The sequence below is a fragment of the Pseudomonas sp. AG1028 genome (assembly GCF_007993955.1).
GTDB classification, from domain to species: domain Bacteria; phylum Pseudomonadota; class Gammaproteobacteria; order Pseudomonadales; family Pseudomonadaceae; genus Aquipseudomonas; species Aquipseudomonas straminea.
Map to the genome: position 1 here is coordinate 226,783 of NZ_VIVP01000007.1, position 110,929 is coordinate 337,711.

At 64.1% G+C, this 110,929-nt stretch carries 98 protein-coding genes, 3 tRNA genes and 1 pseudogene (1 of these 102 cut by a window edge); 63 read left to right on the forward strand and 39 right to left on the reverse strand.

Going from position 1 to position 110,929, the window contains the following annotated elements:
* A protein-coding gene (gene purU / locus FB481_RS13685; protein ID WP_013790083.1) for a formyltetrahydrofolate deformylase crosses the window boundary here: on the reverse strand, positions 1-827 show its 5' portion. 25 nt of this gene lie to the left of the window's left edge; only the first 827 of its 852 coding nucleotides appear in the window; it begins with the start codon at positions 825-827; its stop codon lies off the left edge, out of view.
* A gap of 330 nt (positions 828-1,157) precedes the next feature.
* Here purU and mvaT point away from each other — a divergent pair, with 330 nt between their 5' ends.
* On the forward strand, positions 1,158-1,541 hold the full coding sequence (gene mvaT / locus FB481_RS13690) for a histone-like nucleoid-structuring protein MvaT (protein WP_013790082.1): 384 nt from the start codon (positions 1,158-1,160) through the stop codon (positions 1,539-1,541).
* A 127-nt stretch (positions 1,542-1,668) separates the two neighbouring features.
* Here mvaT and sbcB read toward each other — a convergent pair whose 3' ends face one another.
* Complete coding sequence (sbcB, locus tag FB481_RS13695) at positions 1,669-3,111, reverse strand: exodeoxyribonuclease I (protein WP_147176746.1); 1,443 nt, start codon at positions 3,109-3,111, stop codon at positions 1,669-1,671.
* A gap of 191 nt (positions 3,112-3,302) precedes the next feature.
* Here sbcB and FB481_RS13700 point away from each other — a divergent pair, with 191 nt between their 5' ends.
* The 8 genes from FB481_RS13700 (at position 3,303) to FB481_RS13735 (ending at position 11,663) form a co-directional block, all read left to right on the forward strand.
* Positions 3,303-4,061: a hypothetical protein gene (locus tag FB481_RS13700; protein WP_093505741.1), complete on the forward strand. Its 759-nt coding sequence runs from the start codon at positions 3,303-3,305 to the stop codon at positions 4,059-4,061.
* Positions 4,062-4,151: 90 nt separating this feature from the next.
* Positions 4,152-4,877: an RDD family protein gene (locus FB481_RS13705; RefSeq protein ID WP_147176747.1), complete on the forward strand. Its 726-nt coding sequence runs from the start codon at positions 4,152-4,154 to the stop codon at positions 4,875-4,877.
* Positions 4,874-5,854, forward strand: a complete 981-nt coding sequence (locus FB481_RS13710; RefSeq protein ID WP_147176748.1) for a stage II sporulation protein M — start codon at positions 4,874-4,876, stop codon at positions 5,852-5,854. Before FB481_RS13705 ends, FB481_RS13710 begins: the two co-directional genes overlap by 4 nt.
* On the forward strand, positions 5,841-7,412 hold the full coding sequence (locus FB481_RS13715) for a DUF4129 domain-containing protein (RefSeq protein ID WP_147176749.1): 1,572 nt from the start codon (positions 5,841-5,843) through the stop codon (positions 7,410-7,412). Before FB481_RS13710 ends, FB481_RS13715 begins: the two co-directional genes overlap by 14 nt.
* On the forward strand, positions 7,409-8,635 hold the full coding sequence (locus FB481_RS13720) for a DUF4350 domain-containing protein (RefSeq protein ID WP_147176750.1): 1,227 nt from the start codon (positions 7,409-7,411) through the stop codon (positions 8,633-8,635). Before FB481_RS13715 ends, FB481_RS13720 begins: the two co-directional genes overlap by 4 nt.
* Complete coding sequence (locus FB481_RS13725; RefSeq protein WP_093505731.1) at positions 8,632-9,681, forward strand: MoxR family ATPase; 1,050 nt, start codon at positions 8,632-8,634, stop codon at positions 9,679-9,681. The genes FB481_RS13720 and FB481_RS13725 overlap by 4 nt, the downstream gene beginning before the upstream one ends.
* A gap of 25 nt (positions 9,682-9,706) precedes the next feature.
* Positions 9,707-11,038, forward strand: coding sequence for a DUF58 domain-containing protein (locus tag FB481_RS13730; protein WP_147176751.1), 1,332 nt, complete (start codon positions 9,707-9,709; stop codon positions 11,036-11,038).
* A gap of 331 nt (positions 11,039-11,369) precedes the next feature.
* Positions 11,370-11,663, forward strand: coding sequence for a hypothetical protein (locus FB481_RS13735; RefSeq protein ID WP_093505726.1), 294 nt, complete (start codon positions 11,370-11,372; stop codon positions 11,661-11,663).
* A gap of 8 nt (positions 11,664-11,671) precedes the next feature.
* Here the strand turns inward: FB481_RS13735 and FB481_RS13740 are convergent, their stop codons facing one another.
* On the reverse strand, positions 11,672-12,559 hold the full coding sequence (locus tag FB481_RS13740; RefSeq protein WP_093505724.1) for a transglutaminase family protein: 888 nt from the start codon (positions 12,557-12,559) through the stop codon (positions 11,672-11,674).
* The gene (locus tag FB481_RS13745) at positions 12,556-15,018 is read right to left on the reverse strand and encodes a circularly permuted type 2 ATP-grasp protein (RefSeq protein WP_147176752.1); all 2,463 of its coding nucleotides are present in this window, start codon (positions 15,016-15,018) and stop codon (positions 12,556-12,558) included. Before FB481_RS13745 ends, FB481_RS13740 begins: the two co-directional genes overlap by 4 nt.
* Positions 15,019-15,203: 185 nt before the next feature.
* Here FB481_RS13745 and FB481_RS13750 point away from each other — a divergent pair, with 185 nt between their 5' ends.
* The 14 genes from FB481_RS13750 to FB481_RS13815 all read left to right on the forward strand — a co-directional run bounded on the left by FB481_RS13750 (position 15,204) and on the right by FB481_RS13815 (position 33,968).
* Entirely contained in the window at positions 15,204-15,380 is a 177-nt protein-coding gene (locus FB481_RS13750) for a hypothetical protein (protein WP_013790070.1), read from the forward strand.
* Between the two features lie 45 nt (positions 15,381-15,425).
* On the forward strand, positions 15,426-18,380 hold the full coding sequence (locus tag FB481_RS13755) for a sensor histidine kinase (RefSeq protein ID WP_178109883.1): 2,955 nt from the start codon (positions 15,426-15,428) through the stop codon (positions 18,378-18,380).
* Positions 18,381-18,473: 93 nt separating this feature from the next.
* Positions 18,474-19,895: a sigma-54 dependent transcriptional regulator gene (locus FB481_RS13760; RefSeq protein WP_147176754.1), complete on the forward strand. Its 1,422-nt coding sequence runs from the start codon at positions 18,474-18,476 to the stop codon at positions 19,893-19,895.
* Positions 19,896-20,540: 645 nt separating this feature from the next.
* Entirely contained in the window at positions 20,541-21,938 is a 1,398-nt protein-coding gene (locus FB481_RS13765) for a polynucleotide adenylyltransferase PcnB (RefSeq protein WP_093505717.1), read from the forward strand.
* Positions 21,939-21,941: 3 nt separating this feature from the next.
* Positions 21,942-22,421 carry a 2-amino-4-hydroxy-6-hydroxymethyldihydropteridine diphosphokinase gene (gene folK / locus FB481_RS13770; RefSeq protein ID WP_147176755.1) on the forward strand — a complete coding sequence of 160 codons (480 nt, stop codon included), beginning with the start codon at positions 21,942-21,944 and terminating at the stop codon, positions 22,419-22,421.
* Between the two features lie 207 nt (positions 22,422-22,628).
* Complete coding sequence (gene panB / locus FB481_RS13775; RefSeq protein ID WP_147176756.1) at positions 22,629-23,429, forward strand: 3-methyl-2-oxobutanoate hydroxymethyltransferase; 801 nt, start codon at positions 22,629-22,631, stop codon at positions 23,427-23,429.
* The gene (gene panC, locus FB481_RS13780; RefSeq protein WP_147176757.1) at positions 23,426-24,286 is read left to right on the forward strand and encodes a pantoate--beta-alanine ligase; all 861 of its coding nucleotides are present in this window, start codon (positions 23,426-23,428) and stop codon (positions 24,284-24,286) included. The genes panB and panC overlap by 4 nt, the downstream gene beginning before the upstream one ends.
* A 106-nt stretch (positions 24,287-24,392) precedes the next feature.
* Positions 24,393-26,057 carry a glucose-6-phosphate isomerase gene (pgi, locus tag FB481_RS13785; protein ID WP_093505709.1) on the forward strand — a complete coding sequence of 555 codons (1,665 nt, stop codon included), beginning with the start codon at positions 24,393-24,395 and terminating at the stop codon, positions 26,055-26,057.
* A 122-nt stretch (positions 26,058-26,179) separates the two neighbouring features.
* On the forward strand, positions 26,180-28,117 hold the full coding sequence (acs, locus tag FB481_RS13790; protein ID WP_147176758.1) for an acetate--CoA ligase: 1,938 nt from the start codon (positions 26,180-26,182) through the stop codon (positions 28,115-28,117).
* A gap of 78 nt (positions 28,118-28,195) precedes the next feature.
* Positions 28,196-29,062 (forward strand): oxygenase MpaB family protein, encoded by an 867-nt coding sequence (locus FB481_RS13795; protein ID WP_147176759.1) that lies wholly within the window; start codon positions 28,196-28,198, stop codon positions 29,060-29,062.
* 265 nt (positions 29,063-29,327) lie between these two features.
* A complete protein-coding gene (locus FB481_RS13800; RefSeq protein ID WP_147176760.1) occupies positions 29,328-30,344 on the forward strand; it encodes a class I SAM-dependent rRNA methyltransferase in 1,017 nt (338 codons plus the stop codon).
* Between the two features lie 77 nt (positions 30,345-30,421).
* Positions 30,422-33,367 carry a DUF748 domain-containing protein gene (locus tag FB481_RS13805; RefSeq protein WP_147176761.1) on the forward strand — a complete coding sequence of 982 codons (2,946 nt, stop codon included), beginning with the start codon at positions 30,422-30,424 and terminating at the stop codon, positions 33,365-33,367.
* Between the two features lie 5 nt (positions 33,368-33,372).
* On the forward strand, positions 33,373-33,663 hold the full coding sequence (locus FB481_RS13810; protein WP_093505701.1) for a DUF2845 domain-containing protein: 291 nt from the start codon (positions 33,373-33,375) through the stop codon (positions 33,661-33,663).
* The gene (locus tag FB481_RS13815; protein ID WP_081729549.1) at positions 33,660-33,968 is read left to right on the forward strand and encodes a DUF2845 domain-containing protein; all 309 of its coding nucleotides are present in this window, start codon (positions 33,660-33,662) and stop codon (positions 33,966-33,968) included. The genes FB481_RS13810 and FB481_RS13815 overlap by 4 nt, the downstream gene beginning before the upstream one ends.
* 202 nt (positions 33,969-34,170) lie before the next feature.
* Here FB481_RS13815 and FB481_RS13820 read toward each other — a convergent pair whose 3' ends face one another.
* Positions 34,171-34,458 (reverse strand): PA4642 family protein, encoded by a 288-nt coding sequence (locus FB481_RS13820; RefSeq protein ID WP_147176762.1) that lies wholly within the window; start codon positions 34,456-34,458, stop codon positions 34,171-34,173.
* Between the two features lie 182 nt (positions 34,459-34,640).
* On the opposite strand from FB481_RS13820, the gene dauA reads away from it, so the two are divergent.
* Positions 34,641-36,347 carry a C4-dicarboxylic acid transporter DauA gene (gene dauA, locus FB481_RS13825; RefSeq protein ID WP_093505697.1) on the forward strand — a complete coding sequence of 569 codons (1,707 nt, stop codon included), beginning with the start codon at positions 34,641-34,643 and terminating at the stop codon, positions 36,345-36,347.
* A gap of 249 nt (positions 36,348-36,596) precedes the next feature.
* On the opposite strand, the gene FB481_RS13830 is transcribed toward dauA, so the two are convergent.
* Complete coding sequence (locus FB481_RS13830; RefSeq protein WP_013790053.1) at positions 36,597-37,154, reverse strand: hypoxanthine-guanine phosphoribosyltransferase; 558 nt, start codon at positions 37,152-37,154, stop codon at positions 36,597-36,599.
* 249 nt (positions 37,155-37,403) lie between these two features.
* Between FB481_RS13830 and upp the strand changes: the two genes are divergently transcribed.
* A complete protein-coding gene (gene upp / locus FB481_RS13835; protein ID WP_147176763.1) occupies positions 37,404-38,042 on the forward strand; it encodes a uracil phosphoribosyltransferase in 639 nt (212 codons plus the stop codon).
* A 3-nt stretch (positions 38,043-38,045) separates the two neighbouring features.
* Positions 38,046-39,323 (forward strand): uracil-xanthine permease family protein, encoded by a 1,278-nt coding sequence (locus FB481_RS13840; RefSeq protein ID WP_147176764.1) that lies wholly within the window; start codon positions 38,046-38,048, stop codon positions 39,321-39,323.
* A gap of 39 nt (positions 39,324-39,362) precedes the next feature.
* Here FB481_RS13840 and hemH read toward each other — a convergent pair whose 3' ends face one another.
* The gene (gene hemH, locus FB481_RS13845) at positions 39,363-40,385 is read right to left on the reverse strand and encodes a ferrochelatase (protein ID WP_093505693.1); all 1,023 of its coding nucleotides are present in this window, start codon (positions 40,383-40,385) and stop codon (positions 39,363-39,365) included.
* Positions 40,386-40,439: 54 nt separating this feature from the next.
* Positions 40,440-41,339, reverse strand: coding sequence for a TIGR01777 family oxidoreductase (locus FB481_RS13850; protein ID WP_147176765.1), 900 nt, complete (start codon positions 41,337-41,339; stop codon positions 40,440-40,442).
* 278 nt (positions 41,340-41,617) lie between these two features.
* Between FB481_RS13850 and FB481_RS13855 the strand changes: the two genes are divergently transcribed.
* From FB481_RS13855 to FB481_RS13890, 8 genes are all read left to right on the forward strand, one after another.
* Positions 41,618-42,610, forward strand: a complete 993-nt coding sequence (locus FB481_RS13855; RefSeq protein ID WP_147176766.1) for an NAD(P)/FAD-dependent oxidoreductase — start codon at positions 41,618-41,620, stop codon at positions 42,608-42,610.
* Positions 42,607-42,834, forward strand: a complete 228-nt coding sequence (locus tag FB481_RS13860; RefSeq protein ID WP_147176767.1) for a TIGR02450 family Trp-rich protein — start codon at positions 42,607-42,609, stop codon at positions 42,832-42,834. Before FB481_RS13855 ends, FB481_RS13860 begins: the two co-directional genes overlap by 4 nt.
* A 132-nt stretch (positions 42,835-42,966) precedes the next feature.
* The gene (locus FB481_RS13865) at positions 42,967-43,935 is read left to right on the forward strand and encodes a DUF523 and DUF1722 domain-containing protein (protein ID WP_093505686.1); all 969 of its coding nucleotides are present in this window, start codon (positions 42,967-42,969) and stop codon (positions 43,933-43,935) included.
* On the forward strand, positions 43,932-44,870 hold the full coding sequence (locus tag FB481_RS13870) for a MerR family transcriptional regulator (protein ID WP_093505684.1): 939 nt from the start codon (positions 43,932-43,934) through the stop codon (positions 44,868-44,870). The genes FB481_RS13865 and FB481_RS13870 overlap by 4 nt, the downstream gene beginning before the upstream one ends.
* Before the next feature lie 11 nt (positions 44,871-44,881).
* Complete coding sequence (phrB, locus tag FB481_RS13875) at positions 44,882-46,330, forward strand: deoxyribodipyrimidine photo-lyase (protein WP_147176810.1); 1,449 nt, start codon at positions 44,882-44,884, stop codon at positions 46,328-46,330.
* Positions 46,327-47,097 carry an SDR family oxidoreductase gene (locus FB481_RS13880; protein WP_093505682.1) on the forward strand — a complete coding sequence of 257 codons (771 nt, stop codon included), beginning with the start codon at positions 46,327-46,329 and terminating at the stop codon, positions 47,095-47,097. Before phrB ends, FB481_RS13880 begins: the two co-directional genes overlap by 4 nt.
* 78 nt (positions 47,098-47,175) lie before the next feature.
* The gene (locus tag FB481_RS13885) at positions 47,176-47,673 is read left to right on the forward strand and encodes a DUF2878 domain-containing protein (protein WP_093505680.1); all 498 of its coding nucleotides are present in this window, start codon (positions 47,176-47,178) and stop codon (positions 47,671-47,673) included.
* A 40-nt stretch (positions 47,674-47,713) separates the two neighbouring features.
* On the forward strand, positions 47,714-48,025 hold the full coding sequence (locus FB481_RS13890) for a YkgJ family cysteine cluster protein (RefSeq protein WP_147176768.1): 312 nt from the start codon (positions 47,714-47,716) through the stop codon (positions 48,023-48,025).
* Positions 48,026-48,230: 205 nt separating this feature from the next.
* Here the strand turns inward: FB481_RS13890 and FB481_RS13895 are convergent, their stop codons facing one another.
* The 6 genes from FB481_RS13895 to hemA form a co-directional block, all read right to left on the reverse strand.
* On the reverse strand, positions 48,231-48,749 hold the full coding sequence (locus tag FB481_RS13895) for an acyloxyacyl hydrolase (protein ID WP_093505676.1): 519 nt from the start codon (positions 48,747-48,749) through the stop codon (positions 48,231-48,233).
* 119 nt (positions 48,750-48,868) lie between these two features.
* Positions 48,869-49,663 (reverse strand): glutamate racemase, encoded by a 795-nt coding sequence (murI, locus tag FB481_RS13900; protein WP_093505674.1) that lies wholly within the window; start codon positions 49,661-49,663, stop codon positions 48,869-48,871.
* Positions 49,656-50,423: a molybdopterin-synthase adenylyltransferase MoeB gene (locus tag FB481_RS13905; RefSeq protein WP_147176769.1), complete on the reverse strand. Its 768-nt coding sequence runs from the start codon at positions 50,421-50,423 to the stop codon at positions 49,656-49,658. Before FB481_RS13905 ends, murI begins: the two co-directional genes overlap by 8 nt.
* Positions 50,416-51,249: a peptide chain release factor N(5)-glutamine methyltransferase gene (gene prmC / locus FB481_RS13910; RefSeq protein ID WP_147176770.1), complete on the reverse strand. Its 834-nt coding sequence runs from the start codon at positions 51,247-51,249 to the stop codon at positions 50,416-50,418. Before prmC ends, FB481_RS13905 begins: the two co-directional genes overlap by 8 nt.
* A 76-nt stretch (positions 51,250-51,325) precedes the next feature.
* On the reverse strand, positions 51,326-52,408 hold the full coding sequence (gene prfA / locus FB481_RS13915; RefSeq protein WP_147176771.1) for a peptide chain release factor 1: 1,083 nt from the start codon (positions 52,406-52,408) through the stop codon (positions 51,326-51,328).
* 10 nt (positions 52,409-52,418) lie between these two features.
* Positions 52,419-53,699 (reverse strand): glutamyl-tRNA reductase, encoded by a 1,281-nt coding sequence (hemA, locus tag FB481_RS13920; RefSeq protein ID WP_147176772.1) that lies wholly within the window; start codon positions 53,697-53,699, stop codon positions 52,419-52,421.
* A gap of 275 nt (positions 53,700-53,974) precedes the next feature.
* On the opposite strand from hemA, the gene FB481_RS13925 reads away from it, so the two are divergent.
* The 11 genes from FB481_RS13925 to FB481_RS13975 all read left to right on the forward strand — a co-directional run bounded on the left by FB481_RS13925 (position 53,975) and on the right by FB481_RS13975 (position 63,187).
* A complete protein-coding gene (locus FB481_RS13925; protein ID WP_147176773.1) occupies positions 53,975-55,705 on the forward strand; it encodes a lipopolysaccharide assembly protein LapB in 1,731 nt (576 codons plus the stop codon).
* Complete coding sequence (lolB, locus tag FB481_RS13930; protein WP_147176774.1) at positions 55,705-56,325, forward strand: lipoprotein insertase outer membrane protein LolB; 621 nt, start codon at positions 55,705-55,707, stop codon at positions 56,323-56,325. The genes FB481_RS13925 and lolB overlap by 1 nt, the downstream gene beginning before the upstream one ends.
* Before the next feature lie 190 nt (positions 56,326-56,515).
* The gene (gene ispE / locus FB481_RS13935; protein ID WP_093505660.1) at positions 56,516-57,391 is read left to right on the forward strand and encodes a 4-(cytidine 5'-diphospho)-2-C-methyl-D-erythritol kinase; all 876 of its coding nucleotides are present in this window, start codon (positions 56,516-56,518) and stop codon (positions 57,389-57,391) included.
* A 25-nt stretch (positions 57,392-57,416) separates the two neighbouring features.
* Positions 57,417-57,491, forward strand: a tRNA-Gln gene (locus tag FB481_RS13940).
* 59 nt (positions 57,492-57,550) lie between these two features.
* Positions 57,551-57,625 (forward strand) — tRNA-Gln (locus FB481_RS13945).
* Between the two features lie 44 nt (positions 57,626-57,669).
* Positions 57,670-58,611, forward strand: coding sequence for a ribose-phosphate pyrophosphokinase (locus FB481_RS13950; RefSeq protein WP_027906044.1), 942 nt, complete (start codon positions 57,670-57,672; stop codon positions 58,609-58,611).
* Between the two features lie 112 nt (positions 58,612-58,723).
* Positions 58,724-59,350 (forward strand): 50S ribosomal protein L25/general stress protein Ctc, encoded by a 627-nt coding sequence (locus FB481_RS13955; protein ID WP_075931824.1) that lies wholly within the window; start codon positions 58,724-58,726, stop codon positions 59,348-59,350.
* A 39-nt stretch (positions 59,351-59,389) separates the two neighbouring features.
* Positions 59,390-59,980, forward strand: a complete 591-nt coding sequence (pth, locus tag FB481_RS13960; RefSeq protein ID WP_147176775.1) for an aminoacyl-tRNA hydrolase — start codon at positions 59,390-59,392, stop codon at positions 59,978-59,980.
* Between the two features lie 34 nt (positions 59,981-60,014).
* Positions 60,015-61,115 carry a redox-regulated ATPase YchF gene (gene ychF, locus FB481_RS13965; protein WP_075931826.1) on the forward strand — a complete coding sequence of 367 codons (1,101 nt, stop codon included), beginning with the start codon at positions 60,015-60,017 and terminating at the stop codon, positions 61,113-61,115.
* Between the two features lie 457 nt (positions 61,116-61,572).
* The gene (locus tag FB481_RS13970) at positions 61,573-62,994 is read left to right on the forward strand and encodes a sensor domain-containing diguanylate cyclase (protein ID WP_256662749.1); all 1,422 of its coding nucleotides are present in this window, start codon (positions 61,573-61,575) and stop codon (positions 62,992-62,994) included.
* Positions 62,995-63,110: 116 nt separating this feature from the next.
* Positions 63,111-63,187: transfer RNA gene (locus FB481_RS13975), tRNA-Met, on the forward strand.
* A 393-nt stretch (positions 63,188-63,580) separates the two neighbouring features.
* On the opposite strand, the gene FB481_RS13980 is transcribed toward FB481_RS13975, so the two are convergent.
* Positions 63,581-63,856, reverse strand: a complete 276-nt coding sequence (locus FB481_RS13980; RefSeq protein WP_093505652.1) for a hypothetical protein — start codon at positions 63,854-63,856, stop codon at positions 63,581-63,583.
* Between the two features lie 280 nt (positions 63,857-64,136).
* On the opposite strand from FB481_RS13980, the gene FB481_RS13985 reads away from it, so the two are divergent.
* From FB481_RS13985 to FB481_RS13995, 3 genes are all read left to right on the forward strand, one after another.
* Complete coding sequence (locus FB481_RS13985; RefSeq protein WP_178109884.1) at positions 64,137-67,109, forward strand: sensor histidine kinase; 2,973 nt, start codon at positions 64,137-64,139, stop codon at positions 67,107-67,109.
* Positions 67,102-67,734 carry a response regulator transcription factor gene (locus FB481_RS13990; protein ID WP_147176778.1) on the forward strand — a complete coding sequence of 211 codons (633 nt, stop codon included), beginning with the start codon at positions 67,102-67,104 and terminating at the stop codon, positions 67,732-67,734. Before FB481_RS13985 ends, FB481_RS13990 begins: the two co-directional genes overlap by 8 nt.
* Positions 67,735-67,894: 160 nt before the next feature.
* Positions 67,895-68,299: a helix-turn-helix domain-containing protein gene (locus FB481_RS13995; protein ID WP_147176779.1), complete on the forward strand. Its 405-nt coding sequence runs from the start codon at positions 67,895-67,897 to the stop codon at positions 68,297-68,299.
* Between the two features lie 4 nt (positions 68,300-68,303).
* Here FB481_RS13995 and FB481_RS14000 read toward each other — a convergent pair whose 3' ends face one another.
* The 9 genes from FB481_RS14000 to FB481_RS14040 form a co-directional block, all read right to left on the reverse strand.
* Positions 68,304-69,740, reverse strand: coding sequence for a winged helix-turn-helix domain-containing protein (locus FB481_RS14000; protein ID WP_147176780.1), 1,437 nt, complete (start codon positions 69,738-69,740; stop codon positions 68,304-68,306).
* A gap of 211 nt (positions 69,741-69,951) precedes the next feature.
* Complete coding sequence (locus tag FB481_RS14005) at positions 69,952-70,908, reverse strand: GlxA family transcriptional regulator (protein ID WP_147176781.1); 957 nt, start codon at positions 70,906-70,908, stop codon at positions 69,952-69,954.
* Positions 70,909-71,062: 154 nt separating this feature from the next.
* Positions 71,063-71,965, reverse strand: coding sequence for a LysR family transcriptional regulator (locus tag FB481_RS14010; protein ID WP_147176782.1), 903 nt, complete (start codon positions 71,963-71,965; stop codon positions 71,063-71,065).
* A 110-nt stretch (positions 71,966-72,075) separates the two neighbouring features.
* Positions 72,076-72,702: an isochorismate family cysteine hydrolase YcaC gene (gene ycaC / locus FB481_RS14015; protein WP_147176783.1), complete on the reverse strand. Its 627-nt coding sequence runs from the start codon at positions 72,700-72,702 to the stop codon at positions 72,076-72,078.
* A complete protein-coding gene (locus FB481_RS14020; RefSeq protein ID WP_147176784.1) occupies positions 72,699-74,342 on the reverse strand; it encodes an MFS transporter in 1,644 nt (547 codons plus the stop codon). The genes ycaC and FB481_RS14020 overlap by 4 nt, the downstream gene beginning before the upstream one ends.
* 237 nt (positions 74,343-74,579) lie before the next feature.
* Positions 74,580-76,421: an amidohydrolase gene (locus tag FB481_RS14025; protein ID WP_178109885.1), complete on the reverse strand. Its 1,842-nt coding sequence runs from the start codon at positions 76,419-76,421 to the stop codon at positions 74,580-74,582.
* A 148-nt stretch (positions 76,422-76,569) separates the two neighbouring features.
* A complete protein-coding gene (locus tag FB481_RS14030; protein ID WP_147176786.1) occupies positions 76,570-77,388 on the reverse strand; it encodes an alpha/beta fold hydrolase in 819 nt (272 codons plus the stop codon).
* Between the two features lie 34 nt (positions 77,389-77,422).
* Complete coding sequence (locus FB481_RS14035) at positions 77,423-77,986, reverse strand: antibiotic biosynthesis monooxygenase (protein ID WP_147176787.1); 564 nt, start codon at positions 77,984-77,986, stop codon at positions 77,423-77,425.
* Positions 77,987-78,162: 176 nt separating this feature from the next.
* Positions 78,163-78,552, reverse strand: coding sequence for a DUF3592 domain-containing protein (locus FB481_RS14040; RefSeq protein ID WP_093505634.1), 390 nt, complete (start codon positions 78,550-78,552; stop codon positions 78,163-78,165).
* A gap of 210 nt (positions 78,553-78,762) precedes the next feature.
* Between FB481_RS14040 and FB481_RS14045 the strand changes: the two genes are divergently transcribed.
* The 3 genes from FB481_RS14045 to FB481_RS14055 all read left to right on the forward strand — a co-directional run bounded on the left by FB481_RS14045 (position 78,763) and on the right by FB481_RS14055 (position 80,563).
* The gene (locus FB481_RS14045) at positions 78,763-79,125 is read left to right on the forward strand and encodes an RcnB family protein (RefSeq protein ID WP_147176788.1); all 363 of its coding nucleotides are present in this window, start codon (positions 78,763-78,765) and stop codon (positions 79,123-79,125) included.
* Positions 79,126-79,243: 118 nt separating this feature from the next.
* Positions 79,244-79,711, forward strand: coding sequence for a hypothetical protein (locus tag FB481_RS14050; RefSeq protein WP_093505630.1), 468 nt, complete (start codon positions 79,244-79,246; stop codon positions 79,709-79,711).
* A 189-nt stretch (positions 79,712-79,900) separates the two neighbouring features.
* The gene (locus tag FB481_RS14055) at positions 79,901-80,563 is read left to right on the forward strand and encodes a DedA family protein (RefSeq protein WP_013790008.1); all 663 of its coding nucleotides are present in this window, start codon (positions 79,901-79,903) and stop codon (positions 80,561-80,563) included.
* Positions 80,564-80,627: 64 nt separating this feature from the next.
* Here the strand turns inward: FB481_RS14055 and FB481_RS14060 are convergent, their stop codons facing one another.
* Genes FB481_RS14060 through FB481_RS14070 form a run of 3 tightly spaced genes read right to left on the reverse strand, consistent with a single transcriptional unit; the run spans position 80,628 to position 86,391 of the window.
* Complete coding sequence (locus tag FB481_RS14060; protein WP_147176789.1) at positions 80,628-82,079, reverse strand: AdeC/AdeK/OprM family multidrug efflux complex outer membrane factor; 1,452 nt, start codon at positions 82,077-82,079, stop codon at positions 80,628-80,630.
* Positions 82,076-85,219, reverse strand: coding sequence for an efflux RND transporter permease subunit (locus tag FB481_RS14065; RefSeq protein ID WP_093505624.1), 3,144 nt, complete (start codon positions 85,217-85,219; stop codon positions 82,076-82,078). Before FB481_RS14065 ends, FB481_RS14060 begins: the two co-directional genes overlap by 4 nt.
* A 14-nt stretch (positions 85,220-85,233) precedes the next feature.
* Positions 85,234-86,391: an efflux RND transporter periplasmic adaptor subunit gene (locus FB481_RS14070; RefSeq protein WP_143103611.1), complete on the reverse strand. Its 1,158-nt coding sequence runs from the start codon at positions 86,389-86,391 to the stop codon at positions 85,234-85,236.
* A gap of 201 nt (positions 86,392-86,592) precedes the next feature.
* Between FB481_RS14070 and FB481_RS14075 the strand changes: the two genes are divergently transcribed.
* From FB481_RS14075 to FB481_RS14085, 3 genes are all read left to right on the forward strand, one after another.
* Positions 86,593-87,237 carry a TetR family transcriptional regulator gene (locus tag FB481_RS14075; protein WP_147176790.1) on the forward strand — a complete coding sequence of 215 codons (645 nt, stop codon included), beginning with the start codon at positions 86,593-86,595 and terminating at the stop codon, positions 87,235-87,237.
* Between the two features lie 95 nt (positions 87,238-87,332).
* Positions 87,333-88,178, forward strand: a complete 846-nt coding sequence (locus FB481_RS14080; protein ID WP_147176791.1) for a DMT family transporter — start codon at positions 87,333-87,335, stop codon at positions 88,176-88,178.
* Positions 88,179-88,234: 56 nt separating this feature from the next.
* On the forward strand, positions 88,235-88,705 hold the full coding sequence (locus FB481_RS14085; protein WP_147176792.1) for an LEA type 2 family protein: 471 nt from the start codon (positions 88,235-88,237) through the stop codon (positions 88,703-88,705).
* Here FB481_RS14085 and FB481_RS14090 read toward each other — a convergent pair.
* Entirely contained in the window at positions 88,698-89,591 is an 894-nt protein-coding gene (locus FB481_RS14090; RefSeq protein ID WP_147176793.1) for a YihY/virulence factor BrkB family protein, read from the reverse strand. The genes FB481_RS14085 and FB481_RS14090 overlap by 8 nt on opposite strands.
* A 223-nt stretch (positions 89,592-89,814) precedes the next feature.
* Between FB481_RS14090 and FB481_RS14095 the strand changes: the two are divergent.
* Positions 89,815-90,218: pseudogene (locus FB481_RS14095) on the forward strand (RidA family protein).
* Between the two features lie 74 nt (positions 90,219-90,292).
* Positions 90,293-90,634 (forward strand): zinc ribbon domain-containing protein YjdM, encoded by a 342-nt coding sequence (locus FB481_RS14100; RefSeq protein WP_093505610.1) that lies wholly within the window; start codon positions 90,293-90,295, stop codon positions 90,632-90,634.
* Positions 90,635-90,900: 266 nt separating this feature from the next.
* Here the strand turns inward: FB481_RS14100 and FB481_RS14105 are convergent, their stop codons facing one another.
* The 3 genes from FB481_RS14105 to can form a co-directional block, all read right to left on the reverse strand.
* Positions 90,901-91,698 carry a hypothetical protein gene (locus FB481_RS14105; RefSeq protein WP_147176794.1) on the reverse strand — a complete coding sequence of 266 codons (798 nt, stop codon included), beginning with the start codon at positions 91,696-91,698 and terminating at the stop codon, positions 90,901-90,903.
* A gap of 215 nt (positions 91,699-91,913) precedes the next feature.
* A complete protein-coding gene (locus FB481_RS14110; protein ID WP_256662750.1) occupies positions 91,914-92,834 on the reverse strand; it encodes a DMT family transporter in 921 nt (306 codons plus the stop codon).
* A gap of 2 nt (positions 92,835-92,836) precedes the next feature.
* Entirely contained in the window at positions 92,837-93,478 is a 642-nt protein-coding gene (can, locus tag FB481_RS14115) for a carbonate dehydratase (RefSeq protein ID WP_147176796.1), read from the reverse strand.
* A 175-nt stretch (positions 93,479-93,653) separates the two neighbouring features.
* On the opposite strand from can, the gene FB481_RS14120 reads away from it, so the two are divergent.
* Positions 93,654-93,914 (forward strand): hypothetical protein, encoded by a 261-nt coding sequence (locus tag FB481_RS14120; RefSeq protein ID WP_147176797.1) that lies wholly within the window; start codon positions 93,654-93,656, stop codon positions 93,912-93,914.
* A 1-nt stretch (position 93,915) separates the two neighbouring features.
* On the opposite strand, the gene rimI is transcribed toward FB481_RS14120, so the two are convergent.
* From rimI to FB481_RS14135, 3 genes are all read right to left on the reverse strand, one after another.
* The gene (gene rimI / locus FB481_RS14125; RefSeq protein WP_013789993.1) at positions 93,916-94,368 is read right to left on the reverse strand and encodes a ribosomal protein S18-alanine N-acetyltransferase; all 453 of its coding nucleotides are present in this window, start codon (positions 94,366-94,368) and stop codon (positions 93,916-93,918) included.
* Entirely contained in the window at positions 94,365-95,168 is an 804-nt protein-coding gene (locus FB481_RS14130; RefSeq protein WP_147176798.1) for an energy transducer TonB, read from the reverse strand. The genes rimI and FB481_RS14130 overlap by 4 nt, the downstream gene beginning before the upstream one ends.
* Before the next feature lie 87 nt (positions 95,169-95,255).
* Positions 95,256-96,149 (reverse strand): LysR family transcriptional regulator, encoded by an 894-nt coding sequence (locus tag FB481_RS14135; RefSeq protein ID WP_147176799.1) that lies wholly within the window; start codon positions 96,147-96,149, stop codon positions 95,256-95,258.
* Between the two features lie 107 nt (positions 96,150-96,256).
* Between FB481_RS14135 and FB481_RS14140 the strand changes: the two genes are divergently transcribed.
* From FB481_RS14140 to FB481_RS14150, 3 genes are read left to right on the forward strand one after another with little or no spacing between them, the layout of a single operon-like run.
* Positions 96,257-97,603 carry an acyclic terpene utilization AtuA family protein gene (locus tag FB481_RS14140; protein WP_147176800.1) on the forward strand — a complete coding sequence of 449 codons (1,347 nt, stop codon included), beginning with the start codon at positions 96,257-96,259 and terminating at the stop codon, positions 97,601-97,603.
* Positions 97,603-97,923 carry a hypothetical protein gene (locus FB481_RS14145; RefSeq protein WP_147176801.1) on the forward strand — a complete coding sequence of 107 codons (321 nt, stop codon included), beginning with the start codon at positions 97,603-97,605 and terminating at the stop codon, positions 97,921-97,923. The genes FB481_RS14140 and FB481_RS14145 overlap by 1 nt, the downstream gene beginning before the upstream one ends.
* Positions 97,924-97,978: 55 nt before the next feature.
* Positions 97,979-99,286, forward strand: coding sequence for a CitMHS family transporter (locus FB481_RS14150; RefSeq protein WP_147176802.1), 1,308 nt, complete (start codon positions 97,979-97,981; stop codon positions 99,284-99,286).
* Between the two features lie 76 nt (positions 99,287-99,362).
* On the opposite strand, the gene FB481_RS14155 is transcribed toward FB481_RS14150, so the two are convergent.
* Positions 99,363-100,607 (reverse strand): saccharopine dehydrogenase family protein, encoded by a 1,245-nt coding sequence (locus tag FB481_RS14155; protein WP_027906075.1) that lies wholly within the window; start codon positions 100,605-100,607, stop codon positions 99,363-99,365.
* Positions 100,608-100,655: 48 nt separating this feature from the next.
* On the reverse strand, positions 100,656-101,753 hold the full coding sequence (locus FB481_RS14160; protein ID WP_147176803.1) for a carboxynorspermidine decarboxylase: 1,098 nt from the start codon (positions 101,751-101,753) through the stop codon (positions 100,656-100,658).
* A gap of 270 nt (positions 101,754-102,023) precedes the next feature.
* Here FB481_RS14160 and mksB point away from each other — a divergent pair, with 270 nt between their 5' ends.
* The 3 genes from mksB to mksF all read left to right on the forward strand — a co-directional run bounded on the left by mksB (position 102,024) and on the right by mksF (position 106,906).
* A complete protein-coding gene (gene mksB / locus FB481_RS14165) occupies positions 102,024-103,268 on the forward strand; it encodes an Mks condensin complex protein MksB (RefSeq protein WP_093505594.1) in 1,245 nt (414 codons plus the stop codon).
* Between the two features lie 111 nt (positions 103,269-103,379).
* Positions 103,380-104,075 (forward strand): Mks condensin complex protein MksE, encoded by a 696-nt coding sequence (gene mksE, locus FB481_RS14170; protein ID WP_027909041.1) that lies wholly within the window; start codon positions 103,380-103,382, stop codon positions 104,073-104,075.
* Complete coding sequence (gene mksF, locus FB481_RS14175) at positions 104,072-106,906, forward strand: Mks condensin complex protein MksF (RefSeq protein WP_147176804.1); 2,835 nt, start codon at positions 104,072-104,074, stop codon at positions 106,904-106,906. The genes mksE and mksF overlap by 4 nt, the downstream gene beginning before the upstream one ends.
* 105 nt (positions 106,907-107,011) lie before the next feature.
* Here mksF and FB481_RS14180 read toward each other — a convergent pair whose 3' ends face one another.
* From FB481_RS14180 to FB481_RS14190, 3 genes are read right to left on the reverse strand one after another with little or no spacing between them, the layout of a single operon-like run.
* Positions 107,012-109,309 (reverse strand): PqiB family protein, encoded by a 2,298-nt coding sequence (locus tag FB481_RS14180; protein ID WP_147176805.1) that lies wholly within the window; start codon positions 109,307-109,309, stop codon positions 107,012-107,014.
* Positions 109,302-109,925, reverse strand: coding sequence for a paraquat-inducible protein A (locus FB481_RS14185; protein ID WP_147176806.1), 624 nt, complete (start codon positions 109,923-109,925; stop codon positions 109,302-109,304). Before FB481_RS14185 ends, FB481_RS14180 begins: the two co-directional genes overlap by 8 nt.
* Complete coding sequence (locus FB481_RS14190; RefSeq protein ID WP_147176807.1) at positions 109,912-110,571, reverse strand: paraquat-inducible protein A; 660 nt, start codon at positions 110,569-110,571, stop codon at positions 109,912-109,914. Before FB481_RS14190 ends, FB481_RS14185 begins: the two co-directional genes overlap by 14 nt.
* Positions 110,572-110,929: the final 358 nt, after the last annotated feature.

Sequence of the window (110,929 nt, forward strand, 5' to 3'; positions counted from 1 at the left end):
TTGTGCACCAGCACTCGGTCTTCCAAGTGATAGCGCAGACCGCGGGAAAGCACCATTTTTTCCACGTCCTTGCCCAGGCGCACCATCTCCTCAATGGTCTCGCGATGGCTGACGCGCACCACGTCCTGCTCGATGATCGGGCCGGCGTCCAGCTCCTCGGTCACATAGTGAGAGGTAGCGCCGATCAGCTTCACACCGCGCAGCGAGGCCTGGTGGTAGGGCTTGGCACCGACAAAGGACGGCAGGAAGCTGTGGTGGATGTTGATCACGCGCTGCGCATAGTCCTGACACAATTTGGGCGGCAGGATCTGCATGTAGCGCGCCAGCACGATCACATCAGCGCGGTGTTCTTCGACCAGGCGCGCGACCTCATCGAATGCTGGCTGCTTATTCTGCGGGTCCACCGGCACATGGATGAACGGGATGCCATGCCACTCGACCATGCTGCGCAGGTCGTCATGGTTGGAAATCACGCAGGGAATGTCGCAATCCAGCTCGTTGCTGTGCCAGCGGTGCAGCAGGTCGGCCAGACAGTGAGACTCGCGGCTGGCCATCAGCACCACACGCTTCTTTTGCGCCGAGTCGGTGATGCGCCATTCCATCGAAAACTCACGGGCGATGGGCGCGAACGCCTGATTGAAGCCGTCCAGGTCGAAGGGCAGCGAATCGGCACGGATTTCGTGGCGCATGAAAAACCAGCCGCTCTGCGTGTCCGAATGGTGGCTCGCTTCGGTGATCCAGCCGTTGTAGGTCGCCAGGAAGTTACTGACCTTGGCCACGATGCCGGTACGATCAGGGCAGGCGATTACCAGCCGAAAAGTGCGCATGAACAACTCCAGAGAATTAGCGAAGGCGCGCATTTTAGCCACACCCACAAAAAACTGCAGTAGCTGTACCAGGCGCCTGTCGTGCCGGGCATGGACGATGCGGCCAGGTCCGCAAGAAGTCACCGACACTTGCAGTTATACCTTCACTGTTTAGCGGTGCCGGCGATTAGTGTTGAAGCTAATTTAAGCGCTAATTAAATAGTCATCCAGCCGTGCAACTTCTTTTCCTGGCGCACGTCTGTTTAATACAAAGCGGTTTACTTAAAACCGGCCCCTGTCTACTATAAGCAACACTTAGCCCCTCCCTTGCATTGCATTAAAGGTACGCACATGTCGCTGATCACTGAATACCGCAGCCTCGAAGAAAACATCAAAGAACTGCAAGAGCGTCTGAAAAGCCTGTCGCAAGACGACAAGCTGAAAAAGGAACTGGAGTTCGAAGGCAAGCTGCGCACCCTGATGGGTGAATATCAGAAATCGCTGCGCGACATCATTGCGCTGCTCGATCCAGAAGCGAAAGTTGGCAAAGCGCCGCGCGCAGCAGGTAAAGCAGCCGCCACCGGCAGCAAGCGTGCTCGCAAAGTTAAGCAGTACAAAAACCCGAACACCGGCGAAGTCATCGAAACCAAAGGTGGCAACCACAAGACCCTGAAAGAGTGGAAAGCCAAGTGGGGCGCCGACGTCGTCGAAGGCTGGGCCACCCTGCTGGGCTGATGCCAGACCGGGGCGGTGAGTCCATGAAGAACGCCAGCATTGCTGGCGTTTTTTATGGGCGTCTATTCAATCAACTCAATAGAAAGATTCGATTGACCACCTGATGATTTAACACTGGCAACCAGTTTTATTTCCCTTCGTTTTGTAGACCATATCGCTGACGCAATTGTTGCGCGTGCGCAAGCCAGGTGTGCAGTGCTGCCTGCTGACTTTCGTTTGCCTCAGTCAGATAGCGCGCCATCTCGGTCTCGAAACTCACCAGCGTATTGGGCGCACCAAACTCGGGCTGGCTAAGACGCTGCCGGCAGAACGCATGCCAGCGCAATTGTTCTTCACTGCTCAGGGTCGTCGCGAAGTTACGGGCCCGGTAGCGAAACAGTAACTCGGGCAACCGTGCATCATCGAATGGCCAGGACTGCGCAGCCAATTGGGACGGATCACAATTACGCACCTGCTCGCAAAGTCGGCGGTCGCGGTCACCAATAAAACCATCGTACAACTGCTGCTCGGGATCCATCACCGAAGCGAAACTTTCTTCCGTATACACCTGCGGCAATTTGTCTCGCCATTGTTCCTGGGTATCAGCCAATCGCTTGGCGCGCGCTTGCAACTCGGTCTTGTCCAACTGCAGGCGCTGGCAATCTTCGTCGCGCAATACGCCTAGGGGTGCGATCACCGGGCAGCGATTAATATGTATGAGCTTGAGCGGTACCGGCAGTTCGCCGCCCAAGTCATCGCGCCGCGTATAAAGGCGCTGCCTTAGGGTGTCGGCGCTTTCACTCAGCAACGGCGCCGCATCCAGGTGCAGGTCGCAAACGATCAGCGCATTGCGGTTGCGCGGATGCCAGGCCAGCGGCAGCACGACTGCCAGGTAATGCCGCGCCCCGGAAAAGCGCCCGGACACATGCACCAGGGGTTGCAGCAGGCGAATCTGATCGAGCACTTGGTGCTTGCTGCGCAGCCCGTATAGGTAGTCATAGAGCTTGGGCTGGCGCTCGCGGATCAGCCGCGCCAGGGCGATGGTAGCGCGCACGTCCGACAGCGCATCGTGAGCCTGACCGTGATCGATACCGTTGGCGGCGGTCAGGCGCTCGAGCTTGAGGCTAACGCCGTGCTCGTCCTGTGGCCATTCGATGCCTTCGGGGCGCAGCGCATAGGCGGTGCGCACCATGTCGATCAGATCCCAACGGCTGTTGCCGCCCTGCCACTCGCGGGCATAGGGGTCGAAGAAGTTGCGGTACAGGCTGTAACGCGTCACCTCATCATCGAAACGCAGGCTGTTGTAGCCCACGCCACAGGTGCCGGGGCGCGCCAGCTCGGCATGTACGCGGGTCATGAATTCGGCTTCACTCAAACCTTCACGCGCCAGCCGGTCCGGGCCGATGCCGGTAATCATGCAGGCCGCGGGGTGCGGCAGGATATCGTCGCTTGGCTGGCAGTACAGATTGATCGGCGCGTCGATTTCGTTGAGCTGCTCGTCGGTGCGGATGCCGGCGACCTGCAGCGGTCGATCACGGCGCGGGTCGATACCGGTGGTTTCGTAGTCGTACCAGAACAGACTGGAAGGCACGGCGGACTCCTGTGACGAATGAGCGTCGCAGTCTAGGTTTGTTGCCGCTCGTTCACAAACCACGACAGCCTGGCAAAAACTTGATGGCCTTCACGACCTTGGCAACGAGGCAGCGAGTGCCCCCTTGTTAGCGATCTAATCCACCATTAACATCAGGAAACAATCTCATTGCCGCTCGCCAAGGATGAATCATGAGTGACACCACGACCAATCCGTATGCCGTTCCCACCAGCCAGCTGCAGGACGCGCCCACCGGCGCCCAAGCACTGAGCGTCGAACAAGCCCTGAGCCGGGGCTACGACTTCACCATTGGCGGCCTGCTCAGCGAAGCCTGGCAGCTGACCAAAGGCACCAAAGGCATCATCATCGGCGGCTTCCTGATCTTCTACGTGGCGATTCTGGTCGCCTCGTTCGTGGTCGGTGGCGTGCTGGGCATATTCAGCATGTTCAGCGACAGCCTGGCGCTGATCATCATCGGTCAGCTGCTGACCACCATCATCGCCTCGGCGGTGAGCTACCCGTTCTTCGCCGGCCTGACCATGGTCGGCATTCGCCGCGCAGCGGGCCAGCCGATCAGCTTCAACGAAATTTTCGGCCACTTCGGCAGCCTCGTACCGCTGCTGATCGCTGCCGTGCTGATGATGCTGCTGATCTACCTGGGCATGATCCTGCTGCTGATCCCCGGCATCTACCTGGCCGTGGCCTACATGCTGGCCATCCCGCTGATCGTCGAGCGTGGCCTGTCGCCGTGGCAGGCCATGGAAGCCTCGCGCAAGGCCATCACCCAGCACTGGTTCAAGGTCTTCGGCCTGTTCCTGCTGCTCGGCCTGATCGTGTCTATCAGCGCCATCCCGCTGGGCATCGGCCTGATCTGGACCATCCCGCTGTTCGTCATGGTCATGGGCGTGCTGTACCGCACCATCTTCGGCGTCCTGCCCGTCGCACGTTAAGCATGTGCAGCCCAGGCCGCGTTCGCGCGGCCTGGTTGCTTCCCGCTCCGCTGCTGGCTAGCATCGGGCTTTGCTCCCTACGACGTGACGATGCCACCTTCCTCAGCCATCCCTTCTTCTCGACCCCAGCAGGCCATGCTGGACACGCGCTATCAGGTGGAAACCCCGGAAGGGATTGACCTCGCGCAGCGTCCTGCCGGGCTGGTGCCGCGTGCCCTGGCCTTTACCATCGACCTGCTGATCCGCGGTGCCATCCTCGCCGTCGTCTATCTGGTACTGGGCCTGTTCGGCCAGTTGGGCATGGGCCTGGCGACCATCGTTCTGTTTCTGGTGACCTGGTGGTACATGGTGCTGTTCGAGGTACTCAACCAGGGCCGATCGCCAGGCAAACAGTTGCTCGGCCTGCGCGTAGTGCATGACGATGGCACGCCGATCAGCTGGCCGGCCTCGCTGACCCGCAACCTGCTGCGTTTCGTCGACCTGCTGCCGTTCGCCTACACCCTGGGCATCATCAGTTGCCTGAGCACCCGCGCCTTCAAACGCCTCGGCGATATCGCCGCCGGCACCCTGGTGGTTTACCGCGAGCAGGCCATCGAGCGGCCGAATCTGCCCGAGGCCGAGGCGCTGCCGGCGCCTTTCGCGCTGGATTTTGCCGAGCAACGCGCCATGCTGGCTTTCGCAGAACGGGGTGAAGGCCTGTCGACCGCGCGCCGCGCCGAGCTGGCAGGCATTCTAGCCGAGCCGCTGCAGGTCGATGCCAACCAGGCCGAAGGCCGCATCAACGGCATCGCGCGCGGCTTGTTGGGGCCGATATGAAGCAGAGCCTTTTCGAAACCCGTCACCAGCCCCAGTGGCAGGCCTTCGCCGAACAGCTCACGCGTCTGGAAAGCGGCGACCGCGATGCGGACAAGAGCCGCACCTTCGCCGCCGAGTACCGCCGCCTCTGCCAGCACCTGGCATTGGCTCGGGCCCGCGGCTACAGCAACCATCTGATCGAGGAACTGCAGCACCTGGCCCTGCGTGGCCACCAGCAGTTCTACCGCCATCGCAGCGCCATCGGCCCGCAGCTGATCGGCTTCGTGCTGGCTGGCTTTCCGCGTCTGGTGCGCGAGGAGTGGCGCCTGGTGAGCATCGCCAGCCTGCTGTTCTTCGGTAGCCTGGCGCTGATGGGCACTCTCGTTTACCTGTTTCCAGATCTGGTCTACAGCGTCATGGATCCAGCCCGCGTCAGCGAGATGGAGGGCATGTACGACCCGGACACCACGCGCCTGGGCCGCTTCGGCGAGCGTGATGCGGGCGATGACTGGATGATGTTCGGCTTCTACATCATGAACAACACCGGCATCGCCTTCCAAACCTTCGCCAGTGGTCTGCTGTTCGGCGTCGGCAGCCTGTTCTTCCTGCTGTTCAATGGCCTGATGATCGGCGCGGTGGCCGGCTACCTGACGCAGTTGGGCTACAGCGAAACCTTCTGGTCGTTCGTGATCGGCCACGGTGCCTTCGAACTGACCGCCATCGCCCTGGCCGGCGCTGCCGGTCTCAAGCTCGGCTGGGCGCTGCTGGCACCCGGTCGCCTGCCCCGTGGCGAAGCACTGCGCCTGGCGGCGATCCGCGCCATCCGACTGCTCGGCGGCGCTGCGCTGTTTCTGCTGATCGCCGCCTTTATCGAGGCTTACTGGTCGTCCATGACCTTCTCCACACCCACGGTGAAATACTGGGTGGGCGCAGGCCTGTGGGCGCTGGTGCTGGCTTATCTGGGCCTGGCAGGCCGGCGGCAGCATGCGCCTGACTGATGCCAGCGTGGCGATCCGCCCGCGCACGCCCTGGGAAGCCATCGACCTCGGCGTACTGATGGCCCGTCAGCATCGCCGTCTGCTGATGGCCAGCTGGGCTGCAGTGACCCTGCCGATCTTCGCCGTGCTCTGCGCGCTACTGTGGCAGTACCCGTCCTGGGCGATGTTCGTGTTCTGGTGGCTGAAGCCGGCTTACGAGCGGCTGCCGCTGTACATCCTCTCGCGCTCGCTGTTCGGCGAGACGCCGACACTCAAGCAGGCACTCAAGGCCTTCCCTACCCTGCTGAAACCACAGCTGCTGGCCAGCCTGACCTGGCGCCGCTTTAGCCCGACGCGCAGCTTCGACCTGCCGGTGCTGCAGCTCGAAGGCCTCAAGGGCAAGGCGCGTACCCAACGCCTCAACGTACTGGCGCAGCGCAACTCAGGCGCGGCTACCTGGCTGACCCTGGTCGGCGTGCACCTGGAAACCGCCCTGTGGATCGGCCTCGGCAGTCTGGTCTACCTGCTGATCCCCACCCAGGTTTCTACCGAATGGGACTGGCAGAGCCTGATCAACGGCGACACCAGCGAGTGGCTGTGGCTGGAGCACCTGTCCAACCTGGCCTATGCGCTGCTGCTGGTTCTCTGGGGGCCGATCTATGTCGCTGGCGGTTTCAGCCTGTACCTCAACCGCCGCACGGCCCTGGAAGGCTGGGATATCGAGCTGACCTTCCGCCGCCTGCGCCAGCGCCTGACCGGCGTGGCCTACGCCTTGCTGCTCGGCATCGGCGCGCTGGCATTGCAGGCGCCGACACCTGCATTCGCTGCAGACACGCTTGCCAGCTGCCCGCTGCCGAGCGAAGACCCGAACGGCCCGGAAGCGCCACGTATGCTCGCCCAGCCGCTGACCAGCCAGGCCTCCCGGGAAGCGGCGTTGCAGATTCTCGACTCGCCGCCCTTCGAGAACCGTGAAACCGTGACCCGCTGGCGCTTCGGCGACGAGGCCAAAGAGGACAAGGCAGAGCCCGGGTCCAGCGAGAAGCTGGAGAAGTTCTTCGACATGCTCGAAGGCTGGGAAGCGCTGAAAGGTCTGGCCCGGTTCTTCGAGGCCGCCCTGTGGGCGCTGGTGATCGGCCTGATCGCCCTGGTGCTGTGGCGCTACCGCGAGTGGCTCGGCACCTTCGTAGGCCGAACGCGGGTAAAACGTACGAAGAAAGTCGAATCGCCGGACCAGCTATTCGGCCTGGACGTAGTGCCGGAAAGCCTGCCGGACGATGTGGCCAGCAGCGCCGAGCGGCTCTGGGCTGAAGACCCGCGCGCCGCTCTGGGCCTGCTTTACCGTGCCCTGCTCAGCTGTCTGATCCACGATCACAAGCTGCCGCTCAAGAGTTCCCACACCGAAGCCGAAGTGCTGCCGCTGGTCGATGGTCTCGACGACCCGGAACTGAGCAACTTCAGCCACACCCTGACGCGCCACTGGCAAAACCTCGCTTACGGCCATCGCCTGCCGCCAACCGCGCTGTGCCCGGTGCTGTGCAATGACTGGCGCCGCCTGGTCGAACAGCGAGGTCGCCCATGAGCCGCTCTCTGCGTATCGGCCTGCTCGTTCTGCTGGTGCTGATTCTTGGCCTGCTCGGCAATTTCCTGCTGCAACGCGCCGAATCCTACGAGGAAGTGGTCACCCACGGCCCGTCACCCGAGGCCCGCGCCAATCCCTATCTGGCCGCCGAACAGTTCCTGCGCAAGCAGGGCATCGAGGTTGCCCGCGCCGACAACCTGGCCGGCCTCGACACCTTGCCGAGTCGCGGCCACACCCTGCTGCTGCTCGCCAACCGCAGCAACCTGACGCCACGCCAGAACGAGCGCCTGCTGGAATGGACGGCCCGCGGCGGCCACTTGCTGTTCGTTGCCGAACGCATGTGGGACGAGGAACAGGGCAAGAGTGGCGACGGGCTGCTCGACAAACTGAACGTGCAGCAGTACCCGGTCGAGCAGCTCGACGAGGAAGACGCCGAGCAGGAAGGCGGCTCTGCTGCCGACGAACAGCCAAGCGAGTCGGCCAGCGAAGAGGATCAGCAAGAGCCGACGGACGCCTACCCGAACCTGACCAAGCTGTACCTGGAAAACGAGCAGGCACCGGCCTACATCGACTTCGATACCGACTTTCACCTCTACGATGCCAATAACCTGGCCCACGTCTGGGCCAACAGCGGCGAAGCCACACATCTGCTTCAGATCTATCACGGCGACGGGCTGATCAGCATCGTCAGCGATGCCTGGGTCTGGCAGAACGAAAACCTGGGCAACTACGACAACGCCTGGCTGCTCTGGTACCTCAGCCAGGACAGCGCCGTGACCCTGGTCTACAACGCCGACCGCGACAGCCTGCTGACCCTGCTGCAACGCCATTTCGCCCCAGCCCTGCTGGCCCTGGCCCTGCTGCTGGTGCTGACCCTGTGGCACGTCGGCCAGCGCCGCGGGCCGCTGCTGCAACCGCAACCGGTCAGCCGCCGGCAGCTGCAGGAACACCTGCGCGCCGCCGCCGATTTCCTGCTGCGCCAGAGCGGCCAGCAACGTCTGCTCGGCAACCTGCAGCAGGACATCCTGCGTCGCGCTCGCCGTCGCCACCCCGGTTTCGAGCGCCTGGCCGTGGCCGACCAGTGGCAGATTCTTGGCCGCCTCAGCCGTCAGCCTTCCACCATCATCAGCCAGGCCATGCGCCCCCTGGGCGAGAAACGCCTGTCCGCCAGCGACTTCACCCGCCAGGTCGCCCACCTGCAAACACTCAGGAATGCCCTATGAGCGAAAATACGCCTGACCAGCCGAGCAGCCCGATCGGCGAATCCACCGCGGCGCCGGCCGCCGCGCCCTCGGCCGGCAACATCGCCCAGCAGCGCCAGCGCGCCAGCCAACTGGCTCAGGGCCTGCGCCAGGAACTGCAGAAGGCGGTGATCGGCCAGACGGCGGTGATCGACGACGTGCTCACCGCGCTGATCGCTGGCGGCCACGTGCTGCTCGAAGGTGTGCCCGGCCTCGGCAAGACTCTACTGGTGCGCGCCCTGGCGCGCTGCTTCGGCGGCGAGTTCGCGCGCATCCAGTTCACCCCGGACCTGATGCCCAGCGACATCACCGGCCACGCGGTGTACGACCTGCAGAGCGAGCAGTTCAAGCTGCGCAAGGGGCCGATCTTCACCAACCTGCTGCTCGCCGACGAGATCAACCGCGCGCCGGCCAAGACCCAGGCCGCGCTGCTGGAAGTCATGCAGGAGCGCCAGGTGACCCTGGAAGGTCGCCCGCTGGCGGTGCCGCTGCCGTTCATGGTGCTGGCCACCCAGAACCCCATCGAGCAGGAAGGCACCTACCCGCTGCCCGAAGCCGAGCTCGACCGTTTCATGCTCAAGCTGCACATGGATTACCCCGAGCAGGACGAAGAGCTGAACATGGTGCGCCAGGTCACCCGCTCGGCGAAGGCCGACATGCTCGAGGTCACGCCGCTGCGCACCCTGTTGCAGGCCAAGGACGTGCTGATCATGCAGAAGATCGCCAGCGACCTGCCCCTCGACGACCATGTGCTCGACTATGCCGTGCGCCTGGCCCGCGCCACGCGCAGCTGGCCGGGCCTGGCCATCGGCGCCGGCCCGCGGGCATCCATCGCCCTGGTGCGCGGCGCCCGTGCCCGCGCCCTCCTGCGCGGCGGCGATTTCGTGCTGCCCGACGACATCAAGGGCTGCGCCCTGGCGGTGCTGCGCCACCGTGTGCGCCTATCGCCGGAGCTGGGCATCGAAGGGCTGTCGGTCGATCAGGTTCTGCTGCAGCTGCTCGACCAGGTGCCTGCGCCCCGTCTATGACAGACTCGAACCGGGATAAAGCGGCATGAAGCCCTCCTCCACCCTGCTGCGCCTGCTGGCCGGGCTGCTCGTGGTCGCCATCGTGCTCGGCGCCCTGGACGCGCTGTCGGTGGCCGTGCCCGAGCGACTCACCACCCTGTGGTGGGGCGCATTGCTGCTGCTCGCCGGCGTGGCGCTGGTCGACGCCCTGCGTCTGTCCCGCCTGCCCTCGCCGCGCCTGTCCCGCCAGTTGCCGGGCAATCTGCCGTTGGGCCGCTGGAGCGACGTGCGCCTGAGCGCCGAGCACAGTTACAAGAACGACTTGCACATCGAGGTATTCGATCACACGCCCCAGGACATGGCCGTCGAGCACATGCCCCAGCAGGTCGAGCTGCGCCCTGGCGAACACACCAGCTTCAGCTACCGCGTGCGCCCGCTGGTGCGCGGCCACTTCGTGCTGCCGCGTTGCGAAGTCAGCCTGCCGAGCCCACTGCGCCTTTGGCAGTCGCGTCGCCACCTGGAGACGCGCGACGAAACCCGTGTCTATCCGGATTTCGCCCGCCTGTACGGCGCCCAGTTGATGGCCGTGGACGACTGGATCAGCCAGTTGGGCGTGCGCCAGCGCCAGCGTCGCGGCCTGGGTCAGGAATTTCACCAGCTGCGGGAATTCCGTGAAGGCGACACGCTGCGGCAGATCGACTGGAAGGCCACCGCCCGCAAGCGCACGCCGATCGCCCGCGAATACCAGGACGAGCGCGACCAGCAGATTGTTTTCCTGCTCGACTGCGGCCGGCGGATGCGCAGCCAGGACGACGAGCTATCGCACTTCGACCACGCCCTTAACGCCAGCCTGCTGCTCAGCTACGTGGCCCTTCGCCAGGGCGACGCCGTAGGGCTGATGACCTTCGCCAGCGAGCAACGCCGCTACCTGCCGCCGGTCAAGGGCCAGGCCCAGGTCAATGTACTGCTCAACGCCGTGTACGACCTGCAGAGCACCCAGCGCCCAGCCGACTACAGCGACGCGGTGGACGCCCTGCTCAAACGCCAGAGCCGCCGCGCCCTTGTGGTGCTGATCACCAACCTGCGCGACGAGGACGACGAGGATCTGCTGGCCGCGGTCAAACGCCTGGAACGCCGCCACCGCGTGCTGATCGCCAGCCTGCGTGAAGACGTGCTCGACACCCTGCGCCACACCCAGGTGCAGGACTACGAGTCGGCGCTGAACTACTGCGGCGCGGTGGATTACCTCAACGCCCGCAACACGCTGCATGAGCGCCTGGCAGCCCATAACGTGCCAGTGCTCGACGCGCGTCCTGGCGAGCTGGGGCCGGAGCTGGTCAACCGTTATTTGGCCTGGAAAAAGGCGGGCATTCTCTAGAGCCTGTTCACGGTCTTTTTAGGCGACATAAAGCGGCTGCAAAAAGCAAAAGCGTACGGTAGGCACGGATCTTTGTGGGAGAGGCTTTAGCCTCGAGTCTTTTATCAGGGTAAACAAAGAGCTCGGGGCTAAAGCCCTTCCCACAAGTTCGTGAAATGCCGCTCTCGCCACATTGCAGTCAACATCCCGAAGTCGAGCCGAAGGATCGTGAACAGGTCTTTGGGCCGAGCGCGCCGTTCGTCCCGCTGCCGCTACTTTGTTACCGACGGCTGCCCAGGCAGACGCCATTCCTTATACTGCGCCCCAACGTTTTCGCCTGTGGAGCCTGCCCGTGAACTTTTCGTCCTGGACACCCAAGGAGCGCCTGATTTCTGCGGCCTTTTTCGCCGTGGCCATTGGTTGCCTGCTGTACGGTTTCGCCTCGGGCGTGCCGCCGATGAGCAGCGAGTTCTTTTCGATGTTCGCCGTGGTCTCGCTGGTGATCGGCCTGGCCCTGACCCCGAGTTTCATGCTCAAGCCACTTCGCGACAGCCTCGGCGCCAACCTGTCCACCCCGCTGCGCATCGCCTTGGGCTTCTTCTGCGCCTTCCAGCTGGTCGCCGTGCTCCGCGTGATCGCGGCCTGAACCCCGCCCTACAGCGGCGTGACCGTGACCTGAACGACTGGATCATGATGGCCACCGCCGAGAATCACCCCGCGCAGGGGTGATACATCGCCGAAATCGCGGCCCCAGGCCAGGGTGATGTGCTCCAGCGCCGGCAACAGGTTGTTGGTGGGGTCGAAGTCCACCCAACCGTTGTGCGGGCAATACACCGATACCCAGGCGTGGGACGCATCGGCGCCGATCAGCCGCGCCTGCCCGGGTGGCGGCTGGGTCAGCAGGTAGCCGCTGACGTAGCGGGCGGCAAGCCCACGCGAGCGCAGGCAGGCGAGCATCAGGTGAGCGAAGTCCTGACAGACCCCGCGCCGCTGCTCGAGTACCGCCAGCAGCGGCGTCGCCACCAAGGTGGCGCTGGCGTCGAAGGCGAACTCGCCATGGATCTTGTGCATTAGCGCCTGTACGGCTTCGAGCAGCGGGCGCTCGGGCGCGAAGCAGTCGGCCGCGAAGGCGTTGAAGGCCACATCCAGCCCCACATAGGGCGAGGCGAATCGATAGCGCACCGCGTCCAGCATCTCGGTGGACAGGGCGTGGCGCTGGTAGCGCAGCGCCTGGCGCACAGCGCTCCAGGACGGCGAACCCTGCAGGTCGACCGGGCTGCGCGGCAGCACCTCGACGCTCAGTTGTGCGCGCACGTGCAACGCATCGTGGGGCCGCTCGAAGGCCAGACGGGTCAGCGGATTGCCGAATACGTCGACGCCATCGCGGCGCTGGCAGGGCTCGGGGCTGACCAGCAGCTGCCGCGCATCGCAGCGCTGCCAGGCGCATTCCCGCGGCCAAAGATGCGCGAGTTGCTGGGCCAGAGAAACCGGCGCCGCGTAGCGGTAATGGGTGTCGTGCAGCACCTGGTAACGGCGGCTCATGAAGACTGGGTTCCCTGGCTGGCCGCCACGTGGGCAAAAAACCGCAGGCTCAGTTGCTCGGAGACCGCGCCAGCGCCCTGACCGATATCCGCGAGCAACCCGGCCAGGCCGTCGAGCACCGCGCGAACGCCGCCGGCGCCGAACAGCGGATCTTCCAGGCTGTGCAGGTCGAAGGCGCTCAAACGGCGTTCGAGCTGTGCCAGATCAGGATTGGCTTCCATCTCGAAGCGCTCGGCCAGGCGTTTTAGGGCACGCAGCAGCAGGCGCAGCTGATACAGAACGGCATGGGGGTTGCGCTCATCGAGCAGCAGCAGGTCGAGCACCGGAATCAGCTGGGCGCTGGCCATATAGCGAGTGCGATAGGTGATCGAGCTGTTGCCCAGCTCCAGCAGCCAGTCCAGCGCCGCAGCGTCGTCACTGGTACCGATGCGCAGGAAGCCGCCGATGCTGTCGCAGAGAAACTGTAGGCGCTCGATACAGCGGCCGATCATCAGAAAGCGCCAGCCCTCATCGCGAGTCATGTCGTCAAGGGCGAAACCGGATAACGCAGCCAGGGAAATCATCAGCCGGTTGAGCACATCCAGCAGCTGGCCAAGGTCGCCATCACGGCCTTCCAGCTGCTGCAGATCGCGCTGCAGCTCGACCATGGCCTGCCAGTTGGCCTGGGACAGCTTGCCGCGCACGCTGCCGGCCGTCCATTGCAGGCGCTGCAGGTTGACGCGCACGCTGCCCGGCCACTCGCTACCGAGCAGTGCTTCGCGCAAACGCGCCTCCAGGCTGCCATGGGCCTCATCGGGCAAGGTGCCGAGCGTCTCGGCGAGTGCGAACATGGCCTGCAGTGCCCGCGGGTCATCATCGTCTTCGACGTAACGCGCCAACATGATGCGCAACAGCCGCGCATTGTCCTCGCAGCGCTCGCTGTAGCGCCCGAACCAGAACAGGTTTTCCACCACCCGAGAGGGCAGGTAGGGGTCGCTGCGCACCAGATCGGCAGCGCCCAGAGCACGCGTGCCCTGCCATTGCTCACCCGGCGCCTGGCGCTCGCCCAGCACCCAGGTGTCCTTGCTGACGCCGCCACTTTGCATGGACATCACGTCGGTTGCGCCTGCCACGGCCGCACGGGTCAGGCCGCCTGGCATCACCCGGTAGCCGTCGCCACTGGCCACGGCGAACACGCGCATGCCGATGACACGTGGCTGCACACCGGCCTCACCGAACCACACCGGTGCCCGGGACAGCTGCACGGAAGCCTGGGCAACGTAGGCCTCCGGTTGCTGGCGCAGGTGCTCGGCATCGGGATTGCGGCCCTGCGCCAAGCGCTGGGCTGCTGAACAGGGCCGGATCAACCAATTCGGCAAGTCTTCCAGCACCTTGGCCAGCACCGGCGGCTCGCCGCACCAGGCACTGTCGATACCAGGCAACAGCAGCGGCTCGCCGAGCAAACGCTCGCTGACCGCCGGCAGAAAGCCGCTCAACCCGGGCGACTCCAGCAGGCCGGAGCCCAGGGCATTGGCCACCAGCACGCGCCCCTGGCGTACCACTTCCAGCAGCCCGGGCACGCCGAGCGCCGAATCGCTGCGCAGCTCCAGGGGATCGCAGAAATCATCATCCAGCCGGCGCAACACCGCATGCACGCGTTGCAAGCCGGCAAGGGTCTTGAGGTAGAGCGTGGCGTCGCGCACGGTCAGGTCGCTGCCTTCCACCAGTGGGTAGCCGAGCTGGCGCGCCAGGTACAGGTGCTCGAAGTAGCTTTCGTTGAAACGCCCGGCGGTCAGCACCACCACCAGCGGCGTGTCGTTACCGGCCGGCGCCTGGCTGGTCAGAGTATCCTGCAGAGTGCGGAAGAAACCGGCCAGGTGCTGCACGCCAAGATCGCGGTACAGCTCGGGAAAGGCCCGCGAAATGATCTGCCGGTTCTCCAAGGCGAAGCCGGCACCGGCCGGCGCCTGGGTGCGATCGGCGACCACCTGCCAGCGACCGTCTGCCGAACGGGCCAGGTCCACCGCATACAGATGCAGAAAAGTGCTGCCGGGCGGCTGCACGCCCTGGCACGGCCACAGAAAACTCTCGTGCCCGAACACCAGTTCCGGCGGCAGCAGCCCTTCAGCCAGCAAATGCTGGGGGCCGTAGAGATCAGCCAGCACCTTGTTGAGTAGGCCCGCGCGCTGTGCCACGCCGGCGGCGATGGTCTGCCATTCGGCCGCCGGTATCAGGTTTGGCAACAGGTCCAGTTCCCAGGGGCGGTCGGCGCCATCGGGATCGGCATAAACGTTGTAGGTAACACCGTTGGCCTGGATCTGCCGGGTCACCATTGCCTGGCGCTGCTGCAACTGCGCGGGCGTGTTGCGGCGCAGCTGGCTCAGCACCGGCCGCCAGTGCGGGCGCACCTGCCCCTGGCGGTCGAGCAGTTCGTCGTAGGCCGCCCCGTCAGGCAGGTATCCGGCAAGCAGATCAGGCATGAAGATTCCAATGCAGTGCGTAGATGGCGCGGCAACGCCACGCGCGGTAAAAGCGTAGCCGCTATGGGCATTGATCAGCCAGCAAGATATGCGCCAGCGCTGCGCCACGCGCCAGCCGAACGATGCCCCTTCGCCAGCGCCCCGCGCTTCCGTTACCATCGCCACACTCAGTAGCGAGACGCGGCATGTATATCTATCGATTGGTTCTGATTCTGGTAGTCGGCATCTACCTGTTCTCGCCTGCCATCATGGACTGGTGGATCGACCCCAACGGTGCCTGGTACCGCCCCTACATGCTGTGGCTGATCCTCATCGTGGTGACCTTCGTCCTGCAGAGCCAGCGCGATGCTGACGAGCTCTGAGCCCATGCGCCAACCCGCCGCCTCCCCTGACGCGCCAAGCCGAGAATGCCGATGAGCTTTAGCCTCAGCGGGCTGATGCTGATCAGCGCCGCCTACCTGCTGGTCCTCTTCGCGGTCGCCTGGTGCGCCGACCGTGGGCTGATCCCACGTCGTTTCATCCGTCACCCGCTGACCTACACCCTGTCGCTGGGCGTGTACGCCAGCGCCTGGGCCTTCTATGGCAGCGTCGGTCTGGCCTATCAGTACGGTTATGGCTTTCTGGCCAGCTACCTGGGCGTGACCGGCGCCTTTCTGCTCGCCCCGGTCCTGCTCTACCCGATCCTGCGCATTACCCGCACCTATCAGCTGTCGTCGCTGGCCGACCTGTTCGCCTTCCGCTTTCGCAGCACCTGGGCCGGTGCGCTGAGCACCCTGTGCATGCTGGTCGCCGTGCTGCCGCTGCTGGCCCTGCAAATCCAGGCGGTGACCGACGCCATCGGCATCCTCACGCGTGAGACGGTGCAGCCACAGATCGCCCTGGCGTTCTGCGGGCTGTTCATCCTGGTGACCATTCTGTTCGGCGCGCGCCATCTGGCCACTCGGGAGAAGCACGAAGGCCTAGTGTTCGCCATCGCCTTCGAGTCGGTGGTCAAGCTGGTGGCTATGGGCGCCATCGGCCTGTACGCGCTGTATGCCGTGTTCGACGGCCCGCGCGATCTGGAGCAATGGCTGGTGCTCAACCAGACCGCGCTCTCCAGCCTGCATACGCCGCTGCAGGAAGGCCCGTGGCGCACCCTGCTGCTGGTGTTCTTCGCTTCGGCCATCGTCATGCCGCACATGTACCACATGACCTTTACCGAGAACCTCAACCCGCGCGCGCTGGTCAGCGCCAGCTGGGGCCTGCCACTGTTCCTGCTGCTGATGAGCCTGGCCGTGCCGCTGGTGCTGTGGGCCGGACTGCGCCTGGGCTCGACCACCAGCCCGGAGTATTTCACCCTGGGCCTGGGCTTGGCAGTGGAGAGCCCGGCGCTGGTGCTGATCGCCTACATCGGCGGTCTGTCGGCCTCCAGCGGGCTGATCATCGTCACCACCCTGGCGCTGTCCGGCATGCTGCTCAACCACGTGGTGCTGCCGCTCTACCAGCCGCCGGCCGAAGGCAACATCTACCGTTGGCTGAAGTGGACGCGCCGCGCGCTGATCGTCGCCATCATCCTGGCCAGCTACGCCTTCTACACCCTGCTCGACGCCCAGCAGGACATGGCCAACCTGGGCATAGTCTCCTTCGTCGCCACCCTGCAGTTCCTGCCCGGCGTGCTCTCGGTGCTGTACTGGCCGACCGCCAACCGCCGCGGTTTTATCGCCGGCTTGCTGGCTGGCATCGCGGTGTGGTCGGTGAGCATGCTGCTGCCGCTGATCGGCACCCTGCCCGGCCTGTACGTGCCGGTGCTGGATCTGGTCTACGTGCTCGACGACAGCAGCTGGCACATGGCAGCCATCGCCTCGCTGGCCATCAACGTGCTGGTGTTCACTCTGGTTTCGGTGTTCACCGACTCCAGCCCCGAGGAAGACAGCGCCGCCGAAGCCTGCGCGGTAGACAACGTGCGCCGCCCGCAACGCCGCGAGCTGCTGGCCCTGTCGCCCCAGGAATTCGCCGCCCAGCTGGCCAAGCCGCTCGGCGCCAAGACCGCCCAGCGCGAGGTCGAACAGGCCCTGCGCGACCTGCACCTGCCCTTCGACGAAAGCCGCCCCTACGCCCTACGCCGTCTGCGCGACCGCCTGGAGGCCAACCTGTCCGGGCTGATGGGCCCCAGCGTCGCCCAGGACATCATCGAATCCTTCCTGCCCTACAAGTCCGGCAGCGAAGGCTACGTGACCGAGGACATCCACTTCATCGAGAGCCGCCTGGAGGATTACCAGTCGCGCCTCACAGGCCTGGCCGCCGAGCTCGATGCCCTGCGCCGCTACCACCGCCAGACCCTGCAGGAACTGCCCATGGGCGTCTGCTCGCTGGCCAAGGATCACGAAATCCTGATGTGGAACAAGGCCATGGAGGAACTCACCGAGATTCCCGCCCAGCGCATCGTCGGCTCGCGGCTGTCAACCCTCGCCGAGCCCTGGCGCGAACTGCTGCAAAGCTTCATCGAAAATCCAGACGAACACCTGCACAAACAGCGCCTGGCCCTCGATGGCCAGACCCGCTGGCTGAACCTGCACAAGGCGGCCATCGACGAGCCCCTGGCACCCGGTAACAGCGGCCTGGTGCTGCTGGTCGAGGACCTGACCGACACGCAGATGCTCGAAGACAAGCTGGTGCATTCAGAGCGCCTGGCCAGCATCGGCCGCCTGGCCGCCGGGGTGGCCCACGAGATAGGCAACCCGATCACCGGCATCGCCTGCCTGGCGCAGAACCTGCGCGAGGAACGGGAAAGCGATCCGGAACTGACCGAAATCAGCGGGCAGATTCTCGAGCAGACCAAGCGGGTCACACGTATCGTTCACTCGCTGATGAACTTCGCCCACTCCGGCAACCACCAGCAGGCGGACGAACCGGTATGCCTGGCCGAAGTCGCTCAGGAAGCCATCGGTCTTCTGGCGCTCAATCGGCGCAGCGTCGACGTGCAGTTCTTCAACCTGTGCGACCCCGCGCACCGCGCCGGAGGCGACCCACAGCGCCTGGCCCAGGTGCTGATCAACCTGCTCAGCAACGCTCGCGACGCCTCGCCTGCTGGCGGCGCGATCCGCGTGCGCAGCGAGGCTTCGGAACACACTGTCGACCTGATCGTCGAGGACGAAGGCAGCGGAATTCCAAAGGGCGTGATGGACCGGCTGTTCGAGCCATTCTTCACTACCAAGGACCCCGGAAAAGGAACCGGACTCGGCCTCGCGCTGGTCTATTCCATCGTGGAAGAGCATTATGGCCAGATAACAATCGACAGCCCGATCGACCCCGAGCAGCAACGTGGCACCCGCATCCGGGTGACGCTGCCGCGGCACATCGAGGCCATGCCACTGGCGAACTAAATTCCGAAGAACCGCATTCCTGGGATGCGCGCGGCCCAGTTTGGCTGTAGCCCCAGGAAGCAGGTTCGGAGACCGTCGAGAGAATTCGTTTACATGCCTCATATCCTGATCGTCGAAGACGAAACCATTATCCGCTCCGCCCTGCGTCGACTGCTCGAACGCAACCAGTACCAGGTCAGCGAGGCCGGTTCGGTACAGGAAGCCCAGGAACGTTTCGACATTCCCGGCTTCGATCTGGTGGTCAGCGATCTGCGTCTACCAGGCGCTCCCGGCACCGAGCTGATCAAGCTGGCCCAGGGTGCCCCGGTGCTGATCATGACCAGCTATGCGAGTCTGCGCTCGGCGGTCGACTCGATGAAAATGGGCGCCGTCGACTACATCGCCAAACCCTTCGACCACGACGAAATGCTCCAGGCCGTGGCGCGCATCCTGCGTGACCGCGAGGCGCGCAATCAGGCTGCCGGCACGCCGGCCACGGCACGCAGCGCCGAGAAAGCCGATAAGGCCGCCACCGGCGAGATCGGCATCATCGGCTCCAGCCCGGCCATGCTGGAGCTGTACAGCAAGATCCGCAAAGTCGCGCCCACCGACTCCAACGTGCTGGTGCAGGGCGAGTCCGGCACCGGCAAGGAACTGGTCGCCCGTGCCCTGCACAACCTCTCCAAGCGCGCCAAGGCGCCGCTGATTTCGGTCAACTGCGCAGCGATTCCGGAAACCCTGATCGAGTCCGAGCTGTTCGGCCACGAGAAAGGCGCATTCACCGGGGCCAGCGCCAGCCGCGCCGGCCTGGTGGAAGCGGCCGACGGCGGCACGCTGTTTCTCGACGAGATCGGCGAACTGCCCCTGGAAGCCCAGGCGCGCCTGCTGCGCGTGTTGCAGGAGGGCGAGATCCGCCGGGTCGGCTCGGTGCAATCGCAAAAGGTCGATGTGCGCCTGATCGCCGCGACCCACCGCGACCTGAAAACCCTGTCGAAAACCGGCCAGTTCCGGGAAGACCTTTATTACCGCCTGCACGTCATCGCCCTGAAGCTGCCGCCGTTGCGCGAACGCGGCGCCGACGTACTGGAAATCGCCCGCGCCTTCCTGGCGCGCCAGTCGGCGCGCATGGGCCGCAGCGACCTGCACTTCGGCCCGGATGCCGAGCAGGCCATCCACCATTACAGCTGGCCGGGCAACGTGCGTGAGCTGGAGAACGCCATCGAGCGTTCGGTGATCCTCTGCGACAGCAGCACAATCAACGCCGACCTGCTGGGCATCGACATCGAGCTGGAGGATCTGGACGAGGACGTGTTCATGGGCCTGGCGACGCAAAGCGCCGCGGTCAACGCGACCAGCCAGGATCCCAGCGAAGACCTGTCACTGGAAGACTACTTCCAGCACTTCGTCCTCGAGCATCAGGACCACATGACCGAGACCGAACTGGCCCGCAAACTGGGCATCAGCCGCAAGTGCCTGTGGGAACGCCGTCAGCGCCTGGGCATCCCACGTCGCAAGTCGGGCGCGGCCAGCGAGTAGAGTGCCGCGCACGCTCTAGGGCGGGTGTTACCGCCGATCATGACAACACGTAACAAAGCCGGGGTTTACGGTAACGGAATCCCGGCTTTTTTTTGCCCGGCAAACAGTCGAAAATCTCAAGCCATTGTTTTTAAAGGAAAAATAAAAACTGGCACGCCGAATGCTTTATCTCTGGCACAACAACAATAACAAGTATGACCCACGATAATAAAAATAAGACGTAACGGCTTCAGCACAATAAGAACAAGATCGCAGAAGGCGCAGCTAACTGATTATTTTGGAGAGGATCGCCTCTCGGCACCACAGCCAGACAGACAACAACAATAAATGTCGACGGTCAGCACCCACGGGTGAAGATCAGGGCCTGAGGTAGCGTCAGCATCCAAAATAATCCGTTCGCTCTTGCTCCCACTCGGGAGGTACTCCGGACCTGATCCGGAACAGGCACCCCAACAAGAACAACAGCCTGCATAACAAGAACGACGTAACGCACTACTTAAGGGGAGCTTCGGCTCCCCTTGTCGTTTCCCGCCCCGGCCTGCCCGCCACCCCGCTTACGCCCCTAAGTCACCTGATGCTAGAATCCGCGCTATTTCTGCGCCTTTACATTATTCTGGCCGCTCAATTCGCCATACAGTGCCCTCCATGCTGAAAAAGCTGTTCAAGTCCTTCCGCTCGCCGCTGCGCCGTGCGCACCAGCCTCACAGCACGCCGCACGTGCTGAACAACAACCAGCACCCGATCCAGCGCGGGCAGATCAGCCGCCACGCCATCAGCGTGGTCGAGCGTCTGCAGAACGCCGGCTACGAGGCTTATCTGGTTGGTGGCTGCGTGCGCGACCTGCTGCTGGGCATCGAGCCCAAGGATTTCGACGTCGCCACTAGCGCCACGCCGGAGCAGGTGCGGGCCGAGTTCCGCAATGCGCGGGTAATCGGTCGCCGCTTCAAGCTGGTGCACGTGCACTTCGGCCGCGAGATCATCGAAACCGCGACCTTCCGTGCCAACCACCCGGAAGGCGACGAGGAAGAGAACAGCAACCAGTCTTCGCGCAACGAGAGCGGCCGAATCCTGCGCGACAACGTGTACGGCACCCTGGAAGACGACGCCCAGCGCCGCGACTTCACCATCAACGCGCTGTACTACGATCCGGTTTCCGAGCGGATTCTCGACTACGCCAACGGCATGCACGACATCCGCAACAACCTGGTACGGCTGATCGGCAACCCAACCCAGCGCTATCAGGAAGACCCGGTGCGCATGCTGCGCGCCGTGCGTTTCGCCGCCAAACTGGACTTCGACATCGAGAAGCACAGCGCCGACCCGATCCACGACCTGGCGCACCTGCTGGGCGGTATCCCGGCCGCGCGCCTGTTCGATGAAGTGCTCAAGCTGTTCCTCAGCGGCTACGCCATCTACACCTACGATCTGCTAGTCGACTATGGCCTGTTCGGCCAGCTGTTCCCGGCCAGCGCCGCGGCGCTGCGGCAGAACCCCGAATACACCGACACCCTGATCCGCAACGCGCTGGACAACACCGACCTGCGCATCCATCAGGGCAAACCAGTCACCCCTGCCTTCCTGTTCGCCGCTCTGCTCTGGCCCGCTTTGCCGGCCCGGGTGATTCGCCTGCAGGAGCGCGGCATGCCGGCCATTCCTGCCATGCAGGAAGCCGCCCACGAACTGATCGCCGAGCAGTGCCAGCGCATCGCCGTTCCCAAGCGCTTCACCATGCCGATCCGCGAAATCTGGGACATGCAGGAACGTCTGCCCCGCCGCAGCGGCAAGCGCGCCGATCTGTTGCTGGAGAACCCCCGCTTCCGCGCCGGTTACGACTTCCTGCTGCTGCGCGAGAGCGCCGGCGAGGAAACCGGCGGCCTGGGCGACTGGTGGACCGAGTATCAGGACGCCAGCGACAGTGATCGCCGGGTGATGATCCGCAATCTGTCCAGCAAGGACGAGCCTGGCAGCGCGCCGCGCAAGCGTCGCCGCAGCGGTGGCGGCAAGCGCAAGCGCGCGCCGCAGAACGGCGGCGCCGGCGAGTAAGTGATGGAACGCGTCTGTATCGGCCTGGGTAGCAACCTGGCCGAGCCCGCCGAACAGCTGCGCCAGGCCCTGGTGGCCCTGGAGCAATTGCCAGACACTCGTCTGGCTGCGGTGTCCTCCTTCTATGTCAGCGATTCGCTGCTGCCTGGCCAGCCCCGCTATACCAACGCCGTCGCTGCACTAGAGACAGGGCTAGAGCCACTGCAGCTGCTCGACGCCCTGCAGGCCATCGAGCTGGACCAGGGCCGCGAACGCCATGAGCGCTGGGGACCACGCACCCTGGATCTGGACATCCTGCTGTTCGGCCAACGGCTGATCGACGAGCCGCGCCTGCGCGTGCCGCACTATCACATGCACGCCCGCGCATTCGTGCTCTACCCGCTGGCGGAACTTGCCGACGGGCTGCAACTGCCCGACGGCCGCCATCTCAGCGAACTGCTGGCGGCCTGCCCGTTCGAAGGTCTGGAGCGTTTACAGCCCTGATACGCTGGGCACACGCCTGCGGTAACGGCGTAACAGCGCGGTAACACATTCGATTGACTTGCGCCCCTGCCATCGGGACTATAGCCACCCATTGCCCCCACCGGGGCCACATTGAAGCAGCATTGCTGCCCCTTCGATGCCAACGTGAACCTGCGCCACGAGAGCCTGCCCAACAGGCCCGCACAGGTTCCGAGTGAGGATACCTTCATGCCTGATGTAACCCTGACCACCCTGCGAGCGCTCAAGCAGAAGGGTGAGAAAATCACCATGCTGACCTGTTACGACGCCACCTTCGCCGACGCCTGCAGCAAGGCCGGCGTCGAAGTGCTGCTGATCGGCGACTCGCTAGGCATGGTGCTGCAGGGGCACGACAGCACCCTGCCGGTGAGCATGGCCGATACCGTCTACCACACCGCCAGCGTCAAACGCGGCAATGCCGGCGCGCTGATCGTCGCCGACCTGCCGTTCATGGCCAACGCCACCGTCGAGCAGACCCTGCACAACGCCGGGCTGCTGATGCAGGCCGGCGCCCACGTGATCAAGGTAGAAGGCGCCGCCTGGCTGGCCGAGTCCATCACCAAACTTGCCGAACGCGGCGTGCCGGTGTGCGCGCACATGGGCCTGACGCCCCAGGCGGTGAATATCCTCGGCGGTTACAAGGTGCAGGGCCGCGAACACAACCAGGCGCGCCAGATGGTCGCCGACGCCATCGCTCTGGAGCAGGCCGGCGCGGCCATGCTGCTGCTCGAATGCGTGCCGAGCCACCTCGCTGGCGAGATCAGCCGCGCAGTGAAAGTCCCGGTGATCGGCATCGGCGCAGGCCCGGATACCGACGGCCAGGTACTGGTGCTGCACGACATGCTCGGCCTGTCGCTGAGCGGCCGGGTGGCCAAGTTCGTGAAGAACTTCATGCACGGTCAGCCGAGCATCCAGGATGCCCTCGCCGCCTACGTGAAAGAAGTGAAAGCAGTCAGCTTCCCTGCCGCAGAGCACGGATTCTCCGCATGAACACCGTCAAGACCGTGGGCGAGCTGCGCGCCGCCGTCGCTGAGGCTCGCAAGCAAGGCAAACAAATCGCCCTGGTACCGACCATGGGCAACCTGCACGCCGGCCACGCCGCGCTGGTGGAAAAAGCCGCGCAGTGCGCCGACTTGGTGGTCGCCAGCATCTTCGTCAACCCGATGCAGTTCGGCCCCGCCGAAGATCTCGACAAATACCCACGCACCCTGCAGGCCGACCAGCAGCGCCTGACCGAAGCGGGCTGCCATCTGCTGTTCCACCCGGATGTCGAGGAAATGTACCCCGGCGGCATGGGCGAGCAGACGCGCGTCAGCGTGCCCGGTGTGTCCGAGGGCCTGTGTGGCGCCAGCCGCCCGGGGCACTTCGAAGGTGTGGCCACGGTGGTTACCAAGCTGTTCAACATGGTGCAGCCGGATATCGCCGTGTTCGGCCAGAAGGACTTCCAGCAACTGGCGGTGATCCGCACGATGGTGCGCGACCTGAACATGCCGATCCAGATCATCGGCGAGCCGACGGTACGCGCTGAGAGTGGCCTGGCGCTGTCCTCGCGTAATGGCTACCTGAGCGATGCGCAGCGCGAGACCGCCGCCGTGCTCTACCGCTCGCTGCAGCAGATCGCCCAAGCCATCCAGAGCGGTGAACGCGACCTGCCCAAGCTGATCGCTGCGGCACAGCAGGAGCACGTCGCTGCTGGTCTGCGCGCCGATTACCTGGAAGTGCGCGAAGCCCAGAGCCTGCGTGCGGTCAGCCCTGGTGACCGCGAGCTGGTGGTGCTGGTGGCGGCCTACCTGGGTAACACCCGGCTGATCGACAACCTGAGTTTTAGCCTGGATCAGAGCTACTGACCCACCGCATCACCTACACTGAAAGCCCGGAGACTCATCCGGGCTTTTTAGTATGCACAATCACCACTGAAGCCTGCCCCAACCCAAGCCCCAACAAGGAAGCCCCATGGCGTATCACCGTCAGCCGCTCGATGTTCTTGCCCTTCCCACCTGGCAGGCGCTGCAACAGCACCGCCAGGCCATGCAGCGCTTCAGCATGCGCGATGCCTTCGCCGCCAACCCACGGCGCTTCGAGCAGCTTTCCCTGAGCGCTTGCGGGCTGTTTCTCGACTATTCGAAGAACCTGGCCAGCGACGAGACCATCGCTCTGCTGATGGCCCTGGCCCGTGAAGTCGGCCTGGAGCAATCGATCCGCGCCATGTTCGACGGCGAGAAACTCAACGCCTCGGAAGGCCGCCCGGCGCTGCACACCGCCCTGCGCCGGCCGCTGGGCGACAAGGTGCTGGTCGACGGCGTGGACGTGATGCCCCAGGTGCAGCGCGTGCTGCAGCAGATGACCGAACTGGTCGGGCGCATCCACAGCGGCCTTTGGCGCGGCTACACCGAGAAGCCGATCACCGATGTGGTGAACATCGGCATCGGCGGCTCCTTCCTCGGCCCGCAGCTGGTGTCCGAGGCGCTGCTGCCGTTCGCCCAGCGCGGCGTGCGCTGCCATTACCTGGCCAATATCGACGGCAGCGAATTCCACGAGCTGTCGGCCAAGTTGCAGGCGGAAACCACCCTGTTCATTGTTTCGTCGAAATCCTTCGGCACCCTGGAAACCCTGAAGAACGCCCAGGCCGCGCGCGGCTGGTACCTGGCCCAGGGCGGCTCGGAAGCCGAGCTATACCGCCACTTCATCGCCGTATCGAGCAACCGCGAGGCGGCGGTGAGCTTCGGCATCCGTGAGGAAAACATCTTCCCGATGTGGGACTGGGTGGGCGGCCGTTACTCGCTGTGGTCGGCCATCGGCCTTCCGATTGCTTTGTCCATCGGTATGTCCAACTTCAAGGAGCTGCTGGCCGGCGCCTACAGCATGGACATGCACTTCAAGACCGCGCCCTTCGAGCAGAACATGCCGGTGCTGATGGCCCTGCTGGGCATCTGGTACGGCAATTTCTGGGATGCCCAAAGCCAGGCGATCCTGCCGTACGACCACTACCTGCGCAACATCACCAAGCACCTGCAGCAATTGGACATGGAGTCCAACGGCAAGAGCGTGCGCCAGGACGGTAGCCCGGTCAGCGGCGCCACCGGCCCGGTGATCTGGGGCGGCGTGGGCTGTAACGGCCAGCACGCCTATCATCAATTGTTGCACCAAGGCACCCAGCTGATTCCCGCGGACTTCATCGTTCCGGTGGTGAGCTTCAACCCGGTCGCCGATCACCATCAGTGGCTGTACGCCAACTGTCTGTCGCAGAGCCAGGCACTGATGCTCGGCAAATCCCGCGAGGAAGCCGAGGCCGAACTTCGTGCCAAGGGCATGAACGAAGACGACGTGCAGCGCCTGGCGCCGCACAAGGTCATCCCCGGCAACCGGCCGAGCAACACCCTGGTGCTGGAGCGCATCAGCCCTCGCCGCCTCGGCGCACTGGTGGCGCTGTACGAGCACAAGGTGTTTGCCCAGAGCGCCATCTGGGGCATCAACGCTTTCGACCAGTGGGGTGTGGAGCTCGGCAAGGAGCTGGGCAAGGGCGTCTACTCGCGCATGGTCGGTAGCGAGCCGAGCGCCGCGGAAGACGGCTCGACCCAGGGGCTGATCAACTATTTCCGCGGTCGTCATCGCGGGTGATGCCTGTTGCGGGCGCCCATTGCCGGGCGCCCGCAACACTTTGCGTCACTCGGCAACAGCGCCTCAAAACTTGGCTGCTACCCTTGATGTCTATCGCGGACATAACAACAAAGGTACCCGCCATGTCTCTCCCGCATATTTATCCCGTCAGCGACGCCGCTCGCCAGCACACCCACCTCGACGACGCCGCCTACCAACGCCTCTATCGCCAGTCGGTCGACGACCCGCAGGCCTTCTGGGGCGAGCAGGCCAAGGCTTTTCTCGACTGGTTCAAACCCTGGGACGAAGTCTGCAGTGGCAGCCTGAGCAAAGGCGATATCCGCTGGTTTTCCGGCGGCCAGCTGAACATCAGCCACAACTGCATCGACCGCCACCTGGCCAAGCGTGGCGACCAGGTGGCGCTGATCTGGGAAGGCGACGATCCTAAGGATTCGGCCTCCATCACCTACAAGCAGTTGCACGAGCAGGTCTGCCGTCTGGCCAATGTGCTCAAGAAACGCGGCGTGAAGAAAGGCGACCGAGTCTGTATTTACATGCCAATGGTGCCCGAGGCGGCCTACGCCATGCTCGCCTGCACGCGCATCGGCGCCGTGCATTCGGTGGTATTCGGCGGCTTCTCGCCGGACGCGCTGCGCGACCGCATTCTCGACGCCGACTGCCGCACGGTGATCACTGCCGATGAAGCGGTACGCGGCGGCAAGCTGATACCACTCAAGAGCAACGTCGACAAGGCCATGGCGAGCTGCCCCAACGTCTCCACCGTGCTGGTGGTGAAACGCACCGGCAACGCGGTCGGCTGGGATGAGAAGCGCGACCTCTGGTACGCCGAGGCCATACAGCAGGTAGGCGCCGACTGCCCCGCCGAGCCGATGGACGCCGAAGACCCGCTGTTCATCCTCTATACCTCCGGCAGCACCGGCAAACCCAAGGGCGTGCTGCACAGCACCGCCGGCTACCTGCTGCAGGCAGTGATGACCCACAAGTACGTGTTCGACTACCACGACGGTGACATTTACTGGTGCACTGCCGATGTCGGCTGGGTCACCGGGCACAGCTACATCGTCTATGGTCCGCTGGCCAACGGCGCCACCAGCCTGATCTTCGAGGGCGTGCCCAACTACCCGGATACCTCGCGTTTCTGGCAGGTGATCGACAAACATCAGGTGAACATCTTCTACACCGCGCCGACCGCCCTGCGCGCACTGATGCGTGAAGGCGAAGCACCGGTGAAGAAAACCTCGCGCAGCAGCTTGCGCCTGCTCGGCAGCGTCGGCGAGCCGATCAACCCGGAAGCCTGGGAATGGTACTTCAAGGTAGTCGGCGAGCAGCGCTGCCCCATCGTCGACACCTGGTGGCAGACCGAGACCGGCGCCATCATGATCACCCCGCTGCCCGGCGCCACCGACCTCAAGCCGGGCTCGGCGACGCGGCCGTTCTTCGGCGTGCAGCCGGTATTGCTCGACGAACAGGGCAAGGAGATCGACGGCCCGGGCGCCGGCGTACTGGCGATCAAGGCCAGCTGGCCGAGCCAGATCCGCAGCGTGTACGGCGACCACCAGCGCATGCTGGACACCTACTTCACCGCCTACCCCGGCTACTACTTCAGCGGTGACGGCGCGCGCCGCGACGAGGATGGCTACTGGTGGATCACCGGGCGCATCGATGACGTGATCAACGTCTCCGGCCACCGCATCGGTACCGCCGAGGTGGAAAGCGCCCTGGTGCTGCACGACGCCGTGGCCGAGGCCGCCGTGGTCGGTTACCCCCATGACGTCAAAGGCCAGGGCATCTACGCCTTCGTCACCACCATGAACGGCGTGGAGCCGAGCGATGAACTGAAGAAGGAGCTGCTAAGCCTGGTCGGCAAGGAAATCGGCAGCTTCGCCAAGCCGGAGCTGATCCAGTGGGCGCCGGGCCTGCCAAAGACCCGCTCGGGCAAGATCATGCGCCGCATCTTGCGCAAGATCGCCTGTAACGAGCTGGATAGCCTCGGCGATACCTCGACCCTGGCCGACCCGAGCGTGGTCGACAGTCTGATCGAACAGCGTCTCAACAGCTGACGCCCGCTCCATGGCCTGACATTTGTGAGGCCATGGAGTCTCTTGCCTTGGATCGGGCAAGCGCTGAAACTGCGCGTCATGGAAAGCCTACGTCGTCAGATCGAAAAGCAGGTGCACAGCCTTACCGGCGCGTCCTTGGGCGTGCTCGACCTTGATCAGCCGCGCTTCGACGCCGGTTTGTTCGGCCCCGAATCGATGGTCTGGAAGGTCCACGCCGACTTCACCTCAATGATGGTCGGCGGCATCTCCGCCCTGCTGCTACAGATGCTCCACCCGCTGGCCCTGGCCGGCGTGTGGGACCACTCCACCTTCCGCCAGGACATGATCGGCCGCCTGCGGCGCACCAGCCTGTTCGTCGCCGGTACCACCTATGGCGGCCGGCACGACGCCGAGCAGCTGATCGACAAGGTGCGGCGCATCCACCTGCAGGTGGTTGGCCAGGCGCCGGATGGCCGCCCCTATGCCGCGTACGATCCCGAGTTGCTGACCTGGGTGCACGTCTCCGAAGTCAGCCAGTTTCTGGCCGGCTACCTGCGCTATGTGGACCCAGAACTGCCGGTCGCCGAGCAGGATCGCTATTACCGCGAGGTGGCGCTGATCGCCGAACGCCTGGGCGCCCAGAACGTGCCCAAATCCAGCCAGGCCATCGGCGATTATCTGCAGCGCATGCGCCCGCAGCTGCTATGCGATGACCGCACCCGCGAAGTGGTTCGGCTGCTGTATGCCGCGCCGGTGCCCAACATTCTAGCCAAGCCCTTTGGCAGCCTGATGATGCAGGCCGGCGTCGACCTGCTGCCGGACTGGGCCAGCGAGCTGCTCGGCGAACATCAGGCCGCCTGGCGCCGCCCGGTGATCCGCGCCGGCGTCAGACGCACCGCCAAGCTGCTGCGCTGGGCGGTGGTCAACAGCGCAGCGCAGCGAGCCGCGCGGCGCGTGGCACCCTGACCTGAGAACCTGTTCAAAGTCTGCTGCGCGTCGGCACTGCGGCGTTAAAAACAGGCTGGATTGCCAGCCCAGTCGAACTGCTCATTTACAGCTCGTAAAGTCGAGCGCGACTCCGACCGGTCCTCGCCTGTTTTTGCGGGGCCGCCTAGGCCTTGCATTGCTCTAGCTCGTGAGACTTTGAACAGGCTCTGAGACATCGGCCGTGAACCGGCAGCCGGCGCTTTTTTGCTAAACTGCCGGCCCTCCCTTTTCCGAGACGCCGCGCGTGCCTTCTCTTGACCAGGCGCTGCGCGCCGCCCTCGCCGCCCGCGAAAACCTTTTAAATGACCTGCACGCCCAGGGCACCGACTGCTATCGCCTGTTCCATGGCAGCCAGGAGGGCGCCGGCGGCCTGACCGTCGACCGCTACGGCCCGCAGCTGATGGTGCAGAGCTTTCACCAGACACTCGGCCGCGACGAGCTGCTTGCCCTGCACGGCCAGATCAACGAAAGCCTCGGACTGACCACCCTGCTGGTCTACAACGACCGCTCCAAGGGCAACTCGCGCATTGATCGCAGCGACGCGGTGTACGTCGCCGATGACAGCGCATTGGTCGATCTGGTGGGCCGGGAATGGGGGCTCAACTACAGGGTGCGTGGCCGCCATGCCGGGCAGGACCCGCTGCTGTTTCTCGACCTGCGCAACGCCCGCGGCTGGGTGCAGCGCCACAGCGCCGGCAAAAGCGTGCTCAATCTGTTCGCCTACACCTGCGGCGTGGGCCTGAATGCTGCCGCCGGCGGCGCGAGTGAGGTGGTCAACCTCGACTTCGCCGAAGGCAACCTGGCGGTGGGCCGCGAGAATGGCGCGCTCAACCCGGCTCTGCCGGCCATGCAGTTCGTGCAATCGGACTACTTCCCGGCGATCCGGCAATGGGCCGGGCTGCCCATCGCCGCGCGCCGTGGCCAGAAGCTGCCGAGCTACCCGCGCCTGGAACAACGCCAGTTCGACCTGGTGTTTCTCGACCCGCCGGCCTGGGCCAAGAGCGCCTTCGGCACCGTCGACCTGCTGCGCGATTACCAGAGCCTGCTCAAGCCGGCGATTCTCGCCACGGCCGAGGACGGCACCCTGGTGTGCTGCAACAACCTGGCGAAAGTGCCCATGGACGAATGGCGCGAGCAGGTGCTGCGTTGCGCCAGCAAGCTCGGCCGCCCGGTACGCGAATACGAACAGCTGCCACCGGCGGCAGACTTTCCCTCGGCCGATGGCAACCCACCGCTGAAAACCCTGGTGCTGCATTTCTGAACGGGCCACCCTTCCCTCGGAACCTAGGCCCCGTGCCATAATCCAAGGCACTCCCGCCAGGAAGATGAAGCGAAACCATGCCCAAAGGATTGCGCCGCGCCGCCACTGCTCTGTTGATTGCTCTGGGCCTGTACAGCCTGATCGGCTTCCTGATCCTGCCGGGCGTTGCCCTGCGTATCGCCAATCAGCAGTTGGAGAACTACGCGACCGAGCCGGCGCGATTGGATCGCCTGCAGCTCAACCCCTTCACCCTGGAATTGAAACTATGGGGCCTGCACCTGGGTGAGCCCGGCAAGGAACAGGTGGCTTTCGAGCACCTGGCGGTGAACCTGGAACTGGACAGCCTGTGGAGCGGCGCTCTGCACCTGGCGGACGTCACCCTGGTCAAGCCGCACACCGAAGTGCGCTTCGGCAAGGACGGCACCCTCAACCTGGCGCAGCTGTTCAAGCTGCCGCCCAGCGAGCCCAAAACTGATGAGCCTGGCGAGCCGTTTCCGCTGCGCATCGACCGTATCGAACTGGCAGGCGGTAACCTGCGTTTTCAGGACCTGCGCCCGCAGGAGCCGATCGACATCCACTACGACGACCTGAACCTCGAGCTGCACAACCTCAGCACCCTGCCCGACGACAACGCCGACATGACCCTGGTGGCCACCGGCCCGGCGGGCGGACGTATCGACTGGAGCGGCGAGCTGAGCCTGAGCCCGTTCAGCTCCAGCGGCACCCTGAAGATCACCGACGAACCCATGCAGGCGTTCTGGCCCTACGTGCGCGACGCTGTGCCGCTGGTGCTCGAACAGGGCGTGGTCAACCTCAGCACCGACTACCGCCTGGACTTGCGCAAGGGCACCGAGCTGAGCCTCAGCAACACGCGCCTCAAGGCGGCGCCGTTCGCCATGAAGGCGCCGGACGGCAAGCCGCTGATCAAGCTGCAATCGCTGGAGGTCAGCGAAGGCTCGCTGGATCTGGCCAAGCAGCAGGTGGTCATCGGCAAGGTTCGCGGGCAAGCGCTGGAAGCCTGGGCGAGCCGAGAAAAGGATGGCGAGCTGGACTGGCAGAAGCTGTTCGCCGGCGAGCCACGGCCAGCGCCAGCGCAGGCACCAACGGACGACGGCAAACGACCGAGTGCCAGCGAGAGCGACAGCCAAGCCCAGCCGGCCACCAAGCAGCCGGCCAAGCCCTGGCAGGTGCAGGTCAAGGACGTGCAACTGCGCGACTACCACGCTCACCTGGTGGACCGCGTGCCGGACGAGGACGTGGCCGTCGAACTTGGCCCGCTCGATCTGGACATGCAGAACTTCGACAGCCTGGGCACCTCGCCCTTCACGCTCAAACTGGATACCGGGGTCGGCAAACAGGGCAAGCTGCAGGCCGAGGGCCAGGTGCAATTGAGCCCGACCACCGCCAGCCTGAAGGTCGCCACCCGCAACGTCGATATGCGTGTGGCCCAGGCCTATATCAGCCCCTTCGTACATCTGGAGCTGCGCAGCGGCCTGCTCAATAGCGATCTGGATGTCGCCCTGACCGGCACCGAACCGCTGGCGCTGCGCGTGCAGGGCATGGCGCAGGTGACCCAGCTGCACACCCTGGACACCATCAAGGACCGTGACCTGCTGCGCTGGAAGCAGCTCGACCTGGGCGGCATCGACTACCGCCACGGTGAGCGCCTGGACATCGAGCGGGTGGACCTGGAGCAGCCCTATGCGCGCTTCATCATCAACGAAGACCTGACCACCAACGTCAACGAGCTGATCATCAAGCAACCGGCCGGCAACGCCTCGCAGGCGAAGGCGTCCGCCGATGCCTCTGCGGACAAGCCGCTGGCGATCCGCATTGGCGAGGTCAGCCTGAAAGATGGCTCGGCCAACTTCGCCGACTTCAGCCTCAGGCCCAACTTCGCCACCGCCGTGCAGCAGCTCAATGGCCGCATCGGCACCCTGGACAGCACCAGCAGCAAACCGGCGCCGGTCAACGTCACCGGCAAGGTGGACCGCTACGCGCCGGTCAGCATCAAGGGCAGCCTGACGCCGTTCGATCCGCTACAGAGCCTGGATATCGCCACCCAGTTCAAGCAGGTCGAGCTGACTACCCTGACGCCCTACTCCGGCAAGTTCGCCGGCTACCGCATCCGCAAGGGCCGCCTGAATCTGGACCTGCACTACCGCATCAACGACGGCAAGCTCAACGCCGAGAACAAGGTGCTGGTTGAGCAATTGCAACTGGGCGAGAAGGTCGACAGCCCGGACGCCGTCGACCTGCCGATTCGCCTGGCCGTGGCCCTGCTCAAAGACACCCAGGGGCGCATCTCCCTGGAACTGCCGCTGCAGGGCAACCTCAACGACCCGCAATTCAGCGTCATGCCCATCGTCTGGCAGACCTTGCGCAACCTGGTGCTGCGCACCGCCCAGGCACCGTTCAAGTTCATCGGTGGGCTCGTCAGGGGCGGCAGCGACATGGACCTGAGCACCGTGGCCTTCGCCCCTGGCAGCGCCGAGCTCGACGAGCAGGCGCAAAAGACTCTGGACACCCTGGCTGACGCCCTGCAGGAACGCCCCGCCCTGCGCCTGGAAATCGAAGGCGCAGCTGCCCAGAGTGCCGACGGCCCGCTGCTCGCAGAGCGACGCCTGCAACGCGAATATCAGGATTACCTGTACCGCATCATGCAGCGCCGTGGCGATAAGGTGCCGGGCAGTGCCGAGGAGCTGGTGGTGCCCGAGGACGAGAAAGCCCCACTACTCGAAGGCATCTACCGCGCGCGCCTCAAGCAGCAGCCGCCGGCCGAATGGGCCAAACTGAGCGATGACGAACGCACCGCCAAACTGCATGCGGCCGTGCTGGCATCCTGGAGTGACAGCCGCGGTCTGCAGCGCCAGCTCGCGCAGCAGCGCGCGGCGGCGGTCAAGGATTACCTGGTGGACCGCGACAAACTGGCGGACGAGCGCATCTATCTGCTCGACGTCAACCTCGGCCAGGCAGAACCCGATGGCCGTGTGGCCATTCCCCTTCATCTGGGCAGCGAGTGACAAGCATGAAACGACTAGGTCTGCTGCTGGTGTTATGCGCCAGCCCACTGCTGAGTCACGCCGACACGCTACGCTGTGGCAGCAAGCTGGTGAACCTTGGTGATCGTACCTTCGAGGTGATGCAGAAATGCGGTGAGCCCGCGTTCCGTGACCCGGTCGGCTACACGGTCGGCCCCTACAACCGGCGCGAAACCAATATCGAGGAATGGGCCTACGAGCCCAGCAACGGCATGTTTACCATCCTGACCTTCGAGGGCAATCGGCTAACGCGCATCGAGCGCAAACGCCGGCAATGACCATGATCAAGACACTATTTCCCTGCGCCCTGCTGGTGCTGCTGGCCGGCACCGCCAATGCCTCGACCTGGCGCTGCGACAGAGCGATCGCCAGCACCGGCGACACCACGGCCGAAGTACAGGCCAAATGCGGCGAACCGAACAACCGTTCGTTCATCGGCTACAAAGATCAGACCGACCGCTACGGTTTCACCCATGAGGTGCAGATCGAGGAATGGAGCTATGGGCCGCGCAACGGCATGAACTACTTTCTGCGTTTCGAAGGCAATCGCCTGGAACGGATCGACAGCAAGCGCGGCGATTAGCTTGCTGCGCTGATCAGATAGGCGACGACTGGATGTCGCCGCCGGTGAACGCGAGGCTTTAGTAGGAGGGGCTCTAGCCCCGAGCTCTTTGTTTGCGTTAATAAAAACTCGCGGCTAAAGCCGCTCCTACGCAATCGCTGAGCTTCTGTTTCTACCTTGTAGCAGCCTCTTTTACGTCGCCTAAAAACTCGTGGACAGGTTCTTAACTGCGAGCAGCTTTGACTGCCGCGATGTAGGCCTCAGCATTGCGCTGATCCTGGATCAAGGCAACGAAGTCATTACCGTCAGCGTCCTTGGCATCCAGGTCGTAACCGGCCTCGACGAAGAAGCCCAGGAAACGTTCGAAGTCGTGGTCACGCAGGCCGCGGTAGGCTTTAACCAGTTTGTGCAGCGAAGGCGGCGTGGCATCGGCCGGTTCCACGGCGAGGAACAGCTTGATCTGCTCATCGCTGATGTCGTCACCAATGACCTGCTTCTTGTCTTTACGCATCGCTCACTCCAGCCAACCAGAACACGGGGCCGGCAGTGTACCCCTGGCGTGACGAGCGCTCAACGCACCGCGCATCCGGCGCTCCTATCACCGCCACAGGCAAGGCGGTACGCGACCTAAGTCAACACCCGGGCGTCCGGCGCCGTTCTATACTGCCGGCATTCCTTTCAGGAAGCGCCGCCATGCCTACCCTGTTCGCCGCCTGCCGCCAGAGCCTGCGTAGTGGCTACTCTTGGGCCAGCCTGCGCGGCGACCTGGCTGCCGGCCTCACGGTGGGCATCATCGCCATTCCACTGGCCATGGCTTTGGCGATCGCCGTCGGTGTAGCGCCGCAACACGGCCTCTACACGGTGCTGGTCGCCGCACCGCTGATTGCCCTGTGTGGCGGTTCGCGCTTCAACATCTCCGGCCCTACGGCGGCCTTCGTGGTGATCCTGTTGCCGATTACCCAGCAGTTCGGCATTGGCGGCCTGCTGCTGTGCACGGTGATGGCCGGGCTTATCCTGATCGCCCTGGGCCTGCTCAAGGCCGGGCGGCTGATCGAGTTCGTGCCCTACCCGGTCACCCTTGGCTTCACCGCCGGCATCGGCATCGTCATCGCCACCCTGCAGCTCAAGGATCTGCTTGGCCTGCAACTGGCCGGGCAGCCGAGCCACTACGTGCAGCAGATACAGATGCTCTGGCAGGCGCTGCCAGGCATCCAGCCCGGGGACACGATGGTTGCGCTGGCGTGCCTCGGCGTATTGTTGGTCTGGCCGCGGCTGGTGCCGCGGGTACCCGGGCACTTGGTAGCGCTGACGGTCGGTGCGCTCTTGGGCCTGGCACTGGAACACGGTGGCTTGCCGGTAGCGACCCTCGGTGAGCGTTTCAGTTACAGCGTCGACGGCGTCAGCTACCCAGGCATTCCACCTTTCCTGCCGAGCTTCGCCTGGCCCTGGCAACTGCCGGGCGCCGATGGTCAGCCGCTGGTGCTGTCGTTCGAACTGATCCGCCAGTTACTGGCGCCGGCCTTCGCCATCGCCATGCTCGGCGCTATCGAGTCGCTGCTCTGCGCGGTGGTGGCCGACGGCATGACCGGCAGCAAGCACGACCCCAATGCCGAACTGCTCGGCCAAGGCATCGGCAATCTGGTCGCACCGCTGTTCGGTGGTATCACCGCCACCGCAGCCATTGCCCGCAGCGCCACTAACGTGCGGGCCGGCGCGCGCTCGCCGCTCGCCGCAATCATTCATGCTGGCGTGGTACTGGCGGCCATCCTGTTTCTCGCCCCGCTGTTCAGCTACCTGCCGATGGCCGCGCTGGCCGCTCTGCTGCTGATCGTGGCGTGGAACATGAGCGAGGCCCATCACGTAGCTCATACCCTGCGCATCGCGCCGCGCAGCGATGTGCTGGTGCTGCTCACCTGCCTCTCGCTGACGGTGCTGTTCGATATGGTATTGGCGGTGGGCGTCGGCCTGCTGCTGGCCGCCGGGCTGTTCATCAAACGGATGAGCGAGCTGACCGATGCCCAGCGCCTGCCGCGCAACGGCCATCAGGCCCTGAGCGACCTGCCCGAACACGTGCTGGCCCTGGCCATCCGCGGGCCGCTGTTCTTCGGCGCGGCGCAGCGCACACTGGAAGCGCTGCGCCGGCTCGATCCGCATATCCGCGTGGTGATTCTGGATGTCAGCGCCGTGCCGATGCTCGACATGACCGCCCTCGCCGCCCTGCACAGCACCGTGCTGGAATACCGCCAGCAGGGCATCGCCCTGATCATCAGCGGCGCGTCGCCATCACTGCGCCTGAAGCTGCGTAGGGCTGGCCTGCAGCGGGCCCACGGGCGCCTCAGTTACGCCCGCGATCTGCCCCAGGCGCGAGCGATCTGCGAGAGCTGGCCAAGCGACGCCTGAATCGCGTGCCAGCCAGCCGAGGGGCTTGGAAGCCATTCACGATCTTCGGGGGTGATTTCAGCGCTTTGCCTGCAAAGTGGCGTTAGCAGCCGGTGAACGGAGTACTTGTAGGAGGGGCTTCAGCCCCGAGCTCTTTGTTTGCCTTGATAAAAAGCTCGGGGCTGAAGCCCCTCCTACGGGTTACGCGAACGGCTGCTATTGCCTTGTAGCCGTCTCTTTCATGTCGCCCAAAAAATCGGGAACAGGCTCTCAGAGCCCCTTCACCGCATAGATGCCCGGCGCATTGCGCCAGTAGCCCTTGTAGTCCATGCCGTAACCGAAGATGTAGCGGTCGATGCACGGCAGGCCCACGTAATCGGCCTTCAGGTCCGGGCGTGCCTTGCGGTCGTGATCCTTGTCGATCAGCACCGCGGTGTGCACGTTGGCGGCACCGGCGTGGTGGCAGAAATCGATGATCGCGCCCAGGGTGTGCCCTTCGTCGAGGATGTCATCGATGATCAGCACGTCGCGGTCGATGAACGACACTTCCGGCTTGGCCTTCCAGAACAGCTCGCCGCCGCTGGTCTGGTTGCGGTAGCGGCTGGCGTGCAGGTAGCTGGCTTCCAGGGGGAAGTCGAGCTGGGTGAGCAGCTTGCCGGAGAAGATCAGCCCGCCGTTCATCACACAGAACACCACCGGGTTGCGCTCGGCCAGATCAGCGTTGATGGCGGCGGCGACGCGGGTGATGGCGGCTTCCACGTCGGCTTCGCTGTACAGGCAGTCGGCTTCGGCCATGACCTGGCGGATGTGGGCGAGATCGGCAGACATAGGGTGTCCTCGTTGGCGGGCGCAGGCGGCTCCGCATGGGTGGCCCCGGCGCGGGATTTTTCACCGGGTCAGAAAAAAGTCGGCCACGTTACGCATCCGCCTGACAAGGCGCAAGCGCCGGCAGCGACACACGACAAATGGCACAGCCGTTGCTCGACGAATGCAAAAAGTTCCATATCGGCAGCGCCAAGTTGCAATGCAATGCTTTAATCTAGCGTGTTTTTTGCCCATTTTTGCCGGAGACCCGCAATGCCCGTCCTCGAGATCCGCCACCCGCTGATTCGCCACAAGATCGGCCTCATGCGCCGCGCGGATATCAGTACCAAGAACTTCCGTGAGCTGGCCCAGGAAGTGGGCGCCCTGCTCACTTATGAGGCGACCAAGGATCTGCGCCTGGAAATCTATGAAATCGAAGGCTGGGCGGGTCCCGTGCAGGTCGAGAAGATCTCCGGCAAGAAGATCACCGTGGTGCCGATTTTGCGCGCAGGCATCGGCATGCTCGACGGCGTGCTCAGCCTGATTCCGGGCGCCAAGGTCAGCGCCGTCGGCGTGGCCCGCAACGAGGAAACCCTGCAGGCGCACACCTACCTGGAAAAGCTGGTGCCGGAAATCAACGAGCGCCTGGCGATGATCATCGACCCGATGCTCGCCACCGGCAGTTCCATGGTCGCCACTATCGACTTGCTGAAAAAGGCTGGCTGCAAGGAAATCCGCGCCATGGTGCTCGTCGCTGCCCCCGAAGGTATCAAGGCGGTGAATGAAGCGCACCCGGATGTGCAGATCTACACCGCCTCCATCGACCAGCGCCTCAACGAACACGGCTACATCATCCCGGGCCTCGGTGATGCCGGCGACAAGATCTTCGGCACCAAGCAGAAGGACGCCTGATCGATGCGCGACGAATTCAACGATCCGCTGTGGCGCCAGGTGCTGTCCGGCGCCCAGATGTTGTTCGTGGCCTTTGGCGCGCTGGTGCTGATGCCGTTGATCACTGGCCTGGATCCCAACGTGGCGCTGTTCACGGCGGGCCTGGGCACCATCCTGTTCCAGATCGTCACCGGTCGCCAGGTACCGGTGTTCCTGGCCTCGAGCTTCGCCTTCATCACCCCGATCATTCTCGCCAAGGGCCAGTTCGGCCTGGCGGAAACCATGGGCGGCGTAGTCGCGGCGGGCTTCGTTTACACCTTTCTCGGCCTGGCCGTGAAGATCAAGGGTACCGGTTTCATCGACCGCCTGCTGCCGCCGGTGGTGATCGGCCCGGTGATCATTTCCATCGGCCTGGCCATGGCGCCGATCGCCGCCAACATGGCCATGGGCAAGGCCGGTGACGGCAGCGTGCTGCTGCCTTACAGCACGGCGATGTGGATCTCCATGCCGACCCTGCTGACCACCCTGATCGTCGCCGTGTTCGGCCGTGGCATCTTCCGCCTGGTCCCGATCATCTCCGGCATCCTGGTGGGCTTCGCCCTGTCGATCTATTTCGGCGCCCTGGACCTGAGCCACGTGGCCGACGCGCCCTGGCTGGCGGTACCGGCGTTCACCGCGCCGGCGTTCAACTGGCAGGCGATCCTGTTCATCGTGCCGGTCGCCCTGGCACCGGCCATCGAGCATATCGGCGGCGTCATCGCGGTGGGCGGCGTAACCGGCAAGAACTACCTGAAGAAGCCAGGCCTGCACCGCACACTGCTCGGCGACGGCCTGGCCACCTCGGCCGCCGGCCTGTTCGGCGGCCCGCCCAACACCACCTACGCCGAAGTCACTGGCGCGGTGATGCTGACCAAGGCCTACAACCCGAAGATCATGACCTGGGCAGCGATCTTCGCCATCGCCCTGGCCTTCATTGGCAAGTTCGGCGCCATCCTGCAGAGCATTCCGGTACCGGTGATGGGCGGCATCCTGTGTCTGCTGTTCGGCTCAATCGCCGCGGTGGGCATGAACACCCTGATCCGCCATAACATCGATCTCAGTGAGGCGCGCAACCTGGTGATCGTCTCGGTCACCCTGGTGTTCGGCATCGGTGGCGTGCTGATCGGCACCGGCGACGGCCCGGACGACTTCGGCCTCAAGGGCATCGCCCTGTGCGCCATCGTCGCGATCCTGCTGAATCTGATTCTGCCCGGCAACGATGGGTGGAAACGCAAGGCTGCCGACGAGGCGCCTGACATCTGAGAAGCAAAGAAAAATGCCCGGCACTAGCCGGGCATTTTTTTACACGCTCTGCGGGGCTCGCTCGCACAGCCGCTTGAGCGCCTCCACCCAGCTCGGGTGGTCGTTCAGGCAGGGCACCAGCTCCAGGCTTTCACCGCCGGCCTCGACGAACTGCTCGCGGCCCCGGTCGCCGATCTCTTCCAGGGTCTCGATGCAGTCGGCGACGAAGGCCGGGCACATCACCAAAAGTTTCTTCACACCTTGCGCGGCCAGCTCGTCGAGGCGCGCCTCGGTGTAAGGCTCGATCCACTTGTCCCTGCCCAGGCGCGACTGGAACGACACCGACCACTGCTCCGGGCGCAGCCCCATGCGCGTGGCAAAGGCTTCGGCGCTGCGCATGCACTGGGCCCGGTAGCAGGTGGCAAGCACCTGGGGCGATGCCGTGCGGCAGCAGTCCGGCCCGCGCAGACAGTGATTGGTCGCATCGAGCTTGCGCAGGTGGCGCTCCGGCAAACCGTGGAAGCTCAGCAGCAGGTGATCGAAGTCTTTCTCCAGGTACGGACGAGCACTGTCGGCCAAGGCCTCGATGTAATCGGGATCCTGGAAGAACGGCGGCAGGATCGAGAAACGGATCGGCAGCTTGCGCTCGCGCACCACACGCTTGGCTTCCTCGATCACCGTGGTAGTGGTGCTGTCGGCGAACTGCGGGTAAAGCGGCGCCAGGGTGACCTGGGTGATGCCCTGCCCGGCCAGGCGTGCCAGCACGGTTTCCAGCGACGGCTCGCCGTAGCGCATGGCCAGTTCCACCGGGCCGTGGGTCCACTGGTTTTTCATCGCTTCCTGCAGGCGCTTGCTGAGCACCACCAGCGGCGAGCCTTCCGGCCACCAGATCGACGCATAGGCGTGGGCCGACTGGGCCGGGCGGCGGATCAGGATCAGCGAAACCAGCAGCCGGCGCAGCGGCCAGGGCAGGTCGACCACGTAGGGGTCCATCAGGAACTGATTGAGATAACTGCGCACATCGGCGACCTCGGTGGACGCCGGCGAGCCGAGGTTGACCAGCAGTAAGGCGTGATCGGTCATGCAATATCCCTTGAAGGTGTCGCGATCAGGACCCAGCCGGATCGCGAACAGGTGTTAGTGAAGGCTCAGCAGGTCGACCAGCGCCACGTCCAGGCGGGTGAAGCGAAACTCGAAGCCTGCCTCCTGCGCCCTGGCCGGCAACGCGTGCTGGCCGCCAAGCAACAACAGCGACATCTCGCCAAGGGCCGCGCGCAAGGCGAAGCCCGGCAGCAGCATCAGCGTGGGCCGGTGCACCGCATGACCAAGCTCCTTGACGAACTCGGCATTGCGCACCGGATGTGGCGCGCACGCATTATAGGGACCGCGCGCCTGCTCATGCTGCAAGAGAAAATCAATCAGGGCGATTTGGTCGGCGATATGAATCCAAGGCATCCACTGGCGTCCGTTGCCGATGCGCCCACCGAGACCGAAACGGAACGGCGTGGCCATGCGCTTGAGCATTCCGCCCTCCTTGGCCAGCACCAGACCGGTACGCAGCAGCACTACGCGAATGCCCAGCGCCTCGGCCTGCTGGGCGGTCTCCTCCCAGGCGATGCACAGCTGCGCGGCGAAATCAGCGCCTGGCTTGGCCTGCTCGTCGATGATGTGCTCGCCGGCATCGCCATACCAGCCGACCGCCGAGCCGGACAGCAGCACCGCCGGCTTCTGCTCGCGCCCCTGCAGCCAACTCACCAGGCGTTCGGTAAGCCCGATACGGCTTTCCCACAACAGTTGCTTGCGCGCCTTGCTCCAAGGGCGGTCCGCAATCGGCGCGCCAGCCAGATTGACCACCGCATCGAGGGGCTCGTCGCCGATGTCCTCGAGGCGTGCGACGCCCCGCACGTCCGTGCCACACAGCACCGGCACCTGCTCGGGGCGCCGGCTCCACACGGTCAGCTGGTGGCCCTGAGCGGCCCACTGATGGCAGAGCGCCTGGCCAATCAGGCCGGTACCGCCGGTGATCAGGATATGCATGACAGACTCCTCGTTATGCTGTGTCTCAGCGTTCGACACGACGCGTGTAAGCTTGCTCAAGAACAATCCGCGCCCCCGCCTGCCGCCGACGGAAACGGGGGAAACTATTGTCGGGCGCACCTATTCTGAAGAGTAGATGCCCTGGCTGCAGATACTGCCCGACACGAACGTGCTCGTGCATGTCCTGCACGTTGTACGAGCGATGTTCGAGGCGTAGCCTGAGGCCCAGCGAGTCGACGACAGGCAGTCGCGGCGACTCGACAGTAGGTGAGGTAACCATGACCAACGCAGCTCCAATCGCCATCATCGGCACCGGCATCGCCGGCCTGTCCGCCGCCGAGGCGCTCCACGCCGCCGGCTACACCGTGCAATTGTTCGACAAGAGTCGCGGCAGCGGCGGCCGTATGGCCAGCAAGCGCAGCGACGCTGGCGCCTTAGACCTCGGCGCCCAGTATTTCACCGCCCGTGATCGCCGCTTCGCCACCACTGTGGCCCAATGGCAGGCCCGCGGCTGGGTCGAACCCTGGACGCCCAACCTCTACCAATTTGCAAACGGCTTGCTCAGCCCCTCGGCCGACGAGCAGATGCGCTGGGTCGGCAAACCGCGTATGAGCGCCATTACCCGGGCCATGCTCGGTGCGCTGCCTGTGAAGTTTTCCTGCCGCATCACCGAGGTGTTTCGCGGCGAACAGCACTGGCACTTGCTCGATGCCGACGGCGAGAGTCACGGCCCGTTCGCCCAGGTGATCATTGCCACTCCCGCACCACAGGCCAGCGCCCTGCTGGCGGCCGCACCAAAGCTGGCCAGCACCGTAGCCGGGGTAACAATGGAACCGACCTGGGCGGTAGCCCTGGCCTTTGCCGAGCCGCTACAGACACCGCTGGAGGGCTGCTTCGTGCAGGACGAGGTGCTCGACTGGACCGCACGCAACCGCAGCAAACCGGGGCGCGATGCCATCCCTGACACCTGGGTGCTGCACGCCAGTAGCACCTGGAGCCGCCAACATCTGGATCTGGCTAAAGATCAGGTGATCGAACAGCTGCACGGCGCCTTCGCGGAAATGATCGGCTGCGCCGTGCCCGCGCCGGTGTTCAGCCTGGCCCATCGCTGGCTGTATGCGCGCCCCTCCGGCGCTCATCAGCTTGGCGCCCTGGCCGATGCCGACCTGGGCCTTTACGTATGCGGCGACTGGTGCCTGTCCGGCCGTGTCGAGGGCGCCTGGCTGAGCGGCCAGGAAGCAGCCCGCAAACTGATCGCCCATAACCAATGAACGCCGCCAAACACCGGCTGACGCCACGCAAACTGCTGCTGTCGAAGTGGACGGCAGCAAGGCCGCAAAACCGCGAAAAGCATTTTCTGGTCACCGAACTGTTTTGCGACGAAGAAGGCACCGTGCTCGAAGTGGAGCTGCAGGCGGTGCTCAGCAAGCGCGTTCAGCGCCTGGACTGGCGTGACTTGCAGGACGCCGAACGCTGGCTGACGGGATGGCGTTGAACCTGGCTGAATTGACCGGCTCTATGCCTATAACCCTGTACACGAAATTTGACTTGTACAAGATCAGGCTTAAGATGAAATAACCCTGTACAGAAACAAAGCCTTGTACAAGGTCATTTTTGAAGGTGCGCCATGTCCGTCAGCCCGCAGTACCGCAGAAAACCCACACTCGGCGTCAGCGCCTGCCTGCTGGGAGCCGAAGTTCGCTACAACGGCGGCCACAAGGCGTCGAGGCTGTGCTTGGAACAGCTCAGCGAGTACTTCGATTTCATACCCTACTGCCCCGAAGTGGCCATCGGTCTGGGCACGCCCCGCGAGCCCATTCGTCTGGTTGGCGACCCGGCCGCGCCGCGCGTGGTAGGCACCGTGCATCCAGATCAGGATCACACCGATGCGCTAGCCGCCTACGGTGAACAGGTTGCAGCCGAACTGCCGGCGATCAGCGGCTATATCGTCATGCAGCAGTCGCCGTCCTGCGGCCTGGAGCGGGTCAAGGTCTACCAAGATAATGGCCATCCTAGCGAACCCAAAGGCCGCGGCATATTCACCCGCGTGCTCTGCGAGCGACACCCGAACCTGCCCATCGAGGAAGAAGGCCGCCTCAACGACCCGGTGTTGCGCGAGAACTTCCTGACCCGCGTGTTCACCTACTCGCAGTGGCAGACACTCTGTGAATCAGGCTTGACCCGCAGCAAGCTGATTGAATTCCACGCCCGCCACAAGTACCTGCTGATGGCCACGGACCCGTTGCGCTACAAGCGCCTGGGCCAGATGCTGAGCGACCTCTCCGCGCAGGATCTGGACGAACTGGCCGGCCGTTACATCGCCGAGCTGATGACCGCCCTCAAGCGCTGCGCCACTCGCGGCACCCACAGCAACGTGTTGCAGCACCTGAGCGGTTACCTCAAGGGCGCCCTCAGCGCCGAGGAAAAGCAGGAAATGCAGCAGCTGATCACCCAGTACCGCAAGGGCATCATCCCGCTGGTGGTGCCGCTGACCCTGCTCAAGCACCATTTCCGTCAGCACCCGGATCGCTACATCGCCCAGCAGGTCTACCTGCAGCCGCACCCGGAGAACCTCAGCCTGCGAAACGCCATATGAGCCGGCCAATTTCCAATCAGCCAGGCACTGCGCAGGACCTGGTCGCCGCCGGTTATCTGCCGATTCGCGACGTGGCCGGCATCACTGGCGTCAACCCGGTGACCCTGCGCGCCTGGGAGCGCCGCTACGGCCTGATCGTCCCGCACCGCACCGCCAAGGGCCACCGCCTGTATTCACCTGAGCAGGTGCAGACCATCCAGACCGTACTCGGCTGGCTTAATCGAGGCGTTTCCGTCGGCCAAGTGAAAAGCCTGCTGCGCGCCGACCAGCCGCTGCCTGCCGAGCAGGCTTCGCAGTGGCAGGAGAAACGTGACCGCCTGTGCGATGCCATCCACGCACTGGACGAGCGCCAGCTGGATGAACGCTTCAACGCCGAGCTCGCGCTCTATCCGGTGCAGATCCTCTGCCAGCATCTGCTGCTGCCATTGCTGGTGACCCTCGAAGCACGCTGGCCACAACTGCCCGGAGCGGCCACCGAACGGCTGTTCCTGCATAGTTGGCTGCGCAGCAAGCTGGGCGCACGGGTGTATCACGACAATCGTCAGCACCAAGGCCAGCCACTGATGCTGATCAACCTTTGCCAGTCGCCGATGTCGCCACAGCTGTGGCTGTGCGCCTGGCTGATCGGCACCGCGGGCTGCCCGGTGGACGCCTTCGATGGGCCGATGCCCCTTGATGAGCTTCCGCTGGCCATCAGCCGCCGTCGCCCTCGCGCACTGCTGCTGTTCTGCGAAGCCGACTCCAACACCGACGCCCAGTCGACCCTGCAGCAGTGGCTGGGCGACCACGGCATACCCTGTCTGCTGATCGGTATCGAAAATCAGCAGGAAGCCGAGCAACTGGTCGCCCGCGCTCCCGACTCAGCGGACGTCACCGTGGTCGCCGATCCGCTGGCGGCGCTGCAAAACCTCGCAGATCGCCATCTGCTCGAATAGGACGCCCCATGCTGCAACTGATGTGGTTTCGAACCGACCTGCGTATCACCGACAACAGCGCCCTTACCGCCGCCATGCAGGCCGGGCCCACGGTCGCGGTATTTCTGCTCAGCCCGGGCCAGTGGCAGCAGCATGATGATGCGCCGTGCAAGGTGGATTTTTGGCTGCGCAACCTGACCGAGCTGAGCCGCGAGCTGCAACGCCTCAACGTGCCGCTGCTGATTCGCACAGCAGATGACTGGGGCACCGCGCCAAAGGTGCTTGGCACCCTCGCCCAGGAACTGCAGGCCAATGCCGTACACGTCAATGAGGAATACGGCGTCAACGAAGGCCGCCGTGATGAAGCCGTGAGCGCGGCGCTAGACGAGCTGGGCGTGAATTTCCACAGCCACCTCGATCGCGTGCTGTTCAAGCCAGGCAGCGTGCTGACCCGTACCGGCACCTACTTCAAGGTTTACAGCCAGTTCCGCGGCGTCTGCTATCAGCGCCTGCATACGGCCCTGCCGAAACTGGTAGCGCTGCCCAAGGCACAAGAAAAATTGAAGATAGCTGGCGACCCGATCCCCGAGCAGGTGTCCGGTTTCGATACACCCAACAAAGCGCTGCGCGATGCCTGGCCCGCCGGTGAAGAAGCGGCCCGTGAACGCCTGCAGCGCTTCGCTGACGAGTGGATCGAGGACTATCACGACAACCGCGATTTCCCGATTCGCCCCGGCACCAGCCAGCTGTCAGCGTATCTGGCGGCCGGCGTGCTGTCGCCGCGCCAGTGCCTGCACGCGGCGCTGAATGCCAACGGCGGTGAGTTCGAAAGCGGCAACCAGGGCGCCGTCACCTGGATCAACGAGCTGATCTGGCGCGAGTTCTACGCCCATATTCTGGTCGGTTACCCGCACGTGTCCATGGCCCGTGCCTTCCGCCCGGAAACCGAAGCGCTGCCCTGGCGTAACGCAGCCAAAGACCTGAAGGCCTGGCAAGAAGGCCGCACCGGCATCCCGATCATCGACGCGGCCATGCGCCAGCTGCTGGAAACCGGCTGGATGCATAACCGTCTGCGCATGGTGGTGGCGATGTTCCTGACCAAGAACCTGCTGATCGACTGGCGCGAGGGCGAGCGCTTCTTCATGCGCCACCTGATCGACGGCGATCTGGCCGCCAACAACGGTGGCTGGCAGTGGAGCGCCTCCACCGGTACCGACTCGGTACCCTACTTCCGTATTTTCAACCCGATCAGCCAATCCCAACGCTTCGATCCTGACGGCCGCTTCATCCGCCAGTGGCTGCCCGAGTTGGCCTCACTCAGCGACAAGGCGATTCACGATCCGCACGCCGGCAGCAAGGGCCAGGCCAGCCTGTTCGGCGTTGGCGTGGACTATCCCAAGCCCATCGTCGACCTGCGCGCCAGCCGCCAACGCGCGCTGGACGCTTTCAAGAACCTGCCTTCGGCCAGCGAGGCGTCATGAGCGCGTTCAGCCGGCGCATCTGGCTGACCGGTGCCAGCAGTGGCATCGGTCATGCGTTAGCCGAGCGCCTGCTGAAAGAAGGCCATCTGCTGGCCCTGAGCGCGCGACGCGAAGAGCCACTGCAGGTGCTGGCAGAGCGCTTTCCTGGTCGGGTGCTGGTGCTGCCAGGCGATCTGGGCGAGCCCGCCGATGTGGACGCCATCGCCGCCAGGCTCGCCGAACAGTGGGGCGCGCTGGACTGCGCGATTCTAAATGCCGGCGTCTATGAACATGTGGACGCCAGCAACTTCGAGGCGGACGCCTTGGCCCGGGTGATGCGCGGCAACCTGTTCTCGGCCAGCCACTGCATCGTCGCTGCCCTACCGCTGCTGCGTCGTGGTCAAGCGCCGCACCTGGTCGGTGTTGCCAGTGCGGTCACCTACCTGCCGCTGCCGGGCGCCGGCGCCTTCGGGGCCGCCAAGGCCGCTGTGCGTTACCTGCTCGAATCCCTGCGCGTGGATCTGGCCCGGGAAGGGATCGCCGTTACCGTGGTCACCCCGGGTTTCGTCGACACGGCGCACTCGGAAAACAGCGGCTACTCCACACCAATGCGCTGGTCAGCCGACAAGGCCGCCCGGCATATCGCCAAGCGCCTACACGCGCGCCCGCTGGAAATCGCCTTTCCCGGCCCGTTCATTGCTGCGCTCGGCCTGCTCGGTCGGCTGCCTGCGCGCCTGCGTTTGGCCCTAAGCCGCCGCCTGCTGCATAGCGAGCGGGACATCTCCTGACACGCCCGAAGCTTGCACCAACATTGCTGGCACAGGCACCATCGGCGCCCTTTATGTTCAGCAACCGGATAGCATCGAGTGTCTAGAAACCTGCTCAACGCCCTGCTGTTTTTAATCGGCTGGCTCGCCTGCCTACTCGGCGGCGGCGACTGGCTATGGGTGGTTGCGGTGGTACTGCTGGTACACCTGATGCGTATCGGCAGTTGGCAACGCGAGGGCAAGTTGCTGGTCAGCGCCTTCCTGTTCGGTAGCGCCGTGGACAGCTTTCTGCTGCAGCTGGGCCTGTTCGATTTCGGTGAGGCGCGCCAGTTGATTCCGCTCTGGCAGGCATTTGTCTGGCTTCTGGTGGGCACCACGCTCTATCACTGCATGGAGTGGACGGCCGCGCCCTGGTGGCGCGCCAGCCTCGTTGGCGCCTGCTTCGCGCTACTCTCCTACGGCGCCAGCACCTGGCTCGGTCTGCTGCGCCTGCCCTTCGGCGAGGCCACTACTCTGGCACTGGTGGCGCTGCTCTGGGCCATCATGCTGCCACTGCTGCATGGTTTCGCCCGGCTCTACGCTGCCCGCCCGATGTAAGGTTTGCGTGGCGCCGTGCAGCCTCGCGTAGACTAGGCCGATGAGCGACGCCCTACAGATTCCCCATACCCAGATCGACGAACAGGTCAGCTGCAGCACCTGCGCGGCCTGCTGCTGCCAACTGGAAGTGATGCTGATCACCGATACCGGTGTGCCTGAGCGTTTCATCGACAGCGACGAATGGGGCGGCGAAGTGATGCGCCGCCTGGACGATGGCTGGTGCGCGGCACTGGATCGCGACACCATGCGCTGCACCATCTACGAAGTGCGCCCGCTGATCTGCCGCGAGTTCGAAATGGGCGCGCCAGAGTGCCTGGAAGAACGCCGCGGTATCGGCAGCATCTATCGCTGACCTGGCGCCTAACCGCGCAAAAAAACCGGGCCTTGGCCCGGTTTTTTTGCATCAGCTACAGATTAGAGCCTGTTCAAAGTCTCGCGAGCTAGAGCAATGCAAGGCGAAAACAGGCGAGGACGCGGAGTTTACGAGCTGTAAATGAGCAGTCCGAGCCTGTTTTTAACGCAGCAGTGCCGACGCGCAGCAGACATTGAACAGGTTCTTAGTAGTTGAAGCGATAGTGCAGCGAATACGCCTCTACACCATCGTTCGGCTGCTTGATGCCGGCGTTGGAATAGTGCATCGCACGGATGCCCACTTCGTGACCACCGGCGAAACGCAGGCCCGCACCGATGCGGTCTTCGAACTGGAACGACGACCCCAGGTCGTTGGACTCCAGACGCGTGCTGGAGAATGCTGCCACCCCGATACCGGCTTCCAGGTAGGGTTTGACGGTCTGCCCGGCGAACTCGTAAACGAATACCGGTGCGAACGAAATGCTGTGGTTGGTGGCGGTATCGTCCCCCTGCCAGTAGGTGTAACCGGCATCCCAGTAACCACCCAGATGACCGACGCTGCTTTCGAACCAGCGGCTGTTGAAATCGAACTGCGCACCCAGGCGGTAAACCATGGTGGAGTCGCCCGTCTGGCCGACGGAAACGCTCAGGCCTGCGGCCTGAACTGCTGTAACGGACCCAAGAGACAACGCAACTGCAGCGGCCAAGCCAACCAGCTTCTTCATTGGAGCATCCTTGTATAGGGACTTTTTTAGTCTTTTAAGTGAGGCAGGGTGAAAACTACAGTTACAGACTTTAGACAAGTTCCCTTCGTTCTAAAAATATTTACTGTCCTAACGGCCAATTAATTTCCAGGCAGCACGGCCACCGGCTCGGCGCTCCCCCAAAGCAGTGGCAACACCCGTTGCATGGCCGCCGGCTCGCCGCTGCACCAGAAGCGATCGACGCCACGCGGCCCGTTGGCCAGTAGGTTGCGACTGGCCAGCAACCGTTGTAGTTGCCGGGCCACCGCCGCGCCCGTGTCGATCAGGCTGATCGACGGGTCAAGCCACTGCTCGAGCAGCGGCCGCAGGAAGGGATAGTGGGTACAGCCGAGGATCAGGGTGTCGCAGCCCTCGGCCAGCAGAGGCTCGACGTAACCGCGCAGCAAAGCAAGCAAAGCAGGGTCGTGCAGATCCCCCGCCTCGATCAACTCGACCAAACCCGGACAGGGCTGGGTGACCACCCGCACATCACTGGCGAACTGGTCGAGCAAGGCAGCGAAGCGCGCACTCTTCAGCGTCCCGGTGGTGGCCAGCACGCCAACCACCCCAGAGCGCGTCGCGGCTGCCGCAGGCTTTACCGCTGGCTCCATGGCCACAATCGGCAGCTGCGGATAAAGAGTGCGCAGCTCACCCACACCAGCAACAGTCGCGGTATTGCAGGCCAGCACCAAGGCCTTGGCGCCGCGTTCGAGCAGGAACGAGGCGATAAACCGGCAGCGTTCACGAATGTACTCGGGGCTTTTTTCCCCGTAGGGCACGTGGCCGCTATCGGACACGTAGAACAAGGTTTCCTGCGGCACCAGCGTGCGGATTTCCCGCAATACCGTAAGACCGCCAATGCCGGAATCGAATACCCCGATCGGCGCGTCACGCATCGGCGCCATTCCCGCATACGGCGCAACCCGGGTCGCGCTTTACCCGCAGTTCGCGGAAGCGCGAACCAAAGGCATCGATCAGCAACAGGCGGCCGACCAGCGGCTCGCCGAAGCCGGCGAGCAGCTTCAGCGCTTCCAGCGCCTGCAGGCTACCGACCAGACCGACCAGCGGCCCGACCACGCCGGCTTCGCTACAGGTCAGCTCTGCCTCGCTGCCATGACCGTACAGGCAGTGGTAACAAGGGCTGTCTTCGCGGCGCGGATCGAACACGGACAACTGCCCTTCCAGGCGGATCGCCGCACCACTGACCAGCGGCCGGCGCGCCGCCACGCAAGCGGCATTGACGGCTTCGCGAGTGGTGAAGTTGTCCGAGCAGTCGAGTACTAGGTCTACTGCCGCAACGGCTGCGGCCAGGGAGTCCGCATCCAGGGCCTGGCGATGGGGGCGCAGCGTTACCTGGGGATTGAGCGCGCCGAGCCGCGCCAGTGCCGAGTCGACCTTGCTCCGGCCGATGCTCTTCGTGTCGTGGGCGATCTGCCGTTGCAGGTTGCTCATGTCGACGCTGTCGAAGTCCGCCAGGTGCAGCTCGCCCACACCAGCCGCCGCCAGGTACAGGGCCACGGGCGAGCCGAGGCCGCCAAGGCCGACGATCAGCACGCGGCTGCCCTTGAGACGCAGTTGCCCGTCTACATCGATCTGCGAGAGTAGAATCTGCCGGCTGTAGCGCAGCAGTTCCTCGTCTCTCAGGTGTTCATTCATGTGGCCACCGCCCCAGGCTGATGCGCTCATGATCGGCGAGATCACGGCGGCTGTGAACCTCGACGAAGCCGCGCTGGCTGAATAACTCGCGCACCATCTCTGCCTGATCGAAACCATGTTCGAGCAACAGCCAGCCAGGCGCTGCCAGGTAGGCAGGCGCCTGCTCGATAATCAGGCGGATATCGTCCAGCCCGTCGACGCCCGACACCAGCGCGCTGCTCGGCTCGAAACGCACGTCGCCTTCGCCCAGGTGATGATCATCGCTGGCTATATAGGGCGGGTTGCTGACGATCAGCCCATAGCGCTCGCCTGCCAATGCCGAGAACCAGTGGCTCGCACGAAACGACGCATTAGCAAGGCCCAGCCGGGCGCGATTGCCCTCGGCCAGCGCCACGGCCTCGTCCACCCGGTCGACGCCGATGACCTGCCAGGCCGGCCGTTCGCTGGCCAATGCCAGGGCGATGGCGCCGGTGCCGGTGCCTAGATCGAGCACCCTGGCCGGGCCACCGGGCAGCAGCACCAGCGAGGTTTCCACCAGCAGCTCGGTGTCCGGGCGCGGGATCAGGGTGTGGGGCGCGACGTCCAGGTCCAGGCTCCAGAACCCCTGACGACCGAGGATATAGGCGACCGGCTCACCGTTACGCCGACGCGTCAGGCTGGCGGCGAAGGCTTCGGCGACAGCTGGCTCGACTTCACGGTCAGCCCAGGTCCGCAGGTAACTGCGCGGCTTGCCCAATGTATGGGCCAGCAGCAGCTCGGCGTCCAGGCGCGGCGTCGGTGAGTCGGGCAGCGCATTGCTGTTGAGCAGAAATTCGATAGTGGCCATGGCGGGCTTCCTGGGCGGATCGGGGCGCTGGCATTCTGGGTGAATAAAGAAGTCCCCGCTCCACCCTGCTTTCGGTTCAGTCGCTCAACGCGGCCAACTGATCGGCCTGATACTCGGCGAGCAGCGGCTCGATGACCGCATCGACGCCGCCGGCGATCACTTCGCCCAGGGAATACAGGGTCAGGTTGATGCGGTGGTCGGTCACCCGCCCTTGCGGGAAGTTGTAGGTGCGAATGCGCTCGGAGCGGTCGCCCGAGCCGACCAGCAGCTTGCGGGTGTCGGAGATTTCCTTGTGGGCGGCGGCGTCCTGCTGGTCCTTGAGCTTTGCCGCCAGCCAGGCCATGGCCTTGGCGCGGTTCTTGTGCTGGGAGCGCTCTTCCTGGCACTCGACCACGGTGCCGGTGGGAATGTGGGTGATGCGAATCGCCGAGTCGGTGGTGTTGACGTGCTGACCGCCGGCACCGGAGCTGCGGTAGGTGTCGACGCGCAGATCCGCCGGGTTGATCTCGATGGCCATCTGCTCGTCGGGCTCGGGCAGCACGGCGACGGTGCACGCCGAAGTGTGGATGCGGCCCTGGGACTCGGTTTCCGGCACGCGCTGCACGCGGTGCGCACCGGATTCGAACTTGAGCTTGCCGAACACGTTGCCGCCCTCGACCCGAGCGATCACTTCCTTGAAGCCGCCGTGCTCGCCTTCGTTGGCCGACAGCACTTCCACCCGCCAGCCCTGCTTCTCGGCGTAACGCGAGTACATGCGGAATAGATCGCCGGCAAAGATCGCCGCCTCGTCGCCGCCGGTGCCGGCGCGCACTTCGAGGAACACGTTACGACCGTCGTTGGGGTCCTTGGGCAGCAGCATGCGCTGCAGGCTGTCTTCCAGCTCGGTAAGGCGCGCGCGGGCGGTGTCGACTTCTTCCTCGGCCATTTCGCGCATATCCGGGTCGCTGTCCTTGAGCAGCGCCAGGGCGCCCTCGAGGTCGGCCTGCACCTTGCGAAACTCGCGAAACGCGGCGATCACGGGCTCGATCTCGGCGTATTCCTTGGAATAGGCGCGAAACTGGGTCTGGTTGGTGATCACCTCGGCGTCGCCGAGCAGTGCCGTGACCTCTTCGAAGCGGTCGTGCAGCAGGTCGAGTTTGTTGATCAGCGAAGCTTTCATTGCATGCCTTTTATTTATTGACCAAGCCGGACGACGTGACTTCTTCCAGAGCGAACAGCTCCTGAGCCACGCCCAGCGCATCGATGCGCCCGGTGGCGGAGAATTTCTTCAGTTGCACGCTGGGCGCGTGCAGCAACTTGTTGGTCAGGCCTCGGGCCAGCTGGGCCAGCACGTCTTCGGCGGCAGCGCCATTGGCGAGCATGCGCTGGGCCCGGGCCAGTTCGTCGTCGCGCAAGCGCTCGGCCTGCTGGCGATAAGCGCGGAGCACATCGACGGCGGCCAGCTCGCGCAGGCGCGCCATGAAATCGTCGGTGCCGGCGGCGACCAGCTCCTCGGCGGCCTGGGCCGCGCCCTGGCGACTTTTTAGGTTTTCGGCGATGACTTCGTGCAGGTCATCGACGGTATAGAGGTACACGTCATCCAGCTCGCCGACCTGGGGCTCGATGTCCCGCGGCACGGCGATGTCGACCATGAAGATCGGCTTGTGCTTGCGCTGCTTTAGGGCGCTTTCCACCGCGCCCTTGCCGAGGATCGGCAGCTGGCTGGCGGTGGAGCTGATGACGATGTCGCTGTGCACCAGCTCCTGGGGAATGTCGGAGAGCAACACGGCGTGGGCGCCGAACTGCTCGGCCAGGCTGCTGGCGCGCTCCAGGGTGCGATTGGCGACCACAATACGCTTGATGCCTTGGTCGTGCAGATGGCGGGCCACCAGGCTGATGGTCTCGCCGGCACCGATCAGCAGCGCCTGGCTGCGATGCAAGTCGGCGAAGATCTGCTTGGCCAGGCTTACGGCGGCAAAGGCCACCGACACCGGGTTCTCGCCGATGGCGGTATCGGTGCGCACGGTCTTGGCGGTACTGAAGGTGGCCTGGAACAGGCGCCCCAGCAGCGGGCCCAGGGTGCCGGCCTCGCGGGCCACGGCAAAGGCGGATTTCATCTGGCCGAGAATCTGCGGCTCACCGAGCACCATGGAATCGAGGCCGGAGGCCACGCGCATCATGTGACGAACAGCCGCATCATCTTCGTGAATATAAGCGCAGGCGCGCAGCTCTTCGACGCTCACATGGTGGTAATCGGCGAGCCAACGCAGCACCGCATCGACGCCCGGGCCGTCCTGTTCGAGGTACAGCTCGCTGCGGTTGCAGGTCGACAGGATCGCCGCCTCACGGCTCGGCGTGTCGCGGCAAAGCAGCTGCAACGCCTCTACGAGCTGCTCGGGAGTAAAAGCCACGCGCTCGCGAACATCCACCGAAGCGGTCTTGTGGTTGATACCGAGGGCGATAAAGGCCATGCACGTCGCTGACAGGGGGTTGGAAGCCGGTAATTGTCCTACTTCGGCCGGTGCAGGACAACCATTGCACCATGCATGGCGCCGATAGCCAGGGCTGATCGACGGCAATGAGAATGACTTCGCCAGCACCACAAGGGTGCACCCGGATTGAATGCAACCCGCCCGGGCTTCGGCAGTCCAACCTCACATCGCCAGGACACGCGGGCTGCCCCATGGGCTTGCCCAACGGCTTGTGTCATGATGGCCAAAACCGCAGGTTAGTCGCATCCCCTCTTATGAATAGACCCATCGCGTTGTTCACCGCCCTGGCCTTGCTGGGTGGCTGTCAGACTTTTGCGCCGTCCGCGCCGGACGGCAACGTACCCGTGGAAGATCCAGGCACCGAGGCCACCGCCAAGGCGCCGGAGAACTACGGCTCGTTCAGCCAGGAAACCCTGCTGGCGCTGCTGACCGCCGAACTGGCCGGTCAGCGCAACCGCTTCGACATTGCTCTGAGCAACTATGTGCAGCAGGCCAACGCGACCCAGGATGCCGGCGTCGCCGAGCGCGGCTTCCGCATCGCCGAATACCTGGGCGCCGACCAGGAAGCGCTGGATACTGCACTGGTCTGGGCCAAAAACGCGCCCGACGATATGGACGCCCAGCGCGCCGCCGCCGTGCAACTGGCCCGCGCCGGCCGCTACGACGAAGCCATGGACTACATGGAGCGCGTACGCCAGCGCCAGGGCAACACGCATTTCGACTTCCTCGCCCTGGCCGCCGCGGAAACCGACCCGGACACCCGCGCAGGTCTTTTGCAGAGCTTCGACCGCCTGCTCAAGAAATACCCGAACGACGGCCAGCTGCTGTTCGGCAAAGCCCTGCTCCTGCAGCAGGACGGCCGTGCCGAAGAAGCCCTGAAGCTGCTGGAAACCAGCGAAGCCAAACAGGATCAGTCCGCCCCCCTGCTGCTGCGCGCACGCCTGCTGCAGAGCCTGGGTCGTGGCGAGGAAGCGCTGCCGCTGCTCAAGAAAGGCATGGAGCGCAACCCGAGCGACAAACGCCTGCGCCTGACCTATGCCCGCCAGTTGGTCGAGCTGGGCCGCATGGATGAAGCCCGTGGCGAATTCTCTTCGCTGCTGCAGCAATTCCCGGAAGACGACGACCTGCGCTTCTCCCTGGCCCTGGTCTGCATGGAGGCCGAAGCCTGGCGCGAGGCCATCGTCTATCTGGAAGAGCTGATCCAGCGCGACGCCCACGTCGACGCGGCGCAATACAACCTGGGCCGTGCCCACGAAGCCCTCGGCGAAGTGGATGAAGCTTTGCTCGCCTACTCGATGGTCGGCACTGGCACCGATTACCTGCCCGCCCAGGCGCGCATGACCGATCTGCTGGTCGCCAACGGCCGCGGCGCCGAAGCGTCCAGGCACTTGGCCGAAGCCCGCGACAGCGATCCGGAGTACGCCCTGCAGTTGTACCTGATCGAAGCCGAGTCGCTGTCCAAGCAGAACAAGCCCGACCAGGCCTGGGACCTGATCCAGAAGGCGCTCAAGCAATACCCGGGCGACATCAACCTGCTCTATACCCGCGCCATGCTCGCCGAGCCGCGTGGCGATCTGAAGCAGCTGGAGCGCGACCTGCGCCTGATCCTGGAGCGCGAACCGGACAACGCCATGGCCCTCAACGCCCTGGGTTACACCCTGGTCGACCGCACCGATCGTCATCAGGAAGGCCTGGATCTGATCCAGAAAGCCCATGACCTCAACCCGGAAGATCCGGCCATTCTCGACAGTCTCGGCTGGGCCAATTACCGCCTCGGCAACCTGGCCGACGCGGAGAAATGGCTGCGCCAGGCGTTCGAACGCTTCCCGGACCACGAAGTCGCCGCCCACCTGGGTGAAGCCTTGTGGGCCCAGGGCAAGCAGCGCGAAGCCCGGAAGATCTGGCGCGACGCCCTGAAGGAACAACCCGAGAGTGAAATTCTGCGCAGCACCGTGCAGCGCCTGACCGGATCGGAGACCCCCTGATGTCGCTTCGCCCCCTACTCGTACTCGCCCTGATCACCCTGCTGGCCGGCTGTTCCGGCCTGTCCACGCGCGAGTCAGTGGAACAGGGCCTGGGCGACCCCGCCCGCTGGCAGGCGCACAAACAACAGATCGGCACCCTCGATGGCTGGCAGATCAACGGTAAGGTCGGCATCCGTGCCCCACGCGACTCGGGCAGCGGCACGCTGTTCTGGCTGCAACGCCAGGACTACGCCGACATCCGCCTGTCCGGCCCGCTGGGCCGCGGCGCGGCGCGTCTGACCGGGCGCCCCGGCAAGATTGAGCTGGAAGTCGCCAACCAGGGCCGCTACCAGGCCGAGTCACCGGAAGAACTGCTGCAACAGCAACTGGGCCTCAACCTGCCCGTCTCGCACCTGCTGTGGTGGATTCGCGGCCTCCCCGCACCGGACAGCAAGAGCCGCATCACCCTGGACGCCGACAGCCGCCTGGCGCAGCTCAGCCAGGATGGCTGGGAAGTGAGCTACACCCGCTACGCCGAACAGGATGGCTACTGGCTGCCCGAGCGCCTGCGCCTCGAAGGCCACGATATTCAGGTGACCCTGGTGATCAAGGACTGGCAACCGCGCCACCTCGGCCAGTAATCGCCCCAGTCCTGCGCGCGATGCCCCTCCGCATCGCGCGTTTTTTATGCTCGTAATTCCCGCGTCGTAGCCCGCGGTTGAGCGCAGCGATACCCAGGATCATCATCCCGGTCGTCGCTGCGCTCGACCCGGGCTACCGGCTGCGCTAGCCTGCGCGACTCACTCATCCCCTCTTACCAGCCATTGCCCAATGACGACCCACGCCATTTCCGCTGACGCCGAACTGATCCTGCCGGCACCGGCCAAGCTCAACCTGATGCTGCACATTCTCGGGCGCCGCGACGACGGCTATCACGAGCTGCAGACCCTGTTTCAGTTTCTCGATCACGGTGACGAACTGGGCTTCAGGAGTCGCGAGGACGGCGTGATCCGCCTGCATACCGAAATCGACGGCGTGCCCCACGACAGCAACCTGATCGTGCGCGCCGCCAGGCAATTGCAACGGCAGAGCGGCACCCGCCTGGGCGCGGACATCTGGCTGAACAAGCGCCTGCCCATGGGCGGCGGCATCGGCGGTGGCAGCTCGGATGCGGCGACCACCCTGCTCGGCCTCGATCACCTATGGCAACTGGCCTGGGGCGAGGATCGCCTGGCGGCCCTGGGCCTCGGCCTGGGCGCCGACGTACCGGTCTTCGTGCGCGGCCGCGCGGCCTTCGCCGAGGGTGTCGGCGAAAAACTCACACCGGTCGAGCTGCCCGAGCCGTGGTTTCTCGTCGCCATACCGCAAGTGCTTGTCAGCACAGCAGAAGTTTTCTCCGACCCTGAGTTGACACGCGATACGCCGCCCATTAAAGTTCGCAGCCTTCTTGAGGGGGGTGGTCGTAACGACTGCCAGCCGGTCGTCGAGAAGCGTTACTCAGCTGTTCGTAACGCGCTGATCTTGCTGAACAAATTTGTTCCGACAAGATTGACCGGCACTGGAGCTTGTGTGTTTGGGAGCTTCCCAAACCGGGACGATGCTGATAAAGTCGCCCGCCAACTTCCAGCCACACTGCCAAGTTTTGTTGCGCAGGGTGCCAACGTTTCGATGTTGCACCGCAAGCTGCAAGAACTGGCCAGGAAGTGAATGCGTAGCATCGGTTATACGTTACAGGGGCGTCGCCAAGCGGTAAGGCACCAGGTTTTGATCCTGGCATGCGTTGGTTCGAATCCAGCCGCCCCTGCCATAACCACCCAAGGGTGGCTCGTACTACCGAATTGAGCAGCATTGCGTCACACACGATACAGGGGCGTCGCCAAGCGGTAAGGCACCAGGTTTTGATCCTGGCATGCGTTGGTTCGAATCCAGCCGCCCCTGCCATTTTTATACTCATCCAGGTTACCCTCAGCCGGCAGGTACTGCGCGTGTCCAAGATGATGGTCTTTACGGGGAACGCTAACCCCGATCTGGCGCGACGTATCGTTCGTCAGCTGCACATTCCCCTCGGTGATGCCTCGGTCGGTAAATTCTCCGACGGCGAAATCATGATCGAAATCAACGAGAACGTTCGCGGCAAGGATGTTTTCCTGATTCAGCCGACGTGCGCGCCAACCAATGACAACCTGATGGAACTGGTGGTGATGGCAGATGCCTTCCGCCGCTCCTCAGCGACTCGAATCACAGCAGTCATCCCCTACTTCGGCTATGCCCGCCAGGATCGCCGCCCGCGCTCCGCTCGCGTGGCAATCAGCGCCAAGGTCGTGGCCGACATGCTCACCGTGGTAGGCATCGACCGGGTTCTCACCGTCGACCTGCACGCGGATCAGATTCAAGGCTTCTTCGATATCCCGGTCGACAACATCTACGGCTCGCCCGTACTGGTCGACGACATCGAAGATCAACGCTTCGACAATCTCATGATCGTATCCCCGGACATCGGCGGCGTAGTGCGTGCTCGCGCCGTAGCCAAGAGCCTGGGCGTCGATCTGGCGATCATCGACAAGCGTCGTGAAAAGGCCAACCACTCCGAGGTGATGCACATCATCGGTGACGTGGAAGGTCGTACCTGCATCCTGGTCGACGACATGGTCGACACCGCCGGCACCCTGTGCCACGCGGCCAAGGCTCTGAAGGAACACGGCGCTGCCAAGGTGTACGCCTATGCCACGCACCCGGTGCTGTCGGGTCGTGCCATCGAGAACATCGAGAACTCGGTACTGGACGAACTGGTGGTGACCAACACCATCCCTCTGTCCGCCGCCGCGCAATCCTGTTCGCGTATTCGTCAACTGGACATCGCGCCGGTTGTCGCTGAAGCGGTACGCCGCATCAGCAATGAAGAATCGATCAGTGCGATGTTCCGCTAACCCGGAACGCCCCTGACGAAACATGCCTGGCCACCTGGCCAGGCCTTTCACCGAACCGCCCCGCCGCTGGTCGCAAGCGTAACGGGCGGTTTGGTTATTCTGGAGAAGTGAAATGACTGCTGAATTTACCCTGAATGCCGAAGCGCGTTCCGACCTGGGGAAAGGTGCGAGCCGCCGCCTGCGTCGTAACGCCAGCCTGGTTCCTGCCGTGATCTACGGTGGCGACAAGGCTCCCCTGTCCATCAGCCTGGTTGCCAAGGATTTCGCCAAGCTGCTGGAAAACGAAGCGGCGTTCAGCCACGTGCTGAACCTGACCGTTGACGGCAAGAAAGAAAACGTTCTGATCAAAGCCCTGCAGCGCCACCCGGCCAAAGGCTTCGTTCTGCACGCTGACTTCATCCGCGTGGTGGCCGGCCAGAAACTGACCGCACACGTTCCGCTGCACTTCATCAACGAAGCTACCTCCGTTGGCGTGAAGCAGAAAGGCGGTGAAGTTCTGCACTCGCTGAACGAAGTTGAAGTCTCCTGCCTGCCGAAAGACCTGCCGGAGTTCATCGAAGTCGACTTCGCCAACGTTGATCTGGACCAGACCGTTCACCTGTCCGACATCAAACTGCCGAAAGGCGTTGAGCTGGTTGCTCTGGCCCACGGTAGCGATCTGCCGGTTGCCAGCGTTCACCTGCCGCGCGTTCGTGCAGAAGACGCAGCCGAAGGCGAAGGCGAAAGCACCGCCGAGTAATTCCGGCTCGCTACGCCTGCTTCAAGAAAGGGCTCCTGTATGACTGCCGTACAACTGATCGTTGGCCTGGGTAACCCGGGCCCCGAATACGACCAGACCCGGCACAATGCAGGAGCCCTTTTCGTTGAGCGCCTGGCAGACAGCCAGCGCGTCAATCTCAGCGTTGATCGCAAGTATTTTGGCCTGGTGGGCAAGTTCAATCACCAGGGCCGCGAAGTTCGTCTGCTCATCCCCACCACCTTCATGAACCGCAGCGGCCAATCCGTGGCGGCGTTGGCGAATTTCTTCAAGCTCAAACCCGAAGAAATCTTGGTGGCCCACGACGAACTCGACATGCCTCCCGGCGTCGCCAAACTCAAACAGGGTGGCGGGCACGGCGGGCATAACGGGCTGCGCGACATCATTGCCCAGCTCGGCAACCAGAACAATTTCCACCGCCTGCGGCTTGGCATCGGCCACCCCGGGCACGCCAGCATGGTCTCCAACTTCGTACTCGGCCGCGCGCCGCGTGGCGAGCAGGAGCTACTGGATACCAGCATCGGCTTCGCCTTGGGCGTCCTCCCGGAAATACTCGCCGGTGACTGGACGGTAGCGATGCGCAAGCTGCACAGCCAGAAAGCCACTCTCTAATTTCATCTACCGCCATTGGCGCGAGGGATACACCATGGGATTCAACTGCGGCATCGTCGGCCTGCCCAACGTCGGCAAGTCCACCCTGTTCAATGCCCTCACCAAATCCGGCATCGCCGCTGAGAACTTCCCGTTCTGCACCATCGAGCCGAACAGCGGCATCGTGCCAATGCCCGACCCACGCCTCGACGCACTGGCCGAGATCGTCAAGCCCGAGCGCGTGATCCCCACCACCATGGAGTTCGTCGACATCGCCGGCCTGGTCGCCGGCGCCTCGAAAGGTGAAGGCCTGGGCAACAAGTTCCTCGCCAACATCCGCGAGACCGACGCCATCGCCCATGTGGTGCGTTGCTTCGAAGACGAGAACGTCATCCACGTCGCCAACAGCGTCGACCCCAAGCGCGACATCGAGATCATCGACCTCGAGCTGATCATGGCCGACCTCGACAGCTGCGAGAAGCAGCTGCAACGCGTCGCCCGTACCGCCAAGGGCGGCGACAAGGAAGCCGTGGCGCAGAAGGCGCTGCTGGAAAAGCTCATCCCGCACTTCACCGAAGGCAAGCCGGCGCGCAGCCTGCTCAAGAATCTGGGTGACGACGAGAAGCGCCTGGCCAAGACCTTCCACCTGCTGACCACCAAGCCGGTGATGTACATCGCCAACGTTGCCGAAGACGGCTTCGAGAACAACCCGCACCTGGACGTGGTGAAAGCCATCGCCGAGGAAGAAGGCGCCATCGTCGTGCCGGTGTGCAACAAGATCGAAGCCGAGATCGCCGAGCTGGACGATCTGGAAGAGATGCAGATGTTCCTGGAAACCATGGGCATGACCGAGCCCGGCCTGAACCGCGTGATCCGCGCCGGTTACTCGCTGCTCAACCTGCAGACCTACTTCACCGCCGGCGTGAAGGAAGTGCGCGCCTGGACCGTCAAGGTCGGCGCCACCGCCCCGCAGTCCGCTGCCGCCATTCACACCGACTTCGAGAAAGGCTTCATCCGCGCCGAAGTCATCGCCTACGACGACTTCATCCAGTACAAGGGCGAAGCCGGTGCCAAGGAAGCCGGCAAATGGCGGCTGGAAGGCAAAGAATACATCGTCAAGGACGGTGACGTGATGCACTTCCGCTTCAACGTCTAAGCCCTCGCCGTGACCGACAAAGCCGCGTGAAAGACGCGGCTTTGTTGTTTCTGCAGCTCGATAGTTGTACAAGGCGACCTGCGATACGGCTTTTTGCCAGTATTGGCCTATGCTTTGTGCGGCGCAGCAGTATACTGGCCCTGCCCTCCCCTGCAGGCGCTGAACCGTGAAACCCGACCGTGAGTGTTCTGCCCCTGGATTGTCGCCCGCCAGCACTGCGCCAGCGCGCCTAGATGCGCTGTTGCGCCTTGCCAAGCGTTGTTCCGGCTTTAGTCTCTGTGGCGTTGTTACCATCGGCAGCGGTAATGAGCCAATAAAGCTCGACTCCCCGCAGTCCGGCAGTATTCAGGATGCCCTGTCACTGCTGATCGCACGCACTCGACTTGGCCAGTCCGCCCTGCTGATTCAGGAAACGACGGCCTGCCCGGAGCCCCTGAGCTGCTTTGCTGGGTATCCGTTGCACACTAATACGGGCGAGTGCCTGGGCGTGCTTTACGCGGCCGACACAACGCCACGAAGCATTGATACCGACCTGCACCTGTCACTGCAGGACATCGCAGACAGCGCCGCCCAGATACTCACCCTGGCTCATGCCAAGGCCGAGGAAACGCTGCTGGCATTGGCCATCCAGGGCAGCGGCACAGGGGTATGGGATCGCGATCTGAGCACTGGCAGGATCCACTACTCTGCCGCCTGGAAATCCATGCTTGGCTATACAGCCAGTGAAGTGAGCAACCGTATCGAGGATGCCTACACGCGCGTTCACCCCGACGAACTCGAACAGGTGAAGCAGACGATACAGTCCCACATCAGCGGCCAGACCGAGCAATATCAGGTTGAGCATCGCCTGCGCTGCCGAGATGGCAGTTACAAATGGGTATGCAGCCGCGGCAAGGTGGTCAGCCGGGACGCAAGCGGCAACCCCCTGCGCATGCTTGGTATCACCACCGATATCAGCACACTGCGTTCACTGTCCGAGCGTCTGCAACAAAACGTCGAGCTGATCACCCAACTGACCGACCAAGTGCCAGGTGTGGTCTTTCAGTTCTGTAGCCAGGTGGATGGTAGTGGCCACTTCACTTACCTCAGCGCTGGCGTTCGCGACCTGTTCGAAGTGACCCAGGAACAGATGCTGCAGAACCCGACACTGCTCGATAGCTGCCTGCACCCGGACGACCTGGAGATATTCAATCAATCTCGCGCACAAGCCCTGCGCGAGGTCTGCATCTGGCACATCGAATACCGCGTGCAACTACCTGTGCAAGGCCTGCGCTGGCACCTGGGCGAAGCACGACCACAGCGTAGAGCGGATGGCAGCGTCGTTTGGCATGGCATGGTCACCGACATCACCGAGCGCAAACGCTTCGAGCGCGAACTGCACGAATTCGCCTCCATGGACGCCCTCACCCAGCTCGCCAACCGCCGCGTGTTCATGAACTATCTGGAAACCGAACAAGCACGCATTCAACGCCGCGACATCAGCACCTCGAGCCTGCTGATGTGCGACCTGGACCACTTCAAACTGATCAACGACCGCTGGGGGCACGGCATCGGCGACCGCGCCCTGCGCCATTTCAGCGACATCCTGCGTGCGCAGCTACGAACCAGTGACCTCGCCGGGCGCATCGGCGGTGAGGAGTTCGCCGTACTGCTCAGCGGCGCCGACAGTTTTCCGGCACGCGACTTCGCCTGTCGCGTACAGCACGCCATGGCCTGCCAGCCGCTGCGCGTCGACGGTGAGGAAATTCACCTGACCCTCAGCATCGGCCTCACCCAACTGAGCACTCAGGATGCTACCCCGGATAACGCCCTCGGCCGCGCCGACAAGGCGCTCTACCGCGCCAAGCAGAACGGACGCAATCGCGTGGAGATCAATTGAGTGAGCCGCGGCAGGAGAAAAACTAGGCCAGACGCCTAAGCAGTTGAAAGTTCGTAAATTTATTCTACACCAGGGCTTGACACCCCCCCGACAGATAAGGAAAATGCGCGCCACTCGGCTACGTAGCTCAGCTGGTTAGAGCATAGCATTCATAATGCTGGGGTCCGGGGTTCAAGTCCCTGCGTAGCCACCAAACAAAACAAGGGTTTACCGAAAGGTAAGCCCTTTTTTGTTTGCGCTCGAAAAATGTGCAGTGACTAGAAGTGCTCCCCCCACCCCGCCCCACTCGCAGCCCCTAAGTCGACGCAGCGATCACATTGTTCCCTACTTCGATGACAGGGTTGCCGAGTACGGCGCATCGGCGCCGATATTGGTAATCACCGGGGTGGTGGGTGGTTTTAGGTAGAAGTGCCAGAAGGCAAAGCCCGATTCCGCTATCACGATCAGTTTTTCACCGCTACATTCCATTGCCGGCATGTGCCGTGTAGCAAACCGTGCAGCCACCTGGTTGGATGCGCGCTATCAGCGCCCACAACGCAAAAAGGCTTATCACCTGATAAGCCTTTTCGTCGTGTATGCGTTGCCGCTAAACCACCAGAAACCCCGCCACGATCAGCGCCGCCAAGGTTACCACGCCGAGGATTAGCAGTATCCGGCGGACGCCTGAGTTTTCAGGGCTATCGAGCAGCGGCTGGCTGGGTAATGGCAGGTAGGCCGGTGTGGTGCTGAGTTTGAGGGGACGCTGGATGCGTAGGACGTTGTTGCCCTTGGGATCGGGCTTGGCGCTGAAGTTGTCCCATGAGGCGTTGTGCCCCTGCTGTCGGCGGCCTTCGCGCCACCACTCTCGGTCTTCCGGTCCCATGCTGCGCCCTCCTGGCTGGTGTGATCTGATCCATCAGAGCTGCATCGGCAGCTGCAAGTTCAGTGTACGCCTGTAAACCGCTTCGCGTGGGGCGATATTGGCACCGTCAATCGGTTGGTATTCGGCGGTGGCGCTGGCACGCCCGCGGGCACGGTTGCACAATCCGCTTTTCCCTATGCGCCCGACTTCTGCCGTGACTGCCCTCGCCTCCCCTTACCTTCGCCGCCAGCCCTTGTGGGTAAGAGGCTGTTGCGCCTGGCTGCTGGCAGGTGTGCTAGGCATGCCGGTACAAGCCGAACCGCTGGCGCAGCGCGAACACCATCGCTGGACCATGGCCGACGATGACGGCCCCAATCAGGTCGGCGCTCTGGCGCAAACCCGCGACGGCTATCTGTGGCTGGGCGCCGACAGCGGCCTGCTGCGCTTCGATGGTTTCGACTTCACGGCTTACCAGCCCAGCGACGGGCAGCCGCTGGGCACGGTCGCCAGCCTGCTGGCAGTGGACGATGGCCTGTGGGTTGGCCTGCGCGCCGGCGGTGCCCGGCTGATTCAGGGGCGCAGCACGCGCAGCTTCGCTCCTGGCCAGGGCATGCCGGGTGGCGCGCTGTATGGGTTGGCGCGGGATCACGACGGCACTATCTGGGCGGCGGCCCATGAAGGGCTGACCCGCTTCGACGGCGAACGCTGGACCACCGTCAGCGCTGAGCAGGGCTTCAACGCCAGAAGTGCGCGGGCAGTCTTCCTCGACCGCGACGGCACCCTGTGGGCCGCCAGCAACCATCACCTCTATCAGCGCCCTGCCGGCGCCTCGCAATTCAGCGAAGTGGACGGCGGCCTCGACTGGCCCAGCCAGATCGTCCAGGCGCCAGATGGCTCGATCTGGATCGCCGAACGCTACCTCAACCGCCTGCACCGCGTGATGCCTGGCGACCAGTCGCACCTGCAGAGCCAGCCGGTGGATGCGCCAATCAATGGCCTGCTGTTCGATGACGCCGGCGGGCTGTGGACCAGCACGCCGGGCAACGGGTTGCGCCGTTACCAGAAGGCGCAGTTGCCGCTGGACATTGCCCACGCCGAGCGGGTGACCCGCCGCGAAGGCCTGAGCGCCGATTACCTCTGGCCGCTGCTGGAGGATCGCGACGGCACGGTATGGGCCGGTAGCAATGCCGGGCTCGACCGTTTTCGGCTGCGCGAACTGAGCCCCGCGCCGCTGCCGGCCGGCACCCTGAACGCGGCACTGGCGGTGGCCAGCGATGGCGCGCTGTGGGCAGCCAGCGGCAACCGCGGCTTGCTGCGCCTGCACAACGGGGAGCTGCAGCGCTGGCCCATCGCCGAGCCGGTGACCGCCCTGCTCACCGGCACCGACAGCGACGTGTGGGCCGGGGGGCCCCATGGCATCTGGCACGCCACATCAGCCGGTGCCGAGTTGCAGGCCCGGCTGCCCGAGCAGGCACCGGAGGAAGCCTCGGTACGGGCAATGGTCCATGCCGACGACGGCAGCCTGTGGGTGTCGATCAACGGGCTCGGTCTGTTCGTGCTGCGCGGCGAGCAATGGCAGGCGGTGGCTGGCGTCAGCGAACAGCAGAGCCAGACGATGCCGGTCAGCGCCGGGCGCGACGAACAGGGGCGACTGTGGTTCGGCTACCGCGACAACCTGCTGGTCAGCCGCCAGGGCGAAGGGCTGCGCCAGTGGGGCGAAGCGGATGGGCTGCGGATCGGCCACGTGACCGCGCAGCTGCACCATCACGGGGTTTCCTGGTTTGGCGGCCAACACGGCCTGGCGCGCTTCGACGGTAAGCGCTTGCAGATGCTGCCACTGCCGGCCAACGGCCAGTTCGACAATATCTATGCGCTGCTGCCCGGCCGCGACGGCGACCTGTGGGTACATGGCAAGGGCGGCATCCTGCAGTTGCCGGCGGCCGAGATAGTACGAGCTCTGGCCGAGCCGGGCTATCGCCTGCGCTACCGCTCGGTGAGCCTGGATGGCAGCCTGGCCAACGACCCCTACCGCGTACTGCCGCTGCCTACCGGTGTGGTAGGCGCCGATGGCCGGCTGTGGTTCTCCACCAGCGCTGGCGTGAGCCTGCTCGACCCGGCGCGCCAGCCGGCGGTCGCTGCACTGCCGCCAGTGATGATCGAGAGCGTGCAGGTCGATGGCGTTCCGCAGCCGCTGCCCGCCCCGCTGCAGCTGCCAGCGGGCAGCCAGCGCCTGGTCATCGACTACGCAGCGCTGAACCTGCGCGCTCCGCAAAGCCTGGCCTTCCGCTATCGGCTGCAGGGCTTTGACAGCGAGTGGATCGAGGCCGGGCGCCAGCGACGCGCCACCTACACCGGGCTGCCGGCGGGCGATTACCGCTTTGAGGTGCAGGTGTTCGACCAGAGCGGTGGCGAGCCGGCGGCCCCGACCGTGCTGACCTTCAGCGTGGCGCCGGCATTCTACCTGCGCCCGCTGTTCTATGTGCCGACGGGCGCGGCGCTGCTGCTGATGCTCTGGTGGCTGCATCACCGTGCACTGCGCCTTGAGCGCCGGCGCCTGCGCCTGCAACTGCACGCCCAGCAGAGTGAGCGTGAACGCGTCGCCCGCGAACTGCACGATACCCTGCTGCAAAGCGTGCAGGGTCTGATGCTGCGCTTCCAGGCAGCTGCCGATACGCTGGCAACCGATCACACGGCCCACACGCGGCTGGAGCGTGCCTTGGACCGCGCCGACGAGGTGATGCAGGAAGGCCGCGAGCGGGTGCAGCACCTGCGCCAAGCCGGCACCGGCGGTCTGGGGCTGGCGGCCGAGCTGAGCCGATTCGTGCAGAGCCTGGACGAACCCGGCATCGAGCTCGCCCTGCACGTCAACGGCGACCAGTGCCAGCTGCATGCCGCCGTGCAGGACGCCGCCTATCGCATCGCTGTCGAAGCGATCAGTAACGCAATGCGCCACGCCAAAGCGCGGCAGATCACCGTGATGCTGAATTACGGTGCGCGCGGTTTGCGTCTGCGCATCGAGGACGACGGCCAGGGCATCGCCGCCGACTACGCCACAGCCAATGGCAGGCCTGAGCGCTGGGGCGTGCGCGGCATGCATGAGCGTGCGGCGCAGGTCGGTGGCACGCTCGACGTGCAGGCGCTGGCCAGCGGCGGCACCCGGGTGGAACTGCGGATCAAGGCGGCGCTGTCCTATGCCGACCAGACCCGGCAAACGTGGCGCCGCTGGTTCTCGCGCCAGGGCCGCCCACCACAGAGAGAAACGCCCCATGAGTGACACGCCCATTCGCCTGCTGGTGGTCGACGACCATCCGCTGCTTCGCGAAGGCATCGCCGCGGTGCTCGAAGCCCACCCGGAAATCGAGCTGGTCGGTGAAGCCGATAACGGCGAACAGGCCGTGGCGCTGTTCGCCGAACTGCGCCCGGACGTGACGCTGATGGACCTGCAGATGCCCGGCCTCAATGGCACCGAAGCGATCCGCGCGATTCGCGCGCAGTTCGCCGATGCCTGCATCGCCGTGCTCACCACCTACAGCGGCGACGCCCGCGCCTTGCAGGCAGTGCAGGCCGGCGCCCGTGGCTATCTGCTCAAGAGCATGCTGCGCAAGGAGCTGGTCAGCGCCATTCACTGCCTGGCCGCCGGCAAGCGCCACTTCCCGGAGCCGATCGCCAGCGAGCTGCTCGCCACCATCGCCGAGGATGGCCTTACCCCTCGGGAAACCGAGGTGCTCCAGCACACCGCCCAAGGCCTGGGCAACGGCGATATCGCCACGCAGCTGGCGATTTCCGAGGACACGGTAAAAGGCCATATGCGCAGCATCATGACCAAGCTCAAGGCACGTAACCGCACCCACGCGGTGAGCATCGCCCTGCAGCGCGGGATCATCGATAACTGGGACTAAATGCACCGCGTACCAAGGTTAAGCCTGCCCTTAACCTTAATTAACATTACGCAACTCGCCCGCCACACCCCGCTCTTCAACAATCCCCTCCGCCCCGCGACACGAGGTCGCACGGCGCCGCCAAACCGCGGCGCTGCCAGGCGCCAGTTGGGATATCAGCATGAAGGCCATCCAGGGTTCCGCACCGTCACAGGCATCGGCCGGCAAACTCGCCGCCTGGCAGGAAGCGATCGCCAAACAGTTGATGCTGGCCAACCTGGATGCCGGCATTTCGGTCGCCGAAATCGCCGAGGCCTGCGCCCTGTCGCGCAGCCACTTCACCCGCAAGTTCAAGGAGAGCACCCTGCTGTCGCCCCACGTGTGGTTGCGCCAGCAGCGGGTCGACAAGGCCATGGAGTTGCTACGTGACTCGCCGTTGTCGCTGACGCAAATCGCCATGGAATGCGGCTTCTTCGACCAGGCGCATTTCTGCCGGGTGTTCGCCAAAAGCCAGGGCATGAGCCCGCTGGCCTGGAGGCGCCAGCAAGCCATGCTTGTCGAGGCTCTACGGAAGCAGGCCTGCTGAGCGCTCAGCCCAGGGCGGGAATCTGCCAGGCGCTGGCGAGCGCTGCCTCCTCGGCCTTGTGCCGGGCAAAGGCGCGGGTGCAGCCGAGCATGTGGTAGTAGACCGCCTCGCCGTCACGGCGCAGGCCGATCAGCGACAGCGCCACCAGGCGTGCCACGGCAGCGCAGCGCGCGGTGGCGCTGACCGGTACCTCGGCCAGGGCCTGTTGTGCATCCGCCACCGTGAAGTACGTATCGCAGCGCGCCAGCCCTTGCAGGCAGAGGCGCTCCTCGGCGCTGAGCAGCCCGTAGCTCCACTCCATCGACGCCTGCAGGCTGGCATGCCGCGCCGGTGTGCTGCGCCGCCCGAGCAGGCTCAGGTAGCTGTGATTGTCGAGCTGGGCGAGGATGCCGTCCAGGCTCTGGGCGTCTAGCTGCGCGGCGGCCAGCTCGATGGCCAGTGGCAAGCCGTCGAGCCGCCAGCACAGTTCGGCCACCCGCGGTACATCGCTTTCCAGCAGCCGAAAATCCGCCTGACGCGCCCGTGCTCGGCGCACGAACAGCTTCACCGCTGGGTAATGCAGCGCTGCGGCCAGGCGCAGGTGGCTGCCGAGCGGTGGCGACTCCAACGGTGCCAGCGGCTGCACGTATTCCTCGGTGGTGCGCAGCGCCTCGCGGCTGGTGGCGAGAATGCGCAGGCCTGGCGCGGCCTGCAGCAACGCTTCGCTGAGCGCGGCGCAGGCATCGACCAGGTGCTCGCAGTTATCCATCAGCACCAGCATGTGCCGGTCGGCCAGGGTCGCTAGCAGGTGGGCCTGAGCGTCGATGCCCTCGGGCACCGCGATGCCCATTTCCGAGGCCAGGGTGGCAGCCAGTTGCGCCGGGGCGGTAAGCGTCGCCAGGTCGGCGAAGCGCACGCCATCGGCGAACTGGCCGAGCTGCTGCTGGGCGACACGCAGGGCCACGGTGGTCTTGCCCACCCCGCCGGGGCCGATCAGGGTGATATGCCGGCGCGTGTGCAAACGCCGCGAGAGGTCTTCGATCAGCCGGTCGCGGCCTTCGATGCGCACCGGCCGGCTGGGCAGGTCGCAGGCCGCCCCAAGCGCGTCACTCTGGGACTGGCCGACCTGCTCGACATGGGCGACGAAGCTGTAGCCGCGCTGGCGCACGTTGGTGATGTAGTCGCGTGATTGCGGGCACACCCCGAGCACCCGGCGCAGGGCGGAAATGTGCACGCGCAGGTTGATCTCTTCGACGAAGGTCTTCGGCCACACCCGGGCGATGATCGCCTCCTTGCTGACGATCTTGCCGGCGCTTTCCACCAGCACCAGCAGGATGTCCAGGGCACGGGCGCCGATGGGCAGCGGGCGATCGCCATCGAGCAGCAAGCGGCGCTGGGGGTGCAACTCGAAGCGGCCGAAACGCAGGACGGTGTCGCTGCCAATGGGTTCGAGATCACGCATGACCTGTTCAGCATCCCGCCATGCCGGACGTCACCCATCGGGTCTCGGCTGATCGGCGCTTTGCCGCTCCTGTTCTGATAAGAGAATCATTCTCTACCGTTCGTCGCCCCGGCAACATCGCCACGGGGGGACGGATTCGGCCATCACGGTGCGCAATTCGGACAACCAACCAAAGCCTCTAGCGCGGGCATCGTGGCCCTTCGCCAGCGGGTCAGCCGAACTGGTGACGGTACTGCACCGGGGTCAGCCCCAGGCGCTTGTCGAACATCTGGCGCATATGCCGGGTACTGCCGAAGCCGCTGCGAAAGGCCACGGTTTTCAGCGGCAGATCGGTGCTTTCCAAGAGCGAACGGGCGTGGTCGACCCGGGCGTTGAGCACGAATTCCATGGGCGTCATCTGCAGCTCGCGGGTGAACACGCGGGCGAAGTTGCGCACGCTCATCGCCGCGAACTCGGCCAACAGCTCGACGGTGAACGGCTCCTGAATGTTCTCCAGCACGTACTGCTGCACACGGTCCAGCGGCGTGGCACCCTGGGTGCTCGGTGGCAGCAGCGGGCTGAACTGAGCCTGGCCGCCCTGGCGCTTGATCACCACCAGCAGCACCTTGGCAACGTCCAGCGCGAGCTTCTTGCCGTGGTCGTCGGCGAGCATCGACAGCGCCAGGTCGATACCTGCCGTCACGCCGCCGGAGCTGAGCAGCTTGCCGTCCTTGGTGAACAGCTGATCGCTCTCCAGCTGGGCTTTGGGAAAGCGCTTGGCGAAGCGGTCCAGGTAGTGCCAGTGGGTGGTCACCTGGTGGCCGTCGAGCAGCCCGGCCTCGCCAAGAATGAAGGCGCCGGTGCATATCGCACCATGCCGGCGCGAGGCCTGGGCGGCGTCACGCAGCCAGCCGTACAGGTGCGGGTGCCTGTCGTTGTAGGCGCCGGGGCCACCGGGCACCAGGAGGGTGTCGTAGGCCACCGGCGCTTCGACGGCCAGTTGATCGGCCTGCAGGACGATGCCGTTGGAGGCGCGCACGCTCAGCGAATCCGCGCCCAGGGTGACGATGCGGTAGTGCTCGCTCTCGGGCAGGTAGCGGTTGGCCACCGAGAACACCTCGATCGGCCCTGCCACGTCAAGCATCAGAACATCGGCGAAGAGCACGATCGCCACGGTTTTGCTGGTCATGCACAGTCTCGAACACAAGGGAAAGCAGCCGCCCTGGCGTGGGGCGGCTGTCAGTTTTGTAAATCCTGGCGTCGATTATCTAGGCATGGCCGCCGGTTAAACAGCCCCTCCGGGGGTGCTTTCAGGCAGCACTAAAGTGTTGCTGGTCACTGGCTCAGGCGGCCATGAACCTGAGGATCTGCTCGCGCAACCAGCGCTCGGCCGGGTCCTGATCCTGGACGGCGCGCCAGACCATGGTCAGCTGCGCCGGCACGATCTCGAACGGCGGCTCTTCCATCACCAGGCCGCCGCCCTGCACCAATGCCTCGGCGGCGTAGTCGGGAATGGTGGCGATCATGTCGGAGTTGCGCAGCAGCGCGCCCAGGCCGTTGAAGTGCGGCACGGCCAGGGCGATCTTGCGGCTGCGCTGCAGGCGCGCCAGGTCCTGGTCGATGTTGCCGCACAGATCGCCTGACATCGACACCAGCGCGTGGGGCCGCGTGCAGTAATCGTCCAGGGTCAGTGGCGGCGTGCCGTCGGCGGCGCGAATCACCATGGCGCGGATGTCACGCAAGCTGCGGCACTTGGCGTTGGCCGGCAGCTGAGTGGTGTAGCTGATGCCGATGGACACCTCGCCGGTGGCGAGCAACCCGGGCAGCAGCAGGAAATTCGCGTTGCGCACAACCAATACGCATTCGGGCGCCTGTTGGCGCAGGTGGGCGAGCAACTGGGGCAGCAGGCCGCACTCGACGTCATCGGACATGCCGATGCGAAACACCGCGGTGCTGCTGCTGGGATCGAAGTCACGCACTTCGCTGATCGCCTGGGAAATGCCGTCCAGCGCTGCCGGCAGACGGCGGAAGATCTCCAGCGCGCGGGGCGTGGGCTCCATCTCACGTCCGTTGCGTACCAGCAGCGGGTCGTTGAAGTAGTCACGCAGGCGGGTCAGCGAAGCGCTGATCGCCGGCTGGCCGAGGTAGAGCTTTTCCGCCGTACGCGTGAGGTTGCGCTCGTGCATCAGGCTTTCGAACACGACCAGCAGCTGCAGGTCGACTTTGCGCAGGTCGTTGCGGTTCACGATGGGCTCCCGGAAAAGGCTGCACCGTAGAAATGGATGGGGCCGCGACGGGAAATCCGCCGCGGCCCGCTGAATGGGTGGACGGCTGAGACGCCAGCCACCCTCACCTGTTACTTGCCTTCGGTGAGCGCCGAGTAGCTGGTCATCAGGTTGCGGTAGTCCGGGATGTGGTCCGAGCAGATCTTCGCCAGCCCTTCCACATCGTTGCGCCAGTCGCGGTGCAGCTCGCAGGCCACGGCGAACCAGTTCATCAGCTGCGCGCCGGCGGCGGTCATGCGCTGCCAGGCCGAGTCGCGGCTGATCTGGTTGAAGGTGCCCGAAGCATCGGTCACCACGAACACGTCGAAGCCCTCTTCGATGGCGGCCAGGGCCGGGAATGCCACGCACACTTCGGTCACCACGCCAGCGATGATCAGCTGCTTCTTGCCGGTGGCCTTGATCGCCTTAACGAAGTCTTCGTTGTCCCAGGCGTTGATCTGGCCAGGGCGGGCGATGTACGGCGCGTCCGGGAACAGCTCCTTCAGCTCGGGCACGAGCGGGCCATTGGGGCCGGTTTCGAAGCTGGTAGTGAGGATGGTCGGCAGCTTGAAGAACTTGGCGAGGTCGGCCAGGGCCAGCACGTTGTTCTTGAACTTGTCCGGGTCGATGTCACGCACCAGGGACAGCAGACCGGCCTGATGATCGACCAGCAGAACGGCGGCGTTGTTTTTGTCCAGGCGATTGTAGGGCTTGCTCATGATGAAACTCCGGTTGGGTTGGGAGAACGTGGATCGGGGTTGCGTGGCTCGGGTACGCCGAGCAGGTGACGGATGCGCACGGGTACGCCTTCGCGCTGGTACTGGCGCGCGGCGGCCTCGATGCGCTGTTCGGCCACGGTGACGCGGCCGTGGTGACGCAGGTGTTCGAGCCAGGAGGCATCGAAGAAGAATTCCTGCCAGAGGTGCGGGTTCTCGCTGTCCTGCAGCAAGCCCCAGGACAGCGCGCCGTTGCGCCGGCGCATGGCGCGCACGGCGAGCATCGCGTGGCTGAACGCCTCGGCGTGTTCACGGGGAATGTCGTATTCCAGGGTGACCATCACCGGGCCGCGCTCGCGGTCCAGGTCAGCGCTGAGCACAGGCGCCGGCCAGTGCACGGAAGGCGCCAGATCCTCGGCATCGGTGACCGGCAAACGGAAGCGCCAGGACAGCAGCACGCCGAGCACCAGCATCGCCCCGCCGCCGGCCAGGGCCATGCTCAGCGAGTACTCGCTGGCCAGCGAGCCCCAGACGATGCCGCCCAGGGCGCTGCAACCAAAGAACACCAGGATGTAGACGGCCAGGGCGCGGGCGCGCACCCAACTCGGCACGGATGTTTGCGCGGCGACCTGCAGGCTCGACAGCACGGCGATCCAGGCGGCGCCGCTGACCAGCATCACCGGAATCAGCAGGGTGAAATCGCGAATGAAGGCCAGGCCGAACAGCACCGCGGCATAGGCGAGGCTGGCACCGGCGACGATCAGGTCACTGCGCAGCCGCTCACGCAATTTGGGCAGGAACATCGCCCCGCCGATGGCGCCAGCGCCTACGCAGGCCAGCAGGATGCCGAAGTCCGCCGCCGTACCGTGCAGCTCGCGGCGCACCAAGAGCGGCAGCAGCGACATGCCGGCACTTGCGCCGACGAAGAACGCGAAGGTGCGCACCAGCACGGCCTGCAGCGGTTTGGCACTGCGTGCGTAACGCACGCCGAGGCGCACCGCCCCGAACAGCCGCTCGGCCGGCAGGATGCTCACTGTGGGCGTGCGCTCCCAGGTATACAGCGCAGCGATCACCGCGAAGAACGACACGGCATTGAGGGCGAAGGTCAGCCAGGGGCCGCTGAGGCTGACCAGCACACCGGCCACCGCCGGGCCGATGGCGCGCGCCACGTTCATGCCCAGGCTGGACAGCGCCACGGCAGCCGGCAGCTCGCTCTTGCCGACCAGCTCGGGCGTCAGCGCCGACCAGGCCGGCATCATCAGCGCAGTGCCGATGCCCATGGCCAGGGTCAGCAACAGGAGCAGCGGCACGTTCATCAGCCCGAGCAGCGTCAGGCCGGCGAGCAGCACCGCCACGCTCGCCATCCACAGCTGCACGCTGAGCAGGTAGCGGCGCTTGTCGACGATATCGGCCAGGGCGCCCGCCGGCAGCGCCAGAAAGAACATTGGCAGCGCCGCCGCCACCTGCACCAGCGCCACGGCCAGCGGGCTGGCCGACAGCGAGGTCATCAACCAACCGGCGCCGACCTCGTGCATCCAGGTGCCGATGTTCGAGGCGATGCTGGCCAGCCAAAGCCAGCGGAACACCGATGTGCGCAGTGGGCTCCAGGGGCCGGAGGTGGTTTCTTGGGTGACGCGGGTCATGGGTTATCTCGTTAAAAAGCAGTCGGTGTCGGTAAAAAATGGGCACAGCGGTGCCCGAGGCGGCGGAGAGTCGCCGATAAAAAATGATTCTTCGTTGATGATCGTTCCCACGCTCCGCGTGGTAATGCCGCTCTGGGCGCTCCGCGCCCGCTATAACCTGGGCAGCCCGGACGCGGAGCGTCCTAGCGTGGTGCTCCCACGCAGAGCATGGGAGCGATCAGACGATCACCTGCGGGTTCAGAACGCGAAACACGAACACCCGAACGCGCCCCAGAAGCCGGCGTAGTCGCTCACCGGCACCTTGCTCTGCCGCGCTCGCTCATGGCTGTGGGCGTGTACCGCGCAGGAGCCGACGCACTGGTGCACGGCGGCCTGCAGCGGCGCAGCGGGCTTCCAGTGCCCCGGTACCTTGGCCACCGGCGACCAGTCCGGCAGTACCGGGAGCGATGGGTTGCCGTGCTTGTCGAACTCGTCGGCGCCGTAGACCACCTTGCCACCCACCACCGTGAGCACCGATTCCAGGTACTTGATGGCCTCTTCGGACACGCTGAAATAGTCCTGGGAAAGCACCGCCACGTCGGCCAGCTGACCTACGCGAATCTGCCCCTTCTTGCCCTGCTCGTTGGAGAACCAGGCGCTGCCCTGGGTGAACAGTTGCAGCGCGACTTCCCGCGACAGCCCTTCGGGGTACAACGCGGTGCCGCCCACGGTCTTGCCGCTGACCAGCCAGTACAGCGAGGTCCAGGGGTTGTAGCTGGCCACACGGGTGGCGTCGGTGCCGGCGCCGACCGGTATACCCTCGGCGAGCATGCGTTTGATCGGCGGGGTACTTTCCGCCGCCTGCTTGCCGTAGCGGTCGACGAAGTATTCCCCCTGGAAGGCCATGCGGTGCTGAATGGCGATACCACCGCCCAGCGCCCTCACCCGCTCGATGTTCTTCGGGGTGATGGTTTCGGCGTGGTCGAAGAACCACGGCAGGCCGTTGAACGGGATGTCGCGGTTGACCTTCTCGAACACGTCGAGCATGCGCGAGATCGATTCGTCGTAGGTGGCGTGCAGGCGGAACGGCCAGCGGTGCTCGACCAGGTGGCGCACCACTGGCTCCAGGTCGGCCTCCATGTTCGGCGGCAGGTCCGGGCGTGGCTCGAGGAAGTCCTCGAAGTCGGCGGCGGAGAACGCCAGCATCTCGCCGGCGCCGTTGTGGCGGAAGTAGTCGGTGCCCTGGCCGTAGGTGACGGTCTTGGTCCATTGCTGGAAGTCGGCCAGTTCTTCCTTGGGCTTCTGGGTGAACAGGTTGTAGGCGATGCGCACGGTCAATTGGTCGTTGTCGGCCAGCTCCTGGATCACCTGGTAGTCGTCCGGATAGTTCTGGTAACCGCCGCCGGCATCGATGGCGCTGGTCAGGCCCAGGCGATTGAGCTCGCGCATGAACTGACGGGTCGAGTTGACCTGGTATTCGAGGGGCAGCTTCGGCCCTTTGGACAGGGTCGAGTAGAGGATCATGGCGTTGGGGCGGGCGATCAACATGCCGGTGGGTTCGCCATTGGCGTCGCGCTGGATTTCGCCACCGGGCGGGTTGGGCGTGTCCTTGGTGTAGCCGACCACCCGCAGGGCGGCGCGGTTGAGCAAGGCGCGGTCATAGAGGTGCAGCAGGAACACCGGGGTATCCGGCGCCGCCTGGTTGATCTCGGCCAGGGTCGGCATACGCTTTTCGGCGAACTGGAATTCGTTCCAACCCCCGACCACGCGCACCCATTGCGGGGTGGGCGTGCGGTCGGCCTGGTCCTTGAGCATGCGCAGGGCATCGGCCAGCGACGGCACGCCTTCCCAGCGCAGCTCGAGGTTGTAGTTCAGGCCGCCGCGGATCAGGTGCAGGTGCGAGTCGTTGAGGCCGGGAATGGCGGTACGCTTGTTGAGGTCGATGACCTTGGTGGCGGCGCCCTTGGTGGCCATGGCCTCGGCGTCGCTACCGACCGCGATGAAGCGGCCATCCTTGATCGCCACGGCGCTCGCATGCGGGCGCTCGGGGTCCACGGTGTGGAATTTGCCGTTGAGCAGGATCAGGTCGGCGTCGTTCATGTTGGCTCCGAATGCATAGCCGGCACCGCCGGCAAAGGGTAAGGCGGACCACAGCGCGCCAGCCGCGCCGAGCAGGCCACCGGCAGCAACGACCTGGCGGCGTTTCGGGTCTTTGGGATCATCGGTCATGGCTGGGCGCTCCGGTCGATCAGCGGGACACGAAGGCCAGCAGGTCTTCGTTCAGACACTGCTGATGGGTCACGGCGAAGCCATGGGGCGCGCCTTCGTACACCTTTAGTTCGGCGCCCTCGATCATCTGCGCGGCGAGGCGGCCGGTGGTTTCGAACGGCACGATGGCGTCGGCGTCGCCGTGGATCACCAGAGTGGGCACGTCCACCTTGGCCATGTCGGCGCGGAAATCGGTTTCCGAGAAGGCGGTCACGCAGTCGACGGTGCCCTTGAGCGACGCCAGCAGCGCGATGTTGAAGGTCTGGGTGAGCACGCCATCGGAGATCGCGTGGCCCTTGTCGATGCCATAGAACGGCGTGGCGAAATCGCTGATGAACTGCGCGCGGTCCTTGAGCAGGCCGTCCTTGATACCGGCGAATACCGAGGCGTCGACGCCCTCGGGGAAATCCGCGGCCTTGCCGAAGATCGGCGTGACCGCGCCGAGCAGCGCCAACTTGCTCACCCGCGAGGTGCCGTGGCGGCCGATATAGCGGCTGACGTCGCCGCCGCCCATGGAAAAGCCCACCAGGGTCACGTCATGCAGGTCGAGGTGCTCGATCAGCTGGGCGATGTCGTCGGCGAACGTGTCGTAGTCGTAGCCCGTCCACGGCTGGCTGGACCGCCCGAAACCGCGACGGTCGAAGGCGATGGTGCGGTAGCCGCGGCTGCTCAGGTACTGCATCTGGTATTCCCACATGTCAGCATCCAGCGGCCAACCATGGCTGAACAGCACGGGCTTGCCGCTGCCCCAGTCCTTGAAATAGATCTCGGTGCCGTCACGGGTGGTGAATGTGCTCATGGCGATAACCTCTCGGATAGGAATGTGGGGAAAGTCAGCGGGCGCTCAGCCAGCCCGCACAACAGCGGGTGACCACCGGCATGATCCAGAACACCACCGGTACGACGATGCACAGGGTGATCAGCAGGTTGCTCGGCACCACGCCGCCCAGCGCCGGGTACTGCTGGAACAGCGGTAGCCACAGTTGCGGGATGAGCATGGTTAGCGGGCAGATGACCAGGTAGGTAAGCACCGCCTGCTTCCACTTCGGCGGCTGCGGCGCCTGGGCATGTTCGGGGGTGAACCAGAATTCGTGGTCGCGGCTGACCTGGATCTGGTCGCCGCCTTCGAGCAGCGGCAGCACTTCGTCGATCAGCAGACGCCGGCGATCCGAGGCGATCCACTCGTCCAGTTGCCAGCCTTCGGCGAAGCGCAGCACGGTGGTGAAGGCATCACCCTGCCCTGGGACGCGGATCACGTTGACGCCCAGGTGGCCCGGCTGCTGTTCGGCGGCGGCCAGGGCGCGCTTGAGCCAGGCTTCATAGGCAGGCAGGCAACCGGGGCGCACCTGGTGCTGGATGACCAGGGTCACCACATCGCTCGGCACAGTGGTTGGCATGGTGGAACGTCCCTGGCAGCGAAATCGACCCGCGAGGCCAACGCCTGCGGCATGACGATCAGCAAGCCTGCGGCTGCACCCCGACCGTGCAGCCACTATGCCGCTGCGTCGAGCGGCGTTATTGGACGTATGTGCTCAGCTGGCAATCGACCAGCGACTGCGGTCAGCAAGCGGGCTCAGTTGAGCAGCAGCTCGACCAGCAGGAAGGCGACAGCGATGGCGCACAGCAGCACGCCCAGCCAGAAGAACGAGGCGCCGCGCTGCACCGGGGTGTCGATCACCGCGCGCTTGGGAAACGCCGGATCGTAGCGCACCGCCACCGGATCGCCTTTGCGGTAGTGGCGCCAGCTACTCATGCTGCTTTCGTGCATGTGCAGGTTGCCGTGCTCGTCGCGCCATTCAAAACGCGGGTAGCGGCTCGGCGTACTCAGCCCCCATTCACTGGCGATGATGCGCCCCTGCGCGCACAGCCAGTCGCGGCTGGCGCGCCGGCGGGAAAGGCCGATGCCCATGAGCACAGCGCCGACGCAGCCGAACACCAGGGCGAGAAAAACGGGAACAGGCATGACTCACTCGATTACTGGGACCTGAATAGATAGTGCCGGGCCAAAGCCTGAAGGTTCATGGAAAAAACCTGCCGTTCGGCGGCGTGTGCATAAGTGTCATCTGCAAAGGCGTATAAGAGGACGACAGGCCGGTTGGGTGGTGAAAATTTAGGTTGAGTGTTCGGCAACCTGCCGTGTCCATCTCTATGGACACGGATTAAGGAGAGTCACATGAAAACCACGCCTACCCTCAGCATCTTGTTCGGCGCCCTGCTGGCCAGCGGCATGGCCCATGCGGCCGACCCAGCCCAACAGGAACCGGCCCGCGAGGCCTACCAAGGTCAGGTGCTCAAGCAGCAGCCCGACCAGGAAGACCCGCAAGCCAAGGACCCGATGCACATCGGTGATCTCAAGGAAGGCACCCCGGCACCGCACAAGTACTGGCGTGACGACTATGCGATCAAGGACCTGAAAAAGCACAACCTGCCGGAGCCCGAAGACAAGGAGCACGAGCATTGGGTGAAGATCGGTACCGATTACGTGTTGCTGAACAACAACACCGGCACCATCCAGCGCATCATCAAGGGTAAGTAACCGCTCTGGCACGCTGTACCGACACGTAAATAAAGCTCAACGGCGCCGCGCAAGTGGCTATCATTCACGCAGGTTCCGCCATGCCTCGTGTCGGTTCTTTCTCTTCTAGGGATGGATGATGAAAGCTTCAGCAAGCAAGCCCAAAAGCCCGCGCAGCGATTTCGCCCGCAGCGCCATCGCCGTGGCGGTCGGCGCCGCGCTGGCTTATGGGGGTATGCAGCTGTTCGCGCGCCTGTATCCGGCGCCGGAGCAGCCCACCACCATAAAGCTGGCGCCTGCGCCGGTATCGGCTCCAGCCTCGGCGAGCTCTCCCGCAACGCCTGCAGCAGCACCCATCGAGCCTGTGGCACCTGGGGAAGATCCCTGGTGGCGTGGTGATGCCGCGTTCTGGCAGGAGCAGGCACGTTTGAACAGCGCCGCCGTGGCGCCACAATACCGCGAACTGCAATTCGCTTGGTCCGAACGTATGGCGGCACTCGCCAAGCAGCGCGCCGCACAGGACATCGGCAAACGCGACCCGGCCACGATGCAGGCCAAGGATGCGCAAACCACCGAACTGCACGTCCAACCACGCAGCAAACCCTGACTTCGGCCGAATCGGCCACCCTGCCCGCCTACATTGATCGTCATCACGTTGCCTAACGGAACGCTTGTCACGACGTAGGCTCAAAACCCTGCTCTGGCCTCGCGCCTTTGTACACCGATGCGAGCATAATGCTGCCCCCGCGCAACCCGCCCCGATCCATGGCGGGCTGCCCAATCGTTGGAGCCTTAGATGGAATTCATTCACCTGGTTATCGATTTCATTCTGCATATCGACCAGCACCTGGCGGCCCTGACCGCCCAGTACGGCACCTGGATCTATGCGATCCTGTTCCTGATCGTGTTCTGCGAAACCGGCCTGGTGGTTACGCCGTTCCTGCCCGGTGATTCGTTGTTGTTCGTGGCCGGCGCCATCGCCGTGCACGGCGAGATGAACGTACACCTGCTGGTGCTGCTGTTGATCACCGCGGCGATTCTGGGCGATGCGGTGAATTACACCATCGGCCGCTTCCTGGGCGAGCGCCTGTTCCGCAACCCGGACTCGAAGATCTTCCGCCGCCGTCACCTGGAAATCACCCAGCAGTTCTACGCCCGCCATGGTGGCAAGACCATCATCCTGGCGCGCTTCGTGCCGATCGTGCGCACCTTCGCGCCCTTCGTCGCCGGCATGGGCCGCATGAGCTACGCACATTTCGCCGCCTACAACGTGGTCGGCGCGATCCTCTGGGTCACCCTGTTCACCTACGGCGGCTATTTCTTCGGCAATCTGCCGGCGGTGCAGAGCAACCTGCACTACCTGATCGTCGGCATCATCATCGTGTCGATCCTGCCGGGCGTGATCCAGCTGATCCGCCACAAAATGGGCAGTTCCAGCCGCGTGCAGACGCCGCAATAACCGAACGGCAGACATGAAAAAGCCCGCGTTTTTACGCGGGCTTTTTGTTGGTCGCTTGCTACGGTCAGGATTGCGGTGCCGGCTCGCTGGCCGGCGCAGCCTGGTTACGCTCGTTCCAGCCACCACCGAGCGCCTTGTACAGGTTGATCTCGCTGGTCAGCTGCGACAGGCGCACGCCGATCAGTTGCTGCTCGGCGCTGAACAGCTGGCGCTGGGCATCAAGCAGGGTCAGGTAGCTGTCCACACCGGTACGGAAGCGGCGGTCGGCCAGGTCGTAGTAGTTCTCCGAGGTTTCCACCAGGTTGCGCTGCGCCTGCAGCTGCTCCTCGTAGGTGCCGCGGGCTGCAAGGCCATCGGCGACTTCCTGAAAGGCGGTCTGCACTGCCTTCTCGTAGTTCGCCACCTGAATGTTCTTCTGGATCTCGGCGTAGTCAAGGTTGGCGCGCAGGCGACCGGCCGTGAAGATCGGCAGGTTGATCTGCGGCTGGAACAGCCAGGTGCCCGAACCGCCGTCGAACAGACCCGACAGCTGACGGCTGGCGGTGCCGGCGTTGGCGGTCAGGCTGATGCTCGGGAAGAACGCTGCACGCGCGGCGCCGATGCTGGCGTTGGCGGCGAGCAGTTCACGCTCGGCCTGCAGCACGTCGGGGCGACGCTGCAGCAGGTCGGACGGCAGGCCCGCCGGCACGCCGGCCAGCAGCTGCTTGTCCAGGCCATCGCCTTGCGGCAGGTCGGCCGGCACTGGGCCGCCGAGCAGCACGCCCAGGGCGTTACGATCCTGGGCGACCTGGCGGGTGTACTGCGCCAGGTTGGCCTGGGCGGTCTGCACCGCAGTGCGCGCCTGGCTCAGGGACAGCGCGTCGGTCACGCCGACGTCGAAGCTGCGCTGGGTCAGCTCCAGGCTACGCTGATAGGTGCCTAGGGTATCGCGGGTCAGCTTGAGCAGCGCCTCGTCAGCCTGCAGCGTCAGGTAGGCGTTGGCCACACTGGCGATCAGGCTGATCTGGGTGCTGCGCCGGGCTTCTTCGGTGGCGAAGTACTGCTGCAGGGTCTGCTCGTTGAGGCTACGCAGACGCCCGAAGAAGTCCACCTCCCAGGCATTAACACCAACGGTAGCGCTGTACTGACCGCCAACCGTGGAACGGCCGGTCTGCGACAGGTCGGCCGGCGTGCGCTGGCGAGTACCACTGCCACCGGCCGAAATGTTGGGGAACAGCTCGGAACGCTGGATGCGGTACTGGGCCTGGAAGGCTTCGACATTCAACGCCGCAACGCGCAGGTCGCGGTTGTTGTTCAGCGCGGTTTCCACCAGGCGCTGCAGCGCCGGGTCACGCAGGAACTCGCGCCAGCCCAGATCGGCGGCAGCCACCGAACCCTGCACGTTACTGCCCTCGTAGGCTTTGCCCTGAGGCCAGGCGTTGTCGACGGGCGACTGCGGGCGCTGGTAGTCAGGGATCATGGTGCAGCCGCTGAGCACGATGCCCGCGACTGCCAGAGACAACAGGGACTGCCTCACTGGACGGCCTCCTCATCATTGGATTGTTTGACGCTCTTGTCCTTGAACATCGAGCTGACCACCACATAGAACAGCGGAATCCAGAAGATCGCCAGGACCGCGGCAGTAAGCATACCGCCGATCACACCGGTACCGATGGCGTGTTTGCTGCCTGAACCCGCGCCACTGGCGATGGCCAGCGGCACAACGCCGAGGATGAATGCCAGGGAGGTCATGATGATCGGGCGCAGACGCATACGACACGCCTCGACGGCGGCCTCGAGATGGCTCTTGCCCTGTTCGTGCAGCGCCTTGGCGAACTCGACGATGAGGATCGCGTTACGCGCCGACAGACCGATGGTGGTGATCAGACCCACTTGGAAGAACACGTCGTTGGACAGCCCGCGGCCCAGGGTGAACAGCAGCGCACCGAGAATACCCAGCGGCACTACCAGGATCACCGAGAACGGAATCGACCAGCTCTCGTACAGCGCCGCCAGGCAGAGGAACACCACCAGCAGCGACAGCGCGTAGAGGGCCAGGGTTTGCGAACCGGCCAAGCGCTCCTCGTAGGATTGCCCCGTCCAGTCGTATCCGATGCCCTGCGGCAGTTCGGCGGCAATGCGCTCCACTTCGGCCATGGCCTCACCAGAACTGTGGCCAGGCGCCGGCGCACCGAGAATCTCGATGGCGCTCACACCGTTGTAGCGCGACAGCTTGGGCGAACCGTAGACCCACTCGCCGGTCGCGAAGGCACTGAACGGCACCATCTGACCCTGATCGTTACGCACGTGCCACTTGCTCAGGTCCTCGGGGTTCATGCGCGAGTCGCTCTGACCCTGCAGGTAAACCTTCTTGACCCGGCCCTTGTCGATAAAGTCGTTGACGTAGCTGCCACCCCAGCCGATCTGCAGGGTGGTGTTGACGTCCGACAGCGACACACCGAGGGTACGCACCTTCTCGTCGTCGACAATCAGCTTGTACTGCGGCTCGTCGAGCAGGCCGTTGGCGCGCACACTGCTGAGCACCGGGCTCTGGTTGGCCAGCTGCAGGAACTTGTCACGGGCCTGGTTCAGGGTCGCCTGGCCAACACCTGCACGATCCTGCAGGAACAGGTTGAAGCCAGTGGCGTTACCCAGCTCCATGACCGCTGGCGGCGCGAAGGCGAACACCATGGCATCGCGGAACTCGCCACCGAAGAAGCGACCCTGAGCACGCTGCGCCAGCTCCGCAACGCTGGTGCCTGCCGCGGTACGCTCGGACCACGGCTTGAGCATGATGAACGCCATACCCGAGCTCTGGCCGCGACCTGCGAAGTTGAAGCCGGTCACGGTAAACACCGAGTTGACCACGTCCTTCTCGTCTTCGAGCAGGTACTTGCGCATGTCGTCAACGACCGCCTGGGTACGCGCGGCACTGGAGCCCGAAGGCGTCTGCACCTGAGCGAACAGCACGCCCTGGTCTTCCTCAGGCAGGAACGCAGAAGGAATCAGGGTGAACAACCAGCCGGCGATGGCGACGATCACCGCATAAAGGATCAGGAACGGTACCCGGTGCTTGACCACGCCACGCACACCACGCTCGTAACCGTTGACGCTGCGCTCAAAGGTACGGTTGAACCAGCCGAAGAAGCCGCGTTTCTCGTGGTGATCACCTTTGGCAATGGGCTTGAGCAAGGTGGCGCACAGCGCCGGGGTGAAGATCAGCGCCAGGATCACCGAGAGGACCATGGCCGACACGATGGTGATCGAGAACTGCCGGTAGATCACCCCCACCGAACCGCCGAAGAAGGCCATCGGCAGCAGCACCGCCGAGAGCACAACGCCGATACCCACCAGAGCACCCTGGATCTGGCCCATGGATTTGCGCGTCGCCTCACGTGGCGACAAGCCCTCCTCGCGCATCACCCGTTCGACGTTTTCCACCACCACAATGGCGTCGTCCACCAGCAGGCCGATGGCCAGAATCATGGCGAACATGGTCAGGGTGTTGATGCTGTAGCCGAATACCGCCAGCACGCCAAAGGTACCAAGCAATACCACCGGCACCGCCAGAGTGGGGATCAGCGTGGCGCGGAAGTTCTGCAGGAACAGGTACATGACCAGGAAGACCAGCACGAAGGCTTCGGCCAGGGTCTTGACCACGCCGTGGATCGATTCCTGCACCACCGGAGTGGAGTCATACGGCATCACCACTTCCATGCCGGCCGGGAAGAACGGCTTGAGCTGGTCGATGGTGGCACGGATCGCCTTGGCGGTATCCAGGGCGTTGGCACCGGTGGCCAGCTTGATCGCCAGACCGGATGCGGCGTTACCGTTGAACTGTGCACGGATGTTGTAGTTCTCGCCGCCCAGCTCGACCTTGGCGACATCGCCCAGGCGTACCTGAGAGCCGTCGCGATTGACCTTGAGCAGGATGTTGCGGAACTGCTCCGGCGTCTGCAGGCGAGTCTTGCCAATGATGGTAGCGTTGAGCTGCTGGCCAGGGCCGGCGGGCAGGCCACCGAACTGGCCGGAGGAGATCTGCACGTTCTGCGCCTGAACGGCGGTGCGCACGTCGACGGGGGTCAGCTGGAAGTTGTTGAGCTTGGCCGGATCGAGCCAGATACGCATGGCGTACTGGGCACCGAACACCTGAAAGTCACCGACGCCCGGCGTCCGAGAAATCGGGTCCTGCATGTTGGCGACGATGTAGTTGGATAGATCCTGGTTGGTCATGCTGCCGTCGGTGGATACCACACCGATCACCAGCAGGAAGTTCTTCACCGCCTTGGTGACGCGCAGACCCTGCTGCTGGACTTCCTGAGGCAGCAAGGGAGTGGCCAGCTGCAGCTTGTTCTGTACCTGAACCTGGGCGATGTCCGGGTTGGTGCCCTGGTTGAAGGTAACGATGATCTCCATGCTGCCATCGGAGTTGCTCGCCGAGCTGATGTAACGCAGCCCATCGATGCCGTTCATCTGCTGCTCGATCACCTGCACCACGGTGTCCTGCACGGTCTGCGCGGAAGCCCCCGGGTAGTTGACCTGGATGCTCACCGCCGGCGCGGCGATGCTCGGGTACTGATTGACGGGCAATTTGAGGATGGACAGGCCGCCGGCCAGCATGATCACCAAGGCGATCACCCAGGCGAAAATCGGCCTGTCGATGAAGAAATTCGACATCGTGTAATCGCTCCTTAGCGGCTTTCGGCCTGTTCAGGTTCAGCCTGGTCAGCAGCGGCCTGTTCTGGCGCAGCCACGTTCTTGGCCTCGGTGGTCTTCACCTCGGCACCTGGCTGCACGAACTGCAGGCCTTCGGTGATCAGCTTGTCGCCGGACTTCAGGCCATCGAGCACCACCCAGCGGTTGCCGTCGGTACGCTCGGCCTTGACCTGGCGCAGCTCGACCTTGTTCTCGGCGTTGACCACAAGCGCGGTCGGGTCACCCTTGGCGTTGCGGGTGATGCCCTGCTGGGGTGCGAGAATCGCTTCCTTGTTCACACCAGCCGGCAGACGCGCGTGCACGAACATGCCCGGCAGCAGAGTGTGATCCGGGTTGGGGAATACGGCGCGCAGGGTCACCGAACCAGTGCCTTCGTCCACCGACACCTCAGAGAACTCCAGAGTGCCTTCGTGTTTATAGGTGCTGCCGTCTTCGAGGCGCAGCTGCACCTTGGCGGCGGTGTCGCTGGCCTTCTGCAGTTGACCGCTTTCCAGCTCGCGGCGCAGACGCAGCAAGTCTTTGGTTGGCTGGGTCACGTCGACGTAGATCGGGTCGAGCTGCTGGATGGTCGCCATGGCGGTGCTCTGGCCGCTGCTGACCAGCGCACCTTCGGTCACCGCAGAGCGGCCAACGCGACCGGCGATGGGCGCCAACACCTTGGTGTAACGCACGTTGATGCGTGCCTGTTCCAGAGCAGCCTCAGCCTGCAGGCGGGAAGCCTGGGCTTCGTCATAGGCCTGACGGCTCACCGCCTGATCGGATACCAGGCTCTTGTAGCGCTCGGACAGCGACTTGGCCGAGGCCAAGGTCGCTTCGGCACTCTTGGCAGCGGCTTCATAGACAGCGGCATCGATCTGATACAGCTGCTGACCGGCCTTGACCTCGGAGCCTTCCTTGAACAGACGCTTCTGGATGATGCCGTTGACCTGCGGACGCACCTCGGCGATACGGAACGCCGCCGTGCGGCCCGGCAGCTCGGTGGTCAGCGTGTAGGGCTCGGTCTTAAGGGTGACGATACCGACAGTCGGTGCCTGTTTCGGCGGTGGCGCCGCCTCGTCTTTGCAGCCGGCGAGCGTCAGCGTAGCCAGAGCGATAGCGGAAACCATAGCGGCGAAGGCTGGCTTCTTCTGCATCTGAAAGGACCTCATGTCTAAGTGATTCGAGCCGCAGGGCGCGGGTACCTGGCAGATAGCCGAGGTGGATACTGGGAAATAGAGCGCAAATATACTTACGTTCGAGAATGTTTGTAAACGGATCTTTTTGTGTGACACTGAGCCCGCATGTGACTCCCCAGAAGAGTTTTCATCCATTTTTTAACCGTGGAAGCTGTACCCATGGCACGACGCACCAAAGAGGAAGCCGAAGAAACCCGCGCGCACATTCTCGATGCAGCCGAACGGGTGTTCTACGCCAATGGCGTGTCCGGCACCTCGTTGGCCGATATCGCCAGTGCAGCCGGCGTGACCCGCGGCGCCATCTACTGGCACTTTCAGAACAAGGTCGATGTATTCCAGGCCATGCTCGACCGCCGCATGTTGCCCCAGGAAGAGCTAGCCCGCGCCTGCGAGAGCGAGGACGAACCCGATCCACTGGGCAACATGCGCCAGCTTCTGGTGCAGCTTCTGGCGCGCATGCAAGCCGACAGCGAATGCCGCCGCGTGGGTGAAATTCTGCAATACAAATGCGAGTACAACGCCGAACTAGGCGACCTGCGCAAGCGCATGCAGGCTTTCCAGCAAGAATGCGACCAACGCATTGCCAGAACATTACGCAACGCCGTCAAACGTGGGCAACTGCCGGCCAATCTCGACTGCCGGCGCGCAGCGATCTGCCTGCACGCTTACATGGATGGCCTGCAAGCGCACTGGCTTATGAACCCCGATGCCTATGACCTACAGGCGCACGCCCACGCGATGGTCGATGCCTTGACCGACATGCTCCAGCACAGCAAGGCGCTACGTAACCCTAGCCCGGCTTAGACCTTGGGCCCATGGCCGGCCACCGCCGGACATGCTTAGATCTGCTGCACCTCGCGGACCACACTCCGCTGCCAGACCTGCGCACGAGGATGGCCATGTCAGTACGTACCCTGCTTCTCACCGCCTGCGCCATGCTGGCGTTAGCCGGCAACTCGCTGCTCTGTCGCCTGGCCCTGAAAACCTCCCAGATCGATCCCGCCACCTTCACCAGCCTGCGCCTGCTCGCTGGTGCAATGATGCTGACGTTGCTTCTACACCTGCGCCATGACACGCCCCCCATGGCCGGCAGCTGGCGTGGCGCGGTCGCCTTGTTCACCTATGCCGCGACGTTCTCCTTCGCCTATGTAAGCCTGGATGCCGGCGCGGGCGCCCTGCTGCTGTTCGGTGCGGTGCAGATCAGCATGCTGCTGTGGGGCTGGCACCAGGGCGAGCGGCCCGGGCCGCTGAGCCTGGCCGGCCTGCTGCTGGCCTTCGCCGGCCTGCTGATCCTGCTGCTGCCCGGAGCCAGCGCGCCACCGCTGACCGGTGCACTGTTGATGCTGATCGCCGGCATCGCCTGGGGCGTCTATTCACTGCTGGGGCGCAGCGCCGGCGATGCCCTGGCGGCGACCACCGGCAACTTCGTGCGCAGCGCACCCATGGCCGTACTGCTCAGCTTGGCGCTGCTGCACAGCACGAGTTGGGATATGCACGGCGTGCTCTACGCCCTGACGTCCGGCGCGCTGACTTCGGGGCTGGGTTATGCCATCTGGTACACGGCCATCACCCGGCTGAAGGCCATTCAGGCCGCCACCGTGCAGTTGAGCGTGCCGATCATCACCGCACTGGCCGGCGCCCTGCTACTGGGAGAGGCGCTGAGCCTGCGCCTTGGTTTGAGTTCACTGGCGGTATTGGGTGGCATCGCCCTGGTGCTGATGGCCAAGCAGCGCGCCAAGGCTTGAGCCGAACAGGCACGGGCGCGGTCACAACTGCAGGATTCAGCTACCGGAGAATTGCCATGCGCCTGCGTCACCTATGCACCCTGCTGCTGATCGCCACCCTGGCCGGCTGCGCGTCCTGGGCTTCACGTGACCCGCTGCATATCGATCTAGTGGGTCTGGAACCGCTGCCGTCTGAGGGGCTCGAAGCGCGCTTCGCGGTGAAGCTGCGGGTACAGAACCCGAACGAAAGCGCCATCGACTTCAACGGTATTTCACTTGCCTTGGATATCAACGATCAGCCGCTGGCTCGCGGCGTCAGCAACCAGCGCGGCCAGGTGCCGCGCTTTGGCGAGACGGTCATCAGCGTACCGGTGACCATTTCCGCCTACTCGGTGCTGCGCCAGGCGTGGGGCGCCAGCAACTACCAGCCCGGGCAGAGCCTGCCCTATCAGTTGCGCGGCAAGCTCGCCGACGGCCTGTTCGGCACCCAGCGTTTCAGCGACAGCGGCCTGCTGAACTGGCCGCCGGAGCAATCCGCGGTCAGGTAGAGGGTTCGTTTTCCGGGAGAATTTCCTTGTCGCCGGGCTCCTTGCCTTCTTGAGAGAAATGCTCGATCACCGCATTGAGCTCGGCGCCAAACAGCAATACAGCGCAGGAAATGTGCAGGTAAAGCAGAAAGATGATGATCGCGCCGATGCTGCCGTAGGTGGCGTTGTAGTTGGCGAAGTTCTGCGCGTAGTAGGCGAAGGCCACTGAGGCGGCGATCCACACCACCACTGCCAGTACCGAGCCGGGGGTGATGAAGCGAAAACGCTGCTCCACATCAGGCGCCACGTAATACACCACCGCCACCACGATCATCAGCAGAAACACCGCTACAGGCAGGCGCAACAAATTCCACAGGGTGACCACGACCTGCTCGATACCGAGCTGATGCGCCAGCCAGTTCATCACCTGCGGCCCGAGCACCATCAGCGCCGCAGCGGTCAGCAGCGCCGCGGCGATACCGATGGTGTATAGCAGCGACAGCGGGATGCGCTTCCAGGGCTTGCGCCCTTCCTTGACGCCGTAGGCCTTGTTCATCGCATCCATGGTCGAGCGCACCGCCGAGGACGCTGTCCACAGCGCCACCACGATACCGATGGAGAACAGCCCGGCCTTCTGCGTCTGCAACTGATCAATGACCGGGTTGACCAGCTCCACCGTGGAGAGCGGCAGCAGCAGCTCGGCCTGCTGGCGCAGCCAGTCGAAGAACGGCTGCAGATCTAGGAGGCTGATCAGCGCTACCAGAAACAGCAGGAAGGGAAACAACGAGAAGAACATCTGAAATGCCAGGGCCGAGGCATAGGTGGGCAGCTCGTCGTCGATGAAGTCGGTGACGGTTTTCTTCAGCACTGTAAACAGGCTGACACCCGGCAACTGGGGGAAAAACATGGCGCCTCCACTGGCTATGGCGGGCCAAACAGCATGACCCGTTAATCATCGGCAGGTGCAGCGCCCGGCCCGGACCGAGTCACCACAGTCTTTTGGAGGCAGCGAAGCCGCCATGAGTTCGGGTTATCCGCACCACAACGCACAAACGGTGCAACAGTCTCGACCTGCCGCCCTGCGGCTGCAACGCTAGACTGCCGGGCCGTTACCGATCAAGGACGCATCGATGCACAGGCACACCCTCAACCCTGATTCGGTCTTCAACACCCTGCAGTATGGTTTCAGCCAGGCGGTGATAAGCCAGGGCGGACAGCGAATTCATCTGTCCGGGCGGTCGGCGTGGACGAGCACGAACGGCTTGTCGGCACCGATCTGGCCAGCCAGACCCACGCGGCGCTGCACAACGTACGCAGGATTCTCGAGGCCGCCGGCGGCAGCCTGCAGCACGTGCTGATGCTGCGCATCTACATCGTCGCCCAGGCCCGTGACGAGCAGGCATATATCGTCGATGCGCTGCGCAGCTTCTTTCCCGAACAGCCGCCCGCTACCTCCTGGGTGGTGGTCGCCGGCTTGTCGGAGCCCGAATGGCTGATCGAGATCGAGGCCGAAGCCGTTTTACCGGACGCCTGACAGCAATCCCCGGCGGCGTGTAAAACCCTATATAATCTGCGGCCTTTTTCTCCACGGCCTCAGAAGGATTTCCCGTGAGCACGCTGCCACCCTGCCCCGCCTGCAACTCCGAATACACCTACGAAGACGGCACCAATCTGGTCTGCCCGGAATGCGCCCACGAGTGGTCGGCCACCGACAACGAGGCGGCGGGTGATGACACCAAGGTGATCAAGGACTCGGTCGGCAATGTACTGCAGGATGGCGACACCATCACCGTGATCAAGGACCTGAAGGTCAAGGGCTCCTCGCTGGTGGTCAAGGTCGGCACCAAGGTCAAGGGCATCCGCCTGGTCGACGGCGATCACGATATCGACTGCAAGATCGACGGCATCGGCGCGATGAAGCTCAAGTCCGAGTTCGTACGCAAGGTGTAAGAGCCTGTTCACGATCTTTTTGGCCAGCATGAAGAGGCTGTGACAAGGCAGAAGCGGACATCCAGCGATCTCGTAGGAGGGGCTTCAGCCCCGAGCTTTTTATCAAGGCCGACAAAGAGCTCGCGGCTAAAGCGGATCGCCGCCCGGCCCCTCCTACAACATCAGCAGAGATCTACGTCGGCTCTCGCCTTTCTGCATTCAAAGCGCTGTAGTCGAGCCGAAGGCTCGTGAATAGATTCCAAGACGATGGCGCTCGCCAGGGGCGCCTATTGCACCGGTAGGAAATTCAGGAACAGCAGGCTGTGGGCGTAGTTGACGCCGATACGCCGATAGCGCTCGTCGAGCACATCGCTCAGGTAATCCAGACGGGCGACTATCTTGCCGAACTCCACGGCGAAGCTCAGGTTGCGGCCGTTCTCGGACAACTCGTTGGATAACAGCAGCGGGTTACCCTGGACATCACGCCGGGTGCCCAGCAGCCAGGTAGCCTTTTCGATGTTACGTGCCGCGTTGTGCACGAACTGCGCGTCGATGGTGTCGGTGATATAGAACTCGGTGCGCCCGCCGTGGGCGGTGACTACCATGCTGCCGATGGCGTAGATGAAGGCGCCGACTCTATCCCCCTCGAATTCCGGGCCCAGCGCATAGCTGAGGGCGGCGATGTCCTGTCGGCCGGCCAATGCTGGTGGCGGTCTGCCCTGCTCGATGGATTGCCGCACTGCCAGTACCGCCGCTTGGCGGCTAGCCAGACCGGTCTTTTGCCACTCCCGTGGGTTGCGCTGGTAGAGCTTGTCCATCAGCCGGTACAAGCTGTTGAGGTTGTTGCGCATGCCGATGGTGGCCATGCGGTCGGAGTGGGTCTGGAACAACTCGCCTGGGCTGGCCGCGATGCTGTTGCTGGAAAAGGGACCATTGGCCTGATTATGCATGCAGCCGCTGAGCCCGAGCACCAGCGTGGCCAGCACGATGGCGCGCCAGCAGACACCACAAAGCAACGGATAACGGGCCGTCAGCCTGTGCACGGAGGCAGTTTTTCGGTGGAGAGCGACATGCGAGTAATCCATTAACTCACAATTCATCCTTCTGCAGACGGCATAACACTAGCAACTGAATCGCCTTCATGCCCGTTACGGCATCAGCACAAGTCGCCAACGCCAGCCATCGGCATAGACCCCTGTGGCTGCGCGAAAGTTTTCCGCTCAGGCAAATTAGCCCTATAGCGCCCGTGGTAATTGCTGCCAGCCTACTGCAACACGTGGGATGGCAGCCGCCAATCGGCTCAGGCCGTCGCCCGTTGCAAGCGCTTCGGCAAGGTGGCCAGCAGCAGCCCGGCGAAGATCATCGCCCCGCCGAACCAGTGGAACAGCTGCAGTGCTTCGCCCAGAAGGATCCAGCCGAGAATCGCGGTGAACACCGGCATCAGGTAGTTACCCATCGCCGCGGTCGAGGCGCCCAACACCTTCACACCATTGTTCCAGCCGAGATAAGCGACCAGCGAGGCGAACACTGCCGTGTAGGCGATGGCCGAGAGATTGGCTGGCGTGGCCAGCAGCTGGGCGCCGGTGGACAGCTCGTACAGATACAACGGCAGGATCATCGGCACGCCCAGGAGCATGAAGATGCCCAGCAGCGCCAGCGGCGGAATCGGGGCCAGGTATTTGGACCAGCGCCTGAGCAGCACGGTATAAAGCGCCCAGTCGAGCACCGCCAGCAGCATGATCAGGTCGCCATGATTGAAGGCCATGCCTGCCAGCGTCTGCCAGTCGCCGCGACAGATCAGCACCAGCAGCCCGCATACCGCCAGCGCCATGCCCCACCAGGCGCGTCGCGCCGGCCAGTCGCCGAGCAGCAGCCCGGCGAAGATGAAGGTCATCAGCGGAATGCAGGTGTTGACCAGGGTGATGTTGATCGCCGCGGTGGTCTGCGCCGCGCTGTACAGAAAGGTGTTGTAACCAGCGATGCCGAAGGCGGCGATCACAATCAGGCGCCAGCCGGCATGGCGCAGCGCCGTGCGCTGACGCCACAGCGGTAATGCCACGAACGGCAGGATCAGAACCAGCGCCAGACTCCAGCGCCAGAAGGCCAGGGCGAAGGGTGGAATCTCGCCAGCGAAAGCGCGGGCTACCAGGGCATTGCCCGCCCAGCACAGCACCGCCATCAGCACACCGGCAATCGCCAGCTGACGCGAAGGTTTACCCACACTCATGTCTGCGGTGGGCGCAGGCGATACTGCTCTGGCAATTGATCGGCAGCGCTGACGGTGACGTCGAGATCCTTCCAGCGGCCATCCTTGAGGCCGTAGATGCAACCGTGTACCGACAATTGCTGGCCGCGGTGCCAGGCGTTCTGGACGATGCTGGTACGGCTGACGTTGCCGACCTGCTTCATCACGTTCAGCTCGCATAGGCGGTCGACTCGCGCTTCCTCGTCGGATAACGCGGCCAGGTGCGCATGCTGCTCGTAATAGAGGTCGCGGATATTGCGCAACCAGCCATCGATCAGGCCGAACTGCGCATCGTGCATGGCTGCGCGCACGCCGCCGCAACCGTAGTGGCCGGTGACCAGAATATGTTTGACCTTGAGTACATCGACCGCGTACTGGATCACCGACAGACAATTAAGATCGGTGTGCAGCACCACGTTGGCTACATTACGGTGCACGAACAACTCGCCGGGTAGCAGGCCGACGATGTCGTTGGCCGGCACGCGGGCATCCGAACAGCCGATCCACAGGTACTCCGGGGTTTGCTGGCGGGCCAGGCGGGGAAAGAAGTCCGGGTCATTCTGGGTGATGTTTTCGGCCCAGCGCTCATTGTTGTCGAACAGGTGCTTGAGATCGCTCACGGCGGCGGCTCCCGAGAAAGGTCGATGCGCACCATACGGATGCATCGGCCTTTTTGACAAGGCGATTCGCGCGCCGAACAAGCTCACGCAATAGCGGGTTAATGACCGAAACGCTGAATCTTCCTGGCCTGCGGTCGTCCATTGGCTAGAGCCAATGACTGATCCGGAGTTCGTCATGACCGACAAGCAACCACCTGTCAGCCGCCCAGCGGCCACCGAGCAACCGGCCGAGCCGCCGATTCTGCGCGATGTGGTGGAGCCGTTGGTGCCACGCAAACCGGGCCAGGCCGCTGCGCCAAAAACCGCTCGGCCGGCCGATGAGACGAAACAGGCGGGTCAGCCTGAAGGGGAAGAGCAATCTCAGGAATTCCTGGATAAGTACGATCTGAGCCAGGTTGAGGAAGAGCGTCGGGAACGGCGCTGGGCGCGCCGCTAGCTCACTCCACCAGCGTGCAAGCCATCACCAGCGCGTCTTCACGACCGCCCGGCGCCGGGTAGTAATCGCGCCGACGGCCAATCTCGTTGAAACCGTAACGCTCGTACAAACGGTACGCCGCCTGGTTGCTGGAGCGTACTTCCAGAAAGCACTCCCCTGCCTTGAGCTCGGCGGCACGGGCCATCAGGTGTTCGAGCAGGCGCAGGCCCAGGCCGCGGCCCTGGCTTTCCGGTTTGACGGTAATGTTCAGCAGATGCGCCTCGTCGATGATCACGTTGATCACCCCGTGGCCGACCTGCTGGCTGCCCTCGAACATCAGCCAGACTTCGTAGGATTTCAGGCTGTCGAGAAAGATGCCGCGCGTCCATGGATGGCTGAAAGCGGCGTATTCGATCTTCAGCACCGCATCGATATCCGCCTCGGTGGCCCGGCGGAAGCTGATCGCGTCACTCATACCGAGGCCTCCAGCCAGCGCCGCCGGACGCGCTGCATGGCGTGCCACAAATCGCGTTTGCGCTCAGGCTCGTCCATCAGCAGCTCCAGGCCCGGCAGTGCCCAGGCGGCGCCCAGTTCCTCGACCTGCAGTTCGCGGTTGTAGGCTTCCGCATCGGCATCGCCAGCGAAGCGAATTGCGGGCAGGCCGATCAGCCACAGGCAGGCGCAGGGCTCCTGCTCTTCCAACCGCGCACCGATAAAGCTCTGCACGAAATCCAGCGCGGCCTGCGGCCCCTGATCCATGTTGCCTCGCACCAGTAGCGGCCAGCGCACCGGCTCGCCGATGATCTGCGGGGCATCCGGCAGGCCAGCGGCGCGCAGCAGGTCCTTGAGCAGCAGGTAAGCCGGATCGCGGCTCTGGAACGGCTCGCCGGTGGGCAGCTCGACCAGCAGCGCGCAGCTGCCGGCGCGCAGCAACTGCAGGGCGAAACGCGGTGGCGGGGCTGGCCGCTCGCGCGGTGCCGGTGCGGCGCTGGTTTGTTCAGCGGCTGGCTCGTCGGTTTTGCTCCCCGAGCCCGGCTTGGGCATTTCGATGCGCGGGCGTTCGCGGGTGACGACTTCGCCGGCGGCAGGTTGCGCGGCCGGCGCAGTTACCTCGACCTGCACCGCCGGTTTCTCGACGACGATCTCGACTTCCGGCTCGAAGGCGACCAGCAGCTCGGGCCGCGACGGCGCCGCGAATGGCAGTTCGACGCGCGGCAGCCAACTGGCCACTTGCATGGCATCCAGATAGGCGCGGCGGCGCAGCTCGGTGTTCAAACGTCAGGTACCCGGCACATCGATTTTCGAGGGCGCTGATTGTCGCGTGAATCGCCTGCCACGGGTAGCCCCAAACGTCAGCCGTAGCTACAGGCCAATGGCTTCGGCCTGCTGCTTGAGCAGGCTGACGAAAGCCTGGGCCGGCGGGCTCAGGTAGCAGGGTTTGCGTTGCAGCACGCCAATGCCACGGGCCGGCGCCATCGGCAACGGATGTACGGACAGGCTGCCATCGCCATTGAAGGTGTCCGCCACGCTGGCCGGCAGCAACGCATAACCCAGCCCCGCCCGCGCCAGCGCAGCGGCACTGCTCATGTAGGCGACCTCGAATGCCGGCTCGCGCAGCAAGCCCATGCGTGCCAGGGTCTCATCGGCCATAGTGCGCAGGCTGGTGTCGCGGGTGGTGGCAACGTAGTCGAGCGATTGCAGTGCTGACAGCAGCTTCTTGCCGCGCAAGCGGCTCAGGCCATGCACCAGCAGCACCAGGCTGTCGTCGTAGAGCGGCTGGAAATCCAGTACGCCCGGCTCATCGGCCACCGAAGTGATGGCGAAGTCCACTTCGGCGTTGCTCACCCACTGGCGGATCTCTCCGGCGCGGCCATCGCGCAGGCTGATCTCGATGCCCGGATAACGCTGTCGGTAGTCGACCAGCACCCGCGGCAACGGCTCGATGGCCACCGACGGCAGCACGCCGATGCGCAGCGAACCACTTTGCAGATGCAACTGCTCATGGGCGTCGTGCACCGCGTGGTGCATGTCGCGCAGCAGGCGCCGGGCCTGCTCGAGAAAGCGCACGCCGGCTTCGGTCAGCTCCACACTACGGGTGTTGCGGGCGAACAGCGAGAGGCCCAAGGCCTCTTCCAGCTTGCGCAGGCTGTAGCTCAGCGCCGGCTGGGACAGATGGATCTGTTCGGCGGCGCGGCTGAAGCTGCGCTGCTCGGCGATAAGCACGAAGGCCTGAAGCTGGCGGAAGCTGATATCCATGGCGGGCGCTTTTATAGAATTATTTTATCAATTGATATCACATTTCGAATTCACAACTAAATCAGGAAGTCGCACCCTGCCGGCAGACCTCGACCTGGATCATAACGATGACAACAGTCCATATCGGTTGCGGGGCAGGCTTCGCCAATGATCGGCCCGATGCCGCTCTGGCCCTGGCCAATGACCTCGCCGCACGCGACGGCCGGCGCTTCCTGTTCTTCGAACTGCTTGCCGAGCGCACCCTGGCCGAAGCGCAATTGCGCCGCCTAGGCAACCCCGACAGCGGCTATGCCAGCCGGCTGTTCGACTTTCTCGAGCCGGTGCTGGAAACCTGCCTGGCCGCCGGCATCCCGATCATCACCAATGGCGGCGCCGCCAATCCCAGTGCGGCCGCCCGCCGTCTGCGCCAGCAGCTGCAGGGCGGGCGCTTCGCCTCCGCGCGCATCGCCTGCGTGCTGGGCGACGACCTGCTCGATTCCCGCGACGCCGTGCAGCGCTGGCTGCCCGAGTCGCTCGACGGCGAGGTAGTGTCGGTCAACGTCTACACCGGCGCCGACGGCATCGTGCAGGCGCTGGATGGAGGTGCCGATATCGTGCTCTGCGGCCGCGTCGCTGACCCAAGCCTGGCGGTCGGCCCCTTGCGCCACGCCTTCGGCTGGCAGGCCGACGACTGGGATCGCATCGCCCTGGCCACCGCTGTTGGTCATTTGCTCGAATGCTGCACCCAGGTCAGCGGCGGCTACTTTGCCCACCCGGGCCTCAAGGATGTGCCGGACCTGGCCAATGTCGGCTGCCCGATCGCCAGCATCGAGGCCGATGGCCGGGTGACCATCGGCAAGGCCGCCGGCACCGGCGGCTGCGTCACCGAGCGCACGGTCAAGGAGCAGTTGCTCTATGAAGTTCACGATCCGGCTGCCTACCTGACCCCGGACGTGACCCTGGACCTTAGCCAGGCCCGCGTACGCCAGGTTGGCCCTGATTTGGTCGAGGTCGAGGGCATACAGGGTCATGCGCGCCCGGCCGAACTCAAGGGGCTGATCGGCCTGCGCGGTAACTGGTTCGCCGAAGCGGAGATTTCCTACGCCGGCCCCGGCGCCCTGGCTCGCGCAGCACTGGCCCGCGACGTGCTGCTGCAGCGCTGCGCGCGCCTGGCGCCGCAGCTGACGCCGTGGATCGACCTGATCGGCGTCGCCAGCCTGTTCAACGACGCCCGCGGCCATTGGCTTGAACAGCGTCTGGCCAGCGCCCAGGACCCGCAGGACGTGCGCCTGCGCATCAGCTTCGTCGACCGTGACAAGGCGCTGCTGGAAAACCTGCTGTTCGACGCCGAATCGCTCTACACCAACGGCCCCGCCGGCGGTGGCGGCGTGCGCCAGCATCTGACCGAATCCATCGGCACGGCGAGTTTCCTGATCCCCCGCACCGCGGTGCGGCAACAGGTGGAGTGGTTCTGATGAACGAAGTTCTGCTGTGCGACTACGCCCACGCCCGCGCGGGCGACAAGGGCAACATTCTCAGTGTGGCCGTGTTCGCTTACGACCCCGAGCATTACGCCTGGCTGGCCCGTGAAGTGACCGTCGAGCGGGTGGCCGGCTGCCTGGCCCACCGCCGCATCGGCACGGTGCGCCGTTTCGAGCTGCCGAACCTGGGCGGCCTCAACTTCGTGGTGGAAAACGCTCTGGAAGGCGGCGTGAATGCCAGCCCCGGCATCGACCGCCACGGCAAGAGCCTGAGCTACGCGCTGCTCGACCTGAGGCTGCCGGCTCCGTCCTAGCGCCCACGCTGCCAGCCCTGCGACTCCAGACAATAATAAAACCGGAGAGATCGTCATGATCACCGCCCTCGGCTTCACCCTGATGTTCGCCATCGTCATCCTGATTCTGATGCGCCGCATCACCCCGCTGGTCGCCTTCGTCACCCTGCCGGTCATCGCCTGCCTGATGGCCGGCTTCGGCCTTGGCGAAATCGGCAAATTCATCACCGAAGGCCTGAAGACCGTGGCGCCGACCGCCACGCTGTTCATCTTCGCCATTCTGTATTTCGGCATCATGCGTGACCGCGGGCTGTTCGATCCGCTGGTGCGCTTTCTGCTGAAAAGCACCAAGGGCCGCCCGCTTTCCGTGGCCATCGTCACCGTGGCAGTGACCTCGGTCACCCACCTGGACGGCATCGGTGCCGCGACCTTTCTGCTGGTGATACCCGCCCTGTTGCCGCTGTACCTGCGCCTGGGCATGAACCGGCAGATGCTGCTGTGCCTGGTGGTGCTCAGCGCCGGGGTGATGAACATGGTGCCCTGGGGCGGTACCACCGCACGCGCTTCGGCGGTGACCGGTATCGACGCCTCGCAACTGTGGATCTCGCTGATTCCCATCCAGGCGGTCGGCCTGGTGCTGGTCATGAGCCTGGCGGTGTTTCTCGGCCTGCGCGCGCAACGCAGCTTCGCGGCCAACGGCGCTGCAGCCATCGACAGCGCTCCGGCCGACGCGCCGCAGGTCGACACCTCGCAAATGCTACCCACCAGCAACTGGCGCTATTGGGCCAACCTGGCGTTGACCGCCAGCATTCTGGTCTGCCTGTTCACCGGCGCCTTCCCGCTGTTCGCCTGTTTCATGGTCGGCCTGGGCATCGCCCTGCTGCTCAACTACCCCAGCCTTGACGACCAGAACAAGGCACTGCGCGCTCACGCCACGGACGCCATGCAGATGGCCCTGGTGATGCTCGCCGCCGGCATCCTACTCGGCGTGCTGGCCGGCGCCGGCATGTCCGACGGCATGGCACACTGGATGATCAACATCCTGCCCGAGGGCTCGGCCAACTGGATTCATGTGATCATCGGCGCCTTCGGCGTACCGCTGGGCATGCTGTTCTCGCCGGACGCCTACTACTTCGCCCTGCTGCCGGTAATCCGCGATGTGGCGGTAGCCGCCGGTGTCGATCCGGCCGCCGTGGCCAACGCCATGCTGATCGGCGAGAACACCGGCTTCGGCGTCAGCCCGGTAGTGCCCAGCGTGTACCTGGCCATCGGCCTGGCCGGCGTCGAGCTGTACAAGCACATCCGCTACACCGTGCTGTGGGCCTGGGGCATCAGCCTGATCATGCTGGCAGCCGCGGTGCTGCTCGGCGTGGTGACGGTCTGACAGCACAGGCGGCCTGAAACGAAAAAAGGATCGCCTCGGCGATCCTTTTTTCATGCAGCGACTGCGTAGGCCAGTCTTACAACGACTGATCCCACGGGCGATCACCGTGCTCGTCTTTAATTCGAGTCGGCAGGCCCATCACGTCCAACGCCTTGAGGAACGGCTCGGCCGGCAGCTCTTCGACGTTGACCATGCGCCCTGCATCCCACTCGCCACGGGCGACCAGCAGCGCGGCGGCGACTGGCGGCACGCCGGCGGTGTAGGAAATGCCCTGGCTGTCGGTCTCGGCGAAGGCTTCTTCGTGGTCGGCCACGTTGTAGATGAACACTTCGCGGGCCTTGCCATCCTTGGTGCCCTTGACCAGGTCACCGATGCAGGTCTTGCCGGTGTAGCCCGGTGCCAGGGAAGCCGGATCCGGCAGCACGGCCTTGACCACTTTCAGCGGCACAACTTCCAGGCCTTCAGCGGTCTTCACTGGCTGCTCGCTGAGCAGGCCAAGGTTGTTCAGCACGGTGAACACGTTGATGTAGTGCTCGCCGAAGCTCATCCAGAAGCGCACGTTGGGCACGTCCAGGTTCTTGGAGATCGAGTGCACTTCATCGTGGCCGGTCAGATACAGGTTCTGGGAACCTACAACCGGCAGGTCATCGGTACGCTTGACCTCGAACATGCGGTTGCTCGTCCACTGGCTGTTCTGCCAGCTGTAGACGGTGCCGGTGAACTCGCGGAAATTGATTTCCGGGTCGAAATTGGTCGCGAAATACTTGCCGTGGCTGCCGGCATTGACGTCGAGGATGTCGATCGACTCGATCTTGTCGAAATGCTGTTGCTGAGCCAGGGCCGCATAGGCGTTGACCACACCCGGGTCGAAACCGACGCCGAGAATGGCCGTGATGTTCTTCTGCTGGCATTCCTCGAGGTGTTTCCACTCGTAGTTGCCATACCAGGGCGGGGTTTCGCAGATCTTGCCCGGTTCTTCGTGAATGGCGGTGTCCAGGTAGGCCACGCCGGTATCGATGCAGGCACGCAGCACCGACATGTTGAGAAAGGCGGAACCGACGTTGATGACGATCTGCGATTCGGTCTCGCGGATCAGCGCCTTGGTCGCCTCGATATCCAGTGCATTGAGCGAGAAGGCCTGGATGTCGGCGGGTACCTTGAGGCTACCCTTGGCCTTTACGCTGTCGATGATGGCCTGGCATTTGGAGATGTTCCGTGACGCGATGGCAATACGACCGAGTTCGTCGTTGTGCTGCGCGCACTTGTGGGCCACCACCTTGGCGACACCTCCTGCACCAATGATAAGGACGTTCTTCTTCAATTGTTTCACCTCCAGGGTACTGCGCTCGTTGAGAAAGGTGCTGCGGTATTACGACAGGCTCGACAGGTAATCGTCGAAGCCGAATTCACGAACCACCTCGACGCTGCCGTCGAGCTGCTTGACCACGATGGCGGGCATCTTCAGGCCGTTGAACCAGTTCTTCTTGACCATGGTGTAACCAGCCGCGTCGACGAACGACAGGCGGTCGCCGATCTGCAGCGGTTTCTCGAACTGGTATTCGCCGAAGATATCGCCGGCCAGACAGGATTTGCCGCACACCATGTAGGTGTGCTCACCCTCGCTGGGCGCCAGCTTGGCGTTGAGGCGGTAGATCAGCAGGTCGAGCATGTGCGCTTCGATGGAGCTGTCCACCACGGCCAGGTGCTTGCCGTTGTAGAGGGTGTCGAGCACGGTGACTTCCAGCGAGGCGCTGCCGGTGATGGCCGCTTCACCCGGCTCCAGATAGACCTGCACGCCGTACTTCTCGGAGAAGGCTTTCAGGCGCGCGCAGAAGGCGTCCAGCGCATAGCCTTCGCCGGTGAAGTGAATGCCGCCACCGAGGCTGACCCACTCGACCTTGTGCAGCAGGTGGCCGAAGCGCTCTTCGATGTGGCTCAACATCTTGTCGAACAGGCCGAAGTCGCCGTTCTCGCAGTTGTTGTGGAACATGAAACCGGAGATCTGATCGATCACCGCTTCGATCTTTTCCGGGTCCCACTCGCCCAGGCGGCTGAACGGGCGCGCCGGGTCGGCCAGCAGGTAATCGGAGCTGCTGACCTGCGGGTTGACGCGCAAACCGCGCACCTTGCCTTCGGACGCCTCAGTGAAACGCTCGAGCTGGCCGATGGAGTTGAAGATGATCTTGTCGCAGTTGGCGAGCATCTCCTCGATCTCGTCATCGGCCCAGGCCACGCTGTAGGCATGGGTTTCGCCAGCGAACTTCTGGCGGCCGAGCTTGAGCTCGTACAGCGAGCTGGAGGTGGTGCCGTCCATGTATTGCTGCATCAGGTCGAAGACCGACCAGGTGGCGAAGCATTTGAGGGCCAGCAGCGCCTTGGCACCGGAGTGTTCGCGCACGTAGGCGATCTTCTCCATGTTGCCCAACAGCTTCTGTTTGTCGATGAGGTAGTACGGCGTTTTGATCATTGCGCAGTCCGTAATAAAGGTCGGCCAACAGGAGCCCGCCAGCCTCCTGAAAAAAGCGGACGCGAATTGTGCCGACAACGGCCACAGATCGAAAGGCCGTTGAGCATATTTTGTCCATATCGGGGTATTTCGACGCGTTGCCCGGCCCGACTGCCGCCGAGCATGCCCGCCCGGCGTGACCGGTACATGACAATGTGTCGCTGCCCTTAAAGGTCAGGCTCCGTTTCCCGTACAATCGGCGTTTTTTCGCAAGCGAGCGACCGTCCCGCGATGATCGACCCCAAACGCGTATTGCGCGCCCTCGCCGAGCACTGGGCCCTGCTCGAACCGCTCGGTGAACGCTTCGATGCCGGCACCCTGAGCCTGGTGGAGCTGCGCAACCAGCTGACTGCCCAGTTACCACCGCAAAGCACGGCGGTGGATGTCACCGCCCTGCTCGACCAGTGGATCCGCCTGGACATCCTGGTGCCGGTGGCCAAGAGCCCCAACCGCTTCGAGCTCAACGCGCAGATCCACGACTTCCTGTCGTACCTGCGCCGTGAGCACCGCCTTGGCCTGTGCCTGGAGATCGAAGCCTACCTGCGTCACCTCGAGCGCCTGGCCGGCTACATCCAGGACGCCTTCGAAGTGCGCGACGGCAACGACCTGGCCCGCCAGCTGCGCCTGCTCGACATGCGCGTGCGCGATGTGTTGAAAAAGCTCAATAACGACGAGCAGGCGCTGATCGGCGTGGCCGAGCGGGCCAAGACCAGCGACCGGCAGATTCCCCTGCGCCAGCGTTACGCCGAAGTGCTCGCCACCTGGGACGAGTACGTCGAGCCGATGATCCAGCTGGTCGCCGCCGATGGCGCCTTCGAGCAAGGTGTACGCCGCGTCGAGCAGGTGCTGCTCAAGCTGCTTGGCGAACAGCAGCGCCTCGGCCAACTGGTCGACGACGATCTGCTGCTGCGCACCCACGCACGCATTCTGGAAATGCAGACCAGCGCCCAGCTGACCCTGCGCAAGGCCCGCGAACTGCTGCTGCCGCTGCGCGAGGAAGCCCGTCGCCACAACGCCGTGACCCGTGGTGCGGCGCTGGCCCTGTCGGTAATCCGCAAGAAAGGCATCGACGCCGTGCCGCAGGCCGCCATGCCGCTGTTCACCCGACCGCAGAGCAACTTCCTGGGCAGCGCATCCCAGGTCGAGGCCTACGTCTATGCCCTGGCGCGCTTCGAGGCCAAGCCCAACCACTTCCCGAAAGCCACCGGCAAGCGCAAGGGGGACAACCCGCGTGCGCCGAAAACCGCCCGGGAGATGATCGACCGTTGCGAGCAGTCGCTGCCACTGCCGGATCTGATGACCTGGCTGCTGGAGCAGGAGCCCGAAGGCGCCACCGACGAGCTGCTGTACTGGTTCTCGCGCCTGTCGCGCGAGTCGCGCTTCCAGCGTGACCGCCTGGAGCGCCAGACCTACCTGACCCGCGAGCACGAAATCAGCATCAGCTCCTATGCCCTGGTGGGCCGTCCCAATGGCTGAGTACCGCGTAGGGTGGACCGGGGCGCGCAGCCAACGCCTTCTTCTGTCCACCATTGGCCGCCCAATCGTTTCAGTTGCAGCCACGGCTGCAACTGCCAAAGAGCATCACCTATGAATATCGACCTGAAAGAAATGACCCAGCTAGCGGCCGCGTTCCGCGACCTGTTCAAGGGTTACCACATCTCGCGCAGCGAGCCCGAGTGCTACGCCCAGCTGTCCAGCATGCAGGATCAGTATCGCGCACTGTTTCGCGCCTTGGGCTTCGAGCTGGTCTGCGACCCGCGTGGCTTCTATTACTTCGTGCCCGAGCAGGCCGCGCCCCAGGTCAACAAGACCGCCCAGCGCCTGGCGCTGTTCACCTTCATCCTGGTCGAGCATTTGGCCGACCAGGGGCGTGACCCACTCTCCGTGCTCGACGGCGGCACCATCGGCCGCGACGAGCTGCCGGCACTGCTCGACAAGTACCGCGACCTGTTCCTGCAGGCCGAAGTCACTACCCATGAAGAGCTCGAAGACAAGGTCATCCGCCGCCTAACCCAGCTTGGCTTCGCCGAAGACAGCAACGGCGTGTACCGCTTCCTGCCGCCGATGCACCGCTTCCTCGACGTATGCCTGGCGGTGCAGCACGACCGCGACCTGGCCGCCAGCCTGCACAGTACCGACCTGCCGCTGCCGGCACCGGTGCTGATAGACGACGACAGTGGTGACCCGATCATCACCCTCGACGACGCTGCAGAAGAATCCGAAGAAGACGCCATGGCCCGCGCCATGGCCGAAGAGCGCGCCGCACAGGAGCAAGACGCATGACCCAGGAACGCTACGGCATCCGCCGCTTCGCCCTGCTCAACACCGCCGGCTACAGCCTCGGCCTGTTCCCGCTGGAGAACCCGCTGTCGGTGTACGGCGCAAACAACCTCGGCAAGTCGGCGTCGATCAACGCGCTGCAGTTCCCGATCCTGGCGCGGATGTCGGACATGAGCTTCGGCAAGTACAGCCTGGAGCAGTCGCGCAAGTTCTACTTCGCCACCGACACCAGTTACATCCTCGTCGAAGTCGCCCTGCCCCACGGCCCCCATGTGATCGGCGTGGCCGGTCGCGGCCCGGGCGGCGGTTTCGGCCACCAGTTCTTCGCCTACCAGGGCGAGCTGGACCTGGATCACTACCAGCACAACGGCACCTGTCTGCGCCAACGCGAGCTGTTCAAGAACCTCGGCCAGGCTGGCATCACCGCCTACGAGCTCAAGCCCGACGAACTGCGTCGCCTGCTGGTCGGCGGCCACACCAGCATCCCGCTGGACCTGACCCTGATCCCGCTGCGCTCGACCAGCGAGCAGAGCCTGAAGACCTTCCGCGCCCTGTTCATCAACCTCCTGCATATGCGCGAGATCACCGCAGCGAAGCTCAAGCAGTTGTTCCTCGATGCCTTCGAGCACAGCCTGCGTTCGGGCAGCGTCGATTACATCGCCGCCACCGAGGAAGCCTTCCGCGACGTGCGCCGCATGGAGCAGGACTACCAGGCCCTGGTCACTGCCGGCCCCTTGATCGAAGCCCTGGCATCCGGCGTCACCCAGCGCGAACAACTGCGCGGCAAGCTGCATCGCCTGTCGCCGCTGCTCGACAACCTGCTGGGCACCTGGCACGACTACGCCGATGCCCGCAAGGAAGAACTGGTCATCCAGGCCGAGCACTACCGCAACGAGCAAGACAGCCTGCAGAACGATCAGCGCGGCGGTACCCAGGAACTGATGCGCATGGAGCGCGAGATCAGCGAGATCCAGCGCTGGCTGGGCGAGCTGGCGGTACTGAAGAACCGCTTTGCCCTGGTCGACGACGTCAAAGTCCTGGAAGCCCAGCTGCTGGCCGCCAAGGACGCCCACGACGAACTGGCTGGCGCCCTGGCGCAGTCCCGTCAGTTCTCCAGCGAAGACCTGGATGAGCGCCTGCGCGACCTGGAAAAACGCCTCAAGTCGGTCAAGCAGCAGCTCGACCACGCCGACAACAACAGCTACTCGCGCCTGCGCGAAGAGTTCTCCCAGGCCGATGTCGATCGCCTGATGCGTCTGTTCAACGGTCAGCTGTTCAGCCTGCCGCTAGGCGAGAAAGGCATCCAGCTCGACGAGGGCGACCTGTGGGTGAAATCCCTGGAAGCCATCCTCGACGGCTTCAAGGGCGAGCGCTTCCAGGTGCCCGGCCTGGATATCGACCTGTCCCATATCGAGCCGCCGGCCCTGCAGGCCCTGGCCGACCGCGCAGCCCTGCGCGACCAGAAGGATCGTCTCGACCGCGAGCTCAAGCAGCTCAAGACCCAGCAATCGGTCGCCGCCGACCGCGCCGCCAGCAAGGCCCAGGCCGAGCAGCTGTACCAGGCGGTACTGGATGCCCAGAAGGCCCTGGAAGACTTCCGCAAGAGCCAGACCCTGGCCGCCGAGGAGGCAGGCAAGCTGGAGAAACTCGCCCAGCTGGAAGCCGCTCAGGACGAGCTCAAGCGCGCCAGTGACGCCTTTACCGAACGTGTGCAGCAGATCTCCGCCAAGCTGCAGCTGATCAGCCGGCAGATCGGTGATCTGGAATCCAAGCAACGCACCCTGGAAGACGCCCTGCGCCGTCGCCAGCTGCTACCCGCGGACCTGCCGTTCGGCACGCCGTACATGGAACCGGTCGACGATTCGCTGGACAACCTGCTGCCGCTGCTCAACGACTACCAGGACACCTGGCAGGCGCTGCAGCGCATCGACGGGCAGATCGAAGCGCTGTACGCCCAGGTGCGCCTGAAGGGCGTCGCCAAGTTCGACAGCGAAGACGACATGGAGCGCCGCCTGCAGCTGTTGGTCAACGCCTACGCGCACCGTCAGGACGAAGCCCTGACGCTCGCCAAGGCGCGCCGCGCAGCGGTCACCGACATTGCCCGTACCCTGCGCAATATCCGCAGCGACTACGACAACCTCGAGCACCAGTTGGCACTGTTCAACCGCGAGATCAACAAGCGCCAGGTCTCCAACCTGCAGAGTTTCCGCATCGTGCTGGCACCGAACAAGGAAGCCCTGCGGCATATCGACCAGATCATCCACAGCGCCGGCCAGTACGAGGAAGGCGAAACCCTGTCGGTGTTCGACCTGACCCAGAACGCCGAGCAGGACGCCAAGAACGAAGAAGCCAAGGATTATCTGTCGCGCCTGGTCGCCGCCAACGGCAACCAGCTGGGCCTCAAGGATCTGTTCGAGCTGGCCTTCGAGATCACCAAGGTGCATGGCCAGCCGGTGATTCACACCGACATCGACGGCGCCGCCTCCAACGGCACAACGATGACCATTAAGGCGCTGACCAACATGTACCTGCTGCTGCACCTGATGGACCGCGACCTGGCTGGCCGAGTGCGCCTGCCCTACTACCTTGACGAGGCGGCGGACATCGATGAGCGCAACCAGCAGGCGCTGATCGAAACCAGCCTGCAGCTCGGCTTCGTACCGATCCTCGCCTCGGTGAAACCTCAGGTCTCGGCCACCGTGGCCATCGACCTGGAAGGCGGCAGCGGCCCCAACGGCATCTACATCGACGAAGCGGACTGGAAATACATCAAGCGCCGCGAGCAGGCTGCAACGCCTGCCAGCAGTGAACAGGATGCAGCCGAACTGGCGTGATCCTATCCCTGTAACGCAAAAGGCCCGCGGAGTACGCGGGCCTTTTCGTTTCTGCATACAGCTAGCGAGCGCTTTTAACGCCGCTGGGCCGACGCGCAGCTGCCTTCACTTGGGCAAGGCGATTTTCGGCGCCCACTGCAACCACTCCGGCTGCGCCTCATCGAACAATGCGAAGGTCTGGCCTGGTACTGCGGCATTGCCGGTCGGCTCGGGTGTAGCGAAGGCCACGCCGCCAGCGACCAGGGTTTCCACCGACTCGGTGCGCACCTGTACGCCTTTGAACAGGCCGAAGTCCACACCGAACCCGGAGCTGTTCCAGAAGCGCGTGCCGGTGTGCACCAGCGCGGCATAACGAGGCTCGACAAGGATATGGATCAGTACCCGGTCGGCCGTGGCGCCGAGCTCGTAGCCGGTGACCTTGCCGACCTGAATCTCTCGGTAGGTCACCGGCGAGCCCGCTTTCAGAGAGCCGCGGCGCGGCGCACTGAGCACCAGACGCAGGCCCGGTTCTTCGACCACCTGCTCGGGCGCCTGCTTGAGCGCCACGAAGTCGGTCTGCCGGCCGCTGCCCTGGCTGGATGGCTGCACCTCGATGTACTGCCCGCCAATCAGGGTGTCCAGGTTGGCGGCGCCAGTCAGGCCGATCTCGGGCTTGACCACCCAGAAGCGCGAGCCGGGCCGCAGCACCTGCTGTGCTGCGGTGGTGATACGGCCATGCAGCATCACCGCCTGCAAATCACCGGTCAGTTCGACCCGCTCGATCTTGCCAACCTGCAGGCCCTTGTAGCGAATCTCGGTGCCAGGCGAGAGGCCGTCACCGCGTTCCACGCGAATGCTCAGCTCATCGCCGCTCTTGAGCGACGCTTCGCGGTCGGCGTAAAGGTTGAAGCGCTGCACGCGCTTGGCATCGGCGGGCGCCTTGAGGTCATCGGTCTCGAAAGCGATGCCGCCAGACAGCAGCGTCTGCAGCGACTCGCTCTTCACCTCGATACCGGACAAACCACCCTTGAGGGTGATGCCGCTGACGTTCCAGAAGCGCGTGGTACGGTTCACCAACCCGGCATATTCAGGCTCGATGTGCACGCCCAGCACCACCTGCTTGTTATCGCGAGCGAGCTGGAAGCTCTGCACCGAACCGACCTTCATCTGCCGGTAAAGAATCGGGCTGCCGACGTCCACCGAACCGAGCGTGTCGCTGAACAGCACCAGATGCAGACCTTCGGCACCGAGATCCAGCGGCGGCGCCTTGGCTCGGGCGACGAAATCACGGCGTGGCGGGCCGCCCAGTTCACCGGGGCGAACGGCGATGTAGTTGCCCTTGACCAGCGCCTCCAGCCCGGTGATGCCGGCCAGGGAAATCGACGGTTTGACCACCCAGAACTGGCTGCCTTCGACCAGATAGTCCTCGGCCATCGGGTCCATGGCCAGTTCGGCGGTGGCACTCTTCAGATCCGGATCGACCTTGAGAGTCTTTAGCACACCGGCCTGGATACCCTTGTACATGACCGGCGTACGCCCGGCCTGCAGGCCCTCGAAATCGCTGAGTTTGACCACAGCCTTGATGCCGGCCTGGGCCGCATCGAAGTCTTCATAAAGACGGAAGGGTTTGCTGGGATCGGTTGGCGGACTGTCCTTGCGATGCTCCGGCGTAGCGAAGGCAATGCCGCCAGCCACGAGGCTGGTCAGGGACTCACTACGAACTTTCACCCCCGAGAAATCAGCGTCGACGCTGATCCCGCTGGCATTCCAGAAGCGCGTGTGTTTGCGCACCAGATGGGCATAGGCCGGTTCGATGAATATCTTCACCTCAACCGACGCCTGATCGTCGGCGAGCTTGTAATCCTTCACACGGCCTACCTGGATCTGCTTGAAGAACACCGGGCTGTCGCGGTTCAACGAGCCCAGCCGCTCGGCCTTCAGCGTCAGGTGCAAACCGGGTTGCTCATCGGACAAAGGTGGCGCCTGGGCCAGAGCCTGGAAGTCATAGGCCGGTTCACCAGCGCCCGGGCTGAAGGCAATGTAATTGCCGGAAACCAGGGTCTCCAACCCAGTGATACCGGCCAGGCTAACGCTCGGCTTGACCAGCCAGAAGCGGGTGCCGGTACGCAGCTGAGGCTCGATATCCTTGTTCATCTCCAGCGTGGCGATTACCCCACGCTGCTTGTCACTCTTGTCCAGGGTCAGGCTGGTGACCTTACCGATCGACATACCCTTGTAGACCACCTCGGTCTTGCCAGCCTCAATGCCCTCGCCGCTGGCGAACACCACTTGGATCTCGATGCCCGCTTCGCTATAGGCGCGCCAGGCCAGCCAGCCACCGATCAGCAGCGCGATCAACGGCAGTACCCATATGGCAGACCAGTTGGAGGCCGGACGCGTCCTGGCGGTGGGCAGATCATTCATGGTCGTCATCCGATTCCGTGTTATCCCAAATCAACCGTGGGTCGAAGGTAAGTGCTGCCAACATGGTGAGAATCACCACACTGGCGAAAGCCACCGCTCCCACACCCGGTTCGACGCTGGCCAGGCTGCCGAACCGCACCACTGCCACGAGAATGGCGATGACGAAGATATCCAGCATGGACCAGCGTCCGATCCATTCGATGAAGCGGTACATCAAGATGCGTTGGCGAGCCGACATCGGCTGATGTCGTTGCACCGAATACAGTAAAAGGCCGATGCCCACCAGCTTGAAGGTCGGCACCAGAATGCTGGCGACGAACACCACGATGGCGATCGGCAGCATGCCATTGTCGACCAGCGTGATCACCCCGGACATGATGGTGTCGGGCGCCCCTTTGCCGAAGGAATTGACCGTCATGATCGGCAGCACGTTCGCGGGAATATAGAGAATTGCCGCGGTGATCAGCAGCGCCCAGGTGCGGGCCAGGCTATTGGGCCGACGCTCGTGAATGCGCCCACCACACCGGGAGCAGAACTGCCGCTTGAGCTCGGGCTCATGGCGATTGAGCTGATGGCACTCGTGACAGATGATCAGGCCGGCATCAAGGGCGCGCATGGGCGTTCTCCCCGGCCAAGGACTCCCAGATCTGATGAGGGGACATGGTCACCTCAAGCCAGACCTGCACCAGGAGCAGCGCAATAAAGCAGAACAGCCCGAAGCCAACGGACAACTCGGCGATATCCGCTAGCTTGACGATGGAAACCAGAATGCCGATTAGGTAGACCTCGAGCATGCCCCATTCACGCATATGGTGATAAATGCGGTACAGCAGAAACCCGTAACCCCGACCGACCTTCAGGCAGATACTCAGCAGCACCAAAAGTTGGCATAGCAGCTTTAGCAGCGGAACTGCCATGCTGCACAGAAACACCACTACGGCGATGCTCTGCATGCCGGCGTCATACAACCCCAGCACACCGCTCCACACCGTGTCGTGGGAGCTCTGCCCAAGCATGGTCATCTGCATGATGGGCAGGAAGTTGGCCGGTATGTAGAGAAGCAATGCAGCCAAGACCAGCGCCAGGCTCCGGCGTATCACTTGGGGGCGGTGGCTGTAAAGCTCATAGCCACAGCGCGGGCACTCGACGCGCTCACCATCGCTAATCACAGGCCGACGCATCAGCAGATCGCATTCGTGGCAGGCGACCAGTTCCGTCAGAGGTACTTCAGCTAATGACTGTTGAGCGGCCGACTCGGGCATAGATGGAGTTCTCGAAAATACCAACCATTCTAAATGAGACCCTGAAAGCAACGCACAGTTATACCGATTATCTGAGCGACAAACATTACCCGAGTGTTACGTCGCTAACCGGCTCTGCTCCGATACCGCTATTTCTTCCGTAGCCTGCGGTAGAGCGAAGCGATACCCAGGTCAGCGTGCGCTCTGGCCGCCTGGCTGGCGCACTGTGCATTAGCCTTCGAATTTCGCGGCCGAAAAGACGAAACCCCAGACCTCTGTCGAGATCTGGGGTTTCTTATAGAAGCTTGACGATGACCTACTCTCACATGGAGAAGCTCCACACTACCATCGGCGATGCGTCGTTTCACTACTGAGTTCG

Excerpts from the sequence above, each read along its gene's own strand:
- mvaT (WP_013790082.1), top strand. The coding sequence starts at position 1,158 with ATGTCGCTGATCACTGAATACCGCAGCCTCGAAGAAAACATCAAAGAA.
- FB481_RS13700 (WP_093505741.1), top strand. The coding sequence starts at position 3,303 with ATGAGTGACACCACGACCAATCCGTATGCCGTTCCCACCAGCCAGCTG.
- FB481_RS13705 (WP_147176747.1), top strand. The coding sequence starts at position 4,152 with ATGCCACCTTCCTCAGCCATCCCTTCTTCTCGACCCCAGCAGGCCATG.
- FB481_RS13710 (WP_147176748.1), top strand. The coding sequence starts at position 4,874 with ATGAAGCAGAGCCTTTTCGAAACCCGTCACCAGCCCCAGTGGCAGGCC.
- FB481_RS13715 (WP_147176749.1), top strand. The coding sequence starts at position 5,841 with ATGCGCCTGACTGATGCCAGCGTGGCGATCCGCCCGCGCACGCCCTGG.
- FB481_RS13720 (WP_147176750.1), top strand. The coding sequence starts at position 7,409 with ATGAGCCGCTCTCTGCGTATCGGCCTGCTCGTTCTGCTGGTGCTGATT.
- FB481_RS13725 (WP_093505731.1), top strand. The coding sequence starts at position 8,632 with ATGAGCGAAAATACGCCTGACCAGCCGAGCAGCCCGATCGGCGAATCC.
- FB481_RS13730 (WP_147176751.1), top strand. The coding sequence starts at position 9,707 with ATGAAGCCCTCCTCCACCCTGCTGCGCCTGCTGGCCGGGCTGCTCGTG.
- FB481_RS13740 (WP_093505724.1), bottom strand. The coding sequence starts at position 12,559 with ATGAGCCGCCGTTACCAGGTGCTGCACGACACCCATTACCGCTACGCG.
- FB481_RS13745 (WP_147176752.1), bottom strand. The coding sequence starts at position 15,018 with ATGCCTGATCTGCTTGCCGGATACCTGCCTGACGGGGCGGCCTACGAC.
- FB481_RS13750 (WP_013790070.1), top strand. The coding sequence starts at position 15,204 with ATGTATATCTATCGATTGGTTCTGATTCTGGTAGTCGGCATCTACCTG.
- FB481_RS13755 (WP_178109883.1), top strand. The coding sequence starts at position 15,426 with ATGCCGATGAGCTTTAGCCTCAGCGGGCTGATGCTGATCAGCGCCGCC.
- FB481_RS13760 (WP_147176754.1), top strand. The coding sequence starts at position 18,474 with ATGCCTCATATCCTGATCGTCGAAGACGAAACCATTATCCGCTCCGCC.
- FB481_RS13765 (WP_093505717.1), top strand. The coding sequence starts at position 20,541 with ATGCTGAAAAAGCTGTTCAAGTCCTTCCGCTCGCCGCTGCGCCGTGCG.
- folK (WP_147176755.1), top strand. The coding sequence starts at position 21,942 with ATGGAACGCGTCTGTATCGGCCTGGGTAGCAACCTGGCCGAGCCCGCC.
- panB (WP_147176756.1), top strand. The coding sequence starts at position 22,629 with ATGCCTGATGTAACCCTGACCACCCTGCGAGCGCTCAAGCAGAAGGGT.
- panC (WP_147176757.1), top strand. The coding sequence starts at position 23,426 with ATGAACACCGTCAAGACCGTGGGCGAGCTGCGCGCCGCCGTCGCTGAG.
- pgi (WP_093505709.1), top strand. The coding sequence starts at position 24,393 with ATGGCGTATCACCGTCAGCCGCTCGATGTTCTTGCCCTTCCCACCTGG.
- acs (WP_147176758.1), top strand. The coding sequence starts at position 26,180 with ATGTCTCTCCCGCATATTTATCCCGTCAGCGACGCCGCTCGCCAGCAC.
- FB481_RS13795 (WP_147176759.1), top strand. The coding sequence starts at position 28,196 with ATGGAAAGCCTACGTCGTCAGATCGAAAAGCAGGTGCACAGCCTTACC.
- FB481_RS13805 (WP_147176761.1), top strand. The coding sequence starts at position 30,422 with ATGCCCAAAGGATTGCGCCGCGCCGCCACTGCTCTGTTGATTGCTCTG.
- FB481_RS13810 (WP_093505701.1), top strand. The coding sequence starts at position 33,373 with ATGAAACGACTAGGTCTGCTGCTGGTGTTATGCGCCAGCCCACTGCTG.
- FB481_RS13815 (WP_081729549.1), top strand. The coding sequence starts at position 33,660 with ATGACCATGATCAAGACACTATTTCCCTGCGCCCTGCTGGTGCTGCTG.
- FB481_RS13820 (WP_147176762.1), bottom strand. The coding sequence starts at position 34,458 with ATGCGTAAAGACAAGAAGCAGGTCATTGGTGACGACATCAGCGATGAG.
- dauA (WP_093505697.1), top strand. The coding sequence starts at position 34,641 with ATGCCTACCCTGTTCGCCGCCTGCCGCCAGAGCCTGCGTAGTGGCTAC.
- FB481_RS13830 (WP_013790053.1), bottom strand. The coding sequence starts at position 37,154 with ATGTCTGCCGATCTCGCCCACATCCGCCAGGTCATGGCCGAAGCCGAC.
- upp (WP_147176763.1), top strand. The coding sequence starts at position 37,404 with ATGCCCGTCCTCGAGATCCGCCACCCGCTGATTCGCCACAAGATCGGC.
- FB481_RS13840 (WP_147176764.1), top strand. The coding sequence starts at position 38,046 with ATGCGCGACGAATTCAACGATCCGCTGTGGCGCCAGGTGCTGTCCGGC.
- hemH (WP_093505693.1), bottom strand. The coding sequence starts at position 40,385 with ATGACCGATCACGCCTTACTGCTGGTCAACCTCGGCTCGCCGGCGTCC.
- FB481_RS13850 (WP_147176765.1), bottom strand. The coding sequence starts at position 41,339 with ATGCATATCCTGATCACCGGCGGTACCGGCCTGATTGGCCAGGCGCTC.
- FB481_RS13855 (WP_147176766.1), top strand. The coding sequence starts at position 41,618 with ATGACCAACGCAGCTCCAATCGCCATCATCGGCACCGGCATCGCCGGC.
- FB481_RS13860 (WP_147176767.1), top strand. The coding sequence starts at position 42,607 with ATGAACGCCGCCAAACACCGGCTGACGCCACGCAAACTGCTGCTGTCG.
- FB481_RS13865 (WP_093505686.1), top strand. The coding sequence starts at position 42,967 with ATGTCCGTCAGCCCGCAGTACCGCAGAAAACCCACACTCGGCGTCAGC.
- FB481_RS13870 (WP_093505684.1), top strand. The coding sequence starts at position 43,932 with ATGAGCCGGCCAATTTCCAATCAGCCAGGCACTGCGCAGGACCTGGTC.
- FB481_RS13880 (WP_093505682.1), top strand. The coding sequence starts at position 46,327 with ATGAGCGCGTTCAGCCGGCGCATCTGGCTGACCGGTGCCAGCAGTGGC.
- FB481_RS13890 (WP_147176768.1), top strand. The coding sequence starts at position 47,714 with ATGAGCGACGCCCTACAGATTCCCCATACCCAGATCGACGAACAGGTC.
- FB481_RS13895 (WP_093505676.1), bottom strand. The coding sequence starts at position 48,749 with ATGAAGAAGCTGGTTGGCTTGGCCGCTGCAGTTGCGTTGTCTCTTGGG.
- murI (WP_093505674.1), bottom strand. The coding sequence starts at position 49,663 with ATGCGTGACGCGCCGATCGGGGTATTCGATTCCGGCATTGGCGGTCTT.
- FB481_RS13905 (WP_147176769.1), bottom strand. The coding sequence starts at position 50,423 with ATGAATGAACACCTGAGAGACGAGGAACTGCTGCGCTACAGCCGGCAG.
- prmC (WP_147176770.1), bottom strand. The coding sequence starts at position 51,249 with ATGGCCACTATCGAATTTCTGCTCAACAGCAATGCGCTGCCCGACTCA.
- prfA (WP_147176771.1), bottom strand. The coding sequence starts at position 52,408 with ATGAAAGCTTCGCTGATCAACAAACTCGACCTGCTGCACGACCGCTTC.
- hemA (WP_147176772.1), bottom strand. The coding sequence starts at position 53,699 with ATGGCCTTTATCGCCCTCGGTATCAACCACAAGACCGCTTCGGTGGAT.
- FB481_RS13925 (WP_147176773.1), top strand. The coding sequence starts at position 53,975 with ATGAATAGACCCATCGCGTTGTTCACCGCCCTGGCCTTGCTGGGTGGC.
- lolB (WP_147176774.1), top strand. The coding sequence starts at position 55,705 with ATGTCGCTTCGCCCCCTACTCGTACTCGCCCTGATCACCCTGCTGGCC.
- ispE (WP_093505660.1), top strand. The coding sequence starts at position 56,516 with ATGACGACCCACGCCATTTCCGCTGACGCCGAACTGATCCTGCCGGCA.
- FB481_RS13955 (WP_075931824.1), top strand. The coding sequence starts at position 58,724 with ATGACTGCTGAATTTACCCTGAATGCCGAAGCGCGTTCCGACCTGGGG.
- pth (WP_147176775.1), top strand. The coding sequence starts at position 59,390 with ATGACTGCCGTACAACTGATCGTTGGCCTGGGTAACCCGGGCCCCGAA.
- ychF (WP_075931826.1), top strand. The coding sequence starts at position 60,015 with ATGGGATTCAACTGCGGCATCGTCGGCCTGCCCAACGTCGGCAAGTCC.
- FB481_RS13980 (WP_093505652.1), bottom strand. The coding sequence starts at position 63,856 with ATGGGACCGGAAGACCGAGAGTGGTGGCGCGAAGGCCGCCGACAGCAG.
- FB481_RS13985 (WP_178109884.1), top strand. The coding sequence starts at position 64,137 with ATGCCGGTACAAGCCGAACCGCTGGCGCAGCGCGAACACCATCGCTGG.
- FB481_RS13990 (WP_147176778.1), top strand. The coding sequence starts at position 67,102 with ATGAGTGACACGCCCATTCGCCTGCTGGTGGTCGACGACCATCCGCTG.
- FB481_RS13995 (WP_147176779.1), top strand. The coding sequence starts at position 67,895 with ATGAAGGCCATCCAGGGTTCCGCACCGTCACAGGCATCGGCCGGCAAA.
- FB481_RS14000 (WP_147176780.1), bottom strand. The coding sequence starts at position 69,740 with ATGCGTGATCTCGAACCCATTGGCAGCGACACCGTCCTGCGTTTCGGC.
- FB481_RS14005 (WP_147176781.1), bottom strand. The coding sequence starts at position 70,908 with ATGACCAGCAAAACCGTGGCGATCGTGCTCTTCGCCGATGTTCTGATG.
- ycaC (WP_147176783.1), bottom strand. The coding sequence starts at position 72,702 with ATGAGCAAGCCCTACAATCGCCTGGACAAAAACAACGCCGCCGTTCTG.
- FB481_RS14020 (WP_147176784.1), bottom strand. The coding sequence starts at position 74,342 with ATGACCCGCGTCACCCAAGAAACCACCTCCGGCCCCTGGAGCCCACTG.
- FB481_RS14025 (WP_178109885.1), bottom strand. The coding sequence starts at position 76,421 with ATGAACGACGCCGACCTGATCCTGCTCAACGGCAAATTCCACACCGTG.
- FB481_RS14030 (WP_147176786.1), bottom strand. The coding sequence starts at position 77,388 with ATGAGCACATTCACCACCCGTGACGGCACCGAGATCTATTTCAAGGAC.
- FB481_RS14035 (WP_147176787.1), bottom strand. The coding sequence starts at position 77,986 with ATGCCAACCACTGTGCCGAGCGATGTGGTGACCCTGGTCATCCAGCAC.
- FB481_RS14040 (WP_093505634.1), bottom strand. The coding sequence starts at position 78,552 with ATGCCTGTTCCCGTTTTTCTCGCCCTGGTGTTCGGCTGCGTCGGCGCT.
- FB481_RS14045 (WP_147176788.1), top strand. The coding sequence starts at position 78,763 with ATGAAAACCACGCCTACCCTCAGCATCTTGTTCGGCGCCCTGCTGGCC.
- FB481_RS14050 (WP_093505630.1), top strand. The coding sequence starts at position 79,244 with ATGAAAGCTTCAGCAAGCAAGCCCAAAAGCCCGCGCAGCGATTTCGCC.
- FB481_RS14055 (WP_013790008.1), top strand. The coding sequence starts at position 79,901 with ATGGAATTCATTCACCTGGTTATCGATTTCATTCTGCATATCGACCAG.
- FB481_RS14065 (WP_093505624.1), bottom strand. The coding sequence starts at position 85,219 with ATGTCGAATTTCTTCATCGACAGGCCGATTTTCGCCTGGGTGATCGCC.
- FB481_RS14070 (WP_143103611.1), bottom strand. The coding sequence starts at position 86,391 with ATGCAGAAGAAGCCAGCCTTCGCCGCTATGGTTTCCGCTATCGCTCTG.
- FB481_RS14075 (WP_147176790.1), top strand. The coding sequence starts at position 86,593 with ATGGCACGACGCACCAAAGAGGAAGCCGAAGAAACCCGCGCGCACATT.
- FB481_RS14080 (WP_147176791.1), top strand. The coding sequence starts at position 87,333 with ATGTCAGTACGTACCCTGCTTCTCACCGCCTGCGCCATGCTGGCGTTA.
- FB481_RS14085 (WP_147176792.1), top strand. The coding sequence starts at position 88,235 with ATGCGCCTGCGTCACCTATGCACCCTGCTGCTGATCGCCACCCTGGCC.
- FB481_RS14090 (WP_147176793.1), bottom strand. The coding sequence starts at position 89,591 with ATGTTTTTCCCCCAGTTGCCGGGTGTCAGCCTGTTTACAGTGCTGAAG.
- FB481_RS14105 (WP_147176794.1), bottom strand. The coding sequence starts at position 91,698 with ATGGATTACTCGCATGTCGCTCTCCACCGAAAAACTGCCTCCGTGCAC.
- FB481_RS14120 (WP_147176797.1), top strand. The coding sequence starts at position 93,654 with ATGACCGACAAGCAACCACCTGTCAGCCGCCCAGCGGCCACCGAGCAA.
- rimI (WP_013789993.1), bottom strand. The coding sequence starts at position 94,368 with ATGAGTGACGCGATCAGCTTCCGCCGGGCCACCGAGGCGGATATCGAT.
- FB481_RS14135 (WP_147176799.1), bottom strand. The coding sequence starts at position 96,149 with ATGGATATCAGCTTCCGCCAGCTTCAGGCCTTCGTGCTTATCGCCGAG.
- FB481_RS14140 (WP_147176800.1), top strand. The coding sequence starts at position 96,257 with ATGACAACAGTCCATATCGGTTGCGGGGCAGGCTTCGCCAATGATCGG.
- FB481_RS14145 (WP_147176801.1), top strand. The coding sequence starts at position 97,603 with ATGAACGAAGTTCTGCTGTGCGACTACGCCCACGCCCGCGCGGGCGAC.
- FB481_RS14150 (WP_147176802.1), top strand. The coding sequence starts at position 97,979 with ATGATCACCGCCCTCGGCTTCACCCTGATGTTCGCCATCGTCATCCTG.
- FB481_RS14160 (WP_147176803.1), bottom strand. The coding sequence starts at position 101,753 with ATGATCAAAACGCCGTACTACCTCATCGACAAACAGAAGCTGTTGGGC.
- mksB (WP_093505594.1), top strand. The coding sequence starts at position 102,024 with ATGATCGACCCCAAACGCGTATTGCGCGCCCTCGCCGAGCACTGGGCC.
- mksE (WP_027909041.1), top strand. The coding sequence starts at position 103,380 with ATGAATATCGACCTGAAAGAAATGACCCAGCTAGCGGCCGCGTTCCGC.
- mksF (WP_147176804.1), top strand. The coding sequence starts at position 104,072 with ATGACCCAGGAACGCTACGGCATCCGCCGCTTCGCCCTGCTCAACACC.
- FB481_RS14180 (WP_147176805.1), bottom strand. The coding sequence starts at position 109,309 with ATGAATGATCTGCCCACCGCCAGGACGCGTCCGGCCTCCAACTGGTCT.
- FB481_RS14185 (WP_147176806.1), bottom strand. The coding sequence starts at position 109,925 with ATGCGCGCCCTTGATGCCGGCCTGATCATCTGTCACGAGTGCCATCAG.
- FB481_RS14190 (WP_147176807.1), bottom strand. The coding sequence starts at position 110,571 with ATGCCCGAGTCGGCCGCTCAACAGTCATTAGCTGAAGTACCTCTGACG.